This window comes from Serratia sp. 2723 (assembly GCF_050434425.1).
In the GTDB taxonomy this organism is placed as follows: Bacteria; Pseudomonadota; Gammaproteobacteria; order Enterobacterales; family Enterobacteriaceae; genus Chania.
The window spans coordinates 57,040-165,542 of sequence record NZ_JBNDIN010000012.1; the positions used below are offsets into that span (position 1 = coordinate 57,040).

At 53.4% G+C, this 108,503-nt stretch carries 95 protein-coding genes, 3 tRNA genes, 1 pseudogene and 1 riboswitch (1 of these 100 running past the window's edge); of the genes and pseudogenes, 20 read left to right on the forward strand and 79 right to left on the reverse strand.

What is annotated here, in order from left to right; genetic code table 11:
* On the reverse strand, positions 1–1,374 hold the 5' portion of the coding sequence (gene leuA / locus ABIE29_RS17505; RefSeq protein WP_429619934.1) for a 2-isopropylmalate synthase. It extends 294 nt beyond the left edge of the window; 1,374 of the gene's 1,668 nt are visible here — the first part of the coding sequence; its start codon is at positions 1,372–1,374; its stop codon lies beyond the left edge, outside the window.
* A gap of 175 nt (positions 1,375–1,549) precedes the next feature.
* Here leuA and ABIE29_RS17510 point away from each other — a divergent pair, with 175 nt between their 5' ends.
* Both ABIE29_RS17510 and ABIE29_RS17515 read left to right on the forward strand, forming a co-directional pair.
* On the forward strand, positions 1,550–1,924 hold the full coding sequence (locus tag ABIE29_RS17510; RefSeq protein ID WP_429619935.1) for a MysB family protein: 375 nt from the start codon (positions 1,550–1,552) through the stop codon (positions 1,922–1,924).
* Between the two features lie 97 nt (positions 1,925–2,021).
* The gene (locus ABIE29_RS17515; protein ID WP_429619936.1) at positions 2,022–2,570 is read left to right on the forward strand and encodes an N-acetyltransferase family protein; all 549 of its coding nucleotides are present in this window, start codon (positions 2,022–2,024) and stop codon (positions 2,568–2,570) included.
* 50 nt (positions 2,571–2,620) lie between these two features.
* Here the strand turns inward: ABIE29_RS17515 and mdoH are convergent, their stop codons facing one another.
* Positions 2,621–5,182, reverse strand: a complete 2,562-nt coding sequence (gene mdoH / locus ABIE29_RS17520) for a glucans biosynthesis glucosyltransferase MdoH (protein WP_429619937.1) — start codon at positions 5,180–5,182, stop codon at positions 2,621–2,623.
* Positions 5,175–6,743 carry a glucan biosynthesis protein G gene (locus ABIE29_RS17525; RefSeq protein ID WP_429619938.1) on the reverse strand — a complete coding sequence of 523 codons (1,569 nt, stop codon included), beginning with the start codon at positions 6,741–6,743 and terminating at the stop codon, positions 5,175–5,177. The genes mdoH and ABIE29_RS17525 overlap by 8 nt, the downstream gene beginning before the upstream one ends.
* 253 nt (positions 6,744–6,996) lie before the next feature.
* On the opposite strand from ABIE29_RS17525, the gene mdoC reads away from it, so the two are divergent.
* The 3 genes from mdoC (at position 6,997) to ABIE29_RS17540 (ending at position 10,689) form a co-directional block, all read left to right on the forward strand.
* Entirely contained in the window at positions 6,997–8,124 is a 1,128-nt protein-coding gene (gene mdoC / locus ABIE29_RS17530; RefSeq protein ID WP_429619939.1) for a glucans biosynthesis protein MdoC, read from the forward strand.
* Positions 8,125–8,464: 340 nt separating this feature from the next.
* Complete coding sequence (locus ABIE29_RS17535) at positions 8,465–8,689, forward strand: hypothetical protein (RefSeq protein ID WP_429619940.1); 225 nt, start codon at positions 8,465–8,467, stop codon at positions 8,687–8,689.
* 278 nt (positions 8,690–8,967) lie between these two features.
* The gene (locus ABIE29_RS17540; protein ID WP_429620013.1) at positions 8,968–10,689 is read left to right on the forward strand and encodes a potassium/proton antiporter; all 1,722 of its coding nucleotides are present in this window, start codon (positions 8,968–8,970) and stop codon (positions 10,687–10,689) included.
* A 416-nt stretch (positions 10,690–11,105) separates the two neighbouring features.
* On the opposite strand, the gene ABIE29_RS17545 is transcribed toward ABIE29_RS17540, so the two are convergent.
* The 3 genes from ABIE29_RS17545 to ABIE29_RS17555 form a co-directional block, all read right to left on the reverse strand.
* On the reverse strand, positions 11,106–11,237 hold the full coding sequence (locus ABIE29_RS17545) for a hypothetical protein (protein ID WP_309206504.1): 132 nt from the start codon (positions 11,235–11,237) through the stop codon (positions 11,106–11,108).
* A 69-nt stretch (positions 11,238–11,306) separates the two neighbouring features.
* A complete protein-coding gene (locus ABIE29_RS17550; protein ID WP_429619941.1) occupies positions 11,307–11,810 on the reverse strand; it encodes a YlaC family protein in 504 nt (167 codons plus the stop codon).
* A gap of 123 nt (positions 11,811–11,933) precedes the next feature.
* Positions 11,934–12,239, reverse strand: a complete 306-nt coding sequence (locus tag ABIE29_RS17555) for a hypothetical protein (RefSeq protein ID WP_429619942.1) — start codon at positions 12,237–12,239, stop codon at positions 11,934–11,936.
* A gap of 253 nt (positions 12,240–12,492) precedes the next feature.
* On the opposite strand from ABIE29_RS17555, the gene ABIE29_RS17560 reads away from it, so the two are divergent.
* Together ABIE29_RS17560 and proP are read left to right on the forward strand one after the other, a co-directional pair.
* Positions 12,493–12,600, forward strand: coding sequence for a hypothetical protein (locus tag ABIE29_RS17560; RefSeq protein WP_429619943.1), 108 nt, complete (start codon positions 12,493–12,495; stop codon positions 12,598–12,600).
* Positions 12,601–13,030: 430 nt separating this feature from the next.
* The gene (proP, locus tag ABIE29_RS17565) at positions 13,031–14,533 is read left to right on the forward strand and encodes a glycine betaine/L-proline transporter ProP (protein ID WP_429619944.1); all 1,503 of its coding nucleotides are present in this window, start codon (positions 13,031–13,033) and stop codon (positions 14,531–14,533) included.
* Positions 14,534–14,733: 200 nt separating this feature from the next.
* Here proP and ABIE29_RS17570 read toward each other — a convergent pair whose 3' ends face one another.
* Entirely contained in the window at positions 14,734–15,276 is a 543-nt protein-coding gene (locus ABIE29_RS17570; protein ID WP_429619945.1) for a hypothetical protein, read from the reverse strand.
* 417 nt (positions 15,277–15,693) lie between these two features.
* Positions 15,694–16,113, reverse strand: a complete 420-nt coding sequence (locus ABIE29_RS17575; RefSeq protein ID WP_429619946.1) for a hypothetical protein — start codon at positions 16,111–16,113, stop codon at positions 15,694–15,696.
* 286 nt (positions 16,114–16,399) lie between these two features.
* Between ABIE29_RS17575 and ABIE29_RS17580 the strand changes: the two genes are divergently transcribed.
* Positions 16,400–16,852: a hypothetical protein gene (locus ABIE29_RS17580; protein WP_429619947.1), complete on the forward strand. Its 453-nt coding sequence runs from the start codon at positions 16,400–16,402 to the stop codon at positions 16,850–16,852.
* A 113-nt stretch (positions 16,853–16,965) separates the two neighbouring features.
* Here ABIE29_RS17580 and ABIE29_RS17585 read toward each other — a convergent pair.
* The 6 genes from ABIE29_RS17585 to uvrY all read right to left on the reverse strand — a co-directional run bounded on the left by ABIE29_RS17585 (position 16,966) and on the right by uvrY (position 20,497).
* Positions 16,966–17,051, reverse strand: a tRNA-Leu gene (locus ABIE29_RS17585).
* A 10-nt stretch (positions 17,052–17,061) separates the two neighbouring features.
* Positions 17,062–17,135 (reverse strand) — tRNA-Cys (locus tag ABIE29_RS17590).
* Positions 17,136–17,190: 55 nt separating this feature from the next.
* Positions 17,191–17,266 (reverse strand) — tRNA-Gly (locus ABIE29_RS17595).
* A gap of 144 nt (positions 17,267–17,410) precedes the next feature.
* Complete coding sequence (pgsA, locus tag ABIE29_RS17600; RefSeq protein WP_024528495.1) at positions 17,411–17,959, reverse strand: CDP-diacylglycerol--glycerol-3-phosphate 3-phosphatidyltransferase; 549 nt, start codon at positions 17,957–17,959, stop codon at positions 17,411–17,413.
* Between the two features lie 56 nt (positions 17,960–18,015).
* Positions 18,016–19,848: an excinuclease ABC subunit UvrC gene (uvrC, locus tag ABIE29_RS17605; protein ID WP_429619948.1), complete on the reverse strand. Its 1,833-nt coding sequence runs from the start codon at positions 19,846–19,848 to the stop codon at positions 18,016–18,018.
* Complete coding sequence (uvrY, locus tag ABIE29_RS17610) at positions 19,841–20,497, reverse strand: UvrY/SirA/GacA family response regulator transcription factor (RefSeq protein ID WP_429620014.1); 657 nt, start codon at positions 20,495–20,497, stop codon at positions 19,841–19,843. The genes uvrC and uvrY overlap by 8 nt, the downstream gene beginning before the upstream one ends.
* 796 nt (positions 20,498–21,293) lie before the next feature.
* Here uvrY and ABIE29_RS17615 point away from each other — a divergent pair.
* A complete protein-coding gene (locus ABIE29_RS17615; protein ID WP_429619949.1) occupies positions 21,294–21,518 on the forward strand; it encodes a DUF2594 family protein in 225 nt (74 codons plus the stop codon).
* A gap of 372 nt (positions 21,519–21,890) precedes the next feature.
* On the opposite strand, the gene ABIE29_RS17620 is transcribed toward ABIE29_RS17615, so the two are convergent.
* The gene (locus ABIE29_RS17620) at positions 21,891–22,319 is read right to left on the reverse strand and encodes a universal stress protein (protein ID WP_429619950.1); all 429 of its coding nucleotides are present in this window, start codon (positions 22,317–22,319) and stop codon (positions 21,891–21,893) included.
* Between the two features lie 631 nt (positions 22,320–22,950).
* On the opposite strand from ABIE29_RS17620, the gene cycA reads away from it, so the two are divergent.
* Positions 22,951–24,351 (forward strand): D-serine/D-alanine/glycine transporter, encoded by a 1,401-nt coding sequence (cycA, locus tag ABIE29_RS17625; RefSeq protein ID WP_429619951.1) that lies wholly within the window; start codon positions 22,951–22,953, stop codon positions 24,349–24,351.
* Between the two features lie 60 nt (positions 24,352–24,411).
* Here cycA and ABIE29_RS17630 read toward each other — a convergent pair whose 3' ends face one another.
* Both ABIE29_RS17630 and ABIE29_RS17635 read right to left on the reverse strand, forming a co-directional pair.
* On the reverse strand, positions 24,412–25,341 hold the full coding sequence (locus ABIE29_RS17630; protein WP_429619952.1) for a DMT family transporter: 930 nt from the start codon (positions 25,339–25,341) through the stop codon (positions 24,412–24,414).
* 131 nt (positions 25,342–25,472) lie between these two features.
* The gene (locus ABIE29_RS17635; RefSeq protein WP_429619953.1) at positions 25,473–25,646 is read right to left on the reverse strand and encodes a hypothetical protein; all 174 of its coding nucleotides are present in this window, start codon (positions 25,644–25,646) and stop codon (positions 25,473–25,475) included.
* A gap of 378 nt (positions 25,647–26,024) precedes the next feature.
* Here ABIE29_RS17635 and ABIE29_RS17640 point away from each other — a divergent pair, with 378 nt between their 5' ends.
* Positions 26,025–26,339 carry a hypothetical protein gene (locus tag ABIE29_RS17640; RefSeq protein WP_429619954.1) on the forward strand — a complete coding sequence of 105 codons (315 nt, stop codon included), beginning with the start codon at positions 26,025–26,027 and terminating at the stop codon, positions 26,337–26,339.
* A gap of 117 nt (positions 26,340–26,456) precedes the next feature.
* Here the strand turns inward: ABIE29_RS17640 and ABIE29_RS17645 are convergent, their stop codons facing one another.
* Entirely contained in the window at positions 26,457–26,690 is a 234-nt protein-coding gene (locus ABIE29_RS17645) for a hypothetical protein (RefSeq protein ID WP_248945828.1), read from the reverse strand.
* A gap of 502 nt (positions 26,691–27,192) precedes the next feature.
* Here ABIE29_RS17645 and ABIE29_RS17650 point away from each other — a divergent pair.
* The 3 genes from ABIE29_RS17650 to ABIE29_RS17660 are packed head-to-tail and all read left to right on the forward strand — an operon-like array spanning position 27,193 to position 29,631.
* Complete coding sequence (locus ABIE29_RS17650; protein WP_429619955.1) at positions 27,193–27,606, forward strand: GNAT family N-acetyltransferase; 414 nt, start codon at positions 27,193–27,195, stop codon at positions 27,604–27,606.
* 21 nt (positions 27,607–27,627) lie between these two features.
* The gene (locus ABIE29_RS17655) at positions 27,628–28,317 is read left to right on the forward strand and encodes a helix-turn-helix transcriptional regulator (RefSeq protein WP_429619956.1); all 690 of its coding nucleotides are present in this window, start codon (positions 27,628–27,630) and stop codon (positions 28,315–28,317) included.
* 24 nt (positions 28,318–28,341) lie between these two features.
* Positions 28,342–29,631 (forward strand): cytosine permease, encoded by a 1,290-nt coding sequence (locus ABIE29_RS17660; protein ID WP_429619957.1) that lies wholly within the window; start codon positions 28,342–28,344, stop codon positions 29,629–29,631.
* Between the two features lie 59 nt (positions 29,632–29,690).
* Here ABIE29_RS17660 and cobT read toward each other — a convergent pair whose 3' ends face one another.
* Genes cobT through ABIE29_RS17765 form a run of 21 tightly spaced genes read right to left on the reverse strand, consistent with a single transcriptional unit; the run spans position 29,691 to position 46,802 of the window.
* Positions 29,691–30,749: a nicotinate-nucleotide--dimethylbenzimidazole phosphoribosyltransferase gene (cobT, locus tag ABIE29_RS17665; protein WP_429619958.1), complete on the reverse strand. Its 1,059-nt coding sequence runs from the start codon at positions 30,747–30,749 to the stop codon at positions 29,691–29,693.
* 4 nt (positions 30,750–30,753) lie between these two features.
* Entirely contained in the window at positions 30,754–31,371 is a 618-nt protein-coding gene (locus ABIE29_RS17670; RefSeq protein WP_429619959.1) for an adenosylcobalamin/alpha-ribazole phosphatase, read from the reverse strand.
* A gap of 9 nt (positions 31,372–31,380) precedes the next feature.
* Positions 31,381–32,127, reverse strand: coding sequence for an adenosylcobinamide-GDP ribazoletransferase (gene cobS, locus ABIE29_RS17675; protein ID WP_429619960.1), 747 nt, complete (start codon positions 32,125–32,127; stop codon positions 31,381–31,383).
* A complete protein-coding gene (gene cobU / locus ABIE29_RS17680; protein WP_429619961.1) occupies positions 32,124–32,669 on the reverse strand; it encodes a bifunctional adenosylcobinamide kinase/adenosylcobinamide-phosphate guanylyltransferase in 546 nt (181 codons plus the stop codon). The genes cobS and cobU overlap by 4 nt, the downstream gene beginning before the upstream one ends.
* Positions 32,666–34,207 (reverse strand): cobyric acid synthase, encoded by a 1,542-nt coding sequence (locus ABIE29_RS17685; RefSeq protein WP_429620015.1) that lies wholly within the window; start codon positions 34,205–34,207, stop codon positions 32,666–32,668. Before ABIE29_RS17685 ends, cobU begins: the two co-directional genes overlap by 4 nt.
* On the reverse strand, positions 34,207–35,019 hold the full coding sequence (locus ABIE29_RS17690; protein ID WP_429619962.1) for an ATP-binding cassette domain-containing protein: 813 nt from the start codon (positions 35,017–35,019) through the stop codon (positions 34,207–34,209). The genes ABIE29_RS17685 and ABIE29_RS17690 overlap by 1 nt, the downstream gene beginning before the upstream one ends.
* Positions 35,019–35,696 carry an energy-coupling factor ABC transporter transmembrane protein gene (locus ABIE29_RS17695; protein WP_429620016.1) on the reverse strand — a complete coding sequence of 226 codons (678 nt, stop codon included), beginning with the start codon at positions 35,694–35,696 and terminating at the stop codon, positions 35,019–35,021. The genes ABIE29_RS17690 and ABIE29_RS17695 overlap by 1 nt, the downstream gene beginning before the upstream one ends.
* Positions 35,683–35,964 (reverse strand): energy-coupling factor ABC transporter substrate-binding protein, encoded by a 282-nt coding sequence (locus ABIE29_RS17700; protein WP_429619963.1) that lies wholly within the window; start codon positions 35,962–35,964, stop codon positions 35,683–35,685. The genes ABIE29_RS17695 and ABIE29_RS17700 overlap by 14 nt, the downstream gene beginning before the upstream one ends.
* 1 nt (position 35,965) lies before the next feature.
* Positions 35,966–36,697, reverse strand: a complete 732-nt coding sequence (gene cbiM, locus ABIE29_RS17705; protein ID WP_429619964.1) for a cobalt ECF transporter S component CbiM — start codon at positions 36,695–36,697, stop codon at positions 35,966–35,968.
* 3 nt (positions 36,698–36,700) lie between these two features.
* Entirely contained in the window at positions 36,701–37,414 is a 714-nt protein-coding gene (locus tag ABIE29_RS17710) for a cobalt-factor II C(20)-methyltransferase (RefSeq protein WP_429619965.1), read from the reverse strand.
* Positions 37,411–38,208, reverse strand: coding sequence for a sirohydrochlorin cobaltochelatase (gene cbiK / locus ABIE29_RS17715; protein ID WP_429619966.1), 798 nt, complete (start codon positions 38,206–38,208; stop codon positions 37,411–37,413). Before cbiK ends, ABIE29_RS17710 begins: the two co-directional genes overlap by 4 nt.
* Complete coding sequence (locus tag ABIE29_RS17720; protein WP_429619967.1) at positions 38,205–38,996, reverse strand: cobalt-precorrin-6A reductase; 792 nt, start codon at positions 38,994–38,996, stop codon at positions 38,205–38,207. The genes cbiK and ABIE29_RS17720 overlap by 4 nt, the downstream gene beginning before the upstream one ends.
* Positions 38,993–39,718: a precorrin-3B C(17)-methyltransferase gene (locus ABIE29_RS17725; RefSeq protein ID WP_248945843.1), complete on the reverse strand. Its 726-nt coding sequence runs from the start codon at positions 39,716–39,718 to the stop codon at positions 38,993–38,995. The genes ABIE29_RS17720 and ABIE29_RS17725 overlap by 4 nt, the downstream gene beginning before the upstream one ends.
* Positions 39,718–40,773, reverse strand: a complete 1,056-nt coding sequence (gene cbiG, locus ABIE29_RS17730) for a cobalt-precorrin 5A hydrolase (RefSeq protein ID WP_429619968.1) — start codon at positions 40,771–40,773, stop codon at positions 39,718–39,720. Before cbiG ends, ABIE29_RS17725 begins: the two co-directional genes overlap by 1 nt.
* Positions 40,754–41,533: a cobalt-precorrin-4 methyltransferase gene (locus tag ABIE29_RS17735; protein WP_429619969.1), complete on the reverse strand. Its 780-nt coding sequence runs from the start codon at positions 41,531–41,533 to the stop codon at positions 40,754–40,756. The genes cbiG and ABIE29_RS17735 overlap by 20 nt, the downstream gene beginning before the upstream one ends.
* The gene (locus ABIE29_RS17740) at positions 41,526–42,095 is read right to left on the reverse strand and encodes a decarboxylating cobalt-precorrin-6B (C(15))-methyltransferase (RefSeq protein WP_429619970.1); all 570 of its coding nucleotides are present in this window, start codon (positions 42,093–42,095) and stop codon (positions 41,526–41,528) included. The genes ABIE29_RS17735 and ABIE29_RS17740 overlap by 8 nt, the downstream gene beginning before the upstream one ends.
* Positions 42,085–42,690 carry a cobalt-precorrin-7 (C(5))-methyltransferase gene (locus ABIE29_RS17745; RefSeq protein ID WP_429619971.1) on the reverse strand — a complete coding sequence of 202 codons (606 nt, stop codon included), beginning with the start codon at positions 42,688–42,690 and terminating at the stop codon, positions 42,085–42,087. Before ABIE29_RS17745 ends, ABIE29_RS17740 begins: the two co-directional genes overlap by 11 nt.
* The gene (gene cbiD / locus ABIE29_RS17750; protein WP_429619972.1) at positions 42,687–43,826 is read right to left on the reverse strand and encodes a cobalt-precorrin-5B (C(1))-methyltransferase CbiD; all 1,140 of its coding nucleotides are present in this window, start codon (positions 43,824–43,826) and stop codon (positions 42,687–42,689) included. Before cbiD ends, ABIE29_RS17745 begins: the two co-directional genes overlap by 4 nt.
* Entirely contained in the window at positions 43,823–44,455 is a 633-nt protein-coding gene (locus ABIE29_RS17755; protein ID WP_429619973.1) for a cobalt-precorrin-8 methylmutase, read from the reverse strand. Before ABIE29_RS17755 ends, cbiD begins: the two co-directional genes overlap by 4 nt.
* An 11-nt stretch (positions 44,456–44,466) precedes the next feature.
* On the reverse strand, positions 44,467–45,423 hold the full coding sequence (cbiB, locus tag ABIE29_RS17760) for an adenosylcobinamide-phosphate synthase CbiB (protein ID WP_429619974.1): 957 nt from the start codon (positions 45,421–45,423) through the stop codon (positions 44,467–44,469).
* A complete protein-coding gene (locus tag ABIE29_RS17765; RefSeq protein ID WP_429619975.1) occupies positions 45,420–46,802 on the reverse strand; it encodes a cobyrinate a,c-diamide synthase in 1,383 nt (460 codons plus the stop codon). Before ABIE29_RS17765 ends, cbiB begins: the two co-directional genes overlap by 4 nt.
* 109 nt (positions 46,803–46,911) lie before the next feature.
* Positions 46,912–47,104, reverse strand: a riboswitch (cobalamin riboswitch).
* Between the two features lie 301 nt (positions 47,105–47,405).
* Here ABIE29_RS17765 and cobD point away from each other — a divergent pair.
* Positions 47,406–48,479: a threonine-phosphate decarboxylase CobD gene (cobD, locus tag ABIE29_RS17770; RefSeq protein ID WP_429619976.1), complete on the forward strand. Its 1,074-nt coding sequence runs from the start codon at positions 47,406–47,408 to the stop codon at positions 48,477–48,479.
* Between the two features lie 74 nt (positions 48,480–48,553).
* Here cobD and ABIE29_RS17775 read toward each other — a convergent pair whose 3' ends face one another.
* The 9 genes and pseudogenes from ABIE29_RS17775 to ABIE29_RS17815 form a co-directional block, all read right to left on the reverse strand.
* On the reverse strand, positions 48,554–49,879 hold the full coding sequence (locus tag ABIE29_RS17775) for a hypothetical protein (RefSeq protein ID WP_429619977.1): 1,326 nt from the start codon (positions 49,877–49,879) through the stop codon (positions 48,554–48,556).
* Positions 49,879–51,138: a hypothetical protein gene (locus tag ABIE29_RS17780; protein ID WP_429619978.1), complete on the reverse strand. Its 1,260-nt coding sequence runs from the start codon at positions 51,136–51,138 to the stop codon at positions 49,879–49,881. Before ABIE29_RS17780 ends, ABIE29_RS17775 begins: the two co-directional genes overlap by 1 nt.
* A 23-nt stretch (positions 51,139–51,161) precedes the next feature.
* Entirely contained in the window at positions 51,162–51,911 is a 750-nt protein-coding gene (locus ABIE29_RS17785; protein ID WP_429619979.1) for a hypothetical protein, read from the reverse strand.
* Positions 51,912–52,101: 190 nt separating this feature from the next.
* Positions 52,102–52,329 carry a HupE/UreJ family protein gene (locus ABIE29_RS17790; protein WP_429619980.1) on the reverse strand — a complete coding sequence of 76 codons (228 nt, stop codon included), beginning with the start codon at positions 52,327–52,329 and terminating at the stop codon, positions 52,102–52,104.
* Positions 52,330–53,184: 855 nt separating this feature from the next.
* Positions 53,185–53,517 (reverse strand): NADAR family protein, encoded by a 333-nt coding sequence (locus ABIE29_RS17795; protein ID WP_429620017.1) that lies wholly within the window; start codon positions 53,515–53,517, stop codon positions 53,185–53,187.
* Positions 53,504–53,833: a hypothetical protein gene (locus tag ABIE29_RS17800; RefSeq protein WP_429619981.1), complete on the reverse strand. Its 330-nt coding sequence runs from the start codon at positions 53,831–53,833 to the stop codon at positions 53,504–53,506. Before ABIE29_RS17800 ends, ABIE29_RS17795 begins: the two co-directional genes overlap by 14 nt.
* Positions 53,834–54,375: 542 nt before the next feature.
* Complete coding sequence (locus tag ABIE29_RS17805; RefSeq protein ID WP_429619982.1) at positions 54,376–54,987, reverse strand: hypothetical protein; 612 nt, start codon at positions 54,985–54,987, stop codon at positions 54,376–54,378.
* Between the two features lie 15 nt (positions 54,988–55,002).
* Positions 55,003–55,422, reverse strand: coding sequence for an AHH domain-containing protein (locus tag ABIE29_RS17810; protein ID WP_429620018.1), 420 nt, complete (start codon positions 55,420–55,422; stop codon positions 55,003–55,005).
* A pseudogene (locus ABIE29_RS17815) lies at positions 55,408–55,497 on the reverse strand (RHS repeat-associated core domain-containing protein); the annotation flags it as partial. The gene ABIE29_RS17810 and the pseudogene ABIE29_RS17815, both read right to left, overlap by 15 nt.
* Positions 55,498–55,662: 165 nt before the next feature.
* Here ABIE29_RS17815 and ABIE29_RS17820 point away from each other — a divergent pair.
* Entirely contained in the window at positions 55,663–55,806 is a 144-nt protein-coding gene (locus ABIE29_RS17820) for a SymE family type I addiction module toxin (protein WP_429619983.1), read from the forward strand.
* 55 nt (positions 55,807–55,861) lie between these two features.
* On the opposite strand, the gene ABIE29_RS17825 is transcribed toward ABIE29_RS17820, so the two are convergent.
* The 19 genes from ABIE29_RS17825 to tssB all read right to left on the reverse strand — a co-directional run bounded on the left by ABIE29_RS17825 (position 55,862) and on the right by tssB (position 83,486).
* Positions 55,862–56,239: a hypothetical protein gene (locus tag ABIE29_RS17825; protein ID WP_429619984.1), complete on the reverse strand. Its 378-nt coding sequence runs from the start codon at positions 56,237–56,239 to the stop codon at positions 55,862–55,864.
* 2 nt (positions 56,240–56,241) lie between these two features.
* On the reverse strand, positions 56,242–61,014 hold the full coding sequence (locus ABIE29_RS17830; protein ID WP_429619985.1) for an RHS repeat-associated core domain-containing protein: 4,773 nt from the start codon (positions 61,012–61,014) through the stop codon (positions 56,242–56,244).
* Positions 61,015–61,032: 18 nt separating this feature from the next.
* On the reverse strand, positions 61,033–61,452 hold the full coding sequence (locus tag ABIE29_RS17835) for a DcrB-related protein (protein WP_021804814.1): 420 nt from the start codon (positions 61,450–61,452) through the stop codon (positions 61,033–61,035).
* A 22-nt stretch (positions 61,453–61,474) separates the two neighbouring features.
* Entirely contained in the window at positions 61,475–63,484 is a 2,010-nt protein-coding gene (gene tssI / locus ABIE29_RS17840; protein WP_429620019.1) for a type VI secretion system tip protein TssI/VgrG, read from the reverse strand.
* 295 nt (positions 63,485–63,779) lie between these two features.
* Positions 63,780–65,168: a VasL domain-containing protein gene (locus ABIE29_RS17845; protein ID WP_429619986.1), complete on the reverse strand. Its 1,389-nt coding sequence runs from the start codon at positions 65,166–65,168 to the stop codon at positions 63,780–63,782.
* Positions 65,169–65,228: 60 nt separating this feature from the next.
* A complete protein-coding gene (tssM, locus tag ABIE29_RS17850) occupies positions 65,229–68,762 on the reverse strand; it encodes a type VI secretion system membrane subunit TssM (protein ID WP_429619987.1) in 3,534 nt (1,177 codons plus the stop codon).
* A gap of 31 nt (positions 68,763–68,793) precedes the next feature.
* Complete coding sequence (gene tssA / locus ABIE29_RS17855) at positions 68,794–70,188, reverse strand: type VI secretion system protein TssA (protein ID WP_429619988.1); 1,395 nt, start codon at positions 70,186–70,188, stop codon at positions 68,794–68,796.
* A 5-nt stretch (positions 70,189–70,193) separates the two neighbouring features.
* On the reverse strand, positions 70,194–70,859 hold the full coding sequence (vasI, locus tag ABIE29_RS17860; RefSeq protein ID WP_429619989.1) for a type VI secretion system-associated protein VasI: 666 nt from the start codon (positions 70,857–70,859) through the stop codon (positions 70,194–70,196).
* A 2-nt stretch (positions 70,860–70,861) separates the two neighbouring features.
* On the reverse strand, positions 70,862–71,644 hold the full coding sequence (locus ABIE29_RS17865) for a helix-turn-helix domain-containing protein (protein ID WP_429619990.1): 783 nt from the start codon (positions 71,642–71,644) through the stop codon (positions 70,862–70,864).
* The gene (tssH, locus tag ABIE29_RS17870) at positions 71,641–74,244 is read right to left on the reverse strand and encodes a type VI secretion system ATPase TssH (protein ID WP_429619991.1); all 2,604 of its coding nucleotides are present in this window, start codon (positions 74,242–74,244) and stop codon (positions 71,641–71,643) included. Before tssH ends, ABIE29_RS17865 begins: the two co-directional genes overlap by 4 nt.
* A 9-nt stretch (positions 74,245–74,253) precedes the next feature.
* On the reverse strand, positions 74,254–75,021 hold the full coding sequence (icmH, locus tag ABIE29_RS17875) for a type IVB secretion system protein IcmH/DotU (RefSeq protein ID WP_429619992.1): 768 nt from the start codon (positions 75,019–75,021) through the stop codon (positions 74,254–74,256).
* Entirely contained in the window at positions 75,021–76,367 is a 1,347-nt protein-coding gene (gene tssK / locus ABIE29_RS17880) for a type VI secretion system baseplate subunit TssK (RefSeq protein WP_429619993.1), read from the reverse strand. Before tssK ends, icmH begins: the two co-directional genes overlap by 1 nt.
* 2 nt (positions 76,368–76,369) lie before the next feature.
* A complete protein-coding gene (gene tssJ / locus ABIE29_RS17885) occupies positions 76,370–76,876 on the reverse strand; it encodes a type VI secretion system lipoprotein TssJ (RefSeq protein WP_429619994.1) in 507 nt (168 codons plus the stop codon).
* Positions 76,873–78,177, reverse strand: coding sequence for a type VI secretion system-associated FHA domain protein TagH (tagH, locus tag ABIE29_RS17890; protein ID WP_429619995.1), 1,305 nt, complete (start codon positions 78,175–78,177; stop codon positions 76,873–76,875). Before tagH ends, tssJ begins: the two co-directional genes overlap by 4 nt.
* 25 nt (positions 78,178–78,202) lie before the next feature.
* Positions 78,203–79,255, reverse strand: a complete 1,053-nt coding sequence (gene tssG, locus ABIE29_RS17895) for a type VI secretion system baseplate subunit TssG (protein WP_429619996.1) — start codon at positions 79,253–79,255, stop codon at positions 78,203–78,205.
* Positions 79,219–81,033: a type VI secretion system baseplate subunit TssF gene (gene tssF, locus ABIE29_RS17900; protein ID WP_429619997.1), complete on the reverse strand. Its 1,815-nt coding sequence runs from the start codon at positions 81,031–81,033 to the stop codon at positions 79,219–79,221. The genes tssG and tssF overlap by 37 nt, the downstream gene beginning before the upstream one ends.
* Entirely contained in the window at positions 81,033–81,473 is a 441-nt protein-coding gene (gene tssE, locus ABIE29_RS17905; protein ID WP_024529702.1) for a type VI secretion system baseplate subunit TssE, read from the reverse strand. Before tssE ends, tssF begins: the two co-directional genes overlap by 1 nt.
* Before the next feature lie 6 nt (positions 81,474–81,479).
* A complete protein-coding gene (gene tssC / locus ABIE29_RS17910) occupies positions 81,480–82,961 on the reverse strand; it encodes a type VI secretion system contractile sheath large subunit (RefSeq protein WP_429619998.1) in 1,482 nt (493 codons plus the stop codon).
* A gap of 27 nt (positions 82,962–82,988) precedes the next feature.
* Positions 82,989–83,486, reverse strand: coding sequence for a type VI secretion system contractile sheath small subunit (tssB, locus tag ABIE29_RS17915; protein WP_248946642.1), 498 nt, complete (start codon positions 83,484–83,486; stop codon positions 82,989–82,991).
* A 760-nt stretch (positions 83,487–84,246) separates the two neighbouring features.
* Between tssB and ABIE29_RS17920 the strand changes: the two genes are divergently transcribed.
* The 3 genes from ABIE29_RS17920 (at position 84,247) to ABIE29_RS17930 (ending at position 87,735) form a co-directional block, all read left to right on the forward strand.
* Entirely contained in the window at positions 84,247–84,765 is a 519-nt protein-coding gene (locus ABIE29_RS17920) for an Hcp family type VI secretion system effector (RefSeq protein ID WP_021178406.1), read from the forward strand.
* Positions 84,766–85,331: 566 nt separating this feature from the next.
* Positions 85,332–86,501, forward strand: a complete 1,170-nt coding sequence (gene rfaQ, locus ABIE29_RS17925) for a putative lipopolysaccharide heptosyltransferase III (RefSeq protein WP_429619999.1) — start codon at positions 85,332–85,334, stop codon at positions 86,499–86,501.
* 19 nt (positions 86,502–86,520) lie between these two features.
* The gene (locus ABIE29_RS17930; protein WP_429620000.1) at positions 86,521–87,735 is read left to right on the forward strand and encodes an O-antigen ligase family protein; all 1,215 of its coding nucleotides are present in this window, start codon (positions 86,521–86,523) and stop codon (positions 87,733–87,735) included.
* 62 nt (positions 87,736–87,797) lie between these two features.
* Here the strand turns inward: ABIE29_RS17930 and ABIE29_RS17935 are convergent, their stop codons facing one another.
* The 4 genes from ABIE29_RS17935 to ABIE29_RS17950 form a co-directional block, all read right to left on the reverse strand.
* Complete coding sequence (locus ABIE29_RS17935) at positions 87,798–88,592, reverse strand: ABC transporter ATP-binding protein (protein ID WP_429620001.1); 795 nt, start codon at positions 88,590–88,592, stop codon at positions 87,798–87,800.
* The gene (locus tag ABIE29_RS17940; protein WP_021178435.1) at positions 88,589–89,491 is read right to left on the reverse strand and encodes an ABC transporter permease; all 903 of its coding nucleotides are present in this window, start codon (positions 89,489–89,491) and stop codon (positions 88,589–88,591) included. Before ABIE29_RS17940 ends, ABIE29_RS17935 begins: the two co-directional genes overlap by 4 nt.
* Positions 89,492–89,571: 80 nt before the next feature.
* A complete protein-coding gene (locus tag ABIE29_RS17945; RefSeq protein WP_429620002.1) occupies positions 89,572–90,534 on the reverse strand; it encodes an ABC transporter substrate-binding protein in 963 nt (320 codons plus the stop codon).
* Positions 90,535–91,269: 735 nt separating this feature from the next.
* On the reverse strand, positions 91,270–91,686 hold the full coding sequence (locus ABIE29_RS17950) for a hypothetical protein (protein ID WP_429620003.1): 417 nt from the start codon (positions 91,684–91,686) through the stop codon (positions 91,270–91,272).
* Between the two features lie 326 nt (positions 91,687–92,012).
* On the opposite strand from ABIE29_RS17950, the gene ABIE29_RS17955 reads away from it, so the two are divergent.
* A complete protein-coding gene (locus ABIE29_RS17955) occupies positions 92,013–93,221 on the forward strand; it encodes a tyrosine-type recombinase/integrase (protein WP_429620004.1) in 1,209 nt (402 codons plus the stop codon).
* 497 nt (positions 93,222–93,718) lie between these two features.
* Here ABIE29_RS17955 and ABIE29_RS17960 read toward each other — a convergent pair whose 3' ends face one another.
* The 8 genes from ABIE29_RS17960 to ABIE29_RS17995 form a co-directional block, all read right to left on the reverse strand.
* A complete protein-coding gene (locus ABIE29_RS17960) occupies positions 93,719–95,719 on the reverse strand; it encodes a DUF3732 domain-containing protein (RefSeq protein WP_429620005.1) in 2,001 nt (666 codons plus the stop codon).
* Positions 95,716–96,177 carry a three component ABC system middle component gene (locus ABIE29_RS17965; RefSeq protein ID WP_186531324.1) on the reverse strand — a complete coding sequence of 154 codons (462 nt, stop codon included), beginning with the start codon at positions 96,175–96,177 and terminating at the stop codon, positions 95,716–95,718. Before ABIE29_RS17965 ends, ABIE29_RS17960 begins: the two co-directional genes overlap by 4 nt.
* Positions 96,174–97,403, reverse strand: coding sequence for a hypothetical protein (locus tag ABIE29_RS17970; protein ID WP_429620006.1), 1,230 nt, complete (start codon positions 97,401–97,403; stop codon positions 96,174–96,176). The genes ABIE29_RS17965 and ABIE29_RS17970 overlap by 4 nt, the downstream gene beginning before the upstream one ends.
* A 388-nt stretch (positions 97,404–97,791) precedes the next feature.
* Positions 97,792–101,790 (reverse strand): hypothetical protein, encoded by a 3,999-nt coding sequence (locus ABIE29_RS17975; RefSeq protein WP_429620007.1) that lies wholly within the window; start codon positions 101,788–101,790, stop codon positions 97,792–97,794.
* Positions 101,791–102,161: 371 nt separating this feature from the next.
* Positions 102,162–102,485 carry a hypothetical protein gene (locus tag ABIE29_RS17980; RefSeq protein ID WP_161738823.1) on the reverse strand — a complete coding sequence of 108 codons (324 nt, stop codon included), beginning with the start codon at positions 102,483–102,485 and terminating at the stop codon, positions 102,162–102,164.
* A complete protein-coding gene (locus ABIE29_RS17985; RefSeq protein ID WP_429620008.1) occupies positions 102,482–107,509 on the reverse strand; it encodes an RHS repeat-associated core domain-containing protein in 5,028 nt (1,675 codons plus the stop codon). The genes ABIE29_RS17980 and ABIE29_RS17985 overlap by 4 nt, the downstream gene beginning before the upstream one ends.
* A gap of 10 nt (positions 107,510–107,519) precedes the next feature.
* Complete coding sequence (locus tag ABIE29_RS17990; RefSeq protein WP_429620009.1) at positions 107,520–108,308, reverse strand: DUF4123 domain-containing protein; 789 nt, start codon at positions 108,306–108,308, stop codon at positions 107,520–107,522.
* The coding region (locus ABIE29_RS17995) for a hypothetical protein (RefSeq protein ID WP_429620010.1) at positions 108,305–108,503 on the reverse strand (199 nt) is incomplete at its 5' end. The genes ABIE29_RS17995 and ABIE29_RS17990, both read right to left, overlap by 4 nt.

Genomic DNA, 108,503 nt, shown 5'->3' on the forward strand with positions numbered 1-108,503 from the left:
AGCCGCTCCCCCCTGACTTTGCGTTTGATAACTGAGCAGTTGTAAGCGCGGCTGCTCAACCAATCCGTAGCTGTTGCGGAACAGCCGCCAGATTTCCGCCACCGTCATTTCCTTGCCGCTTTCATCCGTAGCCTGTTGCACCACTTTGCTGAAGTCGATCTGCAAGCCACGCGGCAAGCGCAATCCATGATTCTGCTCCAGCAGCCAGGCGGCACCGCTCTTGCCAGACTGGCTGTTAACGCGGATCACCGCCTCATAGCTGCACCCGACATCTGCCGGGTCGAGCGGCAGATAAGGCACCTGCCATAACCCATCTTCGCGCTGCTGTTGAGCTGCAAAGCCTTTCTTGATGGCGTCCTGATGCGAGCCCGAGAACGCGGTAAACACCAACTCTCCGGCATAAGGATGGCGCGGATGCACCGGTAACTGGTTGCACAGCTCCACCACCTCAACCACTTCCTTCAACCGGCTGAAGTCCAACCCTGGCGCGATGCCCTGGGTATAGAGGTTAAGTGCTAACGTCACCAGATCGACATTACCCGTGCGCTCGCCGTTGCCAAACAGGCAGCCTTCAACCCGGTCAGCCCCTGCCAACATGGCCAACTCGGCACAAGCGACACCGGTACCGCGATCGTTATGTGGATGCACGCTGATGATCACCTGCTGCCGCTGGCTGAAGTGGCGACAGAACCATTCGATCTGATCGGCATAAATATTCGGGGTACTCATCTCCACGGTGGCCGGCAGGTTGATGATCATGGGCCGTTGGCGTTCAGGTTGCCACACGTCCGCCACCGCCTCACAGATTTGCAGGGCAAACTCCAGTTCGGTAAAGCAGAAGGTCTCCGGCGAATACTCGAGGCACCAGTCGGTTTCCGGATGCCGATCGCACCATTGGCGAATACGGCGTGCCCCGTTCACCGCCAACGCTATGGTGGCCGCCTTGTCCTGCTTGAAAACAATGTCACGAAACATCGGGGCGGTGGCGTTATACAGATGCACGATGGCACGCGGTGCCCCTTGTAACGACTCCATCGTGCGGTCGATCAGATCGTCACGCGCCTGCGTCAGCACCTGGATTGAAACGTCATCCGGGATCAGCCGTTGCTCGATCAAGTGACGCACAAAATCAAAATCGGTTTGCGATGCGGAAGGAAATGCCACCTCGATTTCCTTAAACCCGCAGGCCAGTAACAGCTGGTAGAACTGTAGCTTGCGAGCGTTATCCATCGGCTCGGCCAACGCCTGATTGCCGTCACGCAGATCGCTGGAACACCAGCGCGGTGCCTGCTGCTGGGTGCGACCCGGCCACTGACGATCGGGTAAATCGATGGCCGGGAATGGCCGGTACTTGCTTGCTGGGTTAGCTAACATCCTGATTCTCCTACAGACCAAAGGGTGTAGCCATTATTTCCTGCCCATAGCCGCACGTCTCCCGGCGGATGGACAACCATCGTCGCAAAACGGACAACAAAAAATTTGCATCCTGCGGCGATGCGACAACAATTAATGCTGGTGTTCCCCAAGATGATTGAAAAAGGAGATGAGCATGAACCTGTATGCCACGCTGGAAGAAGCGATCGAAGCCGCTCGCGAAGAGTTTATCGAAACGGCGGAAGGCGGCGATGATGAGCCACCGGTCCCCCAACAGTTTAACCTGCAAAAATACATCATGTTGGATGGCGACACGATGTGGCAGGCCGAGTTTTTCGAAGAAGAAGGCGAGTCTGTCGAATGCATGACGATGCGCAGCGGTGCTGCCGCCCAAGCCATTTTTGACGGTGACTACGACGAGATTGAGATCCGCGCAGAATGGATCAACGAAAATACGCTGCATGAGTGGGAGGAAGGGGATTTTCAGCTCGATCCTCCGCTGGATACCGAAGAAGGCCAGAGCGCTACCGACGAATGGGATGAACGTTGAGGTGCATGGGTGGGTACCAGGTTGCCCACCCTCGCCTTGACGCACCTGGCTACTCATTGCATGCTGCTACATTCTTCCTTTAACACAGGCAGCTATCATGCTCATCAGGCAAGCGGTTCCCACTGACTATCCCGCAATTCTGGCTCTACAGGCGCAAAACACTCCAGAGCAACTTAGCCCTCAGCAGCGGCAGCAGGGCTTTATCGTCTCGCAGATGAACGAAAAACAGCTGGCAAGTATCAACAGCGGCCTGGGTATTTTAATCGCTACCGAAGAAGAACAGTTGGCTGGTTTCGTCTGCCTGATGCCAACCGACGCCCAACCCCGGCCACCAATAGTGGATGCCATGCTACACACGCTGGCCACACAGCGGTTTCAAGACCAGGCGTTGGATCAACGGCGGGTATTTCTGTATGGCCCGGTATGCCTGAGTGCCGATTGGCGGGGAAAAGGCGTGCTACGCCAGTTGTTTGCTGCGGTGAAAGCGCGAACTCAGCAGGATTTTGACGTTGGCGCACTGTTTGTTAATGAGGATAACCCGCATTCCTTAGCCGCCCATGTCGCTGGATTGGGAATGACGGCGTTGACCACTTTCCACTGTAACAACCAAAGCTATCAGTTGCTGGTCTTCGCCACAAACAGCTAAAAAAAGGGGGGACACGCAACGCGCATCCCCCCATTAATCCCTACTCGCCGTCAGCGTTGGCCGACAGGATGAGCCTGTTCATTATGCGGTAACTGCCGATAGTGCTCGCGCCAGACCTTGCCCTGCGGCAGCAGCCAAATGCGCTGATGCAGGCGTGACAACGCCACCGGATCGCTTAACAGCTCAAGGCGTTTGGCTTTCGCCAACTTCTCTGGCCCTACCTCCAGCGCCTCATTCACCCGCTCTTCGCGCGTCCGATCGATAATGGCACGCAGATGATGACGAGCCGTTGCCAGCGCGGTAGCCAAGGCGTTGTAGGACGGGTCTACCGCCGCATGCATAAAGCCGTTGCGCAAGGCACGCTGGCGATTCAGTTGCAGATAGGTGTCTGTGGCAACCAGCTCACGCGGCGGATCGTACTCTTCCGGGATCAGGAACAGCTTGGCTCGCTTGCTCTTGAGACCGAGCGTAGCGCGGCTCGACAACGCCGAAACAAACGGTGACAGGATCAGCGAGAAGACGATCGGTGACAGCCACCACAGGAAGTTCAGATCCAGCAATGCCATGCCGCCGCCCCAAACCAGCCCCAACAGCATTTGCGAACCGTGACGCTTGAAGGCTTCACCCCAAGGGGTGTCATCATCATCACGCTGCGGCGAATTCCACACCACTTCCCAACCCAGGAAGGCGCTGACCACAAACACGGTATGGAACAGCATGCGCACCGGCGCCAACAGCACTGAGAACATCACTTCCATCAGCATGGAAATCAACAGCCGGATCGGCCCGCCGTACTGCTTCGACCCTTTCGCCCAAACCAGCACGATGCTCAGCAACTTCGGCAAGAACAGCAGCACCATGGTGGTGGAGAACAGCGCAATAGCCAGTTCTGGCTTCCACCGTGGCCACACCGGGAACAACTGCCAGGGTTGCAGGAAGTATTGCGGCTCCACCAGCGTATGTTCCACCTGCAAGGCGGTGGACAGCGCCAGGAACATAAACCACAACGGCGCCGACAGGTAGGACATGACCCCGGTCAGGAACACCGCACGGTGTACCGGGTGCATGCCTTTTACCAGGAACAGGCGGAAGTTCATCAGGTTACCATGACACCAACGGCGGTCGCGTTTCAGCTCGTCCAGCAGGTTAGGCGGTAACTCTTCATAGCTGCCCGGCAGATCGTAGGCAATCCACACGCCCCAGCCAGCACGACGCATCAATGCGGCTTCCACAAAGTCATGGGAGAGGATGGAACCGGCAAACGAGCCTTCACCCGGCAACGGAGCCAACGCGCAGTGCTCGATGAAGGGTTTCACCCGGATGATGGCGTTATGGCCCCAGTAATGGGATTCGCCCAACTGCCAGAAGTGCAGACCGGCGGTGAACAACGGACCATAGAGGCGCGTAGCAAACTGCTGCACGCGGGCATACAGCGTATCCATACCTGACGCTTTTGGTGCAGACTGGATGATACCGGCGTTCGGGTTAGCTTCCATCAAGCGCACCAGGCCGGTGAGGCACTCGCCGCTCATCACGCTGTCCGCGTCCAGGATCACCATGTAGCTGTACTCACCGCCCCAACGACGGCAGAAGTCGTCGATGTTGCCGCTCTTGCGCTTCACGCGACGACGGCGACGGCGGTAGAAGATGCGTCCGTGGCCCTCAACATCGCGACACAGCTCCATCCAGGCTTTCTGTTCGGCGACGCAGATATCGGGATCGTAACTGTCACTCAGCACATAGATATCGAAATGCTCAAGCTGACCGGTTGCCTTCACCGACTCGTAGGTTGCCCGCAACCCGGCAAATACCCGTTCGACGTCTTCGTTACAGATCGGCATGATCAACGCGGTACGGTGCGCCGGATCGATCGGCTCATCGCCCTTGATGGTTGAAGAGATGCTGTATTTATCTTTACCTATCAGCAGTTGCAGGAACCCCATCAGTGCCGTCCAGAAGCCGGCCGAGACCCAGCAGAACAGGATGGCAAACAGGATCAGAATACCGGTCTGCAAAAGATAAGGTAATATTTGCAGCAGCGACTGCATCAGATCCTGATCCCACATGGCGATAGGATCGATCAGCGCCCAGCCCTGATAAGGCAGAATGCTTTTCATGTACCAGGTGGCAATGCCGGTTTGCACCAACATCAGGATCAACAGCACGTAACGGCGCATTGAGCCGACGATACGCCAGCGGTTTTCCGCCTCGGCCTCTTCTTTGCTGGCATGACGATTGTGCGTCTTACGGCCCAGCAGAGTATCCCAGAAGCGCCCCACCGGGTTGGTGCGCCAGGCTTCGGGGAACATGGTGGTACGTTTTACCGGCGGCGTAGCTTTCAGAATGGTGCGCCCTTCCGGGTCACAATCAAAATCGTCGTCATCGACGGCATCCGGCCAAGCCTGGCCAATACGCGCCTTGACCGAGGCCAGGGCAATGTCATCGGCTGACAGCGACGCCACATTGACATCAGAGGCCCCCATCTGACGATGCAAAGCCTCCAGTGCCGGGCTATCGCCCGCCATCACGTGTTGTTTGAGCGCCCCTGACTGCTCATCGGTCAGGGGCATTGCCGCAAGATATTCCTGGGCAGTTTCAGTAGACTTATTCATTGGCAGGTAGCTGATAGCTCCAGGTTTCCGACAGGGTCTTGTCACCGTTGACCAACGCAGCACGCATTTCTACCGGTTGTTTCTCGTCTTTCACTTTCAAACGTACCGTCAAACGCCAGCCTTTGGTTACCGGATTATAGCGGACGCTGTTTTCCACCATCTCACCGTTGTCACCAATGCTGATCTGAGAAGCCACCGGCGTATTGGCATCCAGCGCTTTCAGTGCCGGGCCGACGAAGTCAACCAGGAACGCCACGCTGCCATCCGGCTCGCGGATCAGGTTTGACTGCTTCACATCACCGGTTGAACGCATGGTTTTACCCACGTAAGCGATATCCTGTGAATGCAGCTTCTCTTCGTCGCGGGTGAAGTACAGGCGGTAGTTCAAAGCCAGCGGCGTTTTTGCATCTGGCAACACGTCCGGCGTCCAGAACGCCACGATGTTATCGTTGGTTTCATCCGCGGTTGGGATCTCTACCAGTTCAACCTTGCCCTTGCCCCAATCGCCACGCGGCTCAACCCAAGCGCTCGGACGCAGGTCGTAACGATCGTCCAGGTCCTGGTAGTCACGGAAATCGCGACCACGCTGTAGCAGACCAAAGCCTTTCGGGTTTTCGATGCTGTAAGTGCTGACCGACAGGTGCTTGGGATTGTTCAGCGGACGCCAGATCCACTCGCCGTTACCGGCATGGATCGACAGACCATTGGAGTCGTGCAGCGCCGGGCGGTAGTTCAGCGTTGGTGAAGGTTGGCTCGGCCCGAACAGGAACATACTGGTCAACGGCGCCATACCCAGCTTGCCCACTTTGTCGCGCAGGAACACTTTGGACTGGACATCTACCGTGGTATCGCGGCCGGGGTAAACCACAAAACGGTAGGCGCCGGTGGCTCGTGGAGAATCCAGCAAGGCATAAATCACCAGATGCTTGTCGCCCTGCTTAGGACGTTCGATCCAGAACTCACGGAAACGCGGGAATTCTTCGCCAGATGGCAAGGCGGTATCGATAGCCAACCCACGGGCAGAAAGCCCATAAACCTGCCCTTTACCCACCACGCGGAAATAGCTGGCACCCAGCATGCTCATGATTTCGTCGTTCTTATCCGCTCTGTTGACCGGATAGAGTACTTTAAAGCCGGCGAAACCCAGTTTCTTCACCGAATCGGGATCGTGTTTGACGGAACCAAAGTCGAAAAAGTCCGGGCTGTATTTGATCTCTTTGACGGAGCTGGCCGTGACCTCGTTGATGGTGACCGGCGTGTCGAAGTACATTCCTTGATGGTAGAACTCAAGCTTGAAAGGGGTTTTCAGCTTACTCCACACGGCTTTGTCGTGATTGAACTGGATCTGCTGATAGTCCGCGAACTTCAGTTCACGGAACTGAGAAGGAAGGTTGCTCTTCGGGGCTTCAAAGCCTTTTCCTGCCAGAGCCTGTGCCTGTTTGGCCACATCGTCGATAGAAAAAGCCCATGCCTGCGAACTCAACAACGTGCACAAAACGGTAGCACCTAACCAACGTACGCTCGTGGCGCGTGGTTTTTTTGATAATAGATTTACTAGCACATCCCCCCCTATTCGTGTGCTCAAAATATTCAAAATCCATATTAATGGATTATTCAGCTCGCCGACAACATGATAAACGTGTGCTGATGTTTACGGCTTCGAGTTTAAGCAGTTGTGCAGCGTAGCAAGCCGTGCTCCAAGACGCTATGGAAAAATGTCGGTCGCTATAGTAGGGTTTGAGTTTGCGATTACCCCATTGCCGAGTTATTAAGCGGGTTTACACTTCCCCAGATGCAACCACCAGCGGTAACCTATGACTAACAGCACTAACCAGCGCGAGTTTTTCCTGGATTCGATCCGGGCCTATTTGATGCTGCTGGGCATTCCTTTTCATCTTTCTCTGATTTACTCCAGCCACTCGTGGGCGGTGAACAGTGCGACCCCGTCGGTTTCGCTGACGGTGCTCAACGACTTTATTCACGCCTTTCGCATGCAGGTGTTCTTCATTATCTCCGGCTACTTCTCCTACATGCTGTACGAACGCTATGACAGCCAGCGCTGGTTGAAGGTCCGCCTGGAGCGGGTTGCCATTCCGCTGTTGAGTTCTATCCCATTGATTACCCTGCCACAGTTTTTTTTACTCAAGAACTACACTGATAAATTAACCGGCTGGGATACCTTTACCCTCTATCAAAAAATAAACGTGGCGGTTTGGGAGCTGGTTTCCCATCTGTGGTTTTTATTAACCTTATGCTTATTGACCTGTGCCTGCTTTTATCTGTTTAAAAAAATTAAGGCGATAAAAACGTCAGCGGTACCGTGGCCAATAAATAAAATGACCAATCTCAGCAATATCTCATTGTGGTTTTTATTGTATGCCTTTATATACGGCGTGTTTCATCGCATTATTTTAATCACCGCCCCGTATTTACTGTCTAATGGCCTGTTCAACTTTGTGGTGATGGAAACCCTGTTCTACCTGCCGTTCTTCATTGTGGGGGCCTACGCGTTTAAGTACCCATGGCTGAAAGCGGTGTTCCTCAAGCCCTCATGGCCAGCTGTCCTGGGCTCGCTGCTGCTGTTGGTAGCCTACATGCTCAACCAGAAACTGCTGGCGCACAGCAGCTTTGGATTTGAACTGGAAATCACGATCAAAGCCGTGCTCGGGGTCCTGATGGCCAACGTGGTGTTCGCATTTGGCCATGCGCTGCTCGATTTCCATTCGCCTCGCATTACCTATCTGGTCAACGCTTCACTGTTTATCTATCTGGTTCACCATCCGCTGACGCTGATATACGGGGCCTTTGTGACCCCGCTGATCGATAATAATCTGCTGGGTTTCCTGCTGGGTCTGGTGTTCGTCTTTGCCTGCGCCTTCCTGTTATATGAGTTGCACAAGCGCATCCCGCTGTTACGCTTCCTGTTCTCTGGCAAAGCCTAACCTCCCGTGCACGGGCGTTGTTTGCAGCGCCCTGCCACATGACACGCCTCAATATGGTCCTCCGTGTAGGGGCGCGGCATGCCGCGCTCGCTTGGCTATAATTATCACTCCCCCTGGGTGAGCTGGTGGTCAGCGCACCTATTACTCAACCGATCGTGACTCGTTGATGCAAAGTTGTACTGGAGCATATTGCGGTGAGTTGTTATAACTACAGTGCATAAGAAAAAATCCACATCCCTGCCTTACGGTAGCGATTGGGCTCACGAACCCTAAGGGATGGCGCATCACCATCGCGTGCGCCGGTAACATTTCCCTTCCGTCACGACAGAGAGGATTTTTAATGACCGATAAACCGACCGCGGCAGCCGAAGCCGTAGCAGAAAACGCCACACTACTGAAAATCTTGGGCAGACTGCTGTCTGCACTGGATTCTTCCATCAGTGGCAAAGATCGCAGTGTGTTGGTAACCGAGCTTTCCAGCCTCAACCTGGACGGGATCTCCGAAGCAGAAAGGAAACTGGCAACCGAATTAATCAAGCGTGCCCTGCAATCACTCGATCACTAACCTCCTGCCTGCAAACCATTAAGCCTCCTGCCGGGGGGTTAATGGTTTTTCATCAATAATCTGTTTCCAACCCTCCTCAATCAGCTGATAAATAGGCATAAAAGCCGCAATACCCACATTTCACCTCTCTTTTCAGCAAATTTTACGACAAGTAGCCATAATGGCATTATTTTTTGGCAATCAGCCTTGGCGTTGCACAGGAAAAACAGGCTATTATGACGTGGTGTCTATGCTTTGGCGCCCCACCCTTTCAGCTCAACTCGCAGGAGAACATTATTTTGGATGCCAGCACGATCAATAGCTTGTTCATCATCGGTGCCGTGTTGGTGGGAGCAAGTATTCTGCTCAGTTCTTTCTCTTCACGCCTGGGTATTCCCATTTTGGTGATCTTCCTGGCGATAGGCATGCTGGCCGGTGTTGACGGCCCCGGTGGCATCGCCTTCGACAACTATCCTGTCGCCTATCTGGTCAGTAACCTGGCTCTGGCAGTGATCCTGCTCGACGGCGGTATGCGTACCCGCGTCAGCTCCTTCCGTGTCGCACTGTGGCCAGCATTGTCACTGGCCACCGTCGGCGTATTGATCACCGCCGGTCTGACGGGCCTGGCCGCCGCCTGGCTGTTTAACCTCGATTTGATCCAGGGGCTGCTGATCGGCGCCATTATCGGATCGACCGATGCGGCAGCGGTGTTTTCACTGTTGGGCGGAAAAGGGCTGAACGAGCGTGTCAGCGCGACGCTGGAAATCGAGTCAGGCAGCAACGACCCGATGGCGGTGTTTTTAACCATCACCCTGATTGCCATGATCTCCGCAGGTGAAACCTCGCTAAGCTGGATGTTCATCGTCCATCTATTACAGCAGTTCGGTATGGGCATCGTGCTCGGCCTGGGCGGCGGCTGGTTACTGATGACGCTAATCAATCACATCAAGCTGGCGGAAGGGCTGTATCCGCTGCTGGCCGTGAGCGGCGGCATCTTGATCTTTGCGCTGACCACCGCTCTGGATGGCAGCGGTATTCTGGCGGTCTATCTGTGCGGCCTGCTGCTGGGTAACCGCCCAATCCGTAACTACCACGGCATTGTGCAAACCTTCGACGGCCTGGCCTGGCTGAGCCAGATCGGCATGTTCCTGGTGCTGGGCCTGTTGCTTAACCCGCACGACCTGTTACCTATCGCCATCCCTGCCCTGCTGCTCTCGCTGTGGATGATCCTGTTTGCCCGCCCGATTTCAGTATTTATCGGCCTGCTGCCGTTTCGCAACTTCAACCTGCGCGAACGCCTGTTTATCTCCTGGGTGGGATTACGCGGCGCAGTGCCGGTGATCCTGGCGGTGTTCCCGATGATGGCCGGGCTACCCAATGCCAATCTGTTCTTTAACGTCGCGTTCTTTGTGGTGTTGGTTTCACTGCTGTTGCAGGGTACTTCGCTGTCCTTTGCCGCCAAAAAGGCCAAGGTGGTGGTGCCACCGGCATTGGCCCCGATTTCCCGCGTGGGGCTGGATGTTCATCAGGAAAACCAATGGGAGCAGTTTGTCTATCAGCTAAGCGCAGAAAACTGGTGCGTTGGCGCGGCGCTGCGCGAACTCAAGATGCCACCGGGAACGCACATTGCCGCGCTGTTCCGTGGCAAAGAACTGTTACACCCGAGCGGCAGCACCCGCTTGCTGGCAGGTGATACCCTGTGCGTTATTGGCCATGAACACGATCTGCCTGCGTTGGGTAAGCTGTTCAGCCAAGCGCCTACGGTTACGCTCGATGAGCGGTTCTTCGGTGATTTCATTCTGCAATCCGATGCGCGCCTGAGTGATATCTCTCAGGTCTACGGTCTGAATCTGCAAGATGGCGTGGACGATCAGCAAACGCTCGGCCAGTTCGTCACCCGGTTAATCGGGGGGGAAGCCGTGGTGGGGGACCAGGTGGAATGGGATGGTTTGACCTGGACGATCGCGGAGATGGATGCTAATCAAATCAGTAAAATAGGCGTCAAGATCGTTACCGATTAACCCGTTAATCGCCATTAACCACTCCGTTGCGGGAACTAATCCGGCCCGTAAAACTCTTAATGACTGTCATTCATGCCCACCTCAGCGTTGAGGTGGGCCGTTTGCGGCACATCAAGCCCCGGATAAGATCTTGAGCAGCAAAACGAAGTTCTTTTCAGCCTTGAACGTCATCGCTTGGAGCGTTGTCTTACTGGATTTGGGTATCGCCGATTTGGTCCATCGAATACTACTTGGATGATGTAACCTGATGCAAAAACAACAAGAGAAAGACTTACTGGGAAAGGTACTGCTGACCGTTTCTGCCCTGTGCCTCGTCACCGTGGCCGGGCTGTTGATCTGGGGTTTTGTGCTGGATTGAGGCAATATCGGCGGGTGAGCATAAAAAAACCGCCGCAGCGGTTTTTTTGGTAATTCGATTAGATTTTACAGCCTTCGCAGTCTTCTTCATCCTCAAGAATTTCAGGAATTTCCCTGGCCTTCTGTGCCGCATTTTTTTCCGCTTTGGCTAATTCGTCATCAATGTCAAAATCAAAAATATCATCACTCATCGCTATTTCCTAAGAATAGTCTCATAACCAATGACTATTATAGCCAACATCGACACCGGCGCAACCTATTCAGCTCAGTACGGCCTGCTGTGCAGACGGGGTGGCTAACCTTTTGGCATAGGCCAGATCGTATACGTCATAGAAATCAATCTCGCCCTTGTTGGCGATGATTTCCTGCATACGGGTTTTCAACACCGAACTCACCGCAGGTTCGTTCAACAGCGCCTGGATGGCCTGCGGCGACAGTGCGCGCGTAAAGTACCATTCCCCATTGTAACAAACTCGCAGATCCAACACGCCAATGTCCTCAAAGCGGTAAACCGGTTTGATTTCAATCAGCAGCATGGCAAACATAAACAGCACAAAGGCAGTAAAACCCAGGAACGAATACAGCCCCATATAGGGCACCGGGTACATCACTGCGATCACCGCAAAATAGCCAGCGAACATGGCAAAACACAGCCAACGGTGGGTACGTGCAAACTCGCTGTTGAAACGCGGTTTGCCGTCACGCCCTTCCCGCCGGTTAATCTGTTCTATCTCTGCAACCAGGATGTTCTTAATCGTATCCATCGCCATACCTTAATGCTTCAGCGCATCGTGACTATCACCAATCTCAGCCCAAACTAGCACAATGACAGTTTATTGAGGTAGATCAATTCCTGCATTATTCGCCGCAAACTGTTATAGCTCGGATCAGCGTGATTGTGATGCCCTTCCCTGCCCCTGCGCAACCATAAACATACGTTGTGCCACATCATCCGCCTGCTTGATTTTACGTTTCTGCGGTTCGTTACAGCGCTGAGCGGCACGCACATAGGCGATTTCATGTGCCTGATCGATCATCGTGATCACCTTGTCGCGCGCTGTTTTATCCATATTACCCAATAGGGTGGTGATGATCGCCTGGTAGGCATTGGAGGCAGCAGTGAGTGCCTGTTCACGGGCTTCCAATACTTCTATACGCTGCAAAAGCACTTGAAGCAGTTCGGTATCAGACATATCCACCTCCACTAACCGGGCAACGCTGCCTGTAATAAGTGTAGCAAGGGTTGCGCTATCACGATGGGTTTCAATATGTTGCTACTGGGATAGAATAACGGGACATCCTCTGGAGCCTTAAAATAGCTATAACAAAGAGCATCACATGCCATCGAAACATTACCGCTCGATCCCGTTTGACGCGCGAACAGGCGCAGAAACGGGTGGATGAGATCCGCCATCCTGACTTTTTTCTGAGTCGGAGCAAAAAACGATGGTTTACAATCGCTCCTACAGCGCTGACTCGCCGAAAAAACAGCGCGAGATCCTGCTCGAAAATGCTATCGCCACTTACTGGGATGGCTATGACGGCAAGCCTTAACCGGACGACCTGCTAGCAGCGCCCCCTGCGCTTGTATCTGTGAGGGGGCCTTAACGCTGTATCATCCCTGTACTTTTCGGCGACATCGTAGACAGGTGTTCGGAGACATGCTGAACACTTTTCAACACCCTTTATTGATGAAAATCGCCCCATCCGTCAGACAATCCTGCTGCGAAAGCCACTGAAAAACATAGCATTTTTTACTCGGTTTGATTCAAACCCCAGATAACGCTAAGCTATATGACAAGAAAAACTAATCCTAAGGATGACATTTTTTGTTTAAAACCCTATTTATTGTGATAAGACTCTCAGAAAAAACCACGAGGACAATCTTCAAAACAGAGGTGACATTAGCCTGACTGATATCTTGACCAATAAAAATGAGCGGGCCGACGAACTCGCCGACGATCAATTTTGCATGGGATGATTTATGAAGCTAAGAAAAAAAAAGCATAAACCACTACAGATTAATGACATCACTATTATTGATGACAGCAAGTTAAAGAAAGCCATTACCGCCGCCGCATTAGGCAACGCCATGGAATGGTTTGACTTCGGTGTTTACGGCTTTGTCGCCTACGCACTGGGCCAGGTGTTCTTCCCTGGCGCCTCGCCTGGCGTGCAGATGATCGCCGCTCTGGCCACCTTCTCGGTTCCTTTCCTGGTACGTCCTTTGGGTGGCGTCTTCTTTGGCGCCATGGGCGATAAATTCGGCCGCCAGAAAGTGTTATCCATCACTATCATTATTATGGCGATCAGTACCTTCTGTATCGGCCTGATCCCGTCCCACGCCTCGATTGGCATCTGGGCCCCTATCCTGCTGTTGCTGGCCAAACTGGCACAGGGCTTCTCCGTCGGTGGGGAGTATTCTGGCGCAGCCATCTTTGTGGCCGAGTATTCACCAGACCGTAAGCGCGGATTTATGGGCAGCTGGCTCGACTTTGGTTCCATCGCCGGCTTCGTATTAGGGGCGGGTGTGGTCGTACTCATCTCCAGCATCGTGGGTGAGGCTAACTTCCTCGACTGGGGCTGGCGTATTCCGTTCTTCCTGGCAGCACCGCTAGGGGTGATTGGCCTGTATTTGCGCCATGCCCTGGAAGAAACGCCAGCGTTCCAGCAGCATATGGACAAAATGGAACAGAACGACCGTGAGGCGATCCAAAACCCGCCGAAAACCTCGTTCAAAGAGATCGCCACCAAACACTGGAGAAGCCTGCTGGTATGCGTAGGTATCGTGATCTCGACCAACGTGACCTACTACATGCTGTTGACCTACATGCCAAGCTACCTGTCGCATAACCTGCACTATTCCGAAGACCACGGCGTGCTGATTATCATTGCCATCATGCTCGGGATGCTGTTCGTTCAGCCGTTGGTGGGCCTGACCAGCGACCGTATTGGCCGTAAGCCATTTATCATCGGCGGCAGCATTGGCCTGTTGCTGCTGGCCATCCCCAGCTTCATCCTGATTAACAGTAACGTGATTGGCCTGATTTTTGTTGGCCTGCTGATCCTGGCCGTGCTGCTCAACGCCTTTATCGGGGTGATGGCGTCAATACTGCCTGCTATGTTCCCTACCCACATCCGCTATAGCGCATTGGCCATTGCATTCAATATCTCGGTACTGATTGCGGGTGCCACGCCGACGCTGATCGCCTGGCTGGTCGAATCCACCGGTAACCTGTATATGCCAGCCTACTATCTGATGGTGGTGGCAGCGATTGGTCTGGTTACCGGCCTGTATATGAAAGAGACGGCCAACAAGCCGCTGCGCGGTGCTGCACCTGCCGCCTCTGACCGCACGGAAGCCAAAGAACTGCTGCAGGAAACTTACGATAATATCGAGCAGAAAGTGGAAGATATCAGCCAGCAAATCGCCGATTTGGAGCAGAAAAAGCAAACGCTGATCGACCAGCATCCAAAACTGGATTAATCCACCGTTAGTCGATGTAGGCCAGAGCTCGTTTGCGTAACGACTCTGGCCTTTTTATTACTCTCAATGGGTGCAACATGCAGCACTCCTACATGACAAGCCGGTTACGTTTTTGTCAGCGGCCTCGTTCTTTGACGTAGCGCAAGGGTACTGCATCTCGCAGTACCCAGTCGGTCGGTGAAATTCTCCAAAAGAAATGATCAAATTACAATATAACAAAATGGCGTTTTATCTATTTCTTTCAGCAAGACATGCTTCTTACGCGATTTCGTCAAGTAGTATTTATCATCCAAATATTTATCAATAAGATAATCAAGTCGATCTTTTTCAATCTTTCGCGTGATCCCGAGGGTCCAGAAGCTACGTAGTTCGAGTTGTGAGCTTTTGATTTTGGCGGTTTTTACCAAGTCTGCAATCATATTTTTAATGCAGCTGGTTGAGTCAATATTCTGTTTCATTTCCAGTGCGATATAACTCTCTTGCGCCCACCCTTTTTTACGCAGCAGGAAATCAGGGCGGACCGTTCTGCGCTCTGGTTTTTTACGCAGATCGCAGTAGAGAGTCTGTTCACGCCACCATTCATGGCTCGTTGACGTTAGCAGATTAGCAAACTCAATCTGCATCCAAACTTCCCAGCCAGAGATATCGTACTGATCAATGATATTTAATTTCTGACGAATATCCTCACGTTCAAAAAAGAGATCTAGCAGTGTTGTGAGGTGTTCAAAATCGCGGTCAAGCATTAAGAAATCCCTTCAAAAAAAGCTAAAAAATGTTGGCACCGGTAATATTGTTTACCTATCGGCTACATCCCCGTCAAGCCAATGATGCCAGTGCCATCATTGGTAAACTGCAAAGCAATAGTACTGCGGAACACTGTTGAATTCTCCACCCTGATTCAAAAAAATATTGGGTTGAGTTCAAAAACTGTGCGACACCTTTGTCTACCCTTGGATGATTTCAAGTTCTATTCAGTAAGAGCCATAGCGTAACCGCCTTGCAGCATCTGCTCATTGCGGCTCCTCAGAATAGGTGTGGAAGCTGTTGTCGAAACCAGACTTTTTGGGGCCGAGATTGCAGATCGCAAAGAATGCACGCTTATTACCTTTCAGCGTTTCACTAAAGTTGCGCGGAAACGGGAGCCTCCGCGCATAGAAGGGTTATTTTTTCTTGGCAGTAGTCGTGTTTGGTTTGGCTTTCTTTGGCTTGGCGACGATTTCTGCAGTAACGATTGACTCTTTAACCACCGGAGCCGATACCTTGGTTCTCGCTTTTACCACTGCGGGAGACTTGGCAGCATTGTTTTTTGCTTTGCCTGCAACCGCTGCAGTTTTACTTGGCGTTGTAACCACCTTAACCTCCGAGACAGGAGGCTCTATAGCATTGTCCTTTGCCTGAACGCCACCTGGCTCAGCAGCTAATGCCTTATACTTTTCCACCAGATTTTGGTAAGTATTTAACGCTTTTGCGCCATTAAAGGCGTTGTCAATCTTCCCAGCGCGGATCAACTCGATAACCACCTGCTGGGCCGCTAGCTCTGGATGTTTCGCCGGATTAATAATCTCTATTTCAAATTCCATCGTCATCTCCTGATTGAATAGCCGATTCTTGTAGCATAGCAGTTGCCGCTGGCAACGAAATCGGGCTGAATCCATTCAATTTATAAATCGATGATAGAGAAAACATAGCGTTCCGTGATTGAATTCGACACCGCATGAGAAAATGCCTCGTTGCTTGTCGAATCGCGTTAAGGGCTGTTGAGTGCTAGATTTAGACATGCCCATTGATATGTATAATCCCCTCAGCCACGAAATGCCCAGTCCGTTACCGTGGCGATAGGCTCGGCCCACTTTTAGAGGAACTACAATGTCAAAAAATGCCGCTTTTATGCTGGCACTTACCCTGGTAAGCATCGCCCCGGCCCACGCTATCAACGCAAAATTTGCCCAGCAGCTTGAGCGATCTGGCTGCACCCAAGTGACCGAGGCCCAAGGCTGTGACATTCACAAAACCAAGGCCGAGAATGCCAGGGCCGGTTTTGGAGCCGCCTCCGCTGCCGACACCCGTGCCGGCCCCTATACCGGTGAGTGGGTTGCCATATTCCCGCAGACGGGTGCCACGATAGCGACAATCCGTATCGATGCCAAGGATCATGTCTTGGTCAACGGTAAGCAGGTCAAAGCAAAGAAATCTGATGGCGCGCTGGTGTTCAGGAATGGCACCATCACTTATACCATTCAAGGAGACCGTCGACTCAAGGGGGAAGATGTCTGGGTGGATAATGATGCAGGCAGCAAAGGAGTGATTAACGCCAAATAAAGGGTAATAGTTGCGCTATCTTTAGCCGACAAACGGATTCCAGGCAAAAAAAACCGCCTCTCGGCGGTATGACATTACTACATATTGCTTTGATTATTCTACGTTTATTTTCCTGGTACCCGGGGCGGGACTTGAACCCGCACAGCCATAAGCCGAGGGATTTTAAATCCCTTGTGTCTACCGATTTCACCACCCGGGCTCGGGAAAATTGGAGGCGCGTTCCGGAGTCGAACCGGACTAGACGGATTTGCAATCCGCTACATAACCGCTTTGTTAACGCGCCTTAATTCTGTTTGCCTTTGCAGGCTAAAGCTCGTAATCACCAGCTTTACTAAATTTGGAGCGGGAAACGAGACTCGAACTCGCGACCCCGACCTTGGCAAGGTCGTGCTCTACCAACTGAGCTATTCCCGCATTAATCAGAACTTGCTGATTTTTTTAAATCTTTTGGCAACTCACCGCTGCCGTCCGATGCGATGCATTCTACTTATCTGGCGTGATGAGTCAATAAAATTGTTGTCTCACCGGGTTCGTTTGCCGATTTTTACATCGCTTCGATCAAGGTTCCAGCAAATCGCGGCGTGCCGCGTTCAAATATTGGAACATGGACCAGAAGGTCAGCACGGCGGCAATGTACAGCAAGCCGAACGACAGATACTCCACCGTACGCTCTGGCCGCCACAGCAGGCCAACCAATGACATCATCTGCGCCATGGTTTTCACCTTGCCAATCCACGAAACCGCCACGCTGCTGCGCTTGCCGATTTCCGCCATCCATTCGCGCAACGACGAGATAATGATCTCGCGGGCGATCATGGTTGCCGCAGGTAGAGTGATCCACCAGGTATGATAATGCTCCGCTACCAGCACCAGGGCCACCGCCACCATCACCTTATCGGCAACCGGGTCGAGGAACGCACCAAAGCGGGTTGTCTGCTTCCAGCGACGAGCTAAAAAGCCGTCAAACCAATCGGTTACAGCAGCAAACACAAAAATGACCGCACAGAGCATCGGTGCCCAGACGAACGGCAGATAAAACGCCAGTACGAAGAATGGGATCAGAACTACGCGGAACAGGGTAAGCCAAGTCGGTATATTCAATTGCATAATGCTGGTAACTATCTGGCTGGAGTGGAAATTAAGAGTATGTTGCTACATTGCCCTCAGTGTTTCAATGCATTGTAGATCTTTTCTGCCAATGCTTGTGAAATACCCGGCACTTTTGCAATTTCCTCAACGCTGGCGTTCAATAATGGTTGAAGTCCACCCATATACTTCAACAGCACCTGACGCCGTTTTGGCCCAACGCCGTCGATCAGTTCCAAGGCGCTGGTGTTTTTGACTTTCGCCCGTTTCTGGCGATGGCCGGTGATCGCATGGTTGTGTGAGTCATCACGAATATGCTGGATCACGTGCAGTGCCGGTGAGTCCGAAGGCAGTGAAATCCCCTCCCCCTCAGGGACGAAGAACAACGTCTCCAGCCCGGCTTTGCGATCGCTGCCTTTGGCAATGCCGATCAGCAACGGTTTGTGCTTGTCCCAGGTCACATCCAGCGAATTGAACACGTCAATCGCCATACCCAGTTGCCCTTTCCCACCATCAATAAAGATGACATCCGGGATCTTGCTCTCTTCCAGAGCCTTACCATAGCGCCGTTTCAGCACCTGCGCCATGGCGGCATAGTCATCGCCCGGCGTGATACCGGTAATATTGTAGCGCCGATACTCCGAGCGCAATGGACCGTTGCTGTCGAACACTACGCAGGAAGCAACGGTCTGCTCCCCCATCGTATGGCTGATATCGAAACACTCCATCCGCTTTATTTCGGTCAGGTTCAGCGTTTTCGCCAGTTCCGCCAGCCGCTGATGGATAGTCGATTGCTGAGAAAGCTTGGTGACCAGCGCCGTGGAGGCGTTGGTACGCGCCAGCTTCAAGTAGCGGGCACGGTCACCACGCGGCTTGCTCTGGATCTGGATCTTGCGGCCAGCCAGTTCGCTTAACGAGCTAGCCAGCAGATCTTTTTCCGGTAACGTAAAGTCCAGCAGGATCTCGGCTGGCAAGGTGCGCGCCTGGCTGCCTTGTAAATAGAACTGGCCCACGAAGGTTTGCACCACTTCACTCAGTTCTGTACCACCCGGGACTTTCGGGAAGTAGCTGCGGCTGCCTAACACCTTGCCCTGGCGAATAAACAGCACGTGTACGCAGGCCATACCCGCATCGAAAGCCACGCCGATCACGTCCAGATCGTCGCTGTCTCCTGAGACAAACTGCTTTTCCGTCACCCGCCGTACCGCCTGGATCTGATCGCGAATGCGCGCAGCTTCTTCAAAATTGAGCTGTTTGCTGGCGTTTTCCATGCGCGCAATCAACTGGTGCAATACCTGCTGATCCTTACCGGACAAAAACAGGCGCACATAATCTACTTGCTGGCGGTAATCTTCCTCACTCACCAAACCGGCAACGCATGGCCCCAGACAGCGGCCAATCTGATACTGCAGGCAAGGCCGGGAGCGATTACGGTAGACGCTGTTATCGCATTGACGCACGGGGAACAGTTTTTGCAGCAGTGCCAGCGTTTCACGCACGGCGTAAGAGTTGGGGAACGGGCCAAAGTATTCACCTTTGGCATGCTTGGCACCACGGTGTACCGTTAGCCGTGGATGGCTATCGGCACTCAAAAAAATCAGCGGATAGGATTTATCGTCGCGCAACAGAACATTATATCGGGGTTGATACAGCTTGATATAATTATGTTCCAGCAGTAACGCCTCGGTTTCCGTATGGGTAACGGTAACGTCAATTTGTGCGATATTTTTGACTAGCGTTTCCGTCTTGCGGCTACTGACCTGAGTGCGAAAATAGCTCGCGAGACGTTTTTTCAGGTCCTTGGCTTTACCCACATAGATCACCGTCCCCGTCAGATCATACATGCGATAGACGCCTGGCTGACTGGTTACGGTTTTAAGAAATGCCGGTGCATCAAAACAATCATTCACTGCTTAACAATGTCTCCGCGTTGAACAGCCCGTGTCTGATCGCCAGATGGGTCAATTCAACATCCCCGCTGATATTCAGCTTGGTGAACATACGATAACGATAACTATTCACTGTTTTAGGGCTGAGATTCAACTGTTCTGAGATCTCATTCACTTTCTTCCCTTTAGTGATCATCAACATAATTTGTAATTCACGCTCAGACAGGGTGCTGAACGGGTTTTCCGCCTGCGGCTCCAACTGGCTTAATGCCATTTGCTGCGCGATGTCCGAAGCGATGTAACGCTGGCCGGCATGTACCGAACGAATCGCGTTAATCACCTCTTGCGGTGCAGCGCCTTTGCTCAGATAGCCAGCCGCACCCGCCTGCATCACCTTGGCAGGCAACGGGTTCTCAGTATGAATAGTCAACATGATGACCTTAATATCGGGCGTGTAACGCACAATCTTACGGGTAGCTTCCAGCCCCCCAATACCAGGCATATTCATATCCATCAAAACGATATCGGCAGAGTTGCTGCGGCACCATTTTACGGCATCTTCACCGCACTGTGCTTCACCAACAACTTTAATGCCTTTGATATCTTCAAGAATGCGTCGTATCCCTGCGCGCACCAGTTCGTGGTCATCAACAAGAAGAACGCTAATCAAGGAAAATTCTCCAAAATAAGGGAGTAACGCAATCAATCAGCCTCTGTCATCTAAACAGATATTACTTGGTTTTCAGCAAAGAATGAATACAGATTAATACTTACTCTCGGTTAACTATGGCCAGGTTTGTCGACCCCTGCGCCACCTTTGTTACGATAAATCCACTCGTTGGCGGATAAAAAACCACCAAGCCTATTAGGCTCAATACATTACCACTATGATACGCCATTTTACGCCATCTGGCGGCAAAATTAATCGCTGTTTTCCCAAAACCAGATAATAAGCCCATGCCAATTATCACTCGTAACCATATGAATTACAAAAAAATAACAAAAAAAACGCCATTTTTAATCACGTACAAACCGCTGTAGGGAAACCCTTATTCAGAATACATAACCTTTGTTGGCGGCGAAAAAGGTGAGATTTCAAAAGAAAATATCTGACCCAAATGTCAATAGTTTGGAGATAAAATTGTTATTCATCACCTCGAATTAAGCCCGTATTACTTTATGAATTCACGCTGTCTGAGAGCACACAGCTCAGAGCTAACTATAAATGAGTACGGAAAGAATTTACACCACTAGCCGAAAAAAATGCCCGCCAAGCCTACCCTCCCGGGCATCCTCCCTCCTCCCTCCGCGACGGCTTCACATGATACGAACCGTCGATGCTGTGATATACTCCGCCCCCTAAATGAGGCACGGAGTCCGCCTGGGTGAGCGGCAGCCGGCTGTTGTGCATCAAACCAGATTTCACATTTCACTTCAGGCTTATGCCTTAAAACTCAGGAGATAAAATGAGCAACGTTGACTTCACTACGTCTGCAGACCCGCAAGTGCTGGCCACCGAAGTTGCCTGCCTCAAAGCGACTTTGACGTTGATATTAAAGGCAATTGGCCAGGCTGATGCCGGTAAAGTGATCATCAATCTGGAACGCTTTGTCGCTCAAGTGGATGATCCGGCTCAGGCTGAAATCTTCAAGAACAGTATTCAGCAGATCAAGCACGCCTACCGCCAATAATCCATGCGTAATCAGGCTCCGTTTGGGGTCTGATTACGGCTTGGCGGCGTCAATGAAGGCCACGCCCTCTAACGGTTGAATGACAAGTTTCGTAACAGAAAATTTGCGTCATTGCCTTAACCAACATTTATTCTAACGTATTGCTCATCAGTTTAATAAACAGCAATAGGATTAATCCCATTTAAACATTAATAATATTGTGGGAATTTTATTACCCCATTATTGTTCGCGTCGCGAATAAATAGTCCTATCATCTAGGAATTAACTCCCCTTTCACGCAGGTATCTCCATATACATGCTGGCAGGCACCGTTGTTTAGGGTAATTGGCCCGCAAGATGCGGGCCGGGTTTGATGAGTACGCTAACTACTGGTTATCTGACTACCATCACCGAGATCTTGGCGTGGCGGACAATGGCGGCCGCATTCGAACCGAGCAGGTAGGTTTTGACACTGGGGCGGCGGGAACCGATCACGATCAGATCGGCTGCGATTTCCTCGGCAAGTTGCAACACTTCGTCACGTGGCGAACCGAAGCTAATGGTATAAGAAAGACGCTCCAATGGCAGGTCGATCTCCGCCATGAGCTTCTTCAACCCCTCCACCGCCTTCACTTCAGCCTGATTCTCAAACTCTTTGATGCCAAACGAATAGGCGGTCACAAACGCCGAAGCATCCGGCAAGGCATGGAAGAAATGCACCTTGGCCCCAGACATCTTGGCCAGATACACCACGTGTTCGAGCGCATGTTCAGTCAATACGTCTTCTGCAAGATCTACCGGTACTAAAATGGTCTTGTACATATTCAATCCCCTCTCTGGATTACCGTGATGAACACAGCTTACCGCTGGCCCATGGGGGCGAGTATCTATTTATGATGCTTTTGTGATCAACAGGTGTTCCCGACGGCTACCCGACCTTTTGGCCACCTTATACTCAACCAATGATTTATACTTTTGTGATTTGAGCCGCAAAACCAACCAAATGTGCGTCACAAGCCCGGTGAGCCTCTGCCAAGCCACGCCAGTTGCAGCAATAAACTGATTAGAACTCAACTGCTCCCCGCGCAAAAACCCCCATTGCTGCCCCCTAGGCACAGGCAGCTATCAGGATGAGTTCAATCGCCTCCTGACATTAGTTTTTTTCATGCGAATTTTATAAGCTCTTGTTTAATCAATAAGATAACCACTACCAACACTGTTCATTTGCCGCGGTAAAGAGTAATCTTCCGCCCCCTAGACGTCCGATTTGCCTCCCCTGAGTAAAGAATAATCGGCTTTTATCCCACCCTATTATGTTGTAAATATGTTGCACAAAGGTGGTGATATTGAGTTACCTTAACTTTTGTCGGAAAAACCGGCTAATACAAATAAAAAAGAGCCACTTCAGAGCTCGCCATTCCACTCATGACAGGTAAAAACAGGACAGCATACGATGGTAGATCATTCTAAAATAGCAGTGGACGCCACGCCCGGATCGGAAGATCACCTAAGGCGAAACCTCTCAAACCGACATATCCAGTTGATCGCTATCGGCGGTGCCATTGGTACAGGTTTGTTTATGGGTTCCGGTAAGACCATCAGCCTGGCTGGGCCTTCCATTATCTTCGTGTACATGATCATCGGCTTTATGCTGTTCTTCGTGATGCGCGCAATGGGCGAGCTGTTGCTCTCCAACCTGCAGTACAAATCTTTCAGCGACTTTGCCGCCGATCTGCTCGGCCCCTGGGCAGGGTTCTTCACCGGTTGGACTTACTGGTTCTGTTGGGTGGTAACCGGCATTGCCGATGTGGTGGCCATTACCGCCTACGCGCAGTTCTGGTTCCCCGACCTCTCCCAGTGGATTGCCTCTTTACTGTGCGTGTTGCTGCTGCTCAGTCTGAACCTGGCAACGGTAAAAATGTTCGGTGAGATGGAGTTCTGGTTTGCGATGATCAAAATCGTCGCGATTGTGGGCCTGATCATCGCCGGTCTGGTCATGGTGGCAATGCACTTCGAATCCCCAACCGGCAGCGTGGCCTCCTTCTCCCACTTGTGGAATGACGGCGGCATGTTCCCGAAAGGCATTAGCGGCTTCTTTGCCGGCTTCCAGATTGCGGTGTTTGCCTTTGTGGGTATCGAGCTGGTGGGAACCACCGCGGCCGAAACCAAAGATCCGGAAAAAGTACTGCCACGCGCCATCAACTCCATCCCGATCCGCATCATCATGTTCTACGTCTTCGCGCTGATCGTGATCATGTCGGTAACGCCTTGGAACTCTGTGGTGGCCGATAAGAGCCCGTTCGTCGAGCTGTTCGTGCTGATTGGTCTGCCAGCCGCAGCCAGCGTGATCAACTTCGTGGTATTGACCTCTGCTGCCTCCTCCGCCAACAGCGGCGTGTTCTCCACCAGCCGTATGCTGTTCGGCCTGGCACAGGAAGGCGATGCGCCTAAATCCTTTGCCAACCTGTCCAAACGTGCGGTACCGGCGAACGGCCTGACCTTCTCCTGTATCTGTCTGCTGGGCGGCGTGGTGCTGATCTATCTGATCCCGAACGTCATGACCGTATTCACGCTGGTCACTACCGTGTCAGCCATTCTGTTCATGTTCGTCTGGACCATCATTCTGTGCTCATATCTGGTCTACCGTAAAAAACGCCCGGCACTGCACCAGAAATCGATCTACAAGATGCCTGCCGGTAAGTTGATGTGCTGGGTATGTATGGCGTTCTTCGCATTCGTGCTGGTGCTGCTGACACTGCGCGAGGACACACGCCAGGCGCTGGTCGTCACGCCGCTGTGGTTTATCATTCTGGGGATCGGCTATCAGTTTGCCCGCCGTAAAAAGGCGGCCTGAGCCAGTAATTACAACGCCGCGTTTCCACGCGGCGTTTTTACAGGCACAGTATATAGCCTCCTACGTCAACTCTGCTGGCTTCGGTTTACGCCGAATTCGCAACTCACTGACAATCACCCCCAGCACAATCAATCCTGCACCAATCAGCGCCAACCCAGGCAAACGCTCGCCAGCGATACGGCCGACAATCCCAGCCCATACCGGTTCACCGGCATAAATCACCGTGGCACGGGTAGGTGAAACGCTGCGTTGTGCCCAGTTCATCGTCAGTTGGATCAGCGCACTGGCTATCCCCAGCCCTATCGCGCTGTAAAGCAGATAGTTGGAAAACGCAGGAACCGACTCCCCGGTTGGAGCCATCATCAAAAACGATAACAACGACGCAGTAGCCAGCTGCACAATGGTCACCCGCCGCACGTTGACCTTGCCCGCAAAAGCACCAATCAAAATCACCTCAATGGCGATCGCCAGCGCACTGACCAACGTCAGGAATTCACCGCCGCTGAATGCCAGGCTGGAACTGCTTGGCCCGCTCAACAGCATCAGCCCGATGAAGGCCAGCAGAATGCCAATCCAGGACATGATCCCCGGCATACGGCCAAGGACCAGCCACTGCAATAACGGTACAATCGGCACGTACATGGCAGTAATAAACGCCGACTGACTGCTGGTGATGGTTTGCAGCCCCATGGTTTGCAGGCCATAGCCGAGCATGATTGAGGTGCCGATAAATACCCCGGCCTTGATTTCGTACCAGGTCATCCCCCGCAGCGAACGCAGAGAGAACAGCACCAGCGCCAACGTCGCGGTACCAAAGCGTAGTCCGACAAAAAAGAATGGCCCACTGACCAGCATCGCCTGATGCACGGCCAAAAAGGTGCCCCCCCAGAGCATGGTGATAAGGACCAGCACGGCTTCCTGGGGTTTGATCTTCAAAAACAGCGTGGGAGTAGAGTTTTTCTTAAGCGTTGACACTGACTTGCCCTTCATACTGGGTACAATAGCATGCACAATTTCTGCCAGTATGAGGAAAAGGCAAGTAATCGGCAACATCGTGCCGGATTGGCCGTAGAGCTCACCGCCTGGTGTCGAGGGCTGGCAACCAAACCTTCTGGATCTTTTTACTCTTCCTGGGCCGGGGCTTCCGGCAGCGTTTCCAACGGCGGCTGTATCCCCTCAGAAATGTAATCTTTGGCGGCCAGGGAGCGCTCATTGCCCATGGCGTCTTCCACCACCACATGTTTGATAGCGCCATCAGAAAGTATCACTCGCTTAATGCCACGTTCGGGTTCCATATCTCCTCCCTGCGTGAATGTCTGCCCCTCAAGTTTAGCCTGTGCGGCGCTTGTCGGATTGTGCTCTAAGCGTTTATCTGAATACCCTGCGCATTTTTTATCACATCCCCCCTGCTGTGCGGCAATACACTTTGTATGTGCAGCCAATAATCATCACCAGGGTTTATAGATAGAAGACGAACCATCAGCCATCCCTATCTTGTTTGCGGAACCCGAGCAGGGTTAAAATGCCGCTCAACCTACCGCTCACCCGTTGAACGTCCGGTCGATTCAAGCTGTGTCCGCCTGTCAGCCAACCAAAGCCAGGCGTTCTATTTTTTGCGTACTGCAAAGGGAAATAAGTCAGTGTCTAAAGATTTTGATGAACTAATAAGAGACATGGATCTTATTATTGAAAATGTAGACAGTTTCAAGGCTATGGCCCCACGCATGCCACCGCCGGCGGTAGAAGCGCCGCTAACAGCCCACTCCTACGATTCATTCTGCGAAAACATTGCGCTGAAAGTGGTATTGAAGGTACTGCTGTCATCGGTAGACAAGATCGTCAAGGTGCAAATCGCCAACCGGGTTGAGCAAGAGATCACTCAGATCGAACAACAGGTCGTCCTGGCTGGCGGTGGCCCGGTTGCGCCCGAAGACCTGGCACAAATGACCCACTATGTGCGCCGTACCGTTCACGATTTGCTCAATTAAGTTCCGCCAGAAGAGCGGTTGTGCATTGTTGGGGATGGGGGGTTTCAGACCGGATTGCATAGCCTGGCGAGTATCGGTATTCAGGGAATGGTTGAATAAACCTCGGGCACACCCGAATCAAGCGTACTCCAGGCGTTTCGGCTGCAAACCGGGCGTTTGGAGTTTCGTCACCTTGACGGCTTTCGCCGGATCGCCTGCCACAAACTCCAGGGTGGGTGAGTAGTAAAAAGGCAACCAAGCCTCGAAATTCTCTTCCCACTCCCATTTGACCGGGCATGGCCACAGAATATCTTCGTGCAGAATGTAATAGATCCACCTCCCATGTGGGCGGCGAGGCTTACGTGTTTTCATAATGCCATCAATACTTTCTCACCTGTTGCGAACTGACCGCGAAATCGGTCAGCCAGCCATAATACCTCAGTGGTGCCACTTGAAGCGAGGAGCACAACGAAACGCGGTGCTTAACAGGTAATTATACGATAACAGCACGGATTTTGCGGCAAAGTAGCGGGGTTTAATCCGCTACTTTGCGCAATGCATTACTGCGAGGTGATGGTAAATCTTACTACATGTTCAGTGAGGTATAATGCTGTTGGCAAGTTAGCTTGCTCTAGTCACTACCCTCTGCCCTAAAGGGCGTATCCCTGGTGAAGCACAATATTTTCTATTTGGTATACTCTTGAGAAAGGTCGATTATTCCCTTCTCTTGCCAACAACATACCCATTTTTTACCACCAGGAATACAGGTGAAAAACACCCTTGTAATCATTGACAATAAATGTTAACTAAGGCTAATCAATACAGGTACCTTAATGAACATTTGAATTATTAGCATGAAAAGGAAAAATTGACCATGAAGATTAACGTAACGGACACTCCAGATCCGCAGGACGAAGAGTTCGTGATTGACAGCCTCTGGGCGCACAACAATCAGTTTGATACGGTAGATATTCATCCGTTATTCCTGACCGTCACCGACGATCGCGGGCAGATTGTGGCCGGTCTGGTCGCCAAAACCTGGTGGGGTGGGTTAGAAGTCCAGTACCTGTGGGTGAGTGACGAGCATCGCAAAAATGGCTATGGCCGTGACCTGATGCTGCGGGCGGAACAGGAAGCCGTCAAGCGCGGTTGCCATATGGCCTATGTCGATACCTTCAGTTTTCAGGCACAGGCGTTTTACGAAAAACTGGGGTACCAGCCTTATGGCAATTTAGCAGGCTATGCACATCGCCATACCCGCATCTATTTAGCGAAGAACATCGGATAGCGCTGAAACTGAGAGGTTCAAATGGATTCATTTTGGCAGAGCAATGAATTATATTTAAAAGGTCTCATCACCATGATGGAACATTTAAATGAGCCTTGGGGCATTAAAGATTTATCCTCACGCCATATTTATATGAATAAGGCAGCCTATCTTTATACCAACACACCTCTCAATTTCGATATTGCGGGCAAGCTTGATGGCGAATTTCCCGCCGATTGGGCAGAGTTCGCCCCCGACTTGCAAGAACACGATAGGAAAACCGAAGGGACGCGGGATCGCGTAGCCGTCATCGAGACGCACTTCTGGTACGGCAGCGACAGCCTGGTCCCCTTTATCAGCGAAAAATTGCCTATTTATAATGACAAGGAACAACTGGTTGGCACCATGTGGAACGCCCGTCCGCTGGACAGTTTTTCACCGCTAAAATATATCAACCAGCAAAAACCCAGCATATTAACCACCGAAGTCAGCATCCAGACCTTTACCCAGTCGGAACTGGATATCATATTTTTGATGCTGCAACGCTACACCAACAAAGAGATTGCCAGGTTATATGACGTCAGCAATAAAACCATAGAAAATAGAATCTACAACATCTACCAAAAAGCCGACGTGCATACGCTCCAACAGTTCGAAGAGTATTGCAAACTGGTGAACTTGGACAGCTACATTCCAGTACGCCTGATAGAAAAAGGCATCCAATTTATTTAAACGTTAAGTTAACGAGAGATTATCGTGATTAAAATTGAAGACTACCCATTGAGCCGGGTACCGCAGGATAAAAGGGTCTCCTTCCTCAGCGTCGCCATCGTGCATATGGGTATGCTAACGGCCTTGGACCAGTTTATGTTGGGTGCCGTGTTAGGCAACTCAATGACCCTGACCAGTGCCTTTATCGCCATCTTTATCGGTAGCCTGATCTTCGGGGTCGTGACGTTCGGGCTGGGTTTGGCCGGGATGAGAGAAGGTATCTCCGGCAGCCTGCTGGCTCGCTGGTGTGGCTTTGGCCGCATAGGTTCGGTGCTTATCGGCCTGGTGGTGGCCGTCAGCCTGTTGGGCTGGTTTGGCATTCAGAACGCCATCTTTGCCAAATCGCTTAACTTCGCCTTGGGCGATCGCCTGGGCTTCCCACTGGCCGCCTCACTATCGGGCCTGTTTTTGACGGTGCTGGTCGCTTTTGGTTTTAAAGCGCTGCGCATCACCGCACGCATCGCGGTGCCGCTGTTTATCCTGCTGGTGTTCTTTATTTCCTACCACGTCCTCTCTGGGCAGAAACTGCATGAGGCCATTCTGCTGGCCCCGATGGGGGAAGCGTTAACCATCAGCGCGGGCATCACCATCGTGGTCGGCGGTGCCATTGTTGCCAGCCTGATGACCCCAGACCTGACCCGTTACTCCAAAAACAAGCGCCACGTGTTTGGCATTACGCTGCTGACCATTATTGCCGGTGAATTCGTGGTTAACGGCCTGGCGATTTTTATCGCCAAAACGCTCGGCACCGCAGACGTGGTGACGATCATGGCCCAGAGTGCGGGCGGTATCGGTTTGTTGGTGGTGGTGTTCTCCACCCTGCGTGTTAACGATCTGAACCTCTATTCGTCGTCCTTGGGCGTGGTGAATGCGGTTGAAGGGATTACCGGCAAAAAGCTGAAATACACCGCAACCACGGTGATTATCGGTCTGTTGGGCACCCTGCTATCGGTGCTGGGTATTCTGGATCGGTTTGTAGATTTTCTGACCGTGCTGGGCGTGGTATTCCCACCGATCCTCGGCGTCATGCTGGTGGACTATTTCCTGCTGCGCAGCCACCGAGAGGCTCTGGACGCCAGCCGCCAGCTTGGTCAACTGCCGCAGGAAACGCCGCTAATCGGTTGGGCAGCGATTATCGCCAGCATCGTCGGTAGCGTGATCGGCCTGGTGACGGAATGGGGCGTGCCAACCATTAACTCACTGCTGGCAGCCAGCGTGATTTACTGGTTGTTCAAACGCCTGTTTGGCCGGACAACCAGCCTGCAAACCGCATAGTTCCAAGAACGCGAAACCAGCGGGCGCAGTATTCTGCGCTCGCTCAGTTAATCAACCGGTCAGGTCGCGCTACCGGGAATTACGATATTACTGTCCGCCAACGACCCCATCTGATTAAACATCACGCAGGCCGCATCTACGATATGCATGGCGATGGCGGCACCGCTGCCTTCACCCAGCCGCATATCCAGATGCAGATAAGGAGCCAATTGCAAGTGCTCAAGAGCCGCAGCCGCGCCCTTCTCCGCAGAGAAATGCGATGGCAGCAGATAATCACGCGCCAGAGGTGCAATGCCGCAGACCGCCAGCGCAGAGGCATAAGAGAGAAAACCATCGAGGATCACCGGCAGGCCAGCGGCCGCGGCTCCCAGCATCACACCAGCCATTCCCACCAGATCGTATCCCCCCAGCTTGGCCAATACGTCTAGCGCGTCTTGGGCATCCGGCTGGTTTTTCTCAATCGCCCGACGCACCACTTCCACCTTGTGGTGCAAACGATCGCTGGGGAAATTGGCACCAATACCAACCACTTCTTGCGGATCGCGGCCGGTAAAGACGCTGACTAACGCCGCGGCTGGCGTAGTATTGGCCATCCCCAACTCCCCGACGCCAAACAGCTTCACCCCAAGCGTCGCCTGTTCCAGCGTCAGTTGAGCCGTGGCCAGCAGTAACTCCTCCGCCTGCTGACGCGTCATTGCCGCCCCGCGAGCAATGTTGCCGCTGCCGCGTGCGACTTTCATGTTGATCAGGCCCGGCAAGGGTTCGCTATCGATGCCAACATCCACCAGCTTCACCTCGGCACCGGCATTGGCGGCCAATACACAGACACCGGTATTCCCTTTCACCATATTCAGCGCCTGGATCACCGTCACTTCACGCGGTGACACTGCCACCCCTTCGGCATAAACTCCGTGATCGGCCATCATGACGATTATTTGCTTGCGGCTGGCGGCCATCCCGCTAAAACCGCGCATCCCGGCCAACTGGGTCGCCAACTGTTCCAGGCGGCCAAGGCTGCCCGGTGGCTTAAGCAGGCCATCAATCTTTGTTGCTGCCTGTTGCATGGCAGCCGCGTCCAACGGCTTAATCAGATCGATTAACGATGACAATGTTTGCATAACTTTATTCTCTGCTTGCAGGCTGCCAATGAGCCTGGCTGTTAAATACTTTTAGCGTGACAAACCCCTGGTTGAGTTCCAGCACGCTGTAGGCTCCCTGGGTAAACGGGAAATGCCACATCCCGGCGGCAGGCAGCTTTAGCAGCCCGGCCAACAGTAGGCTCAGAGAGCCTTGGTGCGCCACCAGCAGACGATCGCCGTCGCTCCGTTCGTCCAGCAGACGTTGGGCCTGTTGGCTGATCCGCTGTGAAAATAGTGGAAAAGACTCCCCCGCGGGTGGGCAGGCTAGTTGCCAATCCGCTACCCAATCGGCCCAGGCAGCACTCTCCTCCCGCTGCAAATCCTGGTGATGGCGCATTTCCCAGTCACCAAAATTCATTTCGTTAAAACCGCCGTCGGATTGGATCGCCAGTTCCCGCTGCCCGAGCACGATCTCGGCGGTATGCCGGGCGCGTAATAACTCACTGCTGATAACCTGCGTAAAAGGCACCTCGGCCAACCATTGTGCGACCTGCCGTGCCTGCTGCTCACCTTGCTCGGTCAACGGCAAGTCGGTCATGCCGCAAAATACGCCCTGTCGATTCGCCGCCGTTTGCCCGTGTCGTACCAAAAATAGCCGCATAACGCCCACTCACAGCAGTGCCAGCAAGAAAACCAGCTCGGCAATTTCTATCGCCGCGCCCAGGGTGTCACCGGTTTGCCCACCCAGACGGCGGCGCAGATAGGACCGCAGTAACAGCACGGCGATCAGCGCACAGCCAAACGCAAACAACCCTTGCCCACGCCCCAACAGGGCGACCAAAGCGGCCCCCAGCGCCAGGGTGAACAGCGTTTGTCCGCCGCTGATCTTGCCAATATAAAGGTTCCCCAGCCCGTTACCCTCACGGGCATAGGGCTGGCGATACATCATCAATACCACCAGGCTCCGGCAAACCACTCCTGCTGCCGCCAGCGTGGCCAACATCGGCACTCCGCGCAGTGCCAGTTCGCTGATCACCAACACCTTGGCCACGACGATAAAGAGCAGCGCCAGCCCACCATTGGTGCCAAGGCGGCTATCGCGCATGATCTCCAGCATTCTCTCCCGCGTGCGGGCCGAGAACACACCGTCACAGGTATCGGCCAATCCGTCGAGGTGGAAGGCTCCGGTTACCAAAGCCAACGCCAGCACGTAGCCCAATGCCGCCAGAGGCACCCCACACCAGGGGGCCAACAGGGTAAAGACGGCACCACCGATTGCACCAACGATCAGGCCAATCAAGGGGAAGCCGACGATGCCACGCTGATAATTATCCATCGATAATCCCTGTGTCCAACCGGTGGGCAGCGGGATACGCGTCATCAATTGCAGGGTGGCCCAAAACAGTCGCAAACTCATTTTATCTTGACCTCAATACCAGAAATCACCAACAGCACCGACTCGGCGGCGGCGGCCAAACGCTGGTTAATACGCCCGGCTATATCACGGAAGTGTCGTGCCAAACGGTTTTCCGGCACGATGCCCATTCCCAGCTCGTTGGTGACCAGATAGATCGCCGCCGGGCTGCGGGCGCAGGCGGCCAACAGATCATCGATCTGCCGTTGGATTGCCGTTTCAACCGCGGCAAAGTCGATGCTTTCCACCGGCGTCTCCCCGGTCAGGTCAAACATCAGGTTGGCGATCAGCGTGGTAATACACTCCAGGATGACCGCATCTCCTGCCGCCGCCTGTTGGTCGATCACACTGGCCAGCTGCTGGCTCCCTTCCCAGGTACGCCAATGCGCAGGGCGGGCCTGGCGATGCAGCTTGACCCGTTCGGCCATTTCCTCATCGCTGACCACCGAGGTGGCGATATACAACACCCGGTCACTGACACCGCTCGCCAACCTTTCGGCCAGCGAACTTTTGCCGCTGCGAGCCCCGCCGGTGATCAGGATCATTGGGCCACCGTTGGCTGGTGCTCGGTCATCAAGCGGTAAATCTTTTCCATATCAATATGTTCTCGCATCTTATCGGCCAAGATATCAAACTGTTGCTGCTTGTAATCGGCATAATCGAAAGCCGGGCCGTCGTAAACCGCCAGCCCTTTACGCAGGCGCAACTGGTTTAGCAGCGCACGGCAAAAAGGCGCGCTGTCGAATAGGCCATGAATATAGCTGCCCAGCACGTTACCGGCGGGGTTCACTGCCCCGTCAAAGGTGCTGTCTGGCTGGCCATTACGCAGGGAAAGGCGGGCGAAAGACGTAGCCTCTGAGCCAAGCTGGGTAGTACCCATATGGATTTCGTAGCCAACGACGTCCTGTTCGCCACAACCGGACCAGAGGCCGGGCAACCCAGGCTCACATTGCGCTGTCACCTGCGTAGTGACTTTTTGCGCTGCGAAGCGAGTGGTGACATCCAGCAATCCCAAACCCGCCATCTGTTCCACACCGGATTCCACACCATCAACAATGTGCTTGCCGAGCATCTGGTAGCCGCCGCAAATACCCACGATCTGCACTCCAGCCCGGTGCTGATCCTGTAACGCCGCCGCCAACCCGCTCCGCTGTAGCCACTGCAGATCCCCCAGGGTGTTTTTGCTGCCCGGCAGGATAATCAGATCGGCACCGGCCAGCGCCGCCGGGTGCGAAACATAGCGCAGCCCTACGTCCGGCTGGGCCGCCAAGGCATTAAAATCGGTAAAGTTGGACATATAGGGCAGTTGCAGCACCGCAATATCCAGCTCATGGCTGCTGCCTGTCGGAGCATATTTGCCATTTTGCAACGCCACACCATCCTCGTCTTCCAGATCGATATTCAACCAGGGCATCACACCCAGCACCGGCACACCGGTCAGGGCTTCGATCTGCTCCAGCCCCGAATAAAGCAGGCTGACATCGCCACGGAATTTATTGATGATCACCCCTTTCACCCGGGCTTTTTCTGCTGGTTCCAGCAGGGCCAGTGTGCCGTAAATAGCGGCAAACACCCCGCCGCGATCGATATCCGCCACCAGCAGCACTGGCGCATCGGCGATCGCCGCCATGCCCATATTGACGATGTCGCGATCGCGCAGGTTGATTTCCGCCGGGCTACCGGCCCCTTCCAGCACCATGATGTCATAACCGCTGGCCAGACCGTGATACACCTCGCTAATTTGTTGCTGTAACTGGGGCTTGTACTCGTGATAGCTGACCGCGTCCATATTGCAGGCCACTTTGCCCATCAGCACCACCTGCGCCTTGCAGTCGCTGGTCGGTTTCAACAGCACCGGGTTCATCCGCACATCGGGTGCAATACCGGCGGCCTCGGCCTGAAAGATCTGCGCTCGGCCCATCTCTTCACCACGGGCGGTAATGCCGGAGTTGAGCGCCATATTCTGCGATTTGAACGGCGCACAGCGATAACCATCCTGCATGAAGATCCGGCATAGGCCGGCAACCAGCACGCTTTTACCCACATCGGATGCGGTTCCCTGCACCATCACACACCGTTTCATCACTTATTCTCCGCGTCACGCTGGCTGAGCCGCGCAAACAGTTGTTGTTCCGTCCTGCACAGCGGCAAGCCAAGTTCACCGTGTAATTTTACCAACCAGGGTTGCACCAACCCGGCAGCCGCTATCTGTTCCTGTTGCATAAACACCTTGGCTGGCTCCCCTGAGCTGACTAGCCGCCCGTGGGAGAGCACATACAGGTGATCGCAGATAGAATAAATCAAATCGATATCATGGCTGGAGATTATCACCCGTTTTCCCTCGGCCACGATGCGTTCGATAATGGCGATCATCTGTTGTCTGCCAGAGGGATCCAGCCCGGCGGTGGGCTCATCCAGCAATAGGTAATCCGCCTCCATCACCAACGCACCGGCAATCGCCACCCGTTTTTTCTGGCCGTGGCTTAAGTGTTGGATAGCTTTATGCCGAAAGCCCTGCGCATCCACCAGCGTCAGCGCCCGATCGACCCGCTGGGCGATCAATGCCTTATCCAGGCCAAGATTATGCAGGCTGAACGCGATATCGCTGTCGATATCGGTATAAAATATTTGCTGCTCCGGATCCTGAAACACGGTGGCGACCCGTTGGCGCAGTGCCCGCAGGCTGCCTTTGTCGTAGCGCAGTGGCTCCCCTTGCCATAACACCGCGCCCTGCTGCGGACGCAGTATACCGGTCAAATTCATCAACAGCGTCGATTTACCGCAGCCGTTGGCCCCCAGCAGACCGGTTACGGCATGCTGGCTAAAATCCAGAGTCAGATCCTGTAGCACCGCTTCGTCTTGATAGCTGAAGCACAATTGTCGGGTAGTCAGCATTACAGGTGGAATTCCCCTTGGTAGAGTTTGGTATCCAGCGCAATCACCATTTGCTGATAGCGGATCATCACGCGGGTAAACAACATGCTCACCAGCAGTGCCGTCGAGCGATAGCTGCTCGCCAGCGAGATATAACCAAAACGCAGCGACTGGGCGCGATGGATCGCCGCCGCCTCTTCGGCAAAGATAAAGATAAACCGCCAGGTCAGCAGGATCTGTTCGGTCAGCAGCCGTGGCACATGGCAACGTTTCAGCAGTTGGATCAGTTGAGGAAAGGGCGTGTTCAACATAAACCAGAAGGTGGCAGCCAAGGCCGCCAGGCTGCGCCATAGTGTCTGATTGGCGGTCTGTAACCCGAGCCTGTCGATGCCGAACCACCAGTTTCCCAGTTGCACTCCCCACCACAGACTATCCGGCTGGCGGGCTAGCGAAACCATAATGGTCAGTACGCCGATCAGCAGAAACGACAGCGGGATCGCCAGCCAGCGCAAATAACGCAGCGGGCCAATGCGCAGCAGGTAACAGGTCGATACCGCTATGGTCAGCAACAACAGCGCCTGATAGAGCGGCGGCAACACCATGGCCAACAGTAAAAACAGGCCGTAGAGCCGCAGTTTTACCATCGGCTCCCGTTGTCGCCAGCGGCTTTGTTCGCTAAGCCGATCAATCCCCAGCAGGCTCACGGCGTTTACCCCGATAGTAGCCCAAAATATAGAAGATCACCGCCGTCCCCAACGAGCCTTGCAGGGTGAACAGCAGGCTCTCGATCTCACCGCTGGCGGGTTCATACAGCGGCGTAAACCACGGCGTATACTCCGGGGCGGTTTGCTGGATCAGGGCTTCGGCCTCGCCGTCGGAGCCGCCATACTCGCCGCCGTGGTCGATAAAGAACGGCAGGATAACCAGGGCGATCACCATCGCCAACAGGATTAGGGTCTTTTTCATCTCAATGCCCCGCTGCCGGTATGATCCGGCGTTTGGTTAACTGGTCATAGATCATTACCGTCAACAGCCCTTCGGCAATGGCGATCGGGATCTGTGTCAGGCAGAACACCCCCATAAATTTCACGCTGGAGCCGAAGACGCCAAACTGTGGGTCCGGGAAGGCCATTCCCAGTTGGATCGAGGTCACAAAATAGGTGGCCAGATCGGCAATGGTCGCACACAGGAAGACGGCCACGTCCCGCCGCACCCCGGATTTGCACGCCAGTTGCCACACCAGATAGCCCACCACCGGACCAATCACCGCCATCGACATACCGTTAGCGCCCAGCGTAGTCAAGCCACCGTGGGCCAGCAACAGCGCCTGGAACAGCAGTACAATCGCCCCCAGCACCGCCACGACGCCGGGGCCGAACAGGATCACCGCCAGCCCGACGCCGGTTGGGTGGGAGCAGCTACCGGTAACCGAAGGGATCTTCAGCGCCGAAAGCACAAAGATAAACGCCGCGCACAGCGCCAGTAACACCTTCTGGTTGCTGTCGTCGCTGACGATCTGCTTCAGCCGCCGTATGCCGACATACAGGCAGGGTAAAAACAGCAGCCACCAGGCCATCGCCCAGAGCGGCGGTAAAAAACCTTCCATGATATGCATGGCAAACGCGTCTTGTGGCAGCGCCATCATCAGCAGCGCGAATGCCAACCCCAGCAGCGAGAGCTTCCCGGTTTGTGTTTCCATCTGTTACTCCTTCGTGAGCCAATGTTTGTTCACTATCACGGTAGAGAAATAGGGTAACGGCAGATCGGCAGCAACCTGATCCAGCCGCCGCCAGCACTGTTCCCCAGGCAAGGAAGCCTCCGCCATCAGCACCGCGTGCTCGAACAGATTCAGGCGAGCCAGCAGCGACTGCACCAGCGGCAGACGGCCATACACCTTCATCAACACCACGCTGTCGTGCGTCAGCAAAGCCTGTTCCAGCTCGGCCTCTGGCGCAGTACAAGACATCACGGCCAACGACTGCGATTCCATGGCTAATGGCAACGCCGCACGGGCAGCAATCGCCGCAAACGAGGTGACGCCCGGTACAATCTCCAGCCATTCCGGGCGGCCAAGACGCGCCAGCAGAAACACCCAGGTGCTGAATAACATGGCGTCGCCCAGGGTGATAAATCCCACCCGCTTCCCTTGCGCAACCTCCGCCTCAAGCTGTTGGGCGATGTCATCCCACACTGCCTTTTTTTCACTGTCATTGGCGCTCATCGGGAAGTGGCAGGTGCGGATCTCGGTGTGCGGCAGCAGATATTCCCGCACGATCGATAACGCCAGGCTATCTCCCCCTTTACGACCGGCTGGAGCATACAAAACATCCAGCGTCCCCAGCAGCCGGGCGGCGCGCACGGTGATCAGATCGCTGGCCCCAGGGCCAACGCCCATGGCATACAGTTTTCCGCTCATTCCACCACCTCCAGCTCACTCTGGCGCAGCGCCGCGGCAAGATGATCGGCAAACATCTGGCGGATCAACGGATTCTCGCCTAATCCTTGCAGCCAGCTTTGGGTCTCGATGCCGGCCGCCGTAATTTGCGAGTTCCAGGAATCCGGCTCATCCGAGGCCATATCATTGATGGCATGATCGCCAGCCACCAGCATCAGCGGCATCAGATGCACCTTGCGTACCCGCTGTTGCTGCAAACGGGCAATCACCCCGTCCACTTCCGGATAGCTTTCAACCGCCCCCACCAAGGCCGGAAAGTTCTGCTCCGTCATCAGATGGTCAAGGCAGGCATAGGCAGAAAACGAGTGATGGCTGGCCCCGTGCCCCATAAACACTACGCGCTCGTCGGCGGCCAGCGGCGGCATCTGCCCGCGTAACGCCAGCAGCAGTTGTTGATAGTCTTCATAGCCGGTGAGCAACGGCTTGCCCAGCACCAACCGCTGGAACAGGTGACCGCAGGCGCGCACCTGGCTCGCCACTTTTTCATACTCATCGCCGTTAATAATGTGCAGCGATTGGATGGCGACATCCTGATAGCCTTCAGCCGCCAAACGACACAATGCCTGTTGCGGATTGTCGATCGACAAATCATCGCGTTGACGCAGCTTGCGGATAATCATTTCAGAGGTAAAGGCGCGAAACAGGTCGCGGTCGCCATTGCTGGCGGCCAACCGCTGTTCACAGGCTTCGATATTTTTTTGCCGGGTACTCTCGTAACTGGTGCCAAAACTGATCACCAACAGCGCTTTCTTCATTCTGTTTCTCCTTGTGATTGTTGCCAGCCAGACAGCCGCTGGGCGAAGGCTTGTAGCGAATTGACCTGTTCGCCCCAGCCTTCACTTGCCAACGGCTGCGGACGGCGCACGACAATGCAGGGAATGTTCAAAGCCAGGCTCGGTTCGACCTTTTGCAGATAACCGCCTTCATTCCCGGACTCTTTGGTGATCACCACGTCCGGCTGGCAAAACTCATACAGCGCACGATTGAACTGCGCGCTGAACGGGCCGCGCAGAGCGATAATGTTGTCCACGCCCAGGCCCAGCGCTTCGCACTGCGCCAGCACCTCGGCGGTGGGCAACACCCGCACCAGCAGCACTTTTTCTGGCAACCCATGCCGGTAATCCGCCAACTGTTTGCTGCCGGTGGTCAACAGCACCCTCGGCCCCAGGGTTTGGGCCAATCGGCAGGCCTGGGCAACATCATCAACCTTGTGCAATAACGGATGGGATAACCGATCGATTTCGCTGGGCCGTTGGTAGCGGGTCAGCCGCACGCCTTGCCGATGGCAGGCCGCCAGCACGTTCTCGCTCAACGCCGTTGCGTAGGGATGAGAAGCATCGATCACCCAGCGGATAGCGTGCCGTTGCAAATAGTTTGCGATCTCGTCGCTATCCATGCGCCCGACCACCACCGCGCCGAGAATGTTGCCCGCCAGTTGCCGCCCTGCCTCACTGGCCACCGACAGGCTATAGCGCTCCCCCGCTTCATCGAGCAGTTGGCAGATTGCGCGGGCATCGCTGGTACCGCCGAAAATATGGATCACAGGGCATAGCCTCTTGGGGTGATCATCAGCCCGTTGCGGCAATAGGTGGTATGGTTGCCCACGATCACCAGGCTGGTCATATCTACCGGAGTGAAGTCCATCTCACCGAGCGTCGTCAGCCATTTCTCCTGTTTTTTACGCCCCGCCGCTTTCACCACGCCAACCGGAGTAGCGAGGGACTTATGCGGTTTCATCAGTTCGAAGGCGCGGGCCAGATGCCCTTCCCGGCCACGGCTGCGTGGGTTGTAGAAGCAGATCACAAAGTCGGCCTGCGCGGCGGCAATAATGCGCTTTTCGATCACCGGCCATGGGGTCAGCAGATCGCTCAGGCTGATATGGCAGAAATCATGCATCAGCGGTGCCCCCAGCAAAGAGGCCGCAGCGATGCTCGCCGTGATCCCCGCCACCAGTTTCACCTCCAGATCCAGTTGCTGCTGGCCTACCAGCTCCAGCACTAGCCCGGCCATGCCGTAGATCCCGGCATCACCGCTGCTGATCAAGGCGACCTTATGGCCAGCCAGAGCCAGATCGATCGCCGTCTGACAACGTTCAATCTCCTTGCACATACCGGTTTTGATCACCTGTTTATCCCCGGTCAGGGACTTCACCAGATGGGTATAGGTTTTGTATCCAACGATGATCTCTGCTTCACGGATCGCCTCAATGGCGTCCTGGGTCATCATCGTTTCACTGCCCGGCCCAATGCCGATTACGCTTAACATCAATGTGACACTCCCAATGTCATGGTGATCCCTTGCTCACGCAGGGTGTCACCAACCAGTTTTCCTGCGCTCATCAGCCAGGCCACCGGCTGTGAAACGCTACCGACACCGACCGTGGCGCGCACAAACTCGGAGGCAGGAAAACGCCGTTCGTGCTGGCGCAGCTCGTCGCTACTGAACAGTTCGAAGGGTACCCGCCGCTCTTGCGCCAGCTGCTGCAAGGCGGGTTCGTCCTTTTTCAGCATGACGCTGCCGATCGCCCGCAGCGCCAAAGGGTCGAAATCATTGGCGGCCAACTGCCGTTCCAAAAGCTGATTCAGCAGCGCCAACGAGGTTCCCCGGCGGCAACCGATGCCCACCACCACCCGACGCGGCACCAGCTTGTATACCGGCAGCGGTAGCTCAGGTAAGCGATCGCGCAGGCTGACACAGACCAACGCATCCAGCTCTGGCAGCGCCCCCAGCTCGGTAGCCGCGACAAACCCCCGGGTATCGCAACGCGCCTGCTCATCGCGCAAAGGTTCATCCCACCATAGTCCGACCCGCTGCCCACTCACCAGCAGCTGATTAACGGTTTTCACCGCCAGGCGAAAATCCGACATCTCGGCGTCTAACTGCGCCGCCAGCGTATCCAGCGCGGCCATCTGATTGACATCGGTGGCAGTGGTGATCACCGGATCGGCCCCCAACAGCCCCGCCAGCCTCAGCGTCAGGGCATTCGCCCCGCCCACGTGACCAGACAGCAGGCTGATCGCATGCTGCCCACGTTCGTCGATCACCACCACCGCCGGATCGGTCAGCTTGTCCTGGATCAGCGGGGCGATCACCCGCACCGTCAGGCCCGTCGAACCGATCACTACCAGCGCCGAATAGCGGCTGAACGCTTCACGCAGCGTCGCACCAAAGCTGCCGTTAAACGGTATAAAGCCGGGGGCCAGCAGCTTCTCGCTGGTAAAACAGCTGAGTGGCAGTTGCGCCTGCAAACGTTGCGCCAAGCGCACACCGTTCGGCGTCAGGCAAAAAACCGCGATGGATTCAGGCTTGGCGATATTCATGGCTGAACCCTGCATCGTAGAGGCGGGAATAGTGGTATTCCTCCCCCAGAAAAGCACCTACCAGGATCAGCGCCGTTTTGCGGATGGCGGCATCGCGTACCTGCTGGGCAATATCCGTCAGCGTGCCACGCACCGTTTGGCTTTCTTTCCAGGTAGCCTTATAGACCACCGCAACCGGTGTCTGTGGGGGATAGCCACCGGCGAGCAGTTGTTCCACCACCCGATCCATTTCCTGCACGGAAAGGAAAATCGCCATCGAGGTCTGGTGGGCGGCAAAGGAGGCCAACTGCTCCAGCGGCGGCATCGGCGTACGCCCTGCAATACGGGTGATGATCAGGCTTTGCGCCACCTCGGGAACGGTATATTCCACCCCCAATTGGGCAGCTGCGCCAAGGAAGGCGCTCACGCCCGGCACCGAAACAAAACCAATGCCCTGCTCCCCCAGCACCTCGCCCTGTTCACGAATCGAGCCGTACAGCGAGAGGTCGCCGGTTTGCAGCCGGACCACCAGCTTGCCAGCGCGAACGCCGTCCACCATCAGCGCGATAATTTGCTCCAGCGTCAGCCCCGCGCTGTCGTGCAGTTCGGCCTGGGGTTGGCAATACTCCAGCAGCTCGGTATTAATCAGCGAGCCAGCGTAGATCACCACCTGAGCCTGTTGCAGCAGCCGGTAACCCTTCAGGGTGATCAATTCACGATCCCCCGGCCCCGCGCCGACAAACCAGACTTTCTGCGTGTCCCACTGGGGTTGTTCAGACATCGTTACCTTCCTTGTAGCAAGAAATGAGATAGGTCGGATTGTTGGGTTTGAAGTAGTGGCCGCTGCCCAACGGCGTCAGGGCCGAGTACAGGATCTGTTCCCCGGCTATCGCCGACACACCGCGTGTTTGCAGGCAGGCCAGCGCCTCGCTGAGGTTGTTGAGTAAGATAAACGTCAGTACCAGGCGGCCACCGGGATGCAAGCGCGCCAACGCCCAATCGATTAGCTCCGTCAGTTGCCCACCGCTGCCACCGATAAACACGGCATCGGCCTTGGCCTCCAGAGCCATAGGAGCCGTTCCGGCCACCACGGTGACGTTTTCACACCCCAGCCGCTGGCGGTTTTCCGCAATCAGCTCCAACGCCGCCGGGTTACGTTCAATTGCGGTGACCTGCAAAGCCGGGAAACGCAGCGCCGCCTCCAAGGCAACACTGCCGGTGCCAGCGCCGATGTCGATCAGGTGCCGCGCGTTGGCCAGCTCCAACCGTTCCAACGCCAATAGCCGTACCGCTTCTTTGGTCATTGGCACCCGCAGGCCACGTAAAAAAACGTCATCTTTCATTGAGGATCACCACTGCGTTGATGTCATAGCGCTGCGCCACCGCCTCGGGCTGCAGGCAATAAATGCGTTCCGTGGGCAGCGAGAGGTTTTCACCGATAATCAGGCGGCGCGTCAAACCGCGCTGCAAGATGGCCTCTGCGATAGCTCGCGGCCCGATGATGGCGTCTGTCACCATCGCCACCTTGTCGTGCTGCAACAGCCAGTCAAAATCCGGCGTACGGCCATGGCTGCTGGTGAGATAGATATCGTTCATGTCCAAGGGGATTTGCGCGCACAGATACTGGATGGCGCTGATCCCGGGAATAATGCGCAGCTCGGCGGGGGAGAAATGCGCAGCCAGCCACTTGCCGATGCCGTACAGCAGCGGATCGCCAGAGGCCAGCACCACGATGTGCCGCTGCGCCATTGATTGACGTAGCCAGGCCAGCAGTCCGGCCAGATCGGCATCCAGACGCCGGGTTTTATGCTGTGAAGTCGCGAAGGTATCCAGATGACGAGCGCCCGCCACCAGCACCTCGGCGGCGGCAATAACCGCCTGCGCCTCTAACGTCAGGAAGTGGCTCTCGCCGGGGCCGACGCCCACCACGGTGATCATCGCATCGCCTCCACAATCTCCTGCAATGGCCGGTTACAACCCAGGATCTGTTGGTCAAACGAGAACAGGATAGCGTCGCAGCCGGGGGGATGGGTGCTAAAGCGCAGCATCTCCTGCACCCGCTGGCATATGCGTTGTGCAATACGCGGGAACACCCCCTGCCAACCCTGTTCGCTAATCAGTTCCAACGCCGCCTCCGTGGTATTGCATTGCTCCACCTGCCGCAGCAGCTCAACGGGAGCCCCCATCAGTGCCAGATGGGCGATCAGAGTTTCCATTCGCCCATCGGCAATATGGCTGTGGGTGTGAAAGATCCCTGCCGCAACCTTGATCAGCTTTCCTGGGTGGCCAACCAGCAACACCTGGCGAAATCCCAGCCGCACCGTTTCCTGCAGCATGTAGCCGACAAAATTACTCATGGTTACCACCTGCTGCCCGTCCAGGCCCAACTGCTCGCGTACGAAGCGTTCTCCGTGGTTGCCCGGCACCAGGATCACCCGGTCTTGCCCTGCCGCCCGCTTCATCTCCAGTTCGAGCGCCAGCGAACGTTTCCAGCTCTCTTCCGACATCGGGGTGACAATCCCGGTAGTGCCGATAATCGAAATCCCCCCGAGGATCCCTAAGCGACCGTTGTAGGTTTTGCGGGCGCGTTCGATACCTTCCGGAGCAAAAATCTCGACCAGTGCCCCCCTCAGTGGGCCGATCGCTTCCCGTACGGCGGCCTCGATGGTTTGACGCGGAGTACGGTTAATGGCCGCGCTGCCTACTGGCAGGCCAATCCCTTTACGGGTAACGGTACCAACGCCTTCACCCCCCTGTAGCAGGATCTGCTGATGATCTTGCGTCAGGCTGACGCGGGCATAGATCAACATGCCGTGCGTGGCATCCACGTCGTCACCACCGTCTTTGCGGATCGCCGCCGTAGCCTGCTGCCCTTCAATCAACGGCTGTTCCACATTCAGATTGAGCGTCACGCCTGAAGGCGTCACGATCGAAACCTGATGGATAATCTGCTGGCGCAACACCATCAGCGCAGCCACCTTCGCTGCCGCCGTGGCACAAGAGCCGGTGGTATAGCCTTTGCGATAACGCTTGCCGTGGTGCCAAACGCTGTCTTGCGGCCCTACCTCATTCATCTCCCCTCCCACAGGTGATACAGCGTGGCATTGATAATAGCGGCGGCAACGTTACTGCCGCCTTTACGCCCACAGGCAACGATACTGGGCAGACCGCTGTTTTTCAGCGCAGCCTTGGATTCCGCAGCCCCAACAAACCCCACCGGCACGCCGATGACCGCCGTCGGCTCGGCCTGCTGTTCCAACAACCGGAACAGCGCGGTAGGCGCATTGCCAAACACAAACAGTTTTTCCCCGCTTTCCGCCAGCGCGATATCCACGGCGGCCATTGAGCGCGTGATCCCCTGAGCCTTGGCTGCCGCAACCACCCGTGGATCGCTGATATAGCAGCGGCATTCGCATCCCAGCTTTTGCAGCAGGGTTTTGTTGATGCCGGATAGCGCCATCGTGGTGTCGGTATACAGCGTGCAGCCACGGCGTAGCCCATCGATCAGCGCCTGCATCACCTGTGGCGAAAACCAGAGAATATCCAGCCAATCAAAATCGGCGGTGGTGTGGATCACCCGTTTGATCACCGCTTCCTGCCAGGCATCGCTAAAGCGGTAGTCTGGCCGTTCGTTGGCGATGATCTCACTGATTATCTGGAAACTTTGCTGTTCAATACGTTGTGGTTGTTTGAGGTAGTCCATGATTGTCCCTTTCAAGCGCCAAGCCACAGCAGGCGCAATGCTGCAAACAGTAGCAGTGCCAACAGCGAGGCCGTCATCATCAGACGCGTGCTGCGGGGAATATCTGCCAGAGCGATCTCCCGGCACGCCTCACCGATCCACGGTTTTTCGACCCGCTGACCAAAATAGTCATTGGGGCCGCCAAGCCGCACTCCCAGCGCCCCGGCCACCGTGGCCTCCGACCAGGCGCAGTTGGGGCTGGTATGCTGATAGCGATCGCGCCAGCCAATACGCAGCGCCTGGCGACAGTCCAAACCGTTCAAGCGGGCCGCACAGCTCAACAGCAGCCAACTGAGCCTGGCCGGTAGCCAGTTGGCGAGGTCATCCATCCGCGCCGAGACATAGCCGATAGCACGGTATTTCGGCGTTTTATAGCCCACCATCGAGTCGAGGGTGTTGACCGCTTTATACGCCATCGCCAGCGGTGCTCCACCGAGCAGCAAGAAGAACAGCGGCGCAATCACGCCATCCACGCTGTTTTCCGCCACCGTTTCCACCACCGCCCGGGTGATTTGCGGCTCTTCCAGCTGCGAGGTGTCGCGCCCGACAATCCACGACAGCTTGCGGCGGCTCTGCGCGATATCGGCACTTTGCAACGCCTGGTGAACCTCCATCGCCGCCCGTTCCAGGCAGCGTCCGGCAAGCAAGGTATAAATCAGCCAGACTTCCGCCAGCCAGCCCAACCACGGATGGATAGACCCCATCAGCGTTAAAAAGCCCCAACTGACCAGCCAGACCAGCCCGACAACGGCCAGCCATAGCGCTCCGCCACCAAACTTGAGAGCCTGCTCGCCATGGCATACCCGGCGGATAGCCCGTTGCAGTAAGGCGATCAGGTTGCCGATCCAGCGCACCGGATGCGGCCAGTGCGGCGGATCGCCGAGCAGGCTGTCGAGCAGATAGGCAACGAACCAGGCCAGCAGCGTCATAGCGCACGCCTCGCGGCCATCAGCCAGCGATCGAGCAAGCTGGGCCGCTGGGCAAAATGTACGTGCAGGTAGCTGGCCTGAGTCTGTTCAAGCTGGTATCCCCCTTGCCAACGCTGAACGGCTACCCCGTCGCGCCATTTGGCACAGTCAAACACCGGGGTCAGTGCAGTGGTAAAGTCGGAATAGTGAAACTCATGGCCAAGCAGCATTTCGCCACGGGCCGCCAACAGGGTGTCGCTACGCGCTTGCCACTGGCAATAGCCGAAACGGGTCAGGCTGCTGCCCATATGGCTCTCCCCTGGCAGGATACCGCTCATCCGGTGGCGTACTCCGGCGCTGTCGGTCAAGCCGTTGCCGAGGTACATCAGACCACCGCACTCGGCATACATCGGGATTTGCTGACGGTGGGCCCGCTGCAATGCGCTATGCATGTTAACGTTGGCTGCCAACCGGGCCGCATGCACCTCGGGATAGCCGCCGCCCAGGTAGAGCATCTGGCAATCGGGCAAACGGCGATCGTGCAGCGGGCTGAAACGTTGGATGCGCACGCCCGCCTGCTCGAGCAGATCGAGGTTATCCGGATAGTAGAAATTGAAGGCTTCATCTTCCGCCAGCGCCAAGGTCAGTCCTTGCGCTAACGCGGGATCGGGTAGCCGCGGTGGCTCACCAGCCGGTGGCGACGTACAGGCGCTCAATGCCAACAGGCGATCGATATCGATAAACGCCTCAACCTGCTGTGCCAACAGCTGCCAGCGCCGATCGTCCGCCAGGTTTTCCTGGGCGGGCACCAACCCCAGATGACGGGATGGCAAAGCCACCTCTTCCAGCACCGGCAAGCGCCCCAACACCGGCACCCCGCAATAGCGCTCGATGGCCTGACGGATCAGTTGGTAATGCGTTTCTGAGTTGACCCGGTTGACGATCACGCCAGCCAGTTTTAATGCGGGATCAAACTGACGAAAACCGAGCACGGTCGCGGCCACCGAGGTCGAGACGGCTTTGCCATCGACCAGCAGGATCACCGGGCAGTCCAGTTGTTTGGCCATCGCCGCGCTGCTGCAATAGTTCGGATCGATGCCGTAACCGTCGTACAGCCCCATCACGCCCTCGATCACCGCCACATCGGCGTGGCGCATATGCTGGTTGTATAAACCATTGAGCGTAGCGGCAGGCAGCATAAAGGCATCCAGATTGCGTGAGGTCACGCCGCTGACTGCGCTATGCCAGCCGGTATCCAGATAGTCGGGGCCGACCTTGAAGGGTTGCACGCGCAGGCCACGCTGTTGTAACGCACGCAACAGGCCCAGCGTCAACGTGGTCTTGCCACAGCCGCTGCCGGTACCCGCGATAAGTACTGCCTTGTTGCCCGTTGATTGCATAAAAAAATCCCGGCCTGACGGTCGGGATTTTGGGCGTCAAAAAGATACGGCCGTGCAGCGCCAGTGGCCGCACGTATCCAATGACAACCCACTTCCCACCGAAGGAGTTGAATGTTCCAACCAACTGGCCGGTCTTCTGGCTTAGCGTCATCCTCATCCACTCCTTCCCAATCCGTAGATCAGTGGTCACAGTGAACTCGTCGGCATCACAGCAGCGGGGGCTGCGGGGGAGTTACACCCCCTTCCCAATCACAACCTGAGTCTCGTCAAGTTGCAGGTTATCCAGTTGGCAATAATCGTTTTAATGCTGTTAACAATATGCCGAATATACGCCAGTTAATTGATAAAAAAAGATCAAGTTTATTGCCCGCCATAAAAATAGCGGCATTCCAGAGAGTTCATTGATCTCAGACAATTAGCGTTGTCTTTATTGCACCGTTCGCCTGCGTCACTTCATATTTTTGAGATAAAAACGGCATCGTGGTCAATGGCAAGACACTGTAAAAAATCCAACACTGCACATAGACTTCAATGACGACGATTAACCGCCAATCCCTCGGCAATGTTATTCTGCACGCAGACTTGAAATGGGGGATAGTAAACGTGAGTGAACATGGTGGTAACGTACTGGAAATGGCGTTGCAAACCGGCCTGGATCCGGCCGAGATCATTGATTTCAGCGCCAATATCAATCCATTGGGCATGCCCGCCAGCCTGAAGGCGGCGATTATCGAGCATCTGACCAGCGCCGAATGCTATCCCGATGTCGAATACCGGCGTCTGCATGCGGCATTGGCGCGGGTTCATCACTGCCTGCCAGAAAATATCATGGCTGGCAACGGAGCCACCGAGCTGATTTACGCCATCGTCAATCGGCTGCGCCCCCGCACAGCGCTGCTCCTTACACCGGGGTTTGCCGAATATCGCCGGGCTTTGCAGCGGATTGACTGCCACATCGCAGACTTCCCGCTGGATGAAGCCGGTGGTTTTCAACCCGATGAACGGTTATTGCAGGTGCTGGCCGAGCGCCAGCCGGACTGTCTGTTCCTGGCCACCCCCAACAACCCCACCGGGCTGATGCCAGACCCCGCACTGTTGCAGGCCATTCTCGCCTGTTGTCGCCAGCACAATATTGCGTTGATCGTTGATGAAGCCTTTATCGATTTTCTGCCGGATACTCCCGGGCTGATCCCACAAATGGCAGAGTATTCCCGCCTCTATATCCTGCGTTCGTTGACCAAGTTCTTCGCCATTCCCGGGCTGCGGCTCGGCTATCTGGTCAGCAGCGATCGCGCTGCTCTGCAACAGATGAAGCAGTTGCGCGAACCCTGGACCATCAATGCCTATGCAGCACTGGCCGGTGAAGTGATCCTCGACGATCGCGACTACATCCAGCAAACTCACCAATGGCTGGCAGAGCAGCGAGCGTGGCTGTTTGACGCGCTGGCAGCCTTGCCACAATTGCGTATCTGGCCAGGAGCGGCGAACTATATTTTCCTGCGCTGCCTGCGCCCTGGCTGCGATCTGCAACAGGCGCTATTGCAGCACTGCATCCTGATCCGCCACTGTGCCAACTACCCCGGCCTTTCTGCCGACTATTATCGGGTGGCGATCAAGAGCGAAGCGGCCAACCGTAAACTGGTCGCAGCGCTACAACAGGTGCTGACAGATGGCTGAGGCGAAATGCCCCGCCTGCAATTGCTCCACGGCGGCGTACGTTGAGAGCCGCTGCATGGCGGCTCTGTTGGCGATCACGGCAGCGTGGCCATCTCATACATCAGGCCATCGCTATTGCCCAACTCTCGATAATAGTATTCCTGGGTTGAAAAGCGGAACAGGCGGTTACGCCAGCGATCAAACTGCACGCTATAGTAATAGCTATCAGGCAGTTTTTTCATTCTGAACCAGTGCTGGCCACCATCGGTAGAAACGGTCATATGCCGCGGATCGTTGAACGCTTTCTCCATCATCAACAGATTATTGCCCGCATACAGCTTACCTAAGCTCTTTCCGCCGGTTTCCAACAGCGGTTGCAGCGTGCCATCATCCAGCAACCGGTTCAGGCTATAACGCTGCCGTGGAAACTGGCGCAAGACAAAATCAAAATCCCCCTGCGGGGTGATGTCGGCCGCAACGATATCACCGGCTACCCACTGGCTGGACTGGACCCGTGCAGATTTAAGATTGAAATCAAGCAGCAGTGAACCGACCAAATCATTACCTTCTCCGGTCTCTTTTGGCTGATTATTGACAATAACCCGATCGCCACCGTTATAGTACCAGTTGGCCTTATAGAAGGCAGGATCAATCCCGCGCTCGATTAATAGCTTGGACAGATCGAATACCTGTTGCCAATGCTGGCCGAAATCGCCCGACCGATAGAGTTTGCCCTTCTGGACCAGCAGCACACTCTGCGCCTCATAGAACCCCAAAAGTTGATAGGTATTGTAATGTTCGGGTTCTTGCCACTGGGGTAGCCAACGCCAGTTACGCCCGCCATCGGCCGAATAAAAGACGGCATCCTGGCTATAAGAACTGGCGCCAAACACAACCAGACAATGCCCCTGGGCATCACACTGTTGCTCTGTCACGTAGCCCAAAAAACGGGCGCTGACGCGCAGCTTGCCATTCTCTTCGATGATGAGTTGGCTAACCGGGATCGTGACGCTGCCATAGTTCCGGTTCAGGGCTGCTCCACGGCCAACGTTTTCCTCCAGCATCAAACGGAACATGGTGGTATCAGGGGATATCTGCAGGTTTAACAAGGGGGGGCCAATGTCTGCCAGCACATCGATCTGCAGCGTATTATCGTAGTGATAGATCCGCGCATTCTGGTCACTCTCAGTTTCCGTGATCCTGGTCTTGATCGCATCGCTGATACCCGTTAGCAGCACTCCCTGCTGAAAACTGCTCAGGCGCGGATCTCTCATGACTATAGCAGGCCGTTCTGCCTGATAGTTTCGCTGCCACTGCCAGCCGGGGGCAAACCCAGCATAGCCTTTGATATAAAACATCACCCAGGAAACAATGACTCCCAAGGCCAGCAGGATAATGCGTGTTAGGCTATTGGTGAGCATTAGGGGATTTCCTGAATATAGGGCTTGCCAACGTCGCGCTTTTTAAACAGCATCAACTGATGGCGGGCAAAGACAAAACGCGCCGCCCTGAGCGAGTTCCTGCGCGTTATCCAGATACTGATCTCCACCAGCAGCATAATCGCACCAAAGATCATGATGCTTGCAAAACCACTGAGATAGAGCATGTCTGCGGCTTCCAGCCAATCCCACTTATCCGGCACACCTCCCTGCTCCCACCACGCATACAGGATGCTAAATAACATGAGCACCAATATAAACAACCCGAAGCCGAAAATCAGTTTATACATCAGCTTAAGCTGATGAAAAGAAACGGCTATCCCACCAAGTTTGAGATAGGTACTGCCATCCCGTTCATTACACATGCCCAGCACTGAATTATCTTGCTGATTGATCACTAGCATCAGCGGATCTTCGGCTGCCAGGAAGAAGGGATGTTGCCGATAGAACAGCGGATTGTGATCGTCCATCACCGTGTTAATTCTGCAGCGAAACTGGAACGGCACGTCGTTGCAGCTAAATTGGTAGTCAATAAAATCCCGGCGGTTATTGCCACTGCCACTAGAACTGCGGCGGGCGCTGACATTGGCAGCTTCTCCTCTCACGCTGGTCAGGGTGACTTTATCGGCCAACAGCAAATCATTCGGCTGCAGTGTATCGAGGTCGTTATCTTGTTCATTGCGGGCTTGCAGCGAAAGCGCGCCGCTCCCCGGCTTGGTTAATAACACAGTGGTGCTACGGCATAGGGATGTATCGCCTTGTTTCACGCTCTCAAACCCTTTTAACAGCCTGCGCGTATGACTGCTGGTTCCCACCTTCAGCGTATGTAACGAAGCCTTAAACCACCAGCAGCCAAAGAGGAAAAGACAAAGCAGCAGCAGCATCACCCAAATATTTGGCAACTGAAAATAAACCACCGCTGAGAGCACTATTAATATGATTGCGCCTACCAACCTCATCAGCGCAGCCGATTTGTTAATGTCGGCCAGCTTCGGTTGCAGCTCCCCCTTTTCAGGCGAAACCAGCCAATGCAGCCAGTAGCTGCCATCGTCCAACTGATGAGCACCGATATACACACGATCCCCCGATACCAAACGGTATAACACCTTGGCATCGACAAACTGTCTGCTGTAGGTATAGAACACCTTGTCACCGGCTAAAATGCGCCGCAGCTTACCTTCTGTGGGCGCGTTAAGATCGTGGCGGATGAAGGGCAGGTCGTAGAAGCCGATTTTTTTCATGATTGGTAATGTCCGGGCGCGGATTAAAAACGATGTTCGAGCAACTTATCCTGCTCTACGGGATAGGCTTTACCATCGAACTTGAGCTCGACGCGGGTCTTGGCAACGACTTTGTTGCTTTCCACGCAATCCTCCCCTTTTCTGCTCGCCCCCTTGTGCGTCGCTATGGTCTGTAGCTGCAGATCCTGGAAGCCGTTATGTGCGCTCTTGCCAAGCGCCAATGCGCGATTGGTTGCGGCGAAATCCCCGGCACACTGGCCATCCCACTCACCGCTATATTCATTCATGGTCAGATTATTAAGCACCAAAGTGACTTGCTGATCTTGCAGGGTATAGAGGTTAAGCCGTTCGATGCTGATGGGATTGACCGAGGAGGAGCCGCGGTGGATAAAACGCACCCCGAAGGCGCGTATCGCCGGAGACAATTGGTAGCGCGCAGTGTCGATGGTCACGCTGCTGGTATAGATAGCGTCATCCATAATCGCCCTGGGATGATATTTGCTGGCCAACACCTTGCCGGACTGGCTATCGACCACCAAAACGGCGACGTCATAGTCGGTAAAATCGGGTTGGGCCTCCTCCTTGGGCTCCAGCATCAGCACCGCAATGGTTTTATCCGGGGCATAGGGCCACACCTTGCAGGTGGACAGCTCGGTATTCATGGTCACTTTGGCGGCGAAGGGTTTAGCCAAATCGGTAAGGAGGGACTGACAATCGGCCAGAGAAGAAAAAGAAACCAGGCATAACGCCAGTAAACCACTAACCCTGTTCATAGCAACATTCCCTGTAACTTTTGAATTAATTCATGTTGTTTAAAAGTAGTGCGGTATCAAGCGCACTTAGTTAGCAGGGAATCTAACTATAAAACAGGCGCAAATCCAGCAGCTCGTTATTTTTTAAGATAATAGCTGGCAGCTATCGCAAAGACACTGCCAGCAAACCGTGGTGAGTAAATTGATAAACTTAGATCACACCGCTGAGCAGGCCGATCCCCAGCAGCGATGAACCACCGCCAATCACCCGCGCCCAGCCGCTATGCGTGGACGAAGACGCCAGCAGATAGCCGATACCCAACCCAGCCACGTGCAGCATCGCCGTTGCAATCACCATACCGGAAAGCGCCGCCACCGAATGAGAAAGCTCCGCGCCGTGGGCCAGGCCGTGGAAAATGGCAAAAGCGCCGATAATCATTTTCTTGCATATTTTCCTGGCTGGACTTATTCGCGCACGCATTTAAATAACAATAACTCTCATTATCTTTTAAACAAAAATCCTAATACCATTAAATAAATCGCCAACCAAACAACAAAAATAATAATGTATTACCCCTGCCTGGTTTTGTAACAATGAATCCCCCACTGCCTCAGCATAAGCTTTACGACACGGTAAAACGTGATGGGTATAGAAAAAGTTGGGGTGAAAAAATGTAACGTACTGTTTTTTTGTTTAAAAACTTTATTGCAAGGTCATCGACGGGGGCGCGCTTGGTAATGGTGTTGCAGGATGCCTTTTACCGGGTTTTGCGTACACCTGTGAAGGCTAACGGGGGTTTGGTTATCATACAATCCCTTGTGGATTAACCAATAAATGGTTTTGCTGATACGGCTGTCACGCGCGCAATGGGGGGTTATTTTGCACGAGACCAAAACAATATTGTGCCGATGTTGGATTTAATTCACCGACCTCCTCTAATCCTTATTCATTAGGGATTAAAGTAACCTGTATTAAAAACAATTAAAGTATAAGATATCTCTTTGTTTTATCTAGAGTTCATATTCATTATGGAAGAGAAGAAAGATTAAAAAAAACCAGGGTATGTTCTCCGGACATTATATACGAGAGCTACTTATCCTTTAAGCGTTAAAGAAGAAAGTCTTCAGTATCCGCCTGATCGACGGCAATAAACGAGCTGCATTGCTGCCGACCATGGTACATTTCTCGATCAATAAAGCGCCATTCCGCTACCAGGACTTGATAACGCGAATACCACCCAGTAACCCTATCAACGGCTTCGGTGAGCTACCGCAGCCATTCACAAACAGTATCCTATTTATCATCGGTGGCACCTCCAAGCGTGTCCCTTACCACCATCAGCGCGAAGCCGAGCAAGTTTGTTCCGTTCCACCTCAGAGGGTTGGCTGCACGTTCGTCGTCCTGCGCCAAGCCGATGCCCCAGACACGGTCGACTGGGCTGGCCTCAACCAGCACACGTGCGCGAGTGTCGACAAGAAATGCGCCCAGCTGTGGGTGCTGGCTAAACTTGTGGAGGTTGCCTTCGCACACCAATTCAAAACAGTGTGCTTCCCACATTTGCTGATTAAAGCCAGCGACCTCCCTGCCGAACCTCTTCGCTTCTGCTGGCGATTTAGCGTTCAGAATGCGGCTCTTCTAAATAAGCACCTATATTTCTAGGATCTGGCACATTTTGGAACCAAACACTCGAGCGCGGCGTCGATAGTTCAATAAGTTCATTATTAGCAAATCCTAATGACTTGGTTTTTTCAGCCATCGAAACAGGGAACCATTCATGAGCTCCACCGCCATTACGTAACGCATCAGTTACACCAGTCTTTGTGGCTTTATTAGCCATTGCATCTTTGACATCTTGAACAGTAGCAGAATCAAACCATTCACCGAAACTAATGTTACTTTGATTCCAAGGATAATCAGCCGCCGCTAATCCCAAAGGATCCATAGAACCCAACGGATTATGAACATATGAGTACGGCCTTCCCCCCCCCCGCCAGCCCTATCGGGTCTGGCGTCAGATAGCAACCCACCGGTAAATAGTAGCATCAACTTCGTCTGTAAAAACCAAATGCTTTGCATCGTAGTCCGTATGCTACCGCCCTACCTTGATGATTTCATCTGCACAAAGTTATTGTAAATCAAATGGTAATGTAGATACAGATTAATTGAGTCAGGGGAATGCCCCTATAAAGATGTGGGCTGAGTACGATTAACAAACTTTACCGTCGCGGACATACAGCAGCCTTACCACGTAACTACTGACGATCAACGTGACGCACTGTACAGCTCGCGCTCTGGAGTTACAAAAGGAACTTTTTCTACATTATCTCGTAAAATTGAAAAAATCTTCTTCAATTAAGACAATTAATGGATTAGTAACCTCGTTGTGCAAGGCAACTAAAGTTTAACAGAGATGCGTTCATAAAAAATGGGAGTTTCAGATAGAAACTCCCAGAATAAACAATTAAAATATCATTTATTACATTTTTAGTTACTACTATAAACATCAACTAATTTCATGTCACTTTTAAAATATATTCGCCTTAAATTACCATCATCCATATACTCTAGATAAAGCGTAACATATGGTTTTAAGCCATTACTTGCTACAGATATGATCTCTGATACGTTGTTCTCATTATAAATATAATGATATCCGAAGTATTCATCATCATCAGTTACAGAATAACACTCTAAATAGCGACCCTTGCTATCAAAAAATAGCTGAGTTAAAGCTCTAAAATCACCTCTAAAATCCTTCATTATGCCGATTTTATGATTGACAGAACTTATAATATACTCTTCAGCTTCAATCACTCCTCTAGAATTATAACTCACAATTCTATCTATCTCTGGCCGTCCAAAATAACAATATGAATTATTTTTATTTTTTGGCTCTTTTGTTAACATTTTATCTGTTTTATAACCAGTTAACTCACTATAAAACGGAATGAGACTATAAGCTCTTGATTTAGACCATGAGACAACATTACTATTAAAGCTACATGACGCTATTTTATTTTCTAGAAACTCATGATCTTCCAATTCATTTTTTAGTTGATTAATCTTTTTATTCATTTCATCTATTATCTTATCCATGTATCACCTCTAAAATCACACTGGCATTTTTCCATTTGCCAACGGGAATATCTTCCCATTAGATAATTCTGTTTTGATATTTTTCAGAGCACTAAAGAACTCTTTATCCGTCTTTGAACTTATCAACTTATCATAAACATATTGTTTATATGCTTTACCATGGACACCATTACCTTTATGGGCTGTAGTTAATGTATCCGTTATCCTATCATTTTTAGTATTTGGCAGCCAAATACCGTTTCTTTTATCATTGATGTCAATATTCAAATCATCCATCAACTTTCTCAAGTCTTTCATTTTAGGATCCGTAGAATTCGACATAACAATGTGGTGAGCATCATGCTGCCCTCCCCCTAACGGTTTCGGACCTAAATTGTCGGCTAACTTTCTCGCATCAGAGCAAGTTGAAAGACCGAATGGATCGATCGAGTCTATAGGGTTCTTAACATAACTATAAGTATTCTCGCCCCCCGCCAGCCCTATCGGATCCTGCGTCGTAAACCGGCCTACCTCTGGGTCGTACTACCTATTTAGGTTGTAATGGGTCATAAAGTTTGCATCGTAGTTCATACGCTACCGCCCTTCCGTGATAGCTTTTATCTGCACAAAATTATTGTAAATCAATTGGTAATGAAAACATAGACTGATTGAAGCACAGTCGTATCCCCTATCGGCGTGGACTGGGTACGGGATAACGGTAAGCTGTATCTGGCAGGAGACTGGCTGACGCAGTGCGGCCTGACCGGGCAACCACTGGCGATCAGCGTGATACCCGGCAAGGTGATGATTCGGGTTAAGCAGAGGAATATACAGGCATAGCAGCAGGATAAAAAACTGGAAAGATCCAAAGGTGACCTTTCCAGTTTGCACTTTATCAATCACTAAATACAAAGCTTTCTTCAGCTAGATTGTGATCTTTTCTATACTGTTCTTCCCATTCAAAATAATCTTCTGGTTCCTGAGAGCTAATGCCTTTTTGCCAATATTGCTCTCCATAGGCTAACTCCATCGCCCAATGATATTCCAACTCATGACACCGAACAACAATCGCCATATAACCATCTAGTGCATTATTTACTAAAGGCGAAGCAAACATAAGAGATATTGCTTCATCTTCTGATTTATTAGCATATTTCACCATGATGGCTTTTATTATTTCCACCCACGTATGAAAATTAAAAATTATATTTTCCGTCGGTTTTTTATCATTAACAAACAAAATGTGATCAACAATCTTATTTTTATCCATCATAGCTAACAACCTTTAACTTTGAAGCGATCAAACAGCGCTGCTGCTTTATCTGAGAAAATTGCCAATTGACTTCCTCTGCTTGTTGGCGATGCTCCTCTTCTTACTGCACCTGGATTCCCTACCATAGGGCCACTTACGCCATCATAACCATGTGAAAGAGTACCTTTACGGCCTTGGGTAACAAAATCAGCCCACTCACCATTAGCAGAGTCAAACACTTTAATATCAAGTTTGGCAAGTTCAGAGTTTGGAATATCAAACTGGGTAATCGTCGGATGGCTACGGGAGTTAGCCCACTCAATAGCTTGAGCTTTATCCGTTGTCACATAAAACCCACCTTTACCGGATGAGTTAAAATCTAGCCCCTGCCGCCCTCTTGAAGGATCAATCGGCCCCTTAATATCCCCAGCATGGTAGAACGTTGTAACATCTTCTTTTGCTGATAACCCTAGAGGGTCAACCCACGTTAATGGATTCGGCCCATACTGATAAAGATTCATCCCCCCCGCCAGCCCTATCGGGTCAGGCTGGGTGAAGCGCCCCATCACCGGATCATAGTACCTGAAGGTGTTGTAATGCAGTCCCGTTTCTCTGTCAAGGTATTGGCCCTGCAATTTCAGGTTCTGCGCCACTACCGCGTATTGCTTATTCTCCTCCTTGAACACCTCTCCCCACAGGCTGGCATATCCACGCCAGACTATCCTGCCCGCTTCATCAGTAAGCTCTTCCGGCATCCCGTTCAGATGGTTATGGTAGTAATACACATCCACTGAATGGTGCGTCTTCTCTGTCTCCGCATCTTTATAATGGAACGTGTCGATCCTCGCCAGCGGTTCATAGCTGAAGTTGTTATAGGTATACAGGACGTTGTTTTTCGGTTTGTCACTGGTGTGCTCGCCACTGAGCACCATCCCATTCCAGTAGAACGTCGTGGTTTCTGGTTCAGGGACCGGGGTATTTTCTATGGCTCGACGATACAAAACTTTGTGCGTCCGCCGCCCCAATGCGTCATAGCGATATTCCGCATGGGTAAGGTCAGGGTGATTATCGAACCGCACACCTACCAGACGATGCTCACTGTTGTAATCGAAGTGCTGCCTTATCCGTTTACGTTCATTGATGCGCACAGCAAGGCGGCCAAAGGCATCATAGCGATAAGTATACCCCTCGAACTTCATGACCCGGTTATGAACCACCATCGGTGACGTACGATCCAGGAGGTTGGCCGCTGCGTCATACAGATAATCCGCAGAATCATAGCCTTTAGCTTTACCGACGATCTGGCCTACCGGATCGTAGTGGTATTGCTCATCCTCGCGTGGCCCATACTGGAACGGCCGATCGCTATTCCCGTAATTAACAATTCGTTCAACCAGATTGTCGTGGGCATCATAACCATAACGTTTATCGATAACCGGAGCAAAGACGGTGGCACGGGAACCCAGGCGAGTGATATTCGCCACAATACGACCGCTGGCGTCATACTCCGTCTGCTGCTGGAGATCGCCCTGGGTACGACGAACCTCCCGGTGGAGTCGGTCACGATCGTACTCAGCTAGCACCCAGGTCTGGTCATCCTCAACCAGATTCGTTTGCTGCAAGTGTCCACTGCCGTAATAGAGATGACGAAGCGCGCGGCCATCCGGTAGCACCGTGCTTAACAGATTTCCCAAAGGATCGTAGTGATGCTGATACTGACCGCCATGGTTCTTCTCGCCGGTAAGTTGCCCCTGATTGTCGTAGCTAAACACCAGCGAATCCATGGTATCAGGTTCACGCTGTTCAACAGCGGCCTGCGCCCATTCGGCTCGGGTAAAACGAGTGATCGTGATCCCCAACTTTTCGTAACGGTATTCTGTGCGACTGTCATGGGTCATCTTGACGCGTAGCCGACCAATAGCATCGCGTTCAAAGTGAGTAAAGATAGGCGAATACCGTAACGCAACCGCTTCACTGTCCGGGAAATGTGCCAGCGCAACCAACTCGCTTAACGCGTTATACTGGTATTGCTTGCATTGGCCACTCAAATCATATTCGGCCGTTAAGCGGTGAAGCGCATCATACTCAAACCGATATGCCTCTCCTTTTTCATTCGACAAACGGATCAGTCGACCTAGAGTATCGTACTGGAAACGTACACTCTGCTGTTTGGGATCCCAACGTTCGGTGACCTGTCCACGACGGTTACGGGCAAATCGGGTGATATCCCCCGCCGGGCTGATGACTTTTTCCAATTGGCCTGAAGAGTCATACTCGAATTGAGGTTCGCGCCCATCTGGCAGTTTCTGCTTCTCCAACAATCCGCCAGCGGTAAAATGATACTGGGTTGCAGCCCCACTTGCGTCGGTAACACGCTGCAACCGTCCCCACTCGTCATATTCCACACGCGTCATATAGCCGGAGCAATCCGTTTGGCGGATCACCTGCCCGCGAGAGTTGTACACGTAGTGATTTTCGTTACCCTTGGCATCCACCAGACGTATCAGGTTACCCAAGTCATCGTAATCATAACGGGTGATCTGTTCGGCAGGATCAATGGTAGAGATCAGATCGCCACGTGCGCCATATTGGTAATACCAGGCGCCACCGTTAGGCAATATTCGCGAACGAGGGAAAGCAAAATCCTCATCCCACTCAGTGAAGAGTTTTTCATTTTCAGGGTTGATACTGGCAGTGAGGTTGCCACGGTCATCATATTCAAAACGGTAAATACCGCTCTGCGGGTCCGTCGCGGAACGCAATTGTCGCTTTTCATTCCATTCAAACTGCCAGCAGTGACCATAAACATCGGTATACTCGGTGATCTGGTGCTGAACGTCCCAGCGCCGTATGCTTGTTCCGACTCCGGTTTGATTGACGCGCAAAGTCCGTTGCGGCAAATCATATTCCAGTTGATAGGCTTCCAGGCACTGCTCACCATCCATTAGCCAGTGCTCTGCAATATAACCCTGCTGTTCAGGGTCGCCCTCATCCCGCAGCTCGTCCGGTACAGTCAACCATTGCCAGCGGTATCTCGCCTGTAATCCGGTAACGAACTGGTGCATGATCATCAGATGGTGTTCAAGATCATAGGCAAAACGACGGGTAATTCGACCATCCGCATCCTGAACGGTCACTAATTCTCCGGCGTCATTGTAGCCATATTCCACCAGAACACGTTCGTTATGCTCATCGCTCTGCTGGCAGACTTTATGTAATCGCTGCGCATGATCTGGGTGGTAAAGGAGCTGAACCGATACCGCCTGCACCTCGTCATAAATATGCGTCAGTTGCCCATCTGGATTATAGCTGTAGGTCAGGCTGTTCTCATGGCGATCGAGGGATTTTGCCAGTCGCAGCCGGTTGATATGATGAGGATCGGCTTCAAACAGTTGATAATCACCGTCCGGGGTTTCACGCAGGAAGATGTTATTGAGGCTGCGGTACATCCGGAAGCCTTCATCAACATAGTAGAACGTGCTACCCAGCGCCATGATCCCCAGCGGCAGATCACGTCCAGAACGATCGGTATAGATAACCTCATCTTCACCCGGAAAACGAGTCGAAGGTTCCAGGCGTAGTGAAACCTCAAACGGAAGCGACCAACCACGCCCCAAAATACTCGAGTTCGCATTACGGCTGTTATATATACGTTGCCAATACAGCGGATATTGCCCTTGCAGTACAAAGTCACGATCCTCTTCGCCGTATAAAACCTTGGCTCCAGTGGCCGCATTCACCGGGTTCGAGACAGCGGAGGCCGCCTGACCAAGCGCGCCACCCAAAGTACTGCTCACTCCAACGCCGATCGCCGATCCAATCGCCTCCGATGCGAGGGTACAACCTACTTTCTTAAGGCAATTGCGCAACCCTCCACTGAGCAAAGCACGTAATCCCCCGGCCAACAGGCCCACCCCGGCAGAGCCAATAATCTGCCCTAAAAAATCTGCTATCGGGTTTTTACCGCTTCTTATGTCACGCACTACCACGCTACCGCCACCAATACGCACCCGTGGCGCACCGTGGGTATGTTGGATCACGGCTTCACAAGTACTTCGGTCGCCATTGCGGCTGGCGGGTTGGCTGTTGATAAGAACTTTTTTCGACCCTTCCGCCAGGTATAATGGCCCGCCAAAGGCATGCCATTTGGTGCAGACAATCAGGTCTTGATCTTTGGGGGTTGCTGCAGGATCTTTGGCGGCGGCCACCGGGGCTACAATGCCATCCCAAACTCCCTCCCAAAACCCTTTTTTGGGTTCGCCATTATCGGGTGGGGGCGGCGCAGTGGGTTCCGCTTTATTCTCGCTGAACAGGGACATGATCATGGAGCCCGCAGCCATTGCCATACCCGGTGGCGACAACATAAACGCTTTTTTCGCCACGCCTTCGGCGATCGCCAATGCTTTGTTTTTCGGTGGATTACTCCGTTCTTCCTCGATCAGAGCGTAAAGGCGTTCATGCGGAATGCTCCCTGCCGCACGGGCTGAGGGCAGGCTTTTGGTCTTCACATTTGGCGATCCGGTCGTAATGGTCGCATCCAGCGAGGTCCCCCCAAAAAATTCACCAATACCGTCAGAAACGGCATCAATCGCCTCCCCCAAGACAAACCCACCGACAGCACCGGCAGCCAGCCCGACCGCCAGCGCAGCACCTCCCGTCGCCGCCGTCGCCGCCACTGCCGCCAAACCAATGGCGGTGTAAATAGCGCCTTTAACTACGCCACTAATCACATCGGCCAAAAGTGAAGTATGCGCTAATGTGTCATTTTGTTTTGCTGCCAGAAAGTCCCCAGCCATGATGCTATCCTTTGCAAATCAGTGAAGAACGAGGCTATCGATAATTCCCTGCCAATGGGCAAAATCAGCTTTAGAAAAAGCCCTGGGTTGTGAATAGGCCATCACCAATAGTCGGCCTTGCGCTTCGGTGAATAGCAGGCACTGGTACATCCGCTGCCCCTTCTGATCGAACTCACAGTGCGCTTGGTAGGACTGGCGTTGTTCGTCAGGGCTGTTTACCGTGACCTTTTTCCGCTCATCCAGCAGAAAGTTTTTCATGGCATGTTTCAATTGCGCCATCTGCTGGTCGTAATACCCCTCTAGCGATTGCCCTTCCATCAAACAGGCACGAGTAACCACTAGAGCAGCCTGCAGTTCCTTGAATTTTATTATGTTAATGCTTTCATCTTCGAAGCCATTTGTCAGGCTAAAACAACCTTCCTGGATCTGATATTTCATTTTTCGTCCCTTTCAATGCTTATTATTTTTTAGGTGGTGAGAAAATGGCTTTAACGGCAGCTTTAATCGCCGCAGCGTCAGGGCCAGCTTCAGTACCCGGCCCACCACCATCCATATTCAGATCCAGCACCCCCCCCGTCGTAAGCTGGCCATTGGCAGAGCCGTAAAAATTAAAACTTTTACAAATCAAACTGATATTACCGCCAGTATCCAGTTCAATCACCGCATCACCACAGACCAATCGTATACCTGTCGCGGAAGAGAGCAGCAGAGGGCCTTGTACCGCCTCCTCCCGCTTACCTCCAATTATCGTGGTCTGATCCCCTTGTACTGCCACACTGTGATTGGCGCTAACCGTTAAGTTATGGTTCTGAATCACGGTAATAGTCTGATCCTTCACAACCGTTTCGGTATGATTAGCCATTACTGTTGTGCTTCTATCATTCAGTACTATCGTCTCCATATCCTTCTGAGCATGGAGATGTAACCCCTCCCCCCCCTTGGCATCCTCGAACCGCAATTCGTTGAAGCCCTCGCCCTTATGCGTCTTGGAGCGGAACGCCATCTGGGTCTTGCTGGCAGGCAGCGAACCCGGCGGGATATTGTTGGCGTGATAGGTGCGCCCGGTGACGATCGGCTGGTCCGGATCCCCATGCAGGAAATCCACCACCACTTCCTGGCCGATACGTGGGATGGCCAACATCCCCCAACCCTGCCCGGCCCACGGCTGGGTGACGCGGATCCAGCACGAGCTGTTGTCGTTGCTTTTACCGTAGCGATCCCACAGGAATTGCAGGCGGATACGGCCGAACTCATCACAGTAGATTTCCTCCCCGGCTGGGCCCACCACCATCGCGATCTGTGGGCCGTCCATGCTCGGTTTCGGCATCGGCGTCGGTCGCCAGGTTTGGGTGTGCGGCAGGAAGACGAACTGGTTGCTCAGCGTGGTGCCCTGCCCACCGGACTCCTGCTCCAGCGCCTGAGGCTGGCTGCCGCTGTGCTGAATGCTCAGCAGTTGCCACGGGTGGTTCAAATCGCTACGCGGGTGGCTGGTCAGCGTAAACAGCAGGCCCGGTTGCAGGGTAAAGTCGTTACTCTGCCCATTCCCCAGGTTGGCATCGTTGCGCAGGGCTTCCAGGCGGTAATGGGTAAAGGCCTTACCATGCTGTTCGTCTTTGAAGCGTCCGGGGAAGTCGAAGTGTTCGTAGTCTGGCCGCTGGTTTTGCAGCTCGCTGGCCTGCTCATTAAAGGCCGCCGACCACTGCGGATTTTTAAAGGTGTAATCCTTCAACTCCACCACGGCGGTGCGCACCTGCGCGCTGCGGGTGAAGGTGGTGACGCACAGCTCCTGCGCCTGAGAAGCCACGCCCGGGTTATACGGCAGCACCGCGCCCTGCGGCAGGGTGCCCACGTCATCGGTATACACCACGATGTTCTTGCCTTCGGGGTATTCGAAGTAATAGAACATCCCCTCTTCGGCGGCCAGCCGCTGGATGAAGTCAAAATCCGACTCCTGATACTGCACGCAGAACTCACGGGCCGGGTGCGGGTTGCGCAGGCCAAAGGCAAAATCGGTGATGCCGTTCTCTTTCAGCAAGGTGGTGATGATGTTTTCGATGCTCTGCTGTTGGAAGATACGCGAGTTGCGCCGCAGCGTGGTGCGCCACAGGGCCGGGCGGATCACCATGCTGTAACGGGTCTGGTGCAGGCCGGTATCGCCCTGTTCAAAGCTCGCCACCATGCCGGTGATGCTGCGTTGCAACACCCCTTCACGCTTGATCTCCAGCGTCGCATCCTCATCCAGCACCGCGGCAAAGTCGATGGCCGGATCGGCACTGGCCAGGCCTACGTTCAGCACGAACGGTGAGGAGAGCATCTCGGTCAGGCTGAAATCCACCACCACAAAGGTCTGTGGAGGCAGGTTCGCCGTGAAGAGCGTAAACTGTAACCCGCTCGGGTCAGCGCCGCCCAGCAAGGCACTGGCAGCCGAGGACACCATCGCCGTCGCGCTACCACCGCTGGCAAAGCTCATCGGCTTCACGCCCGCAGATGAGGCCATGCCCGCGGCGCTGCCACTGCTGACCATGTTCTTCGGATTGATGCCTGCGGATGAGGCTATCGATCCGGCCTTTTTGGCAATATCCGCCGCCTGCGATACCACCTTGCCCGCCTTGCCGCCTACAGCGCCAGCCGCGGCTCCCACCATATCCACCACCTGATCGCCACTGACTGACGGCGTCTCCGTGGCCACAATGTTCTTCGGCTGCACGCCCCCCTTGGGGGCGTTTTTCTTATCATCAGCAAACATATCTTTTCCTTCCTGGAGGTTAGCGGGCAGATGCTGCCTGCTGCGTTAGTTGGTGATAACGACTGAGCAGTGCATTCCAGCGCTCGTCTATCTGCTTGAGCAACACCGGCGAAGCCGGTTGTTGTTGTTCCACCGAAACCGCCAGCCGCCGCAGCAACTCTTCCAGCGGCGTTTCACGGTTCAGTTCACTTTGCATCTGATAAACCTGCGTTTTCAGATAGGAAAGCGTCAGGCTGCCGCGCGTTTGTTCCTGTTCAAGCAACTTGTCTGACAGTGCCTGCAAGCGCTGCTGCACCTGGAAATAACTGCTGTCGGCCCGCTCGCTGCCGAGCCGCGCCTGTAGCAGCCGTTGCCAACGCTGGCTTTGGGTTATCTGCTCCGGATCGGTCGGCCACAGCTGGTTGGCCAGCGCCACCGAGGCATCGGCGGTACGCAACCCGGCCACAGGAGAAAGGTTTTCCAACTGGCTCAGTTGCTGGCCGTAGCCGTCCAGGGTAGGTTGGGCCAGCCAGAGCTGCACTGAACCTTCTGGGGTGGCGGCCAGCCCCGTCAATCGCTCCTGCATCGGTTTGACCTGCATCAGGTAAACCGCCCCGGCAACCACCAGGCTGCACAGCACACCGCCGCCAAAACCCCAAGCCGCCGCAGCGCGTTTGGCCGCCTTGGGGACGGCCGGTGGTGGTGGTGCAAAACGCACTTCCACCTTGGGCAGCGGTTGTTCTTTTGGCTGCGGCGCAGGTTCTTCGTAGGCCGGCGGGGGTTCATGCGCGGCCGGTTTTGCCCCGGAGAAAACGGTGCGGATCGGCTCCGCTTCAGGCACCGAGAGATACACCATCGGCGGCATCTTCAGCGGTTGCGCTGGCGGCTGTTTGGCCGCTTCATGGGCAGCCTCTAACCGTTTGGCGGTGTTCTGCATCAGATACAGCAGGTTTTCAATACGTGGCACGCGCTTGAGCTCAACCTGCTGCAGTTTGTCGCACAGCAGCTGTAGCGCCCTTTCGGCACGGTACACCAGGCGCAGGTCGTCAATGCCGAACTCATGCTGGCGCAGTTGGCTACCGACGCGGGCGTTGAACCACTCCAATATTTCCGAGCGGGCCTGCGGCTGTTCTGGCCACAGCTGCTCCCATTGGCTGACCACCATGCCCGCCAACAGCTCGCAACTTTCGGTAAACCCGGCCAGCCCGTGCTTTTGGGTTCGCGCCAGGGCGTAGTACACCGTGGTTTGCAGATCGACCCCGTTGGTGCGGAACAGCGTCAACGCCAGCGACTCAATCAGCCGCCAGTTGACCTCTGGCCGTGCCGGGTGGTTGATCTTGTTGATCTCTTCGCGAATGGCGCTGAATTCCGGCCAATGACGCGGATCGCCACCGGTTTGAATAATGATATTTTCTGAGGCTTCGCTCATGCGGACTCATCCTTAAAGCGTCCCTCTGCCAGAGGCGGCAGAGAGACGGAATAACAACGATTAATACAGCGTGTCTGGCAGGGTGAACTTGCTGAATAGACCACCCGCGAACGGGTTGTCGGACTCATCCACATGGATGCGGTAGGTCATCTCACCCCCGTCCACCTTGAAGCGGACGTCGAACGAGTTGGTGCCGACGTTGGTCAACTCACCGGCGTTGATCAGCCGCAGCTGTGCCCAAGGGCCGCTGAAGGTGATGCTGCGCGGGGATTTGCCGTTTTCATCCGGGACCAGCGTTACCTTGCTCTCTACCCCGGCCCGCATGGAGTTAGGCCAAACCAGACGCACCATATTGCTGCGGCCATGGGCATAGTCCAGCAGTTGCCCATCCAGGTTCAGCACGCTGCGGCGTTTGTTGCCGCTCAGCACCACCGGCTCGATGGCGAACTGGGTGCCCAGGCCGTTTTGTGCCGAGAAGAAGGTTTCGCGGATCTTCTGCGCCTGCGCCAGCTGTTGCAGTACGTCTGGGCGGATTAACAGTTGCCCGTCGCTGCCGCTGCTCAGGTTGTTATCCACGAACGGCTTCAGGTTCTGCTGGTAGAAGCTATCCAGGGTGCCTTTCGGGCCGAAGAAGCGTTCAAACTCGCTCAGCGGCACGTCCTGCTGCGATTTAGGATCGAACGGATAACGGCCAGCCAGGTAGGTGTGATACTGCTTCACCACCGTCTCGTTCCACTCGACTTCCAGCGATTGGATGGCTTCCATCATCACGACGCGCCAGGCTTGTTCGGCCAAATCCCCTACCCAGCGATTCAGTGGTTCCGGCAAGTTTTTCGCCAACTGCTGAACCTCGAAGATCGGGTCGCTGCTGTTTTGATCCAGGCGCAGCTGTACCGCCTTCATGGCCGCTTTACCCGGTGCCGGTGAGTTTTGGATCGCCAACAGGTAACGGTGCAGTTCGGTCAGTTTTTGATAGACGCTTTGCAGCACGCTGCCTTTGTCACCGTTCTCCACCAGCGCGCCGGTTTCTGGCGCGAACTCGCGGTTGACGCGGCCCAGCAGTTGATAATCGGATTTTTGCAGCAGTTCCTGGCGCTCTTTACCCTGCAACGCATCAGGCACCGCAGGCAGCCGGGTGTTATCACTCAGCGTCTGCAAGGCACGGCGGAAAGGCTGCTCGCCGCTGATCACCTGCTCGATGGCGCTGATCGCCTGCGGCAGATCTTCAAACTCACCGACCGACAGGTTATTCATTGCCGCACGCCAGGTGGCGGTATAGTCACCGATATACTGCTCGGTCACCTGCCGCTGGATCTCTTTGCGATCCGCCTCGCTATACTCGACGTTTTTGCTGAGATTCAGCACCCAGCTGTCCATCACCGTCAGATCCACCAGTTGGTCATTCTGCTTGGTGAAGTAGTTCTGCAAACCGTTGCGCGTCAGGAACTGCGGCACCACCAGCAGGCGATCGTTGTTGGAGACAAAGATGTCGTCAAAGCTGGCACCGATCTGATCGCGCAGGTTCAGAGCCGGGGGCAGTGCTTCCTGTGCCTTGATGCGCAGGTTCTGGTACACCCGCTGATAAATCGACAGCTTGCTCAACTCACGCTGTGCCAGCTGGATCGGCTGGCGATAAGGGACAAAGTTCTTGATGGCAACCTGATCGCCACTTTCCCGCGCGGCATGCCAATCGGTGTGCTTGAGCGCATAGTCCAGATGGCCCATCAACTGCTGTTGCAGTTCGCGCTGGCCGTTAAACTGCTGGCTCCAGCGATCGCCCATATACTGTTCCACCAGCGCAATATTGCGGCCACTGCCGTCTTCCAGCATGCGCATCACGCGCAGGATTTCGAGTTTCTCTTCGCTACCTGGCTGTGCGGCATTCAACTGTTCCAACAGGCCACTCATCAACGCCGGAACAAAGCGCTGCTGCAACAGCTGCAGATAGGTGCTTTCCACATAAGGGCCGATGTTGTTGCCTTGATATAACCCCATGTCCGCCAACAGGCTGTTTCGTTCATGGTAGTTGCCGTAAGCCAGCGTGGCGTCACGGATCGGGTTCAGCAACGGCAGTTGCAGGTTGCCATAGCGATCGTCACCCTTCGGCGTCGGGATGGAGAGGAAGGTTTTGGCCTGGGCAAGGACCTCTTGCCCGGCACGGTAGTTGCTCTGATAGTAGTATTGCCAGCAACCCCACAGCGTCAACGCCACCGCGGCCCCCACGCAGGAGAACACCATCAGGCGTTTTCTGGAGTTACGCAGCCACAGGCCGTTTTCACCCGCCAGATTCGGTTCCGCCAGCAACACCTGGTTAAACAGCTCTTTGGTGAAGTACGGGGTAGTCTCGGCGACCGGCCAGGTTGGGAAGGCCTGCGGCGAAAGGTGATACTGCACGGCCGCAGACTGGGTAAATACGTCATCCATCTGTCCACGCTGTTGGGCAGACGTCAGGTAGATACCGCGCAACAGCGGCTGTTGATGATCGCCGCTGTAGAGGATCCCCTCCAGCAGTTGCACCACATACTCTTGCAGGCCCTGCATCTGGCGGGTAAAGCTGAACAATTGGCTACGTTGCCCGGCATCGACGCCGTTGAGCATCATGTCTGGCATTGCGCCGTTCAACTGGGCGATCCATTGCTGCCAGAACTGCTGCAACTCTTTACGCCACACCTCCGGCTCGGCGGCGTTCAGGCTGAATGTCACCCCCAGCACCGCTTCGCGCTGGGCCTTATCCAGCGTCTGGTACATCGCTTCAAACCCGTACAGCAGGTCCAGTTTGGTAAACACCACGTACAGCGGCAGCTGGCTATGCAGCGCCTGGCGCACATCCTGCAAACGCTGATGGAGGCTGGCAACCCTATTTTCGCGCTGAGCCTTGTTCGCCGTCAGCAGTTGATGCAGATCGACGGTGAGGATCAGGCCGTTCAGCGGCTGGCGCTTACGGTGTTCAACCAGCCAGTTCAGTAGGCTTTGCCACAGGCGGCTATTGAGCGCCGCTTTGCCCACCACCGACAGCGTTGGCTGCTCGATCAGCTCACCCGCCGGATCGATCAGCACCGCTTGTTCACCCAACCAGCAGCGCACGCGCAGCTCACCGGCGTCTTCCACGCTGGTCAGTTCCGGGCTGGCGATTTCGGTCAGCTTGTAGCCTTCTTTGATCAGGGTGCTTTTGCCGCTGTTGCGGGTGCCAATCACCATGTACCACGGCAGGCGATAGAGATAAGCCGGGGTATTCAGCCGCCGTTGCAGTTGCTGCTTCCAGACGCCCAGATACTGGTTCTGCTGTTCGATATCGGCCAGGATCGGATCGTCAACCTGCGTTTTGGCCTGCAACTGCAGTTTTTCCAACTGCTGCAAACGCCGCACCATTTTGAAGGTGAGCCAGCAAACCGCCAGCAGCACCACCAACGCGGTGACCAACCAGCGGCTCAGCAAAGGCTCGAACGGCTGGTAATCCTTCAGCTTCCATTCCGGCCCGTAAATCCAGACCCAAATCAAGCCGATACAGGCCAACAACGCCAGCACCATCGGTACCGAGGCTTTGATACGCGGAATGGCTGGCCGGGCAAAATGAATAAAAGAGGGCAATTTCATGCGTTAACGCTCCTGTTTCCTTCCCTGGCCATCACGGCTTGAGCTGCCGTTGTTTGTCTGTCAGCAAAGCGATCAACGCCGGTTCCCATTCGCTTAGCTGCACTTGCTGCCCCACCTGTAACAGGTTGGAGTAGTGCTGCTGTGCCAGCGCCGTCATCCCCGCTTTTTCCAGTAACTGGGCGCTGAGTAATTGCAGGTAAAAACGGTCCCTGGGTTCGGATTGCTGGGATTGCCGATCGATCATCTGTAACGCGGCTTCCAGTCCTTGCTGTTGATAGCATTGCCAAATTTCATCCTGTTCAATAGTGTTACCTCCCCCTTTGGTACCCGTATCCTGCTGTAACCAGCTGGCAGATTCAGGGGAGAGGAATGGCGTCATATCGGTAAAATAGAGGGCGGTTAACGCTGGCATCCGCTCGATAAAGGCGATCAGCTCCTCGCGTATGGCCTGTGCAACCCCTGCGTATCCCAGCCGAGTAGCGATCTGCGCCGAAAGCGCATGGCCATCCAGCCAGTACGGTGCCAGCGCCAGGCTCTGTTCTACCTGTTGCCACAGGGCCAGATCCGCAGTGGCCACGCGCCCCAGGTAATCGGCCATGCGATCGACAGAAACGGCTGCCAGCGGCGTGCGCCCATCGGCCTGCGCTATCGGTGGCGCGGTCAAACTGCCCCACAGGGCATGGCGACGCAGGCGGAAACCAATGGCGGCCTCCGGGTGCAGTTCACACAGCAAATCTGCCATTTTCAGCAGCGTTTGCCGCCAGGCTTTATCGCTGGAGTTATCAATGCTCAGGCTGGGGCTGATCGTTCTGCTGGCAGAGGGCGATGCCGATGCCGAACCAGACTGAGGGCGTTCTTCCTCCTCAACCACCGGTTCAACGGTGCGGGTAGGCAACCGCGCGTAGCTGGTACGCAGGCCATCCACTTCTTGCGCCAGGGCCGGTTCATCGCTGTGCCAGACCTGGGCCAGATGCGCCAGCAGACCTTGCACATCCTGGCGCTGGGCATCCGTCGCCCGTTGGCTAAAGCTGCCGCTGGCGCTGTCAAAGCGCTTGAGGATCTGCTGGGCAAAGCGGCGCTTATGCAGCGGGTTCAACGGCCAGGCGCTGGTCCAGAAGTGCTGCACGTAAGCGGTCAGCAAGGAGATCGCCAGCATCAGGTCGCCCGGTTCGCCGCCGTGCTGCAAGGTACGCAGCAGGTGCACCACCAAACGGAAGTCTTTGCTTTTTTGCGACAGTAGCGCCATCGCCTGCTGCTGAAGTTCATCGATATTCAGCGAACTGTGGGTCAATGAGCCCACTTTGACCATCTGGCTGTCGATATGCTCCCATTGCGGATCGTCATCGGCCAACGCTTTGGCGGTCTGCTCGGGCGTCAGCGGTGTCAGCAATAATGCATGCCAGGGATGTTGTGACGTGCTATCCATAGTCCTCACCAGTGGCAGGCGTTACGCAGCGGTTTCAGCGCTGGCGTTAACTGTGAAATATTAAAGGTCAGACGGGGTAACCCGCCGTTGGTGCCGTCGATCGTCAGCGTCTGCGCCGACATCAACCGCTTGATCTCATCAATGCCAGCCAGGCCCCGGCTGGATTCCAGCAGATAGCCGTTTTCACGCAGGAACCACTGCACGTTGAACCGGTCGCTATCCGCCGTTAGCGTTACCGCACCGTCTTTTTGCGGCCCCACCAAGGCGATCTGCAGGCGGGTAATGTTGTCGATGCAGCTCAGCATCAGCACCGGCCTCGGTGGCGGCACACCAATCGCTGGCGTGGTCAGCACCACCTGCGGGTTGTTGCCCTGCCCTTCGCTTATCAGGAATGCCGTCGAGTGATCGCGGCGGCCTTTTTCCTGCGCCATGGCTCGCTGCCAAGCAGGCCCGGCTTGTACCTGGCCTTTGCTGTCGCCGCTGGCCGCTGACAACGCGTTGTCGTAGCAGTCCAGACGCACCAGCGGCGAGTTTTCACTGCGGCAGTTCATCAGCAGCGCCAACTGATGCGCATCCCCTTCGGGCTGCGACAGCGAAAGGCCGCTTAGCCACTCGGTGGCTGAATTGCTGCCGGAAAGCAGTAACGAACCGATCAATAACCACGTATTCATAGCTAACACCTGTATTTCGACAACTTGTAACCCAGGGTGCGCGGCGTGATCCCCAGGCTGTCGGCGATGCGGTTTTTGTCATTGCCGTAAAGACGCTGGCGCTGCGTCAGTACCGCGGCTTCAAACGCCTCCACCGCGCTGGACAGGTCATCTATCTTGCTGTAATCGCGTGATAGCTCTGGCGAGGTGGAGACGTTGGAGGTGCTCAGCGAAACCATCAGCTCATCCAACTGTTTTTCACGCACCTTGAACATCGAACGCAGTTGAACCAGTTGCGATCGCAGATGCTCCACCTCTTGCAGTTTGTTGAGACGATGCTGAAAAATCTGGCAATAGATGGAGAACATGCCGCGGCTGTCTACAAATCGCTCGATCTCTTTGGCAAACACCGCAATCACTCCGCAAGCCCGCCCCTGAAAATCAAACAGCGGTACGCCATACATGCTGCACCCGTTGGGCAACGCCTCAATAAAGCCGCGAAAGCCGTCATCTTCGATGCGCACCCCGCGATTGAGCGCGTACCAGACTTCGGGCGCGCCATTACGCAGCACCCGTACCAAAGGGTGGTTGGTGTCTTCGATATCGGCTTCCAGTTTCACCGTAGCACGCCGGTTGGCATCGGACAGGCGGAGGCATTCCAACTGCCCCTCGCTGGCGTTGAACATCGCCACCATCAAGCCGTCAAACCCGTGACGGTGGTGATCCAGCGTCAAAAAACCATGGATCAAATGTTCGACCGAATCGTTTTCCAGCAGCGCCAGTAAGCATTTCAGCCGTTGCCTCATAGCGCCTCCTCGACCTGTGCGGTAAACGCATTTCCCTCCGTGGCAATGCGGATATGGCCGATCGCCGTACCTGCCGCCATTTTTTGCAATAGCAGTAGGGAAACCGGTGGCAGCAATGCCCCGTCAATAATCGACTCCAACATGCGCGCCCCGTTCTCGGCACGGGTGGCACGCAGCAGGATCTCTTCGATCACTTCAGGCTCGATCACCACTTCGGCGTTAAAGCGCTGGCGCAGCAGGTTATCCAGGCGTTTGAGCTTGCCGTGGATGATGGTTTGCAGCGTGTCCTTGCCCAGCGGCAGGTAAGGCACCACTTCCATACGCGCCAACAGGGCCGGTTTGAAGAAGGCCGCCAGCTCGGGGTACAGCAGTTCGCCCAGCAGTTCCGGCTGTTCGGCGTGATCGACAATGGTCTGATAGCCCAGGTTGGAGGTCAGGAAGAACACCACGTTCTTGCAGTCGATGATGCGGCCTTCGCCATCGGCCAGTTCGCCCTTGTCGAATGCCTGATAGAACAGGTTGAGCACGTCGGGATGGGCTTTTTCGACCTCATCGAGCAACACCACCGAATAGGGTTTCTGGCGGATGGCTTCTGTCAACACGCCGCCTTCGCCATAGCCCACATAGCCCGGCGGTGAACCGATCAGGCGCGAAACGGTGTGTTTCTCCTGGAACTCGGACATGTTGATGGTGGTGAGATAGTGGCGTCCGCCGTACAACAGTTCGGAGATCTGCAATACCGTCTCGGTTTTACCGACGCCACTTGGCCCTACCAGCAGGAAAGCGCCCATTGGGCGGCCCGGACGGCGCAAGTCGGCCCTGGCGGTCAGCAGATGCTGATGCAGGCAGTGGATAGCCGTTTCCTGGCCTTTGATCTGTTCGCCAAGATACGTGGGTAGCTCGGTGACCACCGCCAGTTCGCTCTGCGACAGGCGGTTTAACGGCACGCCGGTCCACTCGGCGATCACCGCCGCGATCTGATGTTTATCCACATGTGGGGAAACCAGGGTTTGATGCTGTTGCAACTGCTCCAGCTCGGCACCCAGCGCCGCCAGGTTGGCCACCTGTTCTTGCGTCGCGTTTTCTTCCTGCGTCAGCAGCTCTGCCCGCAGGGCGATGATCTGCTGCACCAACTGCTGCTGGGTTTGCCAACTGGCATTCAGATCCGTCAGTTGCTGTTCGATCTCAGCACGCTGTTGCAGCAGCACCGATAAACGCTCATCCGGCTGGCTGAGGTTGAGGCGCTGCTCACGCTCCAACATCTGGATTTCCATCGCCTGCTGGTGCAACTGTGTTTTCAGTGCCGAGACCTGGCGCGGGGCCGAAGTCAGGTTGATCGCCACCCGCGCGGCGGCGGTATCGAGCACGTCGATGGCCTTGTCCGGCAGTTGGCGGCCAGAGAGATAGCGATCGCTAAGCACCGCCGACGCCTGTAGTGCCTCGTCGTCGATCAGCACGCCATGCGCCTTCTCATAGATAGTGCGCAGGCCGCGCATGATCACCGTAGCCTCTTCAGCACTCGGCTCAGAGACTTTCACCAGTTGGAAACGACGCGACAGCGCGGCATCTTTCTCAAAATACTTTTTGTATTCGCTCCAGGTGGTGGCGGCGATGGTTTTCAGCTCACCGCGCGCCAACGCCGGTTTCAACAGGTTGGAGATGTCCAGGCCACCCTGCTGATTGCCCGCGCCGATCAGCGTATGGGCTTCATCAATAAACAGGATGATCGGCGTGGCCGACTGGGCAACTTCCGCCATGATCCCCTTGAAGCGCTTTTCGAACTCGCCTTTGACCGCAGCACCGGCCTGCAACGCGCCGAGATCCAGCGTCATCAGTTCGCTGTTGCACAACTTTTCCGGCACTTGGCCGTCCACGATGCGCAGCGCCAGGCCTTCGATCAGGGCGCTTTTTCCTACGCCAGCCTCACCCACCACGATCGGGTTGTTCTTGCGGCGGCGGCACAGGATATCGATCATCAGGTCGATTTCCTCATCGCGGCATAGCACCGGATCCAAGGTGCCTTTACGGGCCTGCTCGGTCATGTTGCTGGCATAGCGAGCCAGCAGGCTTTCACCATTGGCGGCGGCAGCGGCGGTTTTATCGCCCGCTTTCGCTACCCGGGGGGCTTCTGCGGAATCTGCGGTCCAGTCAGCAAAGTTCTGGCGCAGCAGCTCACGGTTCACTGGCGATAACAACCGGCTGGCCGCCGGTGTGAGATAACGCATAGGGCTTAACAGTAAGGTCAGCAACATCACCCCGCCACGCAGCTGGCCGTGATCCATTTCGGCCGACGCCAATAACCAACTGTCCTGCAACCACTCCACCAGCAAAGGGGAGAAGCTGGGATAAGCCTGAGTGACCGACTGATAGCCGGAAATACGTTGATCGAGCGACTCACGCAATGCGTCAGTATCCACGCCAGCATGATTAAGGATCACCCTGACGTCGCTTAAGGGGCTGGCGACCATCTGCATTAATACCTGCGAGACCGTTACCTCCGCTTCCTGCAGGCTGACGCAGTGTGCCGCTGCGGCCTCCAGGGCATGGCGGGCGATGGGATTAAGGCGGTTTACCAGCGTGGGCAAGTCAATTTGAATCATCTGTGCTTCCTAGCTCAATAAATTGTTTAGCTGCTGCAAAATATCCTGAGTCTGTCCATGCAACTGGATGGCATAAAACAGGTAAATCACCGTCAACAGACCTAAGCCACCCCATAGCAGATGCTTGATGGTCAACCGTTTACTCAGGTAATAACGCCCGCCGGTGCGGTTTTGTTTCTGGTGCAGGACGGTCGCTGGCGCTTCACCGCGCAGCTGTTGCAGTTGGTGATGCAGCCGACGGAACAGCCGTTCAAAGTCATCGCTGTTTTGCAATGTCACCTTGTAGCGGCCACGATAACCCAGGCAGAAACACAGGTAGATGAACTCCAGCAGATCCTGATAGCGTTTGGGTTCGCCCATCAGGCGTTCCAGCAGGACGTACACCTTCTCACCGCCCCAGGTTTCGTTATGGAAATGCACCAGCAAGGACTGCTGTAGCCAACCGTTTTGCGTATTCCAACCGTGCCCTAACGCCGTCTCATCGATAAAGGTACAAAGCACGTAGCGGAACGAAACGATCGCCCCTGGCTCGTAGCCTTTGGTTTGCAGAAACTGCTCAATGGCGCGGATATCCGTCACCACCTGCTGATAAAGCTGGTCTGGCAGCGGCTGGTTTTCCATGTCCTTCAAGCGCAGCACCATGCCGAGTAACGGCGTGGCGGCGTCCACCATCGCATTCAGGCTCTCGCCGCGCAGTGGGAGCTGATATTGCCGATACGAAGTGACGGTTTCCGTTTCGGGCAGCGCGGGGTTATCCGTGACGGCATGCATTTTCATTAGCTGCTCCTAATCGCCCAGAACTGCATATCCAGCTCAGGGAAGTCACCCGAGACGTGGAAGGCAATCGCGTTGCTTTGCAGGACCTCTTTCCAGGTCGGGCTTTGTCGATCCAACATGAAGTAGGTATAGCCGGAATGGTAAGGCAGCTGACGCGGTGCGGCAGAGAGCGCCACCAGCGGCACACCAGGCAGCTGCAGGCTGACCAGTTCACGGATTTTCTCCAGCGAGGTGATCTTGGTCTGCTGCACGAATTGCCGCCGCAGCTGTTCCTGCGGGATCTGCGCCCGGACGGCCAGCACAAAGTCGGCGCTGCGCAACAGATCGCTATCGTTGATCGTCCCCACACGAATGCCGTTAGGCTGTGGTTGCAGCTGTACCGAGATGGCACGCGGTGTCAGCACCGTGCTGAGCGTTTGGCGCATCGCCAGGAACAGCGGCTGGAAGCAGTCGGTCAGGTTGTCATGGTTATAGACGATGAAGGAACCTGCCAGACGTGACTCGTCGGTAAAGGTGCGCAACTCGCCGCAGGTTTGTACCAGGTGGCTGTAAAAATCCTGCGGGTGCAGCACCGCCTGATGAGACAGATGGGTGAACAGGGGCTGCATGCGGTTAAACACCTGCAGCATCATAAATTCGGCCACGTCGGCAATCCCCTGCTGGCCCGGCGAACCGATACGTTTGGCTAACAGCCGGGCGCGCTCCACCAAGGTACCTTCCACTTCATCCATAAAGTCTTTCAACTGTACGGAGGCATGTAGAGTGGTGCAGGTAGGGATAAACTCTTCATCCAGGATCAGCGAGCCGTCCGGGTGCTTCTCTTTGATGCGGCAGACCGGCAGCACGGAATAGGCGCTGAGATCTTCGGAGCCCTGCATCAAACGCGGTGCCAACTGGGCCAGCAGCAGTTGGCTGACATCGCCGCCATCGGTGTGCAAATCGCGTACGTCATCGGTGTGTTCGGCGTAGCGGATCGCCCCAGGCAGCTGGCTGTGCGGGCTGGCAACCTCATTGATGGTGTCGTTGAGCATCGGCAACGCCAGATAGATATCGCGGCTGGCGGCATCGTTGCAGTTCAGTACGTCCAGCGGCTTCGGCGAGCAATCCTGATAAGGAATATCAAACACCGTGCCATCTGCCATGCTGCCGCTGGCGTTGGTCAAGCCGATACGCCCCAGCTTGAGCAGTTCCTGATTGATCTGCAGCGAGTGGAAGCCATAGGTGTAATTGGTCAGCGCGGTGATACGGCGCTGCAACTGGTAATCGTTATGTCTTTGTTGCTGTTGAAAGTGTTGTGGCTTAATGAACAGGCCTTCGCGCCAGATCACCCGATTCTTGGTCGGCATGGTTATTCTTCCTCTTTCCTTAAGTCAATCTCATCCGCTTTAACGTGGATCAGCACGCCATAGTTATGACCAACATCTTTGATCTTGATGATTTTTTTCCACTCAGCGCGATCAACGTCGGCATAATAGGCAATCACCCCCAAATAGTGGGTCTTCTCTTCCAGCTCAATGGACGGTAACGGTTTATATTGATTCGGCAGCAGGGTGTATTCCTGGTGGTCGATGTAGTTTTTGCTGAGCGTTTTCTTCAACAGTTCCGTGTCGAGCTGGTCATAGTCGGCCGCCAGCAGTTTGGAATCATCGCTCAGGTACACCACCGCAATCTCGGTCGGCGCGGCCTCGCCTTTCTCATTGGGGTTGATATTCGCGTCCGCCAGCAGCGTTAACCGCAGCGTAGAAGGCTGCTCGGTAGCGCGCTCCGGCTTCTTGTTCTTCCATATCGTGCATCCTGACAGCATCAGCACCAGGCATAGCGCAGTCGTCAGAAAGTAACCTCTGCCACCTTTCATCGTTCGCTGTCCTTCATCCCCTGGCGCAGCGCCTGGTCGTAAGCCTGTTCATACACTTCGCCAAACAGCTTTTCGAAGCCCTGCTGGCGGCTGGAGGCCAATTCCTGGTAGTAGTTTTTGTACATTTCCCAGGCCCAGGAGGCGTCTTGTTCCTGGCGCTCGTTGCTGCGCATGTAATGGCTAAAGCGCGTCAGCAATCGCTCCGGGGAAAAGGCTTCCAGCATGGTATTCAACGCCTGGGCGATCGCCTGTTGGTTGGCCTGATGGTGCAAGCGCAGGTTATGCAGGCTCTCGGCTACCGCCGCCGGGGCGGAAAGGTGGACCGGGCTTTTTTGATCGGCAAACAGCAGGCTGAGCGTGGTGTCGTAATCCATATTCAGGCGCAGCGGGTTATCTTCGATTGGCCGCAAGTGCTTGTCCCGCAGGCCGTGCTGGCTGCGCTGCAGGGCCAATAGCCCTTCAATGGCAGCCCTGAGCGTTTTACCGGCTTCCTCAAGGAAATCATTGGCTTCCTGGCTGTTACGGATCGGCAGTTGCGCACCAAAACCCCGCATCAGCGGCGTGATCGCGACGTGCTGCTGTTCCATCTTGCTGTCTGAGGGTGCCTGCTGGCCGGAAAGAAAACTGCTGATTTGCGGCAGATCGATAAACTCCTGATCCATGGCACTGTCCTTGGTGATATCAGAAAGTGGAGAAGAGAACAGCGGATCGCGGTAGCGATCCTGTTGTAACGATTGATCGGCACCGGTGAGGGTGCTCAGAGGTTCGTGCATCGTCAGGCTTTCGGTTTCCAATACCCGCAGCGGATCGTCGCTGAAACCGTTGGCAACCGTGGCGGCCAGGCGGTTGTCCTGCTCATAGTGAGAAGGCTGTGTATTTCCCCCCTCCATCATCGCTTCCAGCGGGTTGCTGTAGCTGGAGACCAGCGATTCCGGCGAAACCATCAGCGGATCGATCATATCGGCGTTCGAACGGCTGATATGGCTCTTGATGGCCAGATTGCCCACGCTGATCTCGTCACCTTGCTGGAGGCGCACCAAACCGGAGTTTGCCGTCAGCATCGACTGATTAATACTTACCGTACCGTTGAGCACCCGCAGGCAAAAGGACCCATCACGCCATTCAATGGCAAACTGTGAAGGGCTGATATTGCCGCCCTGATCCTGAATAGACCAATGATGGCTGCCGTCACTGCCAACCACCCCACCCTGTGCATTAAACAGGCTGCTGGCCGGTTTGCCACTTTCCAATCTGTCGCTATTGACGACTCGCAATGATAGCGTCGGTTGCTGTTTATCCATGATCTCTGTTCCTGAATCTTGATTGTCATTCCATAACGCTGATGGTTACGTGGGGCTGTAGCTCGGGTTCCCCGAGGAAGCTGGTCCAGCCCAGCAGGTTGTTTTGTTCTGTCCCCAGGATCATGCCCCCCACCTGCTGCTGTGCCAGCCCCAGGCGTAAATCCCACGAAAACTGGTCACGCATAATGAAGGCCACAAACATCTCTAACGGCTTGTAGTTCTCCCCGTTAGGTAAAAATGACAAGAACTGCTCACGCGTCAGTTGGTTGAGGCACAACTGATACTTGCCGCTGCGATCTGCTACCTGCGATCCCAGCGAGAAATTGACGCCAAGCACCGATTTACCCTGATATTTCTGGCCGCTGACCTTCACCCTGCCACCCAGGCGATTCTGCTGTTCCGGGGCGATTTTGACCTTGCGCAGTTGCCAACTTTGCAGCGTCACATCCGGCAGATTGAAACAGTGCGCCACCAAGCTGCAAATCACTTCCGGGGCGCGCCCAGGGCTGGCCAGCAAGCCGGCATACGCCAGCATTTTGCCGTGGTGGATGCGCAGTTTTTGGCGGGTCGCCTCGTTACTTAATCCCACTAACGCAAACATGCGCTGCGAGACATCATCATTACCCCCCTCGTCAAAGCAGATGTAGTAGCGGTATTTGCGCCAAATCTGATGCAACAGCGTTAACAGCCGGTGGTTGAACACGTTGAGAAAATCGGTCAGGCGGTTTTCATTCTGGGCATCTTCCCAGGCCAACGAGTCCAGGTAATAACCAGGCAACGGCGACTGGCTGCCATGCAGCCCAAGGAAAGAGACTTCCAGCTCAAACTGGCCGCGAGCGGAAGTCTCCAACGCGATCACGTCACGGGTTGGAAAAGCCAGGCTGGCGGTCGACTTAAAGCGGATTGCCTCATCGGCGGGCCTGATTGAACCGGGGGATTTTTGCCACGCTACCGCCATTTGGTTGAGTAGCTCGACCAATTGGTAAAAGTTATAGCGTGACACATCCAGCACCGGTTCAGGCGGTACGCCTGCACCCGCGCTTACATCAATGCATGTTGACCCGTCTGTACCGGCCATTGGTAACATTCCTGATTATCAAGATTGATGACTTTCAAAAGGTGGAACGAGTTGACGCTGGCATACAGGGAGAAGAAGCGTGCCAACACCGTACCAAACAGGTAAAGCTCACCTTCAGAACCAAAAGCACTTTGCTCCAGCCAGAGAGTGGTTTGCAGACCTCTGACCGGTAAGCCACGGAACAGCCTGTCGATCGGCTGGGTCTCGATACGCGAAATCGCATCCAGTTTTTTTTGCGACGACCGGGCGGATTGCCGGTTGTGTACGCTGGGAAAATCATAGGTCTGCAGGATCTGCTTTAACGAATCCTTGTCCAATAATGACATGTAGTTCAATGACATATTGGACAACAAAGACCATTGCAGGCTACCATCCAACACCGGATACAGCGGTACCGAAGGCCGGGTAATATTGCGGAAGGTGGCAAATGACGGGCCTGCTTGCGTCCGTTGGCAGATATCACCCACGCGGAGCGCCAGCGGTAATTCGCGGTTGGTACAGGTCATGCTGACCGACACGTTTTCTTGAGCCAGTGCCACCTGCGACTCATCGCTGCGCACAAAGGAGAGGTAATGCTCAAAGCCTTTACGGAACAGCGAGTTTTTCACCCGCAGGCGGTAATAGAGCATGTTGCGCTCCTGCGCAGGCTCCACCTGATGATGGAAACTCTCAAACGCCGGGTAGCTTCTGGCCTGCCCCCGCCCACTGCCCTTGGGATCTTTGCTTAACCAACTTTCCACGCGATCGACCGAGAAAATCTCGTAGCGCTCAGGGTGATGGTAACTGGCGCACAGCGGATACTCGGTTTGTGTGCCATCCAGCGCTATCGCCTCGCTGTCGCGTTTGAACAGGTTCACCGCAGGGGTGCAGTTCAGGCGCAGAGTGGTTGGCCGTATCTTGACCTCTGGAGGCAATGGCTGGGAGAAATGCAGATTGAGAGTAAACTCGCTGGCTTTCAGATGCGCGGGGAAATCCACCACGCCAGCCACGTCAAAGAACAGGAAGCCTTCCGGGAAGCAGAAATACTCCTGCAGGATGCGGTAGCCAACATAGGCGTTTTTCGGATAAGGCAACAGCGCATCTTCGCGCTCAAAGCCCACCGGTTTGAAATCGAAATCCGGCATCGGAATGGTGATGCCGTTGACCACTAGGTCGGCCCGTTCGAAATAGTGACTGATCCAGAAATAGAGCTGGCTGCTGGTGTAACCGTCCTCACCCAGATAGAAACGCAGTTTATCGAGCCGCATTTCCTGCACATTCAACTCCGCCTTGGCGCCGAAGTGAATGCTTAATATCCCCTGTTCATTGCTGTTGTTGACGGCGATATCCTGGATGCCCATCGGGAACAGCCAGACATCCCGACATAGCGTAAAGCTACATTGGGGTCCGTGTGATCCCTGGTCGTTGTGCAACGCGCCACGTTCCGTCCTTTGCACAATCGGGACGCTCTCGATCTGGCTACCGCGCTCGATCAACGTCGCTTCAGTGAGCGCACTGCTGTTCGGCGTGTATTCGATGATCGTCATGCTCGGCACTGGCCGCAAATAGTTCGGCCACAGCATATTCAGCAGGCCGTGTGTCAACTCCGGGAACTGGTCGTCGATCTTTTCGCGCAGGTTGCCGGTCAGAAAGGCGAAGCCTTCCAACAGGCGCTCAACGTCCGGATCGGAACCCTGTTCGGATAAAAAGGCGGCAAGATGCGGCCGTTCGATTGCGGCATCCCGCCCTAGTTGCCGGAGGTAATCCAGCTCATCCCTGAAGTACTTTTCGAACGACATTATGCTTCCTGGTTTAGGCAGTAACGGCGGTTGCTGTCCAATTGAATATTGAACTCAACCACATCGCCGATATTGTCGAAATCAACATGAGCACTGATATGGAAACTCAATAACAGTGGGTCCCCCTGATCCACCAGGGATTGAACGGCAACCTCGGAAATTCTTGGCTCGTAGCGCTCAATACACTCCTTGATGGCCTGCTCAATACTCTTACGGAAATCAGACGTGGTTGCCGTGGCATCATTGAGATCAATAACCCCCAGACCTGCAGCACTTTGGCAGGCTCCGGGGCGCGAATTGAGGACTTCGTTCAAATGCTGCTTGATTGAGATTAATAGCTCTTGAACACGGCTATGTGAGGAAGGGCCAAAGCCCTTCCCCTGGATACGCTCAAACAAGCTGGCAGAACTTCCTCGCTCCCAATTAAGAAGCGCAGCCATTGCCTGTTATTCCTTATCCAAACGACCAACCAGCGAGAGCTCGAAACTGGCTCCCATGTATTTGAAGTGTGGACGCACCTGCATCGCCACCTGGTACCAGCCCGGATCGCCTTCGACATCCAGCACCTGGATCTGGGCAGAGCGCAGAGGGCGGCGGCTGCGGACATCAGTCGGTGGGTTTTCCTGATCGGCAATGTACTGCTTGAGCCAGATGTTCAGCTCACGCTCCAGATCCTGACGCTCTTTCCACGAACCAATCTGCTCACGCTGCAGCACTTTGATGTAGTGAGCCAGACGGTTGATGATGAACATGTACGGCAGTTGAGTCCCCAACTTGTAGTTGGTTTCCGCCATCCGCCCTTCAGGGGTATTCGGGAATACCTTCGGTTTTTGTACCGAGTTGGCCGAGAAGAAGGCAGCGTTGTCGGTGCCTTTGCGCATGGTCAGGGTAATAAAGCCCTCTTCCGCCAGCTCAAATTCACGACGATCGGTGATCAGCACTTCGGTCGGGATCTTCGCCTGGACCTGGCCCATCGCCTCATAGAGGTGAACCGGCAGGTTGTGCACCGCACCACCGCTTTGTGGCCCGATGATGTTCGGGCACCAGCGATACTTGGCGAAGCTGTCTGTCAGGCAGGCTGCCAGCAGGAATGCGGTATTGCCCCACAGGAAGTGTTCATGATCCTTGCTGACGTCTTCGTAGTAGTTGAAATTCTTGATCGGATTCTCAACGGTGGAATACGGCAAACGCAGCAGGAAACGTGGTGTGGTCAGGCCCAGATAGCGGGAGTCTTCCGACTCACGCAGCGCACGCCATTTGGTGTGTGCCGGCCCTTCGAACACCGACTTCATGTCTTTGATGGCAGGCAACTCGGTAAAGCTGCTGATACCAAAGAAATCCGGTGCAACGCTGGAAAGGAACGGCGCATGAGCCATTGCGCCAACGGCGCTGACGTATTGCAGCAGCTTCATATCCGGGGTGCTATTGCTGAACGCATAGTTACCAATGACGGCTGCGGTAGGTTCGCCGCCAAACTGGCCGTAACCGGATGAATACACGTGCTTGTAGAAACCAGACTGGATAATCTCCGGCGAGAACTCAAAATCTTCCAGCAGCTCTTCTTTCGTCGCGTGCATGATGTTGATTTTGATGTTTTCACGGAAATCGGTGCGATCCACCAGCAGCTTCAGTGAACGCCAGGAGGATTCGATTTCGCGGAATTCTTTGGCATGCAGAATTTCGTCCATCTGGGCACTGAGCTTTTTATCCAGCTCAATGATCATTCTGTCGACCAACAGCTTGTTGATCGGCTCTTCGTTGGTACCGGTGTCCAGAATGCTGCTGATAAATGCGGCAACGCCCTGTTTGGCGACATCATAGCCATCATTCCCCGGCATCATGCGGGTCTGAGACATGATTTCGTCTAGCAGGAAAGTGGTACTGGTAGGCTCGGCAGCTAAAACCGCATTTTCTTCATGTAAAGACATACGTAAAATTCCCTCTTTCCGTCTCAATTATTTCTGATTAAGAATGTCCAGTTCCTTTAGCAACTGCTCACGCATTTCTTCATTGCCAAGGAGATCTTGCAGACGAGAACGGAAGGCAGGAATGTTGCCCAGAGGCCCTTTCAGGGCAACCAGCGCTTCCCGCAGTTCCAGAATTTTTTTCAGTTCGGGGACGTTTTTCGCCACGTTGTCCGGAGAGAAATCGTCGAGAGAATTGATCGCCAATGTTACCGGCATCTCTTCTTTCCCCTCACCTTCCAGGTGATTGGGGACACTGAACGAAAGGTTGATATTGGCTTCGTTCATCACCGAGTTGAAATTGTTCTTGCTGACGGAAACGACCTGACGTTCTTCAATCGGGGTATCTTCACGAACCCCTTTGAGATCGCCAACAACCATCAGGTTCAGAGGCAATTCAATTTCAGCGGTTTGATCGCCCGTGTTGGGAACATACTTGATGTTGATCCTTTCCTTGGGGGCAACACTGCTTTGATTATTCTTACTCATCACTCGTCCTTTTAGTCACAATAAGGAATACCAGCTAATGTTTGTTGAATGTGCACTGAAAAATGCCATTCAAATATCTTCCATGCTAATAGAGTCAGCGCCCATCTATTCAGATAGTAAATCTATCACCGTAAACCTCACTACCTTCCTCATATGCCGCTCCGAAACCCGGGAATAATCTTATTTTTCACGGGAATTAGGAATAATCGCATGCCATACGGAAGCCTAGGAATAATCCCTAATGATACAAAAAACCCCCGACAAACGAGTCTTCGACCCAAGGTAAAACCAGATAGTTCCCTCATTAGCATAGTTTCACTGAATGTATCGTCCCCGATCTAACCGGTAAAAGTCCATAAATTTTTCTTTACTAAGATTCCTAATAATTTATCACCTATCGAGAGCGGCACTCTGCTTATGATCATAAAAAATAATTTCAAAAAAAATATTTAACCCAATAAAAACAGTATGTTAAAAAACAAACCCATCATATCAATTATGAGAAGGCTTTGAATCATAATTACAATCAATATTTAAGCCAGCATAAAACACCAATTTTACAAATATTATAATCATTTATACCATTAACGAAGAGAATAAATTTTGTAAATTTGTGAATGACTTGGCACTAGGGAAAGACCTGATTATAGTGATGGCCGAAGTGAGAAGTGGGGCAAGTGACATTCGAGGTCGATTATTATCGGCTAGTCGGTGTGGCTAGCATTGAGTTATTTCTAAGCTACTAACAAGGATCTTTAAGATGCCAACTCCAGCTTATATCTCTATCACAGGGAAAACCCAGGGTAATATTACCGCCAGCGCATTTACCGCTGAATCCGTAGGTAACATCTTTGTTCAAGGCCATGAAGACCAGATGCTGGTTCAGGAATTTGAACATATCGTTACCGTACCAACCGATCCGCAGTCTGGCCAGCCGTCAGGGCAGCGTGCGCATAAGCCATTCCGCTTTACCGTGGCTTATAACAAAGCTGTTCCATTGCTGTATAACGCATTGGCCTCTGGTGAAATGCTGCCAACGGTTGAATTGAAATGGTACCGCACGTCTATCGAAGGTAAACAAGAGCACTTCTTTACCACCAAACTGGAAGATGCCACCATCATCGATATCGACTGCAAAATGCCACACTGCCAGGATCCAACCAAGGCTGAGTTCACTCAGTTGGTTCGCGTTTCACTGGCATACCGTAAAATTACCTGGGAACACACCACCGCCGGGACTTCTGGTTCTGACGACTGGCGTGCCCCAATCGAAGCCTAAGGTCAGCCTTAGCTTCACTCAGCAGCCAATCGAAAGATTGGCTGTTTTTATTCAACCTCGCCATCCTTTCCCAATCCCAGTACCAGATTCGTGGTTGTCCGTGTAGCTCCCGTGATCGCTGAACGGGCGCAGTATTGAACGGCCCCCTACAAGCTGATTGATACCGCTCCCACACCATCAATTCACCGAAATTCCCCACTTTTTCATCCGCGATAGCAGTAAGGTCGAACCTCAAGGATGAGGTTCGGCTTTTCACACCTCTCGCACCACCCGCTATTTATCCCGTGACGAACAAGCTCACACAATACCCCCTTGGTTTATCCAGGATTGATCGTTTTCAACGATCGGTCTGATCTTATTGATCTGTATAACCAATTATCTTTGTCCTTTCACCACCTATAAGATCGCCTTCGGTGTCGTGGGGCTTCCTGTATTTTGCCTCCCATGCATAACACGTCGGCCGCAAGCGTCGAAACAACGGGCTTTCAATGAGCAGGAAAAGTGAAGATGACAGATGAAAAGCTCCGCACGGCAGATTATCGACCTCTGGGATACATCAGCAAAATATGACGTTCGTAACGAATGCTGGCAAGGTCGGGTTACCTGACCGCCGCTTGCCCAACCGGTTACTGCACCGCGAGCGGGTACAGCGCATCCTGGTTATCAAGCTGCGCCACTTTGGTGACGTCCTGCTGACCACCCCGTTGCTCAGTACGCTACGCGCCAATTACCCCAACGCCCTGATTGACGTGCTGGTGTATGACGGCACCGAGGCGATGCTGGCGGGCAATCGGGATGTCTATCTGACCTATACCGTCGATCGCAGCCTAAAACGGCAGGGCTGCAAGGCACAGTATCGCGGTGAGCAAGCCCTGTGGAACAGCCTGCGCACGGGCCACTACGACCTGGTGATCAATCTGTCCGACCAGTGGCGGGCGGCGTTGTATTGCCGCTTTCTCAAACCGACGTTCAGCCTGGGGTTTGCTTACCCCAAGCGTAATAACCGGCTGTGGCGGGCTTGCCATTCGTTGTTGGTGCCGGTGGACGGGCATGATCAGCGGCACACCGTGCTCAATAACCTCGCTATTCTGGCCCCGCTGGCATTACCAACCTTGGTGACCAAGGTGACCCAGGCTTACCGGCAGCGCGATGTCGATGAGATTAACCGCCTCAGTCAACATCATCACCTGACGGATTTCGTGCTGATCCAGCCTGGCGCGCGCTGGGCGTTCAAAACCTGGTCAGTGGTGGGATTCACACAGGTTATCGATCATCTCACCGCCAGCGGAGAAACCGTGCTGCTCACCGGGGGACGCTCTGCCGATGAGGTCGCCATGATAGCCGCCATCCAAGCCCGCTGCGCCATGCCACAACGGGTGGTCAATCTGGCTGGTTGCCTGGATCTGCCGGAGCTTGCCGTCTTGATCGATCGGGCGAAGCTGTTTCTCGGTGTGGATTCGGTAGCGATGCATATGGCCGCCGCCTTGCAAACGCCTTCCGTCGTGCTGTTCGGCCCCAGCAATCTGCAACAGTGGTCGCCCTGGCAGGCTCCGCACATCCTGCTATGGGCAGGCAACTTCCGCTCATTACCACACCCCAACGCTGTGGATACCGCCACCCCGGAACGTTATCTGGATGCCATTCCCGCCAGTGAGGTTATCCGAGCCATAAACCGCCAGCTTACCTGTCTGGAAATCCCAACTTCCCGCACGCTGGCTGACACCGTCTTTAATTAACCCTGATTTGAGCCATCACATGCCATCAATCAACCAGTCTTCGACAGTGCCATTTACCTCTGCCCACCTTCGGCTGTTTGGCTTCACGGCATTTTTGCTCGGCGTATCCCTGCCGACTTCCAATGCGCTGATGAATACCTCACTAGCATTGGCGGCGATATGTCTGCTGTGGCAGCGTGACTTTCGCCACCTGATGCCTTTGCTCAGGCAACCGCTGGTGTGGCTGCCCGCATTGATGTTTGTACTGCTGGCCATCTCGTTACTGACCGAGCACCACGAGTACGGCTCGAAGATGGTCGGCAAGTATCAAAAGCTGCTGTATGTGTTGCCACTGGCGCTGTTCTTTCTCAGCGACTCCAGGCTTATCACCCGGTTTATCAGCGGCTTTCTACTCGCCAACGCCGTGATACTGGCGATCAGCCTGACTTCGGGGATTGGGCACGTGACGTTGGGTGGCCTCGACCCGCAAAATCCAACCGTATTTAAACTGCAGATAACCCAGAACGTGTTTATGGCGTTTGCTGCGTTGATATGGCTATCCCGCGCTTTTGCGCAATCCGGAGTACGCCGTTGGTGCTATGGAACATGGGTTCTACTGGCAACGGCGAACGTGCTGCTGATGGTACAGGGGCGTACCGGCTATGTGGCGCTATTGGTTGGTGTGGGACTTTGGTTGCTGCTGACGCTGCCCCGCTGGCAGCGGTTGGGCGTACTAACCTGTGGCTTGCTGCTGGCCATTATGCTGATTTTTATCCCCAATAGAGCGACGGATCGCCTGACGCTCGGCCTTGTTGAGGTACGTAATTGCGTGTTGGCCCCGGCAAACCAGGCCTATCAGGCTTGCGACAACTCAATGGGACAGCGTACCGCCTTTGTCCGCGAATCATTGCGCCTGATAAAACAGGCTCCGCTGCTGGGTAACGGGGCTGGGAGCTTCTGGTATGGCAACGCGCAGACCGGTTACGGCGTGCATAACCCACACAATGAGTATCTGCTGGAAACGGTACAAAATGGCTTGCTGGGGCTGGCGCTGTTTTTGGGCTGGATGTGGTGCTGCTTCCTAGCGGCCTGGCGGCAACCAACAGCCTGCCGCAACCTGCTGGTTGCCGTGCTCGGCAGTTATCTGGCCTGCCACCTGTTCAACTCGTTCCTGCTGGATTCCGCCGAGGGGCATCTGTTTATGGTGTTGGCCGCCGTACTGGCGGGTTATCGGGTTGTTCGGCAGCCTAAATAACCTCAACCATCTCATTATGTTATGGGGGCGCAGCATGCCGCGCCCCGACAAAGTGAACAACCTCAGCTCAGCAGTAGCCCATCATCATCCAGCTTTTCGCCGCGCGTTTTTTCAAACATCGCCAGCAGATCGGTGACCTGCATGTTCGCCCGTTGCTCACCGACAACATCCAGCACCACCCGCCCCTGGTGCAACATCACGGTTCGATGACCATGATCCAGAGCCTGACGCATGGAGTGTGTCACCATCAGTACGGTCAATTGCTGCTCGGCGACAATACGGTCGGTCAATGCCAGCACAAAGGCCGCCGTTTTAGGATCGAGCGCGGCGGTATGCTCATCCAGCAACAGCAGACGAGAAGGCTGCAACGAAGCCATCAGCAAGCTGACCGCCTGACGCTGTCCACCGGAAAGCAGCCCCATGTGATCCCCTAAACGATTCTCCAGCCCCAGTTCCAGCGTGGCCAGCTTATCGCGAAACAGCTGCCGCTGTTTGCTCTTGACCGCTCGCTGAAACCCCCGGGTTTGGCCGCGCTGCAGAGCCAGGGCCAGATTCTCCTCAATGCTCAGCCCCTCACAGGTTCCCGCCAGCGGATCCTGGAATACGCGGGCGACCATACCGGCACGGCGCCAGGCCGGCATCAGGGTAACGTCCTGTTCACCAATAAACAGCTGGCCGCGATCGGGGGTAATATCACAGCTGACCGCATTGAGCAACGTAGACTTCCCTGCCCCATTACTGCCAATGACCGTCACAAACTGCCCAGCCTCGATATTCAAAGACAGGCCACGTAATACCGGGTTTTCCAGCGGAGTTCCGGGGTTAAAGGTTTTAAACAACTGCTCGGCACGCATCATGATGGCTGCCTCCCCCGCTTGCTTTTCAATTTCTGTTTCAACTTCGGCAGGACCAGCGCCAACGTAACCAATAGCGCGGTGATCAGATTCAGATCCTGCGCCTGCAAGCCGATAAAGTCTGCATTCAGGGCCAGAGCGATCATCAGGCGGTACAGCAATGCCCCTAACAGGGTTGCCATAGTGATCAGGAACAGGCTACGGGCAGGCAACAGTGTCTCACCGATGATCACCGCCGCCAAACCGACGACGATGGTGCCGATCCCCATGGAAATATCAGCGCCCCCCTGAGTCTGTACATACAACGCCCCCGCCAGCGCTATCAGCGCATTGGAAACCGCCATGCCGATCACCGTCAGTCGGCTGGTTGCAATCCCCTGAGCGCGCGCCATGCGCGGGTTCGCTCCGGTTGCCCGCAGCGCAAGGCCCACTTCAGAGGTCAGGAATGCGTCGAGCGCCAGTTTGACCACGACGACCACCACCAGCAGTAATAGTGGCTGGATCAGCCAGGCATTGTCCTCAACCTGACTGATGAAAGGAGTGAAAACGCTGGGCAAGCCGATCAGGGCCAGGTTTGGCGCCCCCATAATGCGCAGGTTGATGGAATACAGGGCAATCATCACCAAAATGCTGGCCAGCAGTTGCAAAATACCGAGCCGCACGTGCAGCCAGGCCGTCAAGCAGCCAGCACCTGCACCCGCGATAGCCGCCAGCAAACACGCTAGCCAGGGGTTATAACCACTGACAATCATCACCGCGGCTACCGCGCCCCCTAAAGGGAAGCTGCCATCGGCCGTCAGATCGGGAAAATTGAGTAGGCGGAAGGAGATCAAGACGCCCAACGCGACCAGCGCAAAGATCAGGCCGATCTCCAAAGCGCCCATCAGGGAAATTAACGACATGCGTACCTCATAAACATCTTGGCCCGCCGCCTGCGGCAGGCCATTTACACGCGATGTAAACCATCATGCAACGCAGATCGTTATTTGATGACTTCTTGTGCTGATTGCACCAATTCCGCTGGCAGAGTAACACCCTGCTTTTGGGCTGCGGCAGGGTTGACGCTCAGGCTGAGCTTGTTGCCAATCTCTGGGGCGATAGTGCCGGGCTTTTCGCCCTCTAACAGTCGGACGACGATTTTACCGGTCTGGCGGCCCAGATCGTAATAGCTCATCCCCAATGCCGCCGCCGCGCCACGTTTGGCAACGCTATTGTCACCGGCGATCAACGGGATTTTAGCCTGATTGGCAATGCCGACCAGCGACTCATAGGTGGAGATAACGTTGTTATCGGTATTGGTGTAGATCACGTCAACTTTACCTACCAGACTTTTGGCCGCAGGGGCTACGTCGATAGTGCGTGCAGCAGGAACCTCAACCAGCGTCATCCCACGTTTGGTTAATTCCTCTTTCAGCTCTTTGACCACCACCGTCGAGTTGACTTCCCCTGGGCTGTAGACCATGCCGACTCGTTTGGCATCGGGTTTAACCTGCAAGATCAGATCGACCTGCGGACCGATGGCAACGCTGTCTGAAACGCCGGTCACGTTGGTGCCACTCGGCTGCCAACTGCTGACCAGCTTGGCCGCTACCGGGTCGGTTACCGTAGTGAACACCACCGGTATGGTTTTGGTAGCTGCCACCACCGACTGAGCTGCAGGCGTTGAAATTGCCACTATCGCATCGGGCTTGTCACCGATAAATTTACGCGCAATCTGCCCAGCGGTAGCCGTATTTCCCTGCGCGCTTTGGAACTGGATCTTGACCTTATCCTTGTCATACCCCGCGGCCTTTAGCTCATCAATCACCCCATCACGGGTGGCATCCAGTGCCGGATGGTCAACGATAGAGAGGATCGCCACGGATTTCGGCGCCGCCGCGTAACTGCTTACTGCAAACAAGGCGGCGGCGAGAGCTACAAAAATATTTTTATTATTCAAAGGCATGGTCATATCCTTTTCAAGTTGGCGTAGGTGCCAGAGGTGGTGATTAATCATCCTAGCACAGTGTTTTACCGCCATCTATCGGATAACGTTTTGTTATCATGTGGTTAACATACAGAATTAAAAGAAAACACTCGGTGCGCTTACATGGGGCAGTGATTCGGGTCACAAACCGCCGTTTTTTGCCTCTTGTTGTTCGATGCGTAGGCTTGGCGACATCCCGCAGCTGGGCAACGGGGGGAATAAGGGATTAACTAATTAGGATACTCATCCCCCTGATAAAACGCTCCAAGTCATCAACGATTTCATTATTATGAGATGAATAACGTATAACGTAGACGTTGATACTTTTGCCGTTACCTCATGGAATGACGCTGAGGATAAAAACGGATGTAATTATTTTGGCAGACGATCAGACTGTTAGCATTGGAATAAAGGCGAGTTTGAACGAGTCTGTGTGCGGTTTTAACCACCAACATTTATCCAGTTTGGCGTGAAGCCGTCCTTTACTGCCTAAGACAGAAAGCTACTGTCCATATTTGCTTAATCATCAAGCCAACATCCAATGGCATACTGGCATCTCAAGGATTTTACAGATGGCACTTCTCAACGATACCAAAGCCCGGAACATTAAACCGGATGATAACCTCTTGGCGCACGTTGGTATCAACAGCCTGACGTTACACCCTTTAAACAGCGCAGGTCATGGTAAATGATAAGGGAACTAACCATTAGTGTTTATGAATCAGTTTCAGATTTTTGGATTAATGTTTTGAGAAATTGTTTTAGTTCTTTCGAATGATAAAACCCCATACAATCATAAACGACCAGATTGACAGATGCCAGATCGCCACTTGGTTGCTTAGGTTGATAAAAATGCCCTGTATTAACTTCAATAAACTTATCCAGTTCATTATTCCGCTCGGCACTAAAAGCCAAACCATTATCTAAATCAATAAAACCCATTGTGCCGTCTTTAAGTGGTGATTTATTAAAATCAACACCCATCTTTTTATAGTTATCAACGATACATCGGGCAAGAGAGTAAACTCTGTAGTCGTTTATGGTTTTATCAAGACTGACTTGTTCATTTTCACCTGCACTAACGCACCATGAATAAAATACCAGACTCAAAAATACAATGACATCCCTCATTATTTCACCCTTTCAAAATAGACTGCGTCCGTATTATCACCGATAACTCGCTTTCCTGTCCATGATGAATCACTGAGACCAGCACCTGATAGGTACTGAAAAACCATAAAAAAAAACCCCAAGCCTTTTGAGCTTGGGGTCATTCATAATATGGCGGAGGAGCAGTCCGCTTTTCAATTGCACAACCCAAGGTAATGTCGCCTAAAATATAAATATAAAACAATTAGTTAACTTATCTTCCTATCAACGCAGCACAACCACCCCTAACCTAAATCAACCATTGATGGCATACTCAATGGCATACTGACATCTCAAGGATTTCGCAGATGGCACTACTCACCGATACCAAAGCTCGAAATATTAAACCGGATGATAAGCCCTTACCGCACGGTGGTATCACCGGCCTGACGCTACACCCTTCGGCCAGTAAAGGTCACGGTAAATGGGTTTTGCGTTATGTTAGCCCGGCAACCAAAAAGCGACGCAACGCAGGGTTAGGTAGTTATCCTGAAATCAGTATCGCCGAAGCAGGCAAACAAGCGCATGCCATGCGTGAGCAACTTACTAATGGGATTGATCCGCTAGAGGCCAAGAAAGCAGATTCCGACAAACCGGTTATTCCAACATTCAAAATAGCCTCCCGTCAGGTACATACTAACCTACTTCCCGGCTGGAAAAATGACAAGCATGGGAAACAGTGGATAGCAACTCTAGAGCAATACGCCTTCCCCTCTATCGGCTCGCTGCCGTTGGATACCATTACACCTGCACACATGGCTGAAGTTTTACGCCCTATCTGGTTAGCGATTCCAGAAACAGCCAGTCGAGTTAAACAGCGCTTGCATGCTGTAATGGCCTGGGGATGGGCGCATGGTCATTGCGTGGCAAACCCTGTCGATGTTGTTACCCATCTTTTACCTCAACAGCCTAGTAAAGCGATTCGAACAGAGCATCAACCCGCAATGCCTTGGCGAGATATCCCGAACTTTGTCGCTATACATCTACGCAATGCCAGACGTTTTGATTTAACTCGTTCACTATTAGAGTTGCTAATACTAACAGCTTGCCGCTCTGGTGAGGTCAGAGGGATCCAGTGGTCTGAAATTGACTTCAAAGCTGCTGTATGGACTATCCCTGCCGAACGCATGAAAGCAGGCATCATCCATCGGGTTCCGTTGGTACCAAGAGCCATTGAGATCCTGGAGGGTATGCAAGGATTACATGACGAGTTGGTGTTCCCTTCCCCCCGCAACCAATCATTACTGTCTGATATGGTGTTAACTTCTTTCTTGCGCCGCGTCGAAGCTCCCAGTGATACGCCCGGACGTGTGGCAACTGCCCACGGTTTCCGCTCTAGCTTCCGAGATTGGTGTAGTGAGCAAGGCTACCCTCGGGATTTGGCTGAGCGAGCCCTAGCCCATACAGTGCAAAATAAGGTTGAAGCAGCTTATCATCGTACTGATTTACTGGAACAACGTCGACCAATGATGGAGGCTTGGGCTGATTATGTCATTAAGCAAGCGAATGGAAGTTGAGTAGATCAAATGTAAAGCATGCGCTCCCCTCGCTGGTTAGCCAATTATCGATATATATTTCCCCAAGCAAAGAGATAGTCAATAAAAATAGAATTTAAATAGGCTAATAACACCAGTGATGCTACTGGCGTTGTTAGCCTCAGCAAACTTTTTTAGCACTTTTTAGTATTTTTCTCTTTGTAAGCGTCTAGCGAAGGTCGCATTATTAGAAGTTAGACCGGTTATTCAGTTAGCACAAAGATTCACCAAGGAAATGAGGCTACCCATAATTCTGTGTAGCCGTTAGCATACTAAAGGTGAACGTTTAGACCAATAGCCTACTTGTACTTAGTAAATGTCACCTAGAAGACGGTGCTGGTCATTAGCCGTATCTATTTTTATCGCTGACTGGGCTGTCACCCGAGTCAGCAAAACGCCACAACTACTACAAACGTAAAATTACCCGTAAATATAGCTGCGGGATTCAAGCTATCGTACATTATACCGTCAACTTCATATCAGTCACCAATAAATCCACGTGTACGCCACTCAGCACGCACGTAATCCTTAAAATTATAGCCTTCGCTGAGTATAAGTTTATCAGCGTGATCCGAGACAATAATCTGCGGGATTACTCCAGTAGCCTCGCCAGTCTCTGCGCAAAACTTCGCAAGTTGAGTAAACATGTTAGTAACAGCCTTCATGTCATCGTCGACGATATGTTCACGCTTAGCCTGTTTTGCCAGCACCCTAGGATTAAATTCTAAGGCATCATCCAGAGGCGCAGGGAAGTAAACTTGCGTCGGTTGATCCAAGAAAAGAATGGGAGGAATTTTGCAACCGCTCTCTGAACGCTCAGCAAACTGGTAATGTAATGCCATGAAAAGTGCCAAGTGGGAGTACAACCAGTTCGCACCACTGCCCATTGAGCGCAGATACACACGGGTTTTAACATCCTGCTGGTACCATAGGTCAAATGTCTCTGTATCGAAACGAAGAGCCGAGGGTTTATATGTTTCCTCAAAGTCGAAATTATTGCCAAATTCACACATTTTGGCATTGATGTTCTGACCCAATATATGGAGTCTGCTCTCGACACCGTACTGGGCAAGCAACCCTGAAAGGCGTTCGACCTCTTTATGCCAAAATTTTTCTTGCCCAGACAGTTCCGATTCAGGCTTGTTTAACTGATCCTGAATGGCAATTTCTAATCGAAGTTTCGCCTTCATAGCCTGCTCATCAATTGACTTGGATGTTTTGAGCTTTTCTACCTCTTCATCAAGAGGACGTATATCATCCTGAATCCGGCGAAGCAACTCATTTATGGTAACTAGTTCTTTTTGAAGTTTTCTGCGTTCATCCGCAAAACTCTCTCGAGCATAGGATGAAAGCTTGAGTTCCTCATTCAACCAATCAATAGCATTTACGAGCTTACTGGCTTCCATGGCTGGGGTCGAGGTTTGGGCCTCGCATAGGGGACAATGAGCATCAGACAACACCATAGAAATAGGTAAACTCTCGGCCCTCATGCCAATGTTAAACTGAGTGACAGAGGAAAGAGAATCATTGAGCAATCTCATTTTCCCCTGAAGTTTACGCTTATTCACAAGTGCATCGGAGCGCTGCCTTTGAAGTTCAGCACGCCGCACTTCAATCAGATCTGAAAGTACATCGATTTTTACTGAATGCTCGGAAATAATTTTCAAAAACTGCTTAGGCTTCTCATAGATATCCTCGGCCAGAGCATTCACAAGCGGGAGACCGGCTAGGCTTTTATATTCAACCAAATATCGATTGTAGCGAGCAATAGCATTTTCTTTACGCTGTGCCTGTTTCGGGATCTGCGCTTGGATTTTTTTAAGTTCATATTTTGCAAGCTCATATTCTTTGTAATTATCAAAATATTTTTCGTCTACAAGACCCATTAAAATTTTGAAGTGATTAATCGCCTGGTCGCGTTTTTCTTTCTCATCAAAGCGATAGAATATCGCATGTTTATTAGCCACAAGGTTCTGGTGCTGAAGCATAAATGACGAAAAACTACGAACGGATGGTGTTGCAGATTTTTTTCGGCCGGTTATTTTGACAAATGGATCTTCATCAATATTTTCCAAAGTAATAGCAAAATGTCGCCCGAGATTCTTCTTGAAATCTGACAACGGCATATAGTGTCTAGCGTCAAAAAATGCATTTGGTTGTTCGATAAGCTTCAATAATTGATCTGCATCTGTACTTCGAACCTCCAGCAAAAAACAACGATCAGACTTTTTCTTCCTAGCTGCCACAAGAAAATAACGAGGAAATTGCAGTGCAATGAAGAATGTATCAGCCCGTTCAGTGATCTTCCCTACTGGTATAGTATCTTCAGTGCTACCTAAGCAATAATCAAAAATTTCGAGGATCGCACTCTTTCCTGTAGAAGACTTACCAGTGATAACATTAAGCCCAGGCTCCAAGCGTACCTGGTGAATTTTCTCTTGGGTGTCCACAACACCAATGTAGCGCAAAAAGCATTTCATAGTGATTTGAATCCTAACGTCCTGTAAATGGAAACGATGTCAGTGTCAGCACAGACCATAGACAAGCGTTGTGCAGCTTCGAGTTGTTTCGGATTAGCATTCGCAGCGTTAACATCGCTTAGTGAGTGAACAACTAGGTTATCTGTGATTTCAATACGTTGTTCTGTTTTAAGGACAAGCAACGATGCATGGGTTAACGATTTAAACTGTTGAACATTATGCGTTAATCCCACAAGTCTGGATTGATCTTTACATAGCGTGCGTAGATTACTCGTTTTTCTTACGGTAAGGAGATAATCCTGCATAGTAGGGTACAAAACCATGGGAAGAATGAGATAACTCAGCAATAAATCTCTTTCACGAGGCTGAGATCTGGCGAAGAACTGATGAATGACCGGAGCCAGCACAATGGGCGACCGTTGAAGGGTGAAAAGGTGGTCAACAGGACTTGCTATCATTTCCAAAGCCTCCAGTGGAATTCAGAAAAAGAGCTACTGGATTCTTCGTCAGCTAACATGTGGTAAATACCATTGCGGAATTCTATAGGAGTGGAATCGTACGAGCTGAAGGGAGCCACAGCTACAGCACAACGATCGCCATAAAAGGCACAGGATGCTCTTTGTAACTGGTCATGGGACAAAGAGGGATCGCACTTATACATGGCACTCAACCTGCTGGAAGAGTGCATCCGTGACTGATTTCTACAATAGTCATCAATATCATTTTGGGATGTGGTGTTGTCCTTAATCACTTCAACAATATATTGTTGCGCTTGTAGCAGATCAGCTGTAGCTTGTAGAATTAACTCATCACCCCCGCCTATTTCATCTAGTTTCATAGCGAAACGCCGTGTTCGCACGTCCATTTTAGTCGCTTCCATTTCGACCAGTTCGCTGTTGATGCTAGGGAACTTAAGAGTGCCAATTAGGTATCTAGCTGTTAACTCTGCAAATTTTTTATCAAACTCATCGACTGTAAATTTCCAACCACCTGTGATTTTCAGGGCATTTGTCATAAAACCAAAGAGGTCATCTAGGAATGAATCCATCCTGTGTGGGTGAATACTCTTTAGGTACTGCCTCTTATATCTGGCAATCAGTCCCAACAAATCGGGTTGTTCTGTAACAATTCTGATTTTTGGCAAAGCCTCCAGTAATGATTCTCGCATATCCGTCGCAAGAATTTTGCGCTGAAGTTTAAGTGTCTGTGATGGACTGACACTTTTTCGCTCTGCCAAATTACCCTCTCCCTCTCCCTCTTCTTCTTTTCTGCTCTTATCACTTAACCGGCTTGCCTTTTCAAAGCGAGCTTCGGCACTTTTAAAAATGGACTCCAGTGTGTCCAAACGCTGTTGAGCGTCTAGATTTTCCCAATTTTTTAAAGACGCTCGCTCTCCATACGCCTGGGTAGTAAGAAGGATTAGGTTAGTATACTGTTGATGATTAAAAGCAGGCTTCAACCAATTATTGAGTGTGTTCCAGAAGTTTTCATGTCCATCGGTTAAGTCGTCGCTGTAATCCTTAACCTCTATTTGGTCACGCCCTTCAACAGTGACATCACCGCACACTTCTATCCATAGCACATCATGCTTTTCAAGCGTATGACAATAATCGATCGCTATGTGGATCTGATATTTCAGAGCCTCGAAAAGTTTCGAAGCGTCAAAATCGAGTTTTGTGTTCACAACAGCTCCAATTTTGATAAAAAAATCGGCCAATGAACACTAACTACGCCATCCTGACCGAAATTTTCCTAACAATCGTACAAAATTAATATTTAATTAAAAACTTATCAACTGCAATTGATCAAAAAGATGAGATTGTTCACTATAACGTATCATGTTCAGGATGACGCAGCTCAATTATGCTAGGTATTTTCTGTCCTCAGAGCGAGAGCTTTTGCTTATAACCAGCCAGACCAATTTTCGGGTTTATAGAACGATTTAGGCCCTTCAACACCTAATCTATTGCCCTCTCGCATAAAGGTTGGCGGCGGGCTATTCCGCCGCATCATTCATGTTGTTCGCTTGCTTCACTGATTTTGCAAACTCGCGCAAGAGCTCGGATGTTTATTCATGTCTTAGCCCTCCAGGGGTTCATCCAATGCAGAATCTCCCTGCAAATGGCAGGATCACCTAAATCTGCGATAAGGGCATCCTCGGCAGGCTCGGTAGGGCCAGCATATACCCACGATAACGACGGATGACCTTTAGGAAGAAGTTGCTCAATAGCTGACTTGGCTGACTCGCATGGATTGGCCTTTGGCCAGAGCATCAAAAGCAGAAGTCCGCGCCGCTTAGAATTTGCTGATACTTGGCGGGCAATCTCCATGCGTTTAGCAAAGGGAGCTCGACAAGCAACGATGAGGGTAAGCATAACAGCGATCGATGGTGATCGGGTCTCCAAGGTGTCTGAGACAATCTGGTCAACTACAGTCAAATCCAGAATGTCTGCATTAAGCAGCATCGCATATGCCGCCGCACACCTGACACCCGTTCGACCTGGTGCAATAGCGAGCTCGAATAGTTGTTCCTGAAGATTGCGCCCGCCTTGTGCTGCCACGACCTTGAACAGACCTTTACGCACTTCTTGGTCGGTAGTGTTAAGAGCAAGCGTCTGTAATTGTTCAAGGATAGTTTCGTCAAGCGAAGCTAACTCGCTAATCGCTTCTACTGCGGATCGGGCGATCGGAAAATTATCATCTTCACCATAGTATTGTGAGGATGAAGACCAATGATCTTGCGCAAGATTCAGCAGAGCTGGAAGATGATCCAGATGAGGCTTACTACAGATCAAATGAACCAACGCTTTTCGCACCGGGCTTCCCTTGGCACTTACAAATGCAAGCAAGCTAGGTGGCAGCGGTGCAGGGATACTTTCTCCTACCGCAGTAAGCGCCTTTGCAACAACATGGGAAAACCGATGAGCCAACGCCCCTTCGATAATATCTTTGAGGCCGAGCACGATGGCTGCTTCGAGTGCTTTGACGCAATTGTCATGGTCATCGCTGTTAGCAAGCATCCACTCGATGTCGGTGCGAACATAACTAGGGAGGTCTAGATGCCGACGTATACGTAGCGCGCTTACGCTATGGCTCGGATACACAGGTTTTGCTAATAGGCTTATCACAGCCTTAGATAAGAGAGGCTCTCCAACTGTGCTACTACCGGCCACTTTACACAGCTCCTGGAACTCTGGTTCAAGGCTATTCATGGCAGTTTTAGCGGCAACCTCATGCTTATCTCCGTCGCCTATTCTCCCATCCTGAAGATAAGCGAGGTCGATCATAAGTTCGACAATACGCTCGTACTTACCAGCCTGATGAAGCTCTTTAACAATCAGAGCTAAAGCATTAGGTACTCTTTCAACAAGACATGCCAAAGAGGCATGTCGGACATCACTCACAGGAGATCCATCGCGTATACGTGTAAGTAGACGGCTTTGGTACTCTTCGTCCCAATGTTGAGTAAGAACAAACCACAGCGCACTTTCTTCTCCGCTGCCAAATGCAGCGGCGAATGCGCCAGCTATTTCATCAGTTGATGCTGGTTCCGCTTCTGCGCTATTCATGAAGGAGAGCATCCAGTAATAAAGCAGATGCTCAGAATGACGATGCTGTGCGAGGACTTTCCACCCCTTCACCTGCCGAACTCGATTTGTGTATGCTTTTAGAAATTCGCGCGCAGTATAGCCATCGTCGTTTTCCGACAAGTACTCAGTATAATCGCTGCTGTATACCTCGTTAGTAATAGCTAACCAGGTTTCATCTGCTTCCAACTGCTCTTCCTTAGAAGGCGTAAGTTTTTTGACGGCCTTATCAATAATCAGCTCAAACCCGTCTAAGTCACGTAATGCTCCCGCAGCAATAGCCTCATACGAATACGAACACCCATACCGCACTATTTCTGCCGCTGCGTCGATATAGGCCGAAGTTAGGTTAGGAACAAAATTATTCAAATCTTTGACTAATTCTTTGCCGTAATGATCACGATCCTCGGTCAATATTTCTCGAATGAAGCGATTAGCTATCGTCGCAATTGTTGGATCCTTACGCAAACGTTCGTACCAAACCTCGGGATGATCAGGTCGCTCCCAAAAGTGGAAACCAAAGCTTTGTTCCGAACGATTCAAGAGGTAACGAGCGAATTCTGCTGCGTTAGAATTAGGTGACCCCGCGGCGGCGGCAAGACTTACGTATTCTCTCAGCCCACAAGAAGAATCGGCGAGGCGTTCTAATAGCCAAGTGTCGATTTGCTTTGCCGTTGAGTTCTTAGGAACAAATTTTAACTCTGGAATACGCTTGGCAGCAGCAACGACGCGAGCCGAGACACCAGCCCCCCAACTTATCCCTGGCCCATCAGGATCTGTCAATAGCTCAAGAAAAGCACGTAATGCAAGTTTTGCTGAAGTTGCATGTCGCTTGAGAGTTCCTTCAATACCAGCCTCAACACGGGGATGGTAGTAAGAAACCTGCCCGTCACCCAAACGAAGGTTGCGCGCCGCAACGAAAAAATCTATAAGTGGCATTATTCCCTTTTCAAAGGCAGGAAGGTGTTCTGCCAGCTCCAACTCCAAGTTGTTGATTGCTTGAAGCGAGAGACAATCGCTTGCTTTCAGGTACGCCCAAATGACAGCTGCAGCACAGATATCGTCCCTTTGCTCAATCTGCTGAATGACAGTCTGTTCGATCGATTGCTCATGCGCTTTAGCAATCGCATCTGGTATAAAGTTACGATCTAGACTTCTATTCGAACGTTTCATTGTGCGTAATGCATCAAAAAACTTCTCGATTTCGAGTGGGGTTGCCAGTTTATCGAGCACCTGGTTCTCAGCGGAGGTTGCTAGTAGATGAACATCTCGAGGTAAGGCGTAAATCCTCGTACGATAAAGTTTCTGTCGTTCCGACTTACCGTACTGTTCGGCTTCAAGAGGAACAATCCACGCCTCAACAGACTTCAGCGCACCAGATGACTTGGCGACGTCTCGTCGGCTCGTGGCAATAATCATGCGGTCAGCACGTGCTGATGACATACATCTGGCAAGCTCATCGTTCCAGGCGCGGCTTGTAGGGTCAAAATCGTAACGTCCCCAAGGATCCTCAATGTCGTAGAGAACCGGGGGAAACGTACGATCATCACGTAATTGCTGAGGTCCACGACGTATTGGAACACGCGTCAAACCGGGGTTTTCGCGACGAAGTTCCTCATAGATCTTGCTCGTGGCGAGTGTCTTACCTGTCCCCGATTGCCCTATGATTATTGCTGCGTAGTTAGGGGAGGCCATCGCATCTCGTAGAACCTGCCAGTTTCGAGGATACACATAGTCCTCGAGTTGTGGAGAGCTTGCAAGATAACCATCGTGGCTTCGAATAACATAAGCAAGCTCATCCTTTTGCCATCGTCCTTCACCAACGCGCAAAACACGTAGCCTTGCTTCGCTGCGAAGCACCTGCAAACACTCAACCCAGCGTGAGTTAGGAACTCCAAAACGTTCAACCAGAAGCCGTTTGATATCCTGAACCAAGCGCTCTTCGTCCAAATTATCGATGACAGCAATACGTCCATTCGCACTTTGCGGGAGAAATTTGGCTGTAGAAATAGGTAGGCTGCTCTTTTTAGGCCAGCTTCCAGCGCGTTTAACCCTCAGGCTTCTTGCTTCTCCGTTTAGCACCGCACTTGTGACGAGCACGTACCTAATTTTTGGATCGGACAGCCGTTGTGCCGCCGATTGTCGAGTGGGACTCCCATGCTTCAAGAGCTTGTTAATACCAGAGATAGTCCATGCATCACCGCCTCGTAGTTTGACCTGGACGACAAGAATATAATTATCTAGCCCTACACGCGTCGCCGCATGACCCGGCTCATCATCAGCCAACTGTGCTTCGAGATCCTCCTCTGAGCATGGCTCAAGTTCAATCATCTGTGTCAAACCAGAACCGAGCAACAAGTCTAGGGCTAACCACACGGAAACATCAACTTGGTAGTCATAGCCAGCGAGCGAACGTGCACCTGACCCTGAACTTTGTTCGACAGACCTATCCACTGGCAGCCCTAAGTTGTCATTCTCCTTCACGCTTTTCCGCCCCCCCTTGCGTATTTATTTTCGCAATAGTGTATCTAACACATGCGAGCTCTTGGCATAACTTAAGTCACATAACCAGAGAAAAGCATAGTAACTGTAAATGATTACACTGCCATCCCAGAGGTTCCTAACTGATCTATGCGGCGACAGTAGCCATGCGTATAACGAGTCTTCAACCGATGATCTTTGCCCCACCACTCAACCGCTAGGTTACTAAAGCGGCTATAGCCAAAATGGTGAGCGGCATAAAATGCCAGCAGGTTGCGGCATACCGCAACCTAGCATCCCGGCCTTTACACACCAAATTAACACCATGTATGTGATGTCTGATGTGGTTAATTTAAATTTGAAAAATATAATAATTAACCATTATGCCGTCTCTTCCGAATAAGTTCATCATAATGCTCAGGCGTATGAATCAAAGTTTGCATGTCTTCATAATGGCCTCGACACCTAATATCTATGTAGTCATCAGGAACTTCAACCACCGTTGCTATAAAACCACTCTTAACATTCCCAAAGCATATATACGCTTCCTCATTATCTTCTATTTCCTTTATGAATGACGCCTGTTCATTAGCGTTTCCATTTGGCTTCCATTTACCAAAAACATCAAAGTTATCGACTATCGGATTGATCATTTCACCAATACAGACACCTTTCCAATAAACCATATTATTATTCATTCTAACCCCCTTTTAACATCTGTGATCTCAAAACCTGACTTGCTAGCACCTTTCCCCTTAGGTGGAACATATAAATCTTTGATACCAAACTCATTCATCTCTTCATCCTTAAATCTTGTTGGTTTGGTTCTCCCCCCCCGAGCTTCAAGCTCCAAGTTAAAATCAAGTCCTCCACTTCTTGGCCCTTTAATGGTTATCATCTCAACATTTCGCCCAGCATTCAATTGATCAATAAAGTCGGCCTCTGCCGCGGCCTTATCAAACGTCGTTGATATTACTGGACTGCTCCCCCCACCACCTTGGGCATGTTGCATAGCATTTACTGCTGCAGCAGGATCGTCTGACTCTATTTTAGCGAGTAATTTTTTACGCTGATTGTTAGCCTGCAATATAGATTTACCTTTCTCACGCTCACGCAAGAATGCACCACCTAAAACAATATCTGAATTAGGTCTCACGGGCTGAACTCGATAAACCTCAACTAATTCTTCACCCGCATGCGCTCTTACTCCTGTGCCCGGCGGCTCCGGGCAATCTCCAGGAACGCTAGCCAACCCCAGCGGATCCACCCACCCGGTAGGGTTAGGCACATACTGCGTCTGGTTCAGCCCACCGGCCAACCCAATCGGGTCAGGCGTGATAAACCTTGCGGTCTCCGGCGAGTAATAACGATACCGGTTATAGTGTAGCCCGCTCTCCGCGTCGAAGTACTGCCCCTGAAAACGCAGCGGCTGCGGCACAGATTCAACGAACGCTACCGCCAGATTGCCGTAGGCGCGGTACGCCGCGCTCCAGGCAATCTGTCCTTTGCCGTTGACCAGTTCCTGCGGGGTGCCCAGATGGTCATTCAGGTAGTAGTAAATCTCCGACTTGCGTCCTTTGCCCAGTAACTGCGCCAGCGGCACAAAGCTGCCGGGGCTGTACAGGTAACTCTTATAGGTCGCCAGGTGCGCCGGTTTTGGGTCATCCGCTGTGAAGATATTATCATCGTCGGCGCATTCTGCCACCATCCGCTCACCCTGCCAGAAGAACCGGGTTATGGCATCAGGCCGTTGGGCCAGCAGGTCCTGCTTTTGGATACGTCGACCAAAGGCATCATAGGTATAGGCAAAGTGGGTTTTCTGCCCTTGGCGCTGTTCAATAAACTCCACCAGCCTGTGCTGGCAGTCATAACGGAACTCCCGCACCCACAGTGGCTGGGTGCTGCGCACTTCACGTGTCAGGTTGCCAAATTCGTCATACTCGAACCGCACATCGCCTTTCTGCTTCAGAAGGTTGCCACGCACTTGTGTTCCACGGGAGGCAGCATCGTTCCCCAATACGTTACCCGCTGCATCGTGGCTAAACTGCTCGCTGATGCCCCGCCAGCGCAGCGCCTGCGGCAAGGCTTCGGGATAGGCTATCGGGTGGTGCAGCGCTTCGGTCAGGCGATGTTGCTTATCATAGCGGTATTCCCGGTTGCCCTTGTGCGGGTCGAGGATCTGCGTCAGGTTGCCTGCCGGATCGTACTCGTAGCGGCGTTGCATCACCGGCGTTACGTCCGGGGCGTCACCCTCCATTTCTGCCTGTACCACGGCGGTAGCCCGTTGATGGCGCAGGCGTTGCTGCCCGTCATAATCAAACTCGCTCACCACCTTGCCGGTGATACGTCGGATTTCCTGCTCACCGCGATATTGGTGATCACTCAGCACCTGACCATTAAGCGCAATACGCGAGACCTGCCCCTGTTGGTACTGGTAGGCCAGAATGTTGCCGTCGGGCAGGCATTGGCGTGTCAGGTTACCTGCGCTGTCGTAGCCGTAAAACAGGCTGGCGAAGCCCTGATACTCCTCCGTCAGACGACCAATTTCATCGTAACCGTATGCCAGCGGCCAATGCCCGTCGTCCACCAGCCGCAGGCGGTTAAAGCTGTCATAGCCGTAGTTGACTTCTTTGCCGTCCGGCAACACCTTGCGAACCAGTCTCCCGGCAGCGTCCCGCTCATAGCGGGTGACCAGCGCGGTCTGTTCACTCTGGCTGGTGCCGTATTCGGTGCGCTGGGTCAGGTGTCCGTTCAGGTCGTAGTCATAGAAGAAGTGGCGTCCGTCAACGGTGTGTTCTTCACTCACCAACCCGTTGGGGTGATAGGCCAGCCGATGGCGTTCGCCGTTCTGGTTGATGATGTCGCTGACGAAGTTCTTCGGGTTGTCATAGCGGTATTCCACCTGGCTGAGGTCGGGATAAATGACTCGGCTCACCAAATGGGAGTTTGGATGGTATTCGTATTGGGTGGTCAGCCCCTTTTCATCACGCTCGCTGGTCACCTTGCCGTAGGCGTTGTACCGGTAGTGGCGCACCGTGCCGTCAGGCGCGTGAATAGCCTCCAGCCGGTTGGCGGCATTCCAGATATAACGGGTGCCGTTGACCCCGGCCTCGTCCAGTGGGCTGTCGCTGTGCCGGATCACTTGCCCCAGCAGGTTGTAACGGTAGTAGTGGGTTAGCCCGTTGCGCTGATGGTGTTCCAGCACCTGGCCAAACGCATCGCGGACAAAGCGCTCGCGGCTGCCATCCGGGTATTGCACCTCGTTGAGTGCCCCTTGTGCAGACCACAGGTAGTGGCAGGTATTGCCCAACGCATCGGTTTCCTCCGTCAGGTTGCCCTGCGTATCGTAGCGATACCGTTCACGGAGCTTGTCCTCCTGATCGAGGCTCCAGGTGGTTTTCTCTACTACCCGGCCACGCGAATAACGGTATTGGGTCTCCTGTCCGTCAGGCGTTCGCACCCAGGTGCACTGCAGTTCACCGTTATAGCCATATTCGGTGCGATTGCCCAACGGATCGGTTTCACTCAGCAGCTCACCGCGTTCACCGTATTCATTGAGGTGGGTCGCGCCGTCCGGGTCGACCTTCTTTATCAGGCGGCGAAAGCGGGTGTCATGTTGCCAGGTCTCCCGTGAACCGTCCTGATGGACCAGGGTGACGGCCCCGGGTTGTTCATCCCACAGAAAACGTTGGTCAAGGTTCGGCAGGTTGCTCCAGTGGCGCACCGCACGGGCTTGTTTGCCTTCCCCTTGCCACTCCCAGTAAAACTCAGCCCCGCCAGCCAACTGCCGCAGGCTGAATACATAATCATCACGATACTGATAGCGCTCGGCTTCCCCGGCCGCATTGATAGCGGCACTCAGTTGCCCCCGCTCATCGTACTCATAGGTCATGAGCGGGTGGAGAGCCTCTTCCCGACCCGACTCAGGGGTCAGGCTCAGCTGCGTCAGGCGCCAGCCTTGAGGCAGCTCCTGATAGCTGAACTGCAAGGCCGCACCAGCCGGATGTTCCAGCCGAACAGGTAAGCCATCGTGATAATGCAGGGTCAACCGCAACTGGCGGTGTGAAAGGGCGGTGATGCGCCCGGTCGTTTGCCCCGTAACCCGATGCACATGCAACACCCAGCCTTCCATGCTACCGGCCATCAGGCAGTAGCTATCGGGCTCTTCGTCCAGATAGGCGGCGGCCCCGGCTACATAGTTAAGCCCACTTGGGGAAACTTCGGTAGGTAACGGCAGAATGGTGGTGAGGGTCTGGTGATCGGTCCAGTGCAGTTCATCACCGATAAACTCCACCTGATGTTGCAGACTGTGGCTCCAGCCAAAACCAAACACAGATGTGCGTTCGACCGCGGTGGTGCGGTACTGACGCTGGAAGATAAAGGGTGTCAGGCCAATCAGTTGCCCATCGTCCAGAGTAAGCAACTCTTCGCCGTTGATCAGCGAGACCGGGCAGCCGGTGCCGGGGGTGCACTGCGAGTTCACCGTGGGATGGCCTGCCGCATCTTTCGCAGCGCTGTTATGCACCGCGCCTGAATTATCAACCAGGCTGGTCTGGTGGTTAGACCCCACCCGATTTATCCGATCCTGTTTCAACCGGGCATTCGCCTGGCGCTTGAAATTCTGTAGGCGGCTCTTTTCAAAGAAGCGTTTGACCAGTTCCAGGGTGGCAAACAGGACCGTCTTCAGACCCTGCCAGACATGTTGCATGGCGCTGCCCAATTTCTTGAGCAGGCGACCCACCTTATAAACCAGGAACGCCACACCTAGTCCGGCGGTCACCAGGGTCAGCAGCGCCCCGAAGACAATGCCGACCAGCGCATCACCGATAATGGAACCCCCGACTTTCACCATCGGCTCCAGCAACGCCCCCCACGGGTACATACGCAATTGCATGACCACCGAGCGCATAAACAGATACAACCCGGCTTCGTCATTGAACAACGCCAGCAGCTCACGGGTCATCTGCTTGCTGCCCTCCAGCAGCGTCTTCAGTTTCTGTTCATCCAGTTGGGTGATCAGATCCTTATACTTGCTGGCTTCCGCATAGATTTTCTGTCCGTATTTTGCGGGATCGGTGATCACGTTGTAGGCCAGTTTTACGTCGTCCCACAGCCCAAACATGCCCTCGTACAACCCATCTCCCAACGCGGTCAACAGGCCTGCATTAATAGGGCTGAGTTGCCACTGCGGCTTATAGGCCTGCCATTGCGTAGACAAGGCATCGTACATCTCCAGCATCAGGCCGTCATAGGCTTGCAGCATCTGGTTATTGTGCTGTTCCAACTGGGTGTCGGTGGCTTTAACGTAATACTTCTTGCCCGCAGTCAGACCGGGAAAGAGCGCCACACCTTGCTCATCGGTTTGTTTCGTCGCCACCTTTGAGTCAAAACCAAAACTGACATCTTCATAGATCTCGATGGTCACATCGGGGATAGGCAGGTCAAGCGTGGACTCATAGGCAAGCGCGACCGTGATCACTCCGCTCTTTGGGCAGGTCACTACGCTACTCTCGAAGCTGCGATCGTTTTCAGAGACGACCTTTTTACTGTCGTTGAGCCGCAGGGTTTTCTCCATCTCCAGCGTCGGGCCACCCAAGCTTCCGGAAATGCTGCTGGCCGTAGCCCACTCCTTGACGATCTGCCGATATTCTTTAGTCAACAGGGTCTTGTTTTTGAAGCTCAGCAACGCATTGTCAATACTCGCAATATATTCGGTCGTCATAGTCCATTACTCACGGTCGAAAAGAGGAAACGTTGAAGGTGATCACCTCGAACGGATGGGTACGGCGGCTCAGCGCATCTACCAGGGCCTGGGATAGCCGTGCGGTTCGCTTCTTCGGATCTGGCGTCTGTTGCCAGACCTGTGGGTAAAGCCGCAGCGCTATCTGGCGCAGAACCGGTTCTGGCACGGCTTGATAGAGCTCAAACTCATTCTCGCGCAGCCAGATCAGCTGGTTGGCGATCAGCGGCTCTGGATCTTCATCCAACAGGGAGTCCACCATCCCTTGGGGCACCTGCCACCAGGGGCTAATCTGGGCCTGAGCGGAAGGATCTACCGGGCAGGTAAACCCCTCTCCGTTCACCCAGTAATCGGAGAACACCGGCAGGATAGAACGCCACTCATCGCCAAAGTAGCGCAAGTAAGCTGGCAGATAGCGCCCATCCCAATAGCGGAAAAACACCGGTTTGCCGCTGGGCATGATCACCTGCGTAAAACCGGCAAGGTGGGTCGCCAGGGCAGCCTGCGGCAACGGCGAACGTGCCAGCCAGCCCCAGTTGCGTAAAGGGGTTTCTGCCACCCAGCGCAGGAACGGGCTGCCTTCATTGAGCTGCACCATCACCGGCATCACTTCGAACCAGTTAGCATATGGCGTGTTGGCATAGAGCCCATAAGGCGTGCGGCTGCCATCTTCACGATAATAGGCTTTGATACCTTCGGCACCGTTGGTATTGGCCAAGATGGCATACAACGGTGTTCCCGCCGTTTCTCTTACCCAGTCTTGTACCCGGTTTTTTCTCATGACTTTTTGCCCATCTTTTTGAATAACTCTTCTACATCAGTAGATTGAGAGCTTTTTAGTTGCTCGCCGAGCCTGTTAAAATAGTCTTTGAGGTTGCCTGCGTTAACCATTGAGGTCAGTCCACTGATGGGCAGAGAGCCAACGTTAGGCAATGCTTGAGAAACACCGCCTGTCGAGGCCCAGCCACTGCCGGGC

Coding starts and splice junctions, on each gene's coding strand:
- ABIE29_RS17510 (WP_429619935.1), top strand. CDS start 1,550: ATGAACCTGTATGCCACGCTGGAAGAAGCGATCGAAGCCGCTCGCGAA.
- ABIE29_RS17515 (WP_429619936.1), top strand. CDS start 2,022: ATGCTCATCAGGCAAGCGGTTCCCACTGACTATCCCGCAATTCTGGCT.
- mdoH (WP_429619937.1), bottom strand. CDS start 5,182: ATGAATAAGTCTACTGAAACTGCCCAGGAATATCTTGCGGCAATGCCC.
- mdoC (WP_429619939.1), top strand. CDS start 6,997: ATGACTAACAGCACTAACCAGCGCGAGTTTTTCCTGGATTCGATCCGG.
- ABIE29_RS17535 (WP_429619940.1), top strand. CDS start 8,465: ATGACCGATAAACCGACCGCGGCAGCCGAAGCCGTAGCAGAAAACGCC.
- ABIE29_RS17545 (WP_309206504.1), bottom strand. CDS start 11,237: ATGAGTGATGATATTTTTGATTTTGACATTGATGACGAATTAGCCAAA.
- ABIE29_RS17550 (WP_429619941.1), bottom strand. CDS start 11,810: ATGGATACGATTAAGAACATCCTGGTTGCAGAGATAGAACAGATTAAC.
- ABIE29_RS17555 (WP_429619942.1), bottom strand. CDS start 12,239: ATGTCTGATACCGAACTGCTTCAAGTGCTTTTGCAGCGTATAGAAGTA.
- ABIE29_RS17560 (WP_429619943.1), top strand. CDS start 12,493: ATGGTTTACAATCGCTCCTACAGCGCTGACTCGCCGAAAAAACAGCGC.
- proP (WP_429619944.1), top strand. CDS start 13,031: ATGAAGCTAAGAAAAAAAAAGCATAAACCACTACAGATTAATGACATC.
- ABIE29_RS17570 (WP_429619945.1), bottom strand. CDS start 15,276: ATGCTTGACCGCGATTTTGAACACCTCACAACACTGCTAGATCTCTTT.
- ABIE29_RS17575 (WP_429619946.1), bottom strand. CDS start 16,113: ATGGAATTTGAAATAGAGATTATTAATCCGGCGAAACATCCAGAGCTA.
- ABIE29_RS17580 (WP_429619947.1), top strand. CDS start 16,400: ATGTCAAAAAATGCCGCTTTTATGCTGGCACTTACCCTGGTAAGCATC.
- pgsA (WP_024528495.1), bottom strand. CDS start 17,959: ATGCAATTGAATATACCGACTTGGCTTACCCTGTTCCGCGTAGTTCTG.
- ABIE29_RS17615 (WP_429619949.1), top strand. CDS start 21,294: ATGAGCAACGTTGACTTCACTACGTCTGCAGACCCGCAAGTGCTGGCC.
- ABIE29_RS17620 (WP_429619950.1), bottom strand. CDS start 22,319: ATGTACAAGACCATTTTAGTACCGGTAGATCTTGCAGAAGACGTATTG.
- cycA (WP_429619951.1), top strand. CDS start 22,951: ATGGTAGATCATTCTAAAATAGCAGTGGACGCCACGCCCGGATCGGAA.
- ABIE29_RS17630 (WP_429619952.1), bottom strand. CDS start 25,341: ATGAAGGGCAAGTCAGTGTCAACGCTTAAGAAAAACTCTACTCCCACG.
- ABIE29_RS17635 (WP_429619953.1), bottom strand. CDS start 25,646: ATGGAACCCGAACGTGGCATTAAGCGAGTGATACTTTCTGATGGCGCT.
- ABIE29_RS17640 (WP_429619954.1), top strand. CDS start 26,025: ATGGATCTTATTATTGAAAATGTAGACAGTTTCAAGGCTATGGCCCCA.
- ABIE29_RS17645 (WP_248945828.1), bottom strand. CDS start 26,690: ATGAAAACACGTAAGCCTCGCCGCCCACATGGGAGGTGGATCTATTAC.
- ABIE29_RS17650 (WP_429619955.1), top strand. CDS start 27,193: ATGAAGATTAACGTAACGGACACTCCAGATCCGCAGGACGAAGAGTTC.
- ABIE29_RS17655 (WP_429619956.1), top strand. CDS start 27,628: ATGGATTCATTTTGGCAGAGCAATGAATTATATTTAAAAGGTCTCATC.
- cobT (WP_429619958.1), bottom strand. CDS start 30,749: ATGCAAACATTGTCATCGTTAATCGATCTGATTAAGCCGTTGGACGCG.
- ABIE29_RS17670 (WP_429619959.1), bottom strand. CDS start 31,371: ATGCGGCTATTTTTGGTACGACACGGGCAAACGGCGGCGAATCGACAG.
- cobS (WP_429619960.1), bottom strand. CDS start 32,127: ATGAGTTTGCGACTGTTTTGGGCCACCCTGCAATTGATGACGCGTATC.
- cobU (WP_429619961.1), bottom strand. CDS start 32,669: ATGATCCTGATCACCGGCGGGGCTCGCAGCGGCAAAAGTTCGCTGGCC.
- ABIE29_RS17685 (WP_429620015.1), bottom strand. CDS start 34,207: ATGAAACGGTGTGTGATGGTGCAGGGAACCGCATCCGATGTGGGTAAA.
- ABIE29_RS17690 (WP_429619962.1), bottom strand. CDS start 35,019: ATGCTGACTACCCGACAATTGTGCTTCAGCTATCAAGACGAAGCGGTG.
- ABIE29_RS17700 (WP_429619963.1), bottom strand. CDS start 35,964: ATGAAAAAGACCCTAATCCTGTTGGCGATGGTGATCGCCCTGGTTATC.
- cbiM (WP_429619964.1), bottom strand. CDS start 36,697: ATGGAAACACAAACCGGGAAGCTCTCGCTGCTGGGGTTGGCATTCGCG.
- ABIE29_RS17710 (WP_429619965.1), bottom strand. CDS start 37,414: ATGAGCGGAAAACTGTATGCCATGGGCGTTGGCCCTGGGGCCAGCGAT.
- cbiK (WP_429619966.1), bottom strand. CDS start 38,208: ATGAAGAAAGCGCTGTTGGTGATCAGTTTTGGCACCAGTTACGAGAGT.
- ABIE29_RS17725 (WP_248945843.1), bottom strand. CDS start 39,718: ATGTTAAGCGTAATCGGCATTGGGCCGGGCAGTGAAACGATGATGACC.
- cbiG (WP_429619968.1), bottom strand. CDS start 40,773: ATGAATATCGCCAAGCCTGAATCCATCGCGGTTTTTTGCCTGACGCCG.
- ABIE29_RS17735 (WP_429619969.1), bottom strand. CDS start 41,533: ATGTCTGAACAACCCCAGTGGGACACGCAGAAAGTCTGGTTTGTCGGC.
- ABIE29_RS17740 (WP_429619970.1), bottom strand. CDS start 42,095: ATGAAAGATGACGTTTTTTTACGTGGCCTGCGGGTGCCAATGACCAAA.
- ABIE29_RS17745 (WP_429619971.1), bottom strand. CDS start 42,690: ATGATCACCGTGGTGGGCGTCGGCCCCGGCGAGAGCCACTTCCTGACG.
- cbiD (WP_429619972.1), bottom strand. CDS start 43,826: ATGAATGAGGTAGGGCCGCAAGACAGCGTTTGGCACCACGGCAAGCGT.
- ABIE29_RS17755 (WP_429619973.1), bottom strand. CDS start 44,455: ATGGACTACCTCAAACAACCACAACGTATTGAACAGCAAAGTTTCCAG.
- cbiB (WP_429619974.1), bottom strand. CDS start 45,423: ATGACGCTGCTGGCCTGGTTCGTTGCCTATCTGCTCGACAGCCTGCTC.
- ABIE29_RS17765 (WP_429619975.1), bottom strand. CDS start 46,802: ATGCAATCAACGGGCAACAAGGCAGTACTTATCGCGGGTACCGGCAGC.
- ABIE29_RS17775 (WP_429619977.1), bottom strand. CDS start 49,879: ATGCTCACCAATAGCCTAACACGCATTATCCTGCTGGCCTTGGGAGTC.
- ABIE29_RS17780 (WP_429619978.1), bottom strand. CDS start 51,138: ATGAAAAAAATCGGCTTCTACGACCTGCCCTTCATCCGCCACGATCTT.
- ABIE29_RS17785 (WP_429619979.1), bottom strand. CDS start 51,911: ATGAACAGGGTTAGTGGTTTACTGGCGTTATGCCTGGTTTCTTTTTCT.
- ABIE29_RS17790 (WP_429619980.1), bottom strand. CDS start 52,329: ATGATTATCGGCGCTTTTGCCATTTTCCACGGCCTGGCCCACGGCGCG.
- ABIE29_RS17800 (WP_429619981.1), bottom strand. CDS start 53,833: ATGGATCCTTTGGGATTAGCGGCGGCTGATTATCCTTGGAATCAAAGT.
- ABIE29_RS17805 (WP_429619982.1), bottom strand. CDS start 54,987: ATGGATAAGATAATAGATGAAATGAATAAAAAGATTAATCAACTAAAA.
- ABIE29_RS17825 (WP_429619984.1), bottom strand. CDS start 56,239: ATGATGGATAAAAATAAGATTGTTGATCACATTTTGTTTGTTAATGAT.
- ABIE29_RS17830 (WP_429619985.1), bottom strand. CDS start 61,014: ATGGCTGGGGACTTTCTGGCAGCAAAACAAAATGACACATTAGCGCAT.
- ABIE29_RS17835 (WP_021804814.1), bottom strand. CDS start 61,452: ATGAAATATCAGATCCAGGAAGGTTGTTTTAGCCTGACAAATGGCTTC.
- tssI (WP_429620019.1), bottom strand. CDS start 63,484: ATGAGCTTTGCCAGCGGTGGTAGCGCGACGGCGATGGTGTCCTCGGCT.
- ABIE29_RS17845 (WP_429619986.1), bottom strand. CDS start 65,168: ATGAGCGAAGCCTCAGAAAATATCATTATTCAAACCGGTGGCGATCCG.
- tssM (WP_429619987.1), bottom strand. CDS start 68,762: ATGAAATTGCCCTCTTTTATTCATTTTGCCCGGCCAGCCATTCCGCGT.
- tssA (WP_429619988.1), bottom strand. CDS start 70,188: ATGGATAGCACGTCACAACATCCCTGGCATGCATTATTGCTGACACCG.
- vasI (WP_429619989.1), bottom strand. CDS start 70,859: ATGAATACGTGGTTATTGATCGGTTCGTTACTGCTTTCCGGCAGCAAT.
- ABIE29_RS17865 (WP_429619990.1), bottom strand. CDS start 71,644: ATGAGGCAACGGCTGAAATGCTTACTGGCGCTGCTGGAAAACGATTCG.
- tssH (WP_429619991.1), bottom strand. CDS start 74,244: ATGATTCAAATTGACTTGCCCACGCTGGTAAACCGCCTTAATCCCATC.
- icmH (WP_429619992.1), bottom strand. CDS start 75,021: ATGAAAATGCATGCCGTCACGGATAACCCCGCGCTGCCCGAAACGGAA.
- tssK (WP_429619993.1), bottom strand. CDS start 76,367: ATGCCGACCAAGAATCGGGTGATCTGGCGCGAAGGCCTGTTCATTAAG.
- tssJ (WP_429619994.1), bottom strand. CDS start 76,876: ATGAAAGGTGGCAGAGGTTACTTTCTGACGACTGCGCTATGCCTGGTG.
- tagH (WP_429619995.1), bottom strand. CDS start 78,177: ATGGATAAACAGCAACCGACGCTATCATTGCGAGTCGTCAATAGCGAC.
- tssG (WP_429619996.1), bottom strand. CDS start 79,255: ATGGCCGGTACAGACGGGTCAACATGCATTGATGTAAGCGCGGGTGCA.
- tssF (WP_429619997.1), bottom strand. CDS start 81,033: ATGTCGTTCGAAAAGTACTTCAGGGATGAGCTGGATTACCTCCGGCAA.
- tssE (WP_024529702.1), bottom strand. CDS start 81,473: ATGGCTGCGCTTCTTAATTGGGAGCGAGGAAGTTCTGCCAGCTTGTTT.
- tssC (WP_429619998.1), bottom strand. CDS start 82,961: ATGTCTTTACATGAAGAAAATGCGGTTTTAGCTGCCGAGCCTACCAGT.
- tssB (WP_248946642.1), bottom strand. CDS start 83,486: ATGAGTAAGAATAATCAAAGCAGTGTTGCCCCCAAGGAAAGGATCAAC.
- ABIE29_RS17920 (WP_021178406.1), top strand. CDS start 84,247: ATGCCAACTCCAGCTTATATCTCTATCACAGGGAAAACCCAGGGTAAT.
- rfaQ (WP_429619999.1), top strand. CDS start 85,332: ATGACGTTCGTAACGAATGCTGGCAAGGTCGGGTTACCTGACCGCCGC.
- ABIE29_RS17930 (WP_429620000.1), top strand. CDS start 86,521: ATGCCATCAATCAACCAGTCTTCGACAGTGCCATTTACCTCTGCCCAC.
- ABIE29_RS17935 (WP_429620001.1), bottom strand. CDS start 88,592: ATGATGCGTGCCGAGCAGTTGTTTAAAACCTTTAACCCCGGAACTCCG.
- ABIE29_RS17940 (WP_021178435.1), bottom strand. CDS start 89,491: ATGTCGTTAATTTCCCTGATGGGCGCTTTGGAGATCGGCCTGATCTTT.
- ABIE29_RS17945 (WP_429620002.1), bottom strand. CDS start 90,534: ATGCCTTTGAATAATAAAAATATTTTTGTAGCTCTCGCCGCCGCCTTG.
- ABIE29_RS17950 (WP_429620003.1), bottom strand. CDS start 91,686: ATGAGGGATGTCATTGTATTTTTGAGTCTGGTATTTTATTCATGGTGC.
- ABIE29_RS17955 (WP_429620004.1), top strand. CDS start 92,013: ATGGCACTACTCACCGATACCAAAGCTCGAAATATTAAACCGGATGAT.
- ABIE29_RS17960 (WP_429620005.1), bottom strand. CDS start 95,719: ATGAAATGCTTTTTGCGCTACATTGGTGTTGTGGACACCCAAGAGAAA.
- ABIE29_RS17965 (WP_186531324.1), bottom strand. CDS start 96,177: ATGATAGCAAGTCCTGTTGACCACCTTTTCACCCTTCAACGGTCGCCC.
- ABIE29_RS17980 (WP_161738823.1), bottom strand. CDS start 102,485: ATGAATAATAATATGGTTTATTGGAAAGGTGTCTGTATTGGTGAAATG.
- ABIE29_RS17985 (WP_429620008.1), bottom strand. CDS start 107,509: ATGACGACCGAATATATTGCGAGTATTGACAATGCGTTGCTGAGCTTC.
- ABIE29_RS17990 (WP_429620009.1), bottom strand. CDS start 108,308: ATGAGAAAAAACCGGGTACAAGACTGGGTAAGAGAAACGGCGGGAACA.